This window comes from Nocardioides sp. LHG3406-4 (assembly GCF_049897745.1).
In the GTDB taxonomy this organism is placed as follows: domain Bacteria; phylum Actinomycetota; class Actinomycetes; order Propionibacteriales; family Nocardioidaceae; genus Nocardioides.
Window position 1 is genome coordinate 1 of sequence record NZ_JAFCWV010000008.1, and the last position, 115,343, is coordinate 115,343.

Annotated in this window: 99 protein-coding genes and 1 pseudogene (1 of these 100 running past the window's edge); 73 read left to right on the forward strand and 27 right to left on the reverse strand. The window is 71.1% G+C overall.

The window, feature by feature from the left end:
- The first annotated feature begins 225 nt into the window (after positions 1 to 225).
- From ACP7BP_RS20795 to ACP7BP_RS20820, 6 genes are all read left to right on the forward strand, one after another.
- Positions 226 to 618: a hypothetical protein gene (locus tag ACP7BP_RS20795; RefSeq protein ID WP_426247537.1), complete on the forward strand. Its 393-nt coding sequence runs from the start codon at positions 226 to 228 to the stop codon at positions 616 to 618.
- 34 nt (positions 619 to 652) lie between these two features.
- The gene (locus ACP7BP_RS20800) at positions 653 to 1,459 is read left to right on the forward strand and encodes an isocitrate lyase/PEP mutase family protein (protein WP_426247539.1); all 807 of its coding nucleotides are present in this window, start codon (positions 653 to 655) and stop codon (positions 1,457 to 1,459) included.
- A gap of 170 nt (positions 1,460 to 1,629) precedes the next feature.
- A complete protein-coding gene (locus tag ACP7BP_RS20805; protein ID WP_426247540.1) occupies positions 1,630 to 6,090 on the forward strand; it encodes a lamin tail domain-containing protein in 4,461 nt (1,486 codons plus the stop codon).
- 185 nt (positions 6,091 to 6,275) lie between these two features.
- Positions 6,276 to 7,037: an ABC transporter ATP-binding protein gene (locus tag ACP7BP_RS20810; RefSeq protein ID WP_426247541.1), complete on the forward strand. Its 762-nt coding sequence runs from the start codon at positions 6,276 to 6,278 to the stop codon at positions 7,035 to 7,037.
- Complete coding sequence (locus tag ACP7BP_RS20815) at positions 7,034 to 7,795, forward strand: ABC transporter permease (RefSeq protein WP_426247543.1); 762 nt, start codon at positions 7,034 to 7,036, stop codon at positions 7,793 to 7,795. Before ACP7BP_RS20810 ends, ACP7BP_RS20815 begins: the two co-directional genes overlap by 4 nt.
- Before the next feature lie 27 nt (positions 7,796 to 7,822).
- Positions 7,823 to 8,392: a hypothetical protein gene (locus tag ACP7BP_RS20820; protein ID WP_426247545.1), complete on the forward strand. Its 570-nt coding sequence runs from the start codon at positions 7,823 to 7,825 to the stop codon at positions 8,390 to 8,392.
- Between the two features lie 3 nt (positions 8,393 to 8,395).
- Here the strand turns inward: ACP7BP_RS20820 and ACP7BP_RS20825 are convergent, their stop codons facing one another.
- Positions 8,396 to 11,533, reverse strand: coding sequence for a BTAD domain-containing putative transcriptional regulator (locus ACP7BP_RS20825; RefSeq protein ID WP_426247546.1), 3,138 nt, complete (start codon positions 11,531 to 11,533; stop codon positions 8,396 to 8,398).
- 404 nt (positions 11,534 to 11,937) lie between these two features.
- Between ACP7BP_RS20825 and ACP7BP_RS20830 the strand changes: the two genes are divergently transcribed.
- The 27 genes from ACP7BP_RS20830 (at position 11,938) to ACP7BP_RS20960 (ending at position 39,270) form a co-directional block, all read left to right on the forward strand.
- Complete coding sequence (locus ACP7BP_RS20830) at positions 11,938 to 13,836, forward strand: CocE/NonD family hydrolase (protein WP_426247547.1); 1,899 nt, start codon at positions 11,938 to 11,940, stop codon at positions 13,834 to 13,836.
- An 81-nt stretch (positions 13,837 to 13,917) separates the two neighbouring features.
- On the forward strand, positions 13,918 to 15,471 hold the full coding sequence (locus ACP7BP_RS20835) for an ABC transporter substrate-binding protein (RefSeq protein WP_426247548.1): 1,554 nt from the start codon (positions 13,918 to 13,920) through the stop codon (positions 15,469 to 15,471).
- A gap of 25 nt (positions 15,472 to 15,496) precedes the next feature.
- Positions 15,497 to 16,540: an ABC transporter permease gene (locus ACP7BP_RS20840; RefSeq protein ID WP_426247550.1), complete on the forward strand. Its 1,044-nt coding sequence runs from the start codon at positions 15,497 to 15,499 to the stop codon at positions 16,538 to 16,540.
- Positions 16,533 to 18,236 (forward strand): dipeptide/oligopeptide/nickel ABC transporter permease/ATP-binding protein, encoded by a 1,704-nt coding sequence (locus ACP7BP_RS20845; RefSeq protein WP_426247551.1) that lies wholly within the window; start codon positions 16,533 to 16,535, stop codon positions 18,234 to 18,236. Before ACP7BP_RS20840 ends, ACP7BP_RS20845 begins: the two co-directional genes overlap by 8 nt.
- A complete protein-coding gene (locus ACP7BP_RS20850) occupies positions 18,233 to 19,048 on the forward strand; it encodes an ABC transporter ATP-binding protein (protein WP_426247553.1) in 816 nt (271 codons plus the stop codon). Before ACP7BP_RS20845 ends, ACP7BP_RS20850 begins: the two co-directional genes overlap by 4 nt.
- A gap of 131 nt (positions 19,049 to 19,179) precedes the next feature.
- Positions 19,180 to 20,367, forward strand: coding sequence for an ABC transporter substrate-binding protein (locus ACP7BP_RS20855; protein WP_426247555.1), 1,188 nt, complete (start codon positions 19,180 to 19,182; stop codon positions 20,365 to 20,367).
- Between the two features lie 3 nt (positions 20,368 to 20,370).
- Positions 20,371 to 21,270: an ABC transporter permease gene (locus ACP7BP_RS20860; protein WP_426247557.1), complete on the forward strand. Its 900-nt coding sequence runs from the start codon at positions 20,371 to 20,373 to the stop codon at positions 21,268 to 21,270.
- Positions 21,267 to 22,112, forward strand: coding sequence for an ABC transporter permease (locus ACP7BP_RS20865; RefSeq protein ID WP_426247559.1), 846 nt, complete (start codon positions 21,267 to 21,269; stop codon positions 22,110 to 22,112). The genes ACP7BP_RS20860 and ACP7BP_RS20865 overlap by 4 nt, the downstream gene beginning before the upstream one ends.
- Before the next feature lies 1 nt (position 22,113).
- Entirely contained in the window at positions 22,114 to 23,187 is a 1,074-nt protein-coding gene (locus tag ACP7BP_RS20870) for an ABC transporter ATP-binding protein (RefSeq protein WP_426247560.1), read from the forward strand.
- Positions 23,184 to 24,722, forward strand: coding sequence for an amidase family protein (locus ACP7BP_RS20875; RefSeq protein ID WP_426247561.1), 1,539 nt, complete (start codon positions 23,184 to 23,186; stop codon positions 24,720 to 24,722). The genes ACP7BP_RS20870 and ACP7BP_RS20875 overlap by 4 nt, the downstream gene beginning before the upstream one ends.
- Positions 24,719 to 25,654 (forward strand): amidohydrolase family protein, encoded by a 936-nt coding sequence (locus tag ACP7BP_RS20880; RefSeq protein ID WP_426247562.1) that lies wholly within the window; start codon positions 24,719 to 24,721, stop codon positions 25,652 to 25,654. The genes ACP7BP_RS20875 and ACP7BP_RS20880 overlap by 4 nt, the downstream gene beginning before the upstream one ends.
- A complete protein-coding gene (locus tag ACP7BP_RS20885; protein ID WP_426247563.1) occupies positions 25,651 to 26,826 on the forward strand; it encodes an aminotransferase class I/II-fold pyridoxal phosphate-dependent enzyme in 1,176 nt (391 codons plus the stop codon). Before ACP7BP_RS20880 ends, ACP7BP_RS20885 begins: the two co-directional genes overlap by 4 nt.
- A 48-nt stretch (positions 26,827 to 26,874) precedes the next feature.
- Positions 26,875 to 27,357, forward strand: a complete 483-nt coding sequence (locus ACP7BP_RS20890; protein WP_426247565.1) for a RidA family protein — start codon at positions 26,875 to 26,877, stop codon at positions 27,355 to 27,357.
- A 33-nt stretch (positions 27,358 to 27,390) separates the two neighbouring features.
- Entirely contained in the window at positions 27,391 to 28,344 is a 954-nt protein-coding gene (locus ACP7BP_RS20895; protein ID WP_426247567.1) for an FAD-dependent oxidoreductase, read from the forward strand.
- 91 nt (positions 28,345 to 28,435) lie between these two features.
- Positions 28,436 to 29,335: a DUF6282 family protein gene (locus tag ACP7BP_RS20900; protein WP_426247569.1), complete on the forward strand. Its 900-nt coding sequence runs from the start codon at positions 28,436 to 28,438 to the stop codon at positions 29,333 to 29,335.
- Between the two features lie 6 nt (positions 29,336 to 29,341).
- A complete protein-coding gene (locus ACP7BP_RS20905; protein ID WP_426247571.1) occupies positions 29,342 to 29,740 on the forward strand; it encodes a hypothetical protein in 399 nt (132 codons plus the stop codon).
- 52 nt (positions 29,741 to 29,792) lie between these two features.
- Entirely contained in the window at positions 29,793 to 30,803 is a 1,011-nt protein-coding gene (locus tag ACP7BP_RS20910; protein WP_426247573.1) for a branched-chain amino acid ABC transporter permease, read from the forward strand.
- Between the two features lie 3 nt (positions 30,804 to 30,806).
- A complete protein-coding gene (locus tag ACP7BP_RS20915) occupies positions 30,807 to 31,787 on the forward strand; it encodes a branched-chain amino acid ABC transporter permease (protein ID WP_426247575.1) in 981 nt (326 codons plus the stop codon).
- On the forward strand, positions 31,777 to 32,673 hold the full coding sequence (locus ACP7BP_RS20920) for an ABC transporter ATP-binding protein (protein WP_426247577.1): 897 nt from the start codon (positions 31,777 to 31,779) through the stop codon (positions 32,671 to 32,673). Before ACP7BP_RS20915 ends, ACP7BP_RS20920 begins: the two co-directional genes overlap by 11 nt.
- Entirely contained in the window at positions 32,673 to 33,413 is a 741-nt protein-coding gene (locus ACP7BP_RS20925; protein ID WP_426247579.1) for an ABC transporter ATP-binding protein, read from the forward strand. Before ACP7BP_RS20920 ends, ACP7BP_RS20925 begins: the two co-directional genes overlap by 1 nt.
- A gap of 66 nt (positions 33,414 to 33,479) precedes the next feature.
- On the forward strand, positions 33,480 to 34,706 hold the full coding sequence (locus tag ACP7BP_RS20930; protein WP_426247580.1) for an ABC transporter substrate-binding protein: 1,227 nt from the start codon (positions 33,480 to 33,482) through the stop codon (positions 34,704 to 34,706).
- Positions 34,696 to 36,054 carry a hypothetical protein gene (locus ACP7BP_RS20935; protein WP_426247581.1) on the forward strand — a complete coding sequence of 453 codons (1,359 nt, stop codon included), beginning with the start codon at positions 34,696 to 34,698 and terminating at the stop codon, positions 36,052 to 36,054. Before ACP7BP_RS20930 ends, ACP7BP_RS20935 begins: the two co-directional genes overlap by 11 nt.
- A gap of 72 nt (positions 36,055 to 36,126) precedes the next feature.
- On the forward strand, positions 36,127 to 36,753 hold the full coding sequence (locus ACP7BP_RS20940) for a helix-turn-helix domain-containing protein (RefSeq protein WP_426247583.1): 627 nt from the start codon (positions 36,127 to 36,129) through the stop codon (positions 36,751 to 36,753).
- A gap of 89 nt (positions 36,754 to 36,842) precedes the next feature.
- A complete protein-coding gene (locus ACP7BP_RS20945; protein WP_426247585.1) occupies positions 36,843 to 37,685 on the forward strand; it encodes a putative hydro-lyase in 843 nt (280 codons plus the stop codon).
- A gap of 47 nt (positions 37,686 to 37,732) precedes the next feature.
- Positions 37,733 to 38,143, forward strand: coding sequence for a cupin domain-containing protein (locus ACP7BP_RS20950; RefSeq protein WP_426247586.1), 411 nt, complete (start codon positions 37,733 to 37,735; stop codon positions 38,141 to 38,143).
- A gap of 1 nt (position 38,144) precedes the next feature.
- Positions 38,145 to 38,924 carry an SDR family oxidoreductase gene (locus ACP7BP_RS20955; RefSeq protein WP_426247588.1) on the forward strand — a complete coding sequence of 260 codons (780 nt, stop codon included), beginning with the start codon at positions 38,145 to 38,147 and terminating at the stop codon, positions 38,922 to 38,924.
- Positions 38,917 to 39,270: a nuclear transport factor 2 family protein gene (locus tag ACP7BP_RS20960; protein WP_426247589.1), complete on the forward strand. Its 354-nt coding sequence runs from the start codon at positions 38,917 to 38,919 to the stop codon at positions 39,268 to 39,270. Before ACP7BP_RS20955 ends, ACP7BP_RS20960 begins: the two co-directional genes overlap by 8 nt.
- Before the next feature lie 45 nt (positions 39,271 to 39,315).
- Here the strand turns inward: ACP7BP_RS20960 and ACP7BP_RS20965 are convergent, their stop codons facing one another.
- Positions 39,316 to 40,203: a trypsin-like serine protease gene (locus tag ACP7BP_RS20965; protein WP_426247590.1), complete on the reverse strand. Its 888-nt coding sequence runs from the start codon at positions 40,201 to 40,203 to the stop codon at positions 39,316 to 39,318.
- Positions 40,204 to 40,344: 141 nt separating this feature from the next.
- Between ACP7BP_RS20965 and ACP7BP_RS20970 the strand changes: the two genes are divergently transcribed.
- Both ACP7BP_RS20970 and ACP7BP_RS20975 read left to right on the forward strand, forming a co-directional pair.
- Complete coding sequence (locus tag ACP7BP_RS20970) at positions 40,345 to 40,848, forward strand: nucleoside deaminase (protein WP_426247591.1); 504 nt, start codon at positions 40,345 to 40,347, stop codon at positions 40,846 to 40,848.
- On the forward strand, positions 40,845 to 41,252 hold the full coding sequence (locus ACP7BP_RS20975) for a VOC family protein (protein WP_426247592.1): 408 nt from the start codon (positions 40,845 to 40,847) through the stop codon (positions 41,250 to 41,252). The genes ACP7BP_RS20970 and ACP7BP_RS20975 overlap by 4 nt, the downstream gene beginning before the upstream one ends.
- Positions 41,253 to 41,271: 19 nt before the next feature.
- Here ACP7BP_RS20975 and ACP7BP_RS20980 read toward each other — a convergent pair whose 3' ends face one another.
- Both ACP7BP_RS20980 and ACP7BP_RS20985 read right to left on the reverse strand, forming a co-directional pair.
- Positions 41,272 to 41,853, reverse strand: coding sequence for a dihydrofolate reductase family protein (locus tag ACP7BP_RS20980; RefSeq protein ID WP_426247594.1), 582 nt, complete (start codon positions 41,851 to 41,853; stop codon positions 41,272 to 41,274).
- Positions 41,854 to 41,933: 80 nt separating this feature from the next.
- A complete protein-coding gene (locus ACP7BP_RS20985; RefSeq protein ID WP_426247596.1) occupies positions 41,934 to 42,485 on the reverse strand; it encodes a hypothetical protein in 552 nt (183 codons plus the stop codon).
- Positions 42,486 to 43,101: 616 nt separating this feature from the next.
- Between ACP7BP_RS20985 and ACP7BP_RS20990 the strand changes: the two genes are divergently transcribed.
- The 4 genes from ACP7BP_RS20990 to ACP7BP_RS21005 all read left to right on the forward strand — a co-directional run bounded on the left by ACP7BP_RS20990 (position 43,102) and on the right by ACP7BP_RS21005 (position 54,588).
- Positions 43,102 to 51,345 (forward strand): CshA/CshB family fibrillar adhesin-related protein, encoded by an 8,244-nt coding sequence (locus ACP7BP_RS20990; RefSeq protein WP_426247597.1) that lies wholly within the window; start codon positions 43,102 to 43,104, stop codon positions 51,343 to 51,345.
- A complete protein-coding gene (locus ACP7BP_RS20995; RefSeq protein ID WP_426247599.1) occupies positions 51,342 to 51,848 on the forward strand; it encodes a hypothetical protein in 507 nt (168 codons plus the stop codon). The genes ACP7BP_RS20990 and ACP7BP_RS20995 overlap by 4 nt, the downstream gene beginning before the upstream one ends.
- Before the next feature lie 209 nt (positions 51,849 to 52,057).
- Positions 52,058 to 53,929: an FG-GAP-like repeat-containing protein gene (locus ACP7BP_RS21000; protein WP_426247601.1), complete on the forward strand. Its 1,872-nt coding sequence runs from the start codon at positions 52,058 to 52,060 to the stop codon at positions 53,927 to 53,929.
- 80 nt (positions 53,930 to 54,009) lie between these two features.
- Entirely contained in the window at positions 54,010 to 54,588 is a 579-nt protein-coding gene (locus ACP7BP_RS21005) for a hypothetical protein (RefSeq protein WP_426247603.1), read from the forward strand.
- A 140-nt stretch (positions 54,589 to 54,728) separates the two neighbouring features.
- Here the strand turns inward: ACP7BP_RS21005 and ACP7BP_RS21010 are convergent, their stop codons facing one another.
- Positions 54,729 to 55,898, reverse strand: coding sequence for an RtcB family protein (locus tag ACP7BP_RS21010; protein ID WP_426247605.1), 1,170 nt, complete (start codon positions 55,896 to 55,898; stop codon positions 54,729 to 54,731).
- Between the two features lie 594 nt (positions 55,899 to 56,492).
- On the opposite strand from ACP7BP_RS21010, the gene ACP7BP_RS21015 reads away from it, so the two are divergent.
- The 3 genes from ACP7BP_RS21015 to ACP7BP_RS21025 all read left to right on the forward strand — a co-directional run bounded on the left by ACP7BP_RS21015 (position 56,493) and on the right by ACP7BP_RS21025 (position 58,550).
- Complete coding sequence (locus tag ACP7BP_RS21015; RefSeq protein WP_426247607.1) at positions 56,493 to 56,960, forward strand: hypothetical protein; 468 nt, start codon at positions 56,493 to 56,495, stop codon at positions 56,958 to 56,960.
- 81 nt (positions 56,961 to 57,041) lie between these two features.
- The gene (locus ACP7BP_RS21020) at positions 57,042 to 57,827 is read left to right on the forward strand and encodes an LLM class flavin-dependent oxidoreductase (RefSeq protein ID WP_426247609.1); all 786 of its coding nucleotides are present in this window, start codon (positions 57,042 to 57,044) and stop codon (positions 57,825 to 57,827) included.
- Positions 57,828 to 58,022: 195 nt separating this feature from the next.
- Positions 58,023 to 58,550 carry a hypothetical protein gene (locus ACP7BP_RS21025; RefSeq protein ID WP_426247611.1) on the forward strand — a complete coding sequence of 176 codons (528 nt, stop codon included), beginning with the start codon at positions 58,023 to 58,025 and terminating at the stop codon, positions 58,548 to 58,550.
- A gap of 294 nt (positions 58,551 to 58,844) precedes the next feature.
- On the opposite strand, the gene ACP7BP_RS21030 is transcribed toward ACP7BP_RS21025, so the two are convergent.
- The gene (locus tag ACP7BP_RS21030) at positions 58,845 to 59,588 is read right to left on the reverse strand and encodes a hypothetical protein (protein WP_426247613.1); all 744 of its coding nucleotides are present in this window, start codon (positions 59,586 to 59,588) and stop codon (positions 58,845 to 58,847) included.
- Between the two features lie 11 nt (positions 59,589 to 59,599).
- A complete protein-coding gene (locus ACP7BP_RS21035) occupies positions 59,600 to 60,979 on the reverse strand; it encodes an FAD-dependent oxidoreductase (RefSeq protein ID WP_426247614.1) in 1,380 nt (459 codons plus the stop codon).
- A 73-nt stretch (positions 60,980 to 61,052) separates the two neighbouring features.
- Here ACP7BP_RS21035 and ACP7BP_RS21040 point away from each other — a divergent pair, with 73 nt between their 5' ends.
- From ACP7BP_RS21040 to ACP7BP_RS21060, 5 genes are all read left to right on the forward strand, one after another.
- Complete coding sequence (locus ACP7BP_RS21040; RefSeq protein ID WP_426247615.1) at positions 61,053 to 61,715, forward strand: TetR/AcrR family transcriptional regulator; 663 nt, start codon at positions 61,053 to 61,055, stop codon at positions 61,713 to 61,715.
- Positions 61,716 to 61,990: 275 nt separating this feature from the next.
- Positions 61,991 to 62,452 (forward strand): GNAT family N-acetyltransferase, encoded by a 462-nt coding sequence (locus ACP7BP_RS21045; RefSeq protein WP_426247616.1) that lies wholly within the window; start codon positions 61,991 to 61,993, stop codon positions 62,450 to 62,452.
- 319 nt (positions 62,453 to 62,771) lie between these two features.
- Positions 62,772 to 63,296: a PadR family transcriptional regulator gene (locus ACP7BP_RS21050; RefSeq protein ID WP_426247618.1), complete on the forward strand. Its 525-nt coding sequence runs from the start codon at positions 62,772 to 62,774 to the stop codon at positions 63,294 to 63,296.
- Positions 63,293 to 63,976: an ABC transporter ATP-binding protein gene (locus ACP7BP_RS21055; protein WP_426247620.1), complete on the forward strand. Its 684-nt coding sequence runs from the start codon at positions 63,293 to 63,295 to the stop codon at positions 63,974 to 63,976. Before ACP7BP_RS21050 ends, ACP7BP_RS21055 begins: the two co-directional genes overlap by 4 nt.
- Positions 63,973 to 65,388, forward strand: coding sequence for an FtsX-like permease family protein (locus ACP7BP_RS21060; protein ID WP_426247621.1), 1,416 nt, complete (start codon positions 63,973 to 63,975; stop codon positions 65,386 to 65,388). Before ACP7BP_RS21055 ends, ACP7BP_RS21060 begins: the two co-directional genes overlap by 4 nt.
- 373 nt (positions 65,389 to 65,761) lie before the next feature.
- On the opposite strand, the gene ACP7BP_RS21065 is transcribed toward ACP7BP_RS21060, so the two are convergent.
- The 4 genes and pseudogenes from ACP7BP_RS21065 to ACP7BP_RS21080 form a co-directional block, all read right to left on the reverse strand.
- The gene (locus tag ACP7BP_RS21065; protein WP_426247622.1) at positions 65,762 to 66,022 is read right to left on the reverse strand and encodes a Rid family hydrolase; all 261 of its coding nucleotides are present in this window, start codon (positions 66,020 to 66,022) and stop codon (positions 65,762 to 65,764) included.
- Complete coding sequence (locus ACP7BP_RS21070) at positions 66,012 to 66,164, reverse strand: hypothetical protein (protein ID WP_426247623.1); 153 nt, start codon at positions 66,162 to 66,164, stop codon at positions 66,012 to 66,014. The genes ACP7BP_RS21065 and ACP7BP_RS21070 overlap by 11 nt, the downstream gene beginning before the upstream one ends.
- Positions 66,165 to 66,267: 103 nt before the next feature.
- Positions 66,268 to 66,414: pseudogene (locus ACP7BP_RS21075) on the reverse strand (leucyl/phenylalanyl-tRNA--protein transferase); the annotation flags it as partial.
- 9 nt (positions 66,415 to 66,423) lie between these two features.
- Positions 66,424 to 66,597, reverse strand: coding sequence for a hypothetical protein (locus ACP7BP_RS21080; protein ID WP_426247625.1), 174 nt, complete (start codon positions 66,595 to 66,597; stop codon positions 66,424 to 66,426).
- Between the two features lie 78 nt (positions 66,598 to 66,675).
- On the opposite strand from ACP7BP_RS21080, the gene ACP7BP_RS21085 reads away from it, so the two are divergent.
- Positions 66,676 to 68,031 (forward strand): calcium-binding protein, encoded by a 1,356-nt coding sequence (locus ACP7BP_RS21085; RefSeq protein WP_426247626.1) that lies wholly within the window; start codon positions 66,676 to 66,678, stop codon positions 68,029 to 68,031.
- Between the two features lie 145 nt (positions 68,032 to 68,176).
- On the opposite strand, the gene ACP7BP_RS21090 is transcribed toward ACP7BP_RS21085, so the two are convergent.
- From ACP7BP_RS21090 to ACP7BP_RS21120, 7 genes are all read right to left on the reverse strand, one after another.
- Positions 68,177 to 69,460 (reverse strand): MFS transporter, encoded by a 1,284-nt coding sequence (locus tag ACP7BP_RS21090; protein ID WP_426247627.1) that lies wholly within the window; start codon positions 69,458 to 69,460, stop codon positions 68,177 to 68,179.
- A 16-nt stretch (positions 69,461 to 69,476) separates the two neighbouring features.
- A complete protein-coding gene (locus ACP7BP_RS21095; protein WP_426247628.1) occupies positions 69,477 to 69,872 on the reverse strand; it encodes a ClpX C4-type zinc finger protein in 396 nt (131 codons plus the stop codon).
- Positions 69,873 to 70,825: 953 nt separating this feature from the next.
- The gene (locus ACP7BP_RS21100) at positions 70,826 to 71,314 is read right to left on the reverse strand and encodes a MarR family winged helix-turn-helix transcriptional regulator (protein WP_426247629.1); all 489 of its coding nucleotides are present in this window, start codon (positions 71,312 to 71,314) and stop codon (positions 70,826 to 70,828) included.
- Positions 71,315 to 71,419: 105 nt separating this feature from the next.
- Positions 71,420 to 72,067: an FMN-dependent NADH-azoreductase gene (locus ACP7BP_RS21105; RefSeq protein ID WP_426247631.1), complete on the reverse strand. Its 648-nt coding sequence runs from the start codon at positions 72,065 to 72,067 to the stop codon at positions 71,420 to 71,422.
- Positions 72,068 to 72,192: 125 nt separating this feature from the next.
- On the reverse strand, positions 72,193 to 72,639 hold the full coding sequence (locus tag ACP7BP_RS21110; RefSeq protein WP_426247633.1) for a hypothetical protein: 447 nt from the start codon (positions 72,637 to 72,639) through the stop codon (positions 72,193 to 72,195).
- A 95-nt stretch (positions 72,640 to 72,734) separates the two neighbouring features.
- Positions 72,735 to 73,172 carry a carboxymuconolactone decarboxylase family protein gene (locus ACP7BP_RS21115; protein ID WP_426247634.1) on the reverse strand — a complete coding sequence of 146 codons (438 nt, stop codon included), beginning with the start codon at positions 73,170 to 73,172 and terminating at the stop codon, positions 72,735 to 72,737.
- Positions 73,173 to 73,210: 38 nt separating this feature from the next.
- On the reverse strand, positions 73,211 to 73,849 hold the full coding sequence (locus tag ACP7BP_RS21120) for an HD domain-containing protein (RefSeq protein WP_426247635.1): 639 nt from the start codon (positions 73,847 to 73,849) through the stop codon (positions 73,211 to 73,213).
- Positions 73,850 to 73,956: 107 nt separating this feature from the next.
- On the opposite strand from ACP7BP_RS21120, the gene ACP7BP_RS21125 reads away from it, so the two are divergent.
- Positions 73,957 to 74,940: a GlxA family transcriptional regulator gene (locus ACP7BP_RS21125; protein WP_426247637.1), complete on the forward strand. Its 984-nt coding sequence runs from the start codon at positions 73,957 to 73,959 to the stop codon at positions 74,938 to 74,940.
- A gap of 12 nt (positions 74,941 to 74,952) precedes the next feature.
- On the opposite strand, the gene ACP7BP_RS21130 is transcribed toward ACP7BP_RS21125, so the two are convergent.
- Complete coding sequence (locus tag ACP7BP_RS21130) at positions 74,953 to 76,572, reverse strand: aldehyde dehydrogenase (NADP(+)) (RefSeq protein ID WP_426247639.1); 1,620 nt, start codon at positions 76,570 to 76,572, stop codon at positions 74,953 to 74,955.
- Positions 76,569 to 77,381 (reverse strand): IclR family transcriptional regulator, encoded by an 813-nt coding sequence (locus ACP7BP_RS21135; protein ID WP_426247641.1) that lies wholly within the window; start codon positions 77,379 to 77,381, stop codon positions 76,569 to 76,571. The genes ACP7BP_RS21130 and ACP7BP_RS21135 overlap by 4 nt, the downstream gene beginning before the upstream one ends.
- 211 nt (positions 77,382 to 77,592) lie before the next feature.
- Between ACP7BP_RS21135 and ACP7BP_RS21140 the strand changes: the two genes are divergently transcribed.
- The 6 genes from ACP7BP_RS21140 to ACP7BP_RS21165 all read left to right on the forward strand — a co-directional run bounded on the left by ACP7BP_RS21140 (position 77,593) and on the right by ACP7BP_RS21165 (position 84,551).
- The gene (locus ACP7BP_RS21140) at positions 77,593 to 78,621 is read left to right on the forward strand and encodes a hypothetical protein (RefSeq protein ID WP_426247642.1); all 1,029 of its coding nucleotides are present in this window, start codon (positions 77,593 to 77,595) and stop codon (positions 78,619 to 78,621) included.
- On the forward strand, positions 78,618 to 79,961 hold the full coding sequence (locus ACP7BP_RS21145; RefSeq protein WP_426247644.1) for an MFS transporter: 1,344 nt from the start codon (positions 78,618 to 78,620) through the stop codon (positions 79,959 to 79,961). Before ACP7BP_RS21140 ends, ACP7BP_RS21145 begins: the two co-directional genes overlap by 4 nt.
- Positions 79,962 to 80,040: 79 nt before the next feature.
- Positions 80,041 to 81,753 carry a class I adenylate-forming enzyme family protein gene (locus ACP7BP_RS21150; RefSeq protein WP_426247646.1) on the forward strand — a complete coding sequence of 571 codons (1,713 nt, stop codon included), beginning with the start codon at positions 80,041 to 80,043 and terminating at the stop codon, positions 81,751 to 81,753.
- Positions 81,750 to 82,913: a hypothetical protein gene (locus ACP7BP_RS21155; RefSeq protein WP_426247648.1), complete on the forward strand. Its 1,164-nt coding sequence runs from the start codon at positions 81,750 to 81,752 to the stop codon at positions 82,911 to 82,913. The genes ACP7BP_RS21150 and ACP7BP_RS21155 overlap by 4 nt, the downstream gene beginning before the upstream one ends.
- Positions 82,906 to 83,361: a MaoC family dehydratase gene (locus tag ACP7BP_RS21160; RefSeq protein ID WP_426247650.1), complete on the forward strand. Its 456-nt coding sequence runs from the start codon at positions 82,906 to 82,908 to the stop codon at positions 83,359 to 83,361. Before ACP7BP_RS21155 ends, ACP7BP_RS21160 begins: the two co-directional genes overlap by 8 nt.
- Positions 83,358 to 84,551: a CaiB/BaiF CoA transferase family protein gene (locus tag ACP7BP_RS21165; RefSeq protein ID WP_426247652.1), complete on the forward strand. Its 1,194-nt coding sequence runs from the start codon at positions 83,358 to 83,360 to the stop codon at positions 84,549 to 84,551. The genes ACP7BP_RS21160 and ACP7BP_RS21165 overlap by 4 nt, the downstream gene beginning before the upstream one ends.
- Positions 84,552 to 84,573: 22 nt before the next feature.
- Here ACP7BP_RS21165 and ACP7BP_RS21170 read toward each other — a convergent pair whose 3' ends face one another.
- A complete protein-coding gene (locus ACP7BP_RS21170; protein ID WP_426247654.1) occupies positions 84,574 to 86,058 on the reverse strand; it encodes an SDR family NAD(P)-dependent oxidoreductase in 1,485 nt (494 codons plus the stop codon).
- A 129-nt stretch (positions 86,059 to 86,187) separates the two neighbouring features.
- Here ACP7BP_RS21170 and ACP7BP_RS21175 point away from each other — a divergent pair, with 129 nt between their 5' ends.
- From ACP7BP_RS21175 to mctP, 9 genes are all read left to right on the forward strand, one after another.
- A complete protein-coding gene (locus ACP7BP_RS21175; RefSeq protein ID WP_426247656.1) occupies positions 86,188 to 87,939 on the forward strand; it encodes a DUF429 domain-containing protein in 1,752 nt (583 codons plus the stop codon).
- A gap of 284 nt (positions 87,940 to 88,223) precedes the next feature.
- A complete protein-coding gene (locus tag ACP7BP_RS21180; protein ID WP_426247658.1) occupies positions 88,224 to 89,138 on the forward strand; it encodes an ABC transporter ATP-binding protein in 915 nt (304 codons plus the stop codon).
- The gene (locus ACP7BP_RS21185; RefSeq protein WP_426247660.1) at positions 89,135 to 89,770 is read left to right on the forward strand and encodes an ABC transporter ATP-binding protein; all 636 of its coding nucleotides are present in this window, start codon (positions 89,135 to 89,137) and stop codon (positions 89,768 to 89,770) included. Before ACP7BP_RS21180 ends, ACP7BP_RS21185 begins: the two co-directional genes overlap by 4 nt.
- Entirely contained in the window at positions 89,767 to 92,136 is a 2,370-nt protein-coding gene (locus tag ACP7BP_RS21190) for a hypothetical protein (protein WP_426247662.1), read from the forward strand. Before ACP7BP_RS21185 ends, ACP7BP_RS21190 begins: the two co-directional genes overlap by 4 nt.
- The gene (locus ACP7BP_RS21195; protein ID WP_426247664.1) at positions 92,133 to 95,216 is read left to right on the forward strand and encodes an FtsX-like permease family protein; all 3,084 of its coding nucleotides are present in this window, start codon (positions 92,133 to 92,135) and stop codon (positions 95,214 to 95,216) included. The genes ACP7BP_RS21190 and ACP7BP_RS21195 overlap by 4 nt, the downstream gene beginning before the upstream one ends.
- Before the next feature lie 138 nt (positions 95,217 to 95,354).
- Positions 95,355 to 95,708 carry a YciI family protein gene (locus tag ACP7BP_RS21200; protein ID WP_426247666.1) on the forward strand — a complete coding sequence of 118 codons (354 nt, stop codon included), beginning with the start codon at positions 95,355 to 95,357 and terminating at the stop codon, positions 95,706 to 95,708.
- Positions 95,708 to 96,934 carry an RNA polymerase sigma factor gene (locus ACP7BP_RS21205; protein ID WP_426247668.1) on the forward strand — a complete coding sequence of 409 codons (1,227 nt, stop codon included), beginning with the start codon at positions 95,708 to 95,710 and terminating at the stop codon, positions 96,932 to 96,934. The genes ACP7BP_RS21200 and ACP7BP_RS21205 overlap by 1 nt, the downstream gene beginning before the upstream one ends.
- Before the next feature lie 52 nt (positions 96,935 to 96,986).
- Positions 96,987 to 97,199: a DUF3311 domain-containing protein gene (locus ACP7BP_RS21210; RefSeq protein ID WP_426247670.1), complete on the forward strand. Its 213-nt coding sequence runs from the start codon at positions 96,987 to 96,989 to the stop codon at positions 97,197 to 97,199.
- A complete protein-coding gene (gene mctP / locus ACP7BP_RS21215) occupies positions 97,199 to 98,839 on the forward strand; it encodes a monocarboxylate uptake permease MctP (protein WP_426247672.1) in 1,641 nt (546 codons plus the stop codon). The genes ACP7BP_RS21210 and mctP overlap by 1 nt, the downstream gene beginning before the upstream one ends.
- Before the next feature lie 75 nt (positions 98,840 to 98,914).
- Here the strand turns inward: mctP and ACP7BP_RS21220 are convergent, their stop codons facing one another.
- Complete coding sequence (locus ACP7BP_RS21220) at positions 98,915 to 99,832, reverse strand: GNAT family N-acetyltransferase (RefSeq protein ID WP_426247674.1); 918 nt, start codon at positions 99,830 to 99,832, stop codon at positions 98,915 to 98,917.
- Positions 99,833 to 100,036: 204 nt separating this feature from the next.
- On the opposite strand from ACP7BP_RS21220, the gene ACP7BP_RS21225 reads away from it, so the two are divergent.
- Together ACP7BP_RS21225 and ACP7BP_RS21230 are read left to right on the forward strand one after the other, a co-directional pair.
- Complete coding sequence (locus tag ACP7BP_RS21225) at positions 100,037 to 100,945, forward strand: helix-turn-helix domain-containing protein (RefSeq protein ID WP_426247676.1); 909 nt, start codon at positions 100,037 to 100,039, stop codon at positions 100,943 to 100,945.
- Positions 100,946 to 101,027: 82 nt separating this feature from the next.
- Entirely contained in the window at positions 101,028 to 102,767 is a 1,740-nt protein-coding gene (locus tag ACP7BP_RS21230; protein WP_426247677.1) for a DEAD/DEAH box helicase, read from the forward strand.
- Between the two features lie 123 nt (positions 102,768 to 102,890).
- Here the strand turns inward: ACP7BP_RS21230 and ACP7BP_RS21235 are convergent, their stop codons facing one another.
- The 3 genes from ACP7BP_RS21235 to ACP7BP_RS21245 form a co-directional block, all read right to left on the reverse strand.
- Positions 102,891 to 103,466 (reverse strand): YceI family protein, encoded by a 576-nt coding sequence (locus tag ACP7BP_RS21235; RefSeq protein WP_426247679.1) that lies wholly within the window; start codon positions 103,464 to 103,466, stop codon positions 102,891 to 102,893.
- Between the two features lie 121 nt (positions 103,467 to 103,587).
- Positions 103,588 to 105,231, reverse strand: coding sequence for a glycosyltransferase family 61 protein (locus tag ACP7BP_RS21240; protein ID WP_426247681.1), 1,644 nt, complete (start codon positions 105,229 to 105,231; stop codon positions 103,588 to 103,590).
- Between the two features lie 177 nt (positions 105,232 to 105,408).
- Positions 105,409 to 105,570 (reverse strand): hypothetical protein, encoded by a 162-nt coding sequence (locus ACP7BP_RS21245; protein ID WP_426247682.1) that lies wholly within the window; start codon positions 105,568 to 105,570, stop codon positions 105,409 to 105,411.
- A gap of 249 nt (positions 105,571 to 105,819) precedes the next feature.
- Between ACP7BP_RS21245 and ACP7BP_RS21250 the strand changes: the two genes are divergently transcribed.
- Both ACP7BP_RS21250 and glmS read left to right on the forward strand, forming a co-directional pair.
- The gene (locus ACP7BP_RS21250) at positions 105,820 to 106,095 is read left to right on the forward strand and encodes a hypothetical protein (protein WP_426247683.1); all 276 of its coding nucleotides are present in this window, start codon (positions 105,820 to 105,822) and stop codon (positions 106,093 to 106,095) included.
- 24 nt (positions 106,096 to 106,119) lie between these two features.
- Positions 106,120 to 107,952, forward strand: coding sequence for a glutamine--fructose-6-phosphate transaminase (isomerizing) (gene glmS, locus ACP7BP_RS21255; protein ID WP_426247684.1), 1,833 nt, complete (start codon positions 106,120 to 106,122; stop codon positions 107,950 to 107,952).
- Between the two features lie 9 nt (positions 107,953 to 107,961).
- Here glmS and ACP7BP_RS21260 read toward each other — a convergent pair whose 3' ends face one another.
- Positions 107,962 to 109,239 carry a calcium-binding protein gene (locus ACP7BP_RS21260; protein WP_426247686.1) on the reverse strand — a complete coding sequence of 426 codons (1,278 nt, stop codon included), beginning with the start codon at positions 109,237 to 109,239 and terminating at the stop codon, positions 107,962 to 107,964.
- Between the two features lie 99 nt (positions 109,240 to 109,338).
- On the opposite strand from ACP7BP_RS21260, the gene ACP7BP_RS21265 reads away from it, so the two are divergent.
- Complete coding sequence (locus ACP7BP_RS21265; protein ID WP_426247688.1) at positions 109,339 to 109,668, forward strand: hypothetical protein; 330 nt, start codon at positions 109,339 to 109,341, stop codon at positions 109,666 to 109,668.
- On the opposite strand, the gene ACP7BP_RS21270 is transcribed toward ACP7BP_RS21265, so the two are convergent.
- Positions 109,648 to 110,061, reverse strand: a complete 414-nt coding sequence (locus ACP7BP_RS21270; RefSeq protein ID WP_426247689.1) for a hypothetical protein — start codon at positions 110,059 to 110,061, stop codon at positions 109,648 to 109,650. The two genes, ACP7BP_RS21265 and ACP7BP_RS21270, sit on opposite strands and share 21 nt — an antisense overlap.
- Before the next feature lie 122 nt (positions 110,062 to 110,183).
- On the opposite strand from ACP7BP_RS21270, the gene ACP7BP_RS21275 reads away from it, so the two are divergent.
- From ACP7BP_RS21275 to ACP7BP_RS21290, 4 genes are all read left to right on the forward strand, one after another.
- Positions 110,184 to 112,013: a penicillin-binding transpeptidase domain-containing protein gene (locus tag ACP7BP_RS21275; RefSeq protein WP_426247690.1), complete on the forward strand. Its 1,830-nt coding sequence runs from the start codon at positions 110,184 to 110,186 to the stop codon at positions 112,011 to 112,013.
- Between the two features lie 253 nt (positions 112,014 to 112,266).
- Positions 112,267 to 112,989 carry a nucleotidyltransferase domain-containing protein gene (locus ACP7BP_RS21280; protein WP_426247692.1) on the forward strand — a complete coding sequence of 241 codons (723 nt, stop codon included), beginning with the start codon at positions 112,267 to 112,269 and terminating at the stop codon, positions 112,987 to 112,989.
- Positions 112,990 to 113,145: 156 nt separating this feature from the next.
- Positions 113,146 to 114,585, forward strand: coding sequence for an NAD-dependent succinate-semialdehyde dehydrogenase (locus tag ACP7BP_RS21285; RefSeq protein ID WP_426247694.1), 1,440 nt, complete (start codon positions 113,146 to 113,148; stop codon positions 114,583 to 114,585).
- On the forward strand, positions 114,585 to 115,343 hold the 5' portion of the coding sequence (locus ACP7BP_RS21290) for a DUF2332 domain-containing protein (RefSeq protein WP_426247696.1). 231 nt of this gene lie beyond the right edge of the window; 759 of the gene's 990 nt are visible here — the first part of the coding sequence; the start codon lies at positions 114,585 to 114,587; the stop codon falls past the right edge of the window. Before ACP7BP_RS21285 ends, ACP7BP_RS21290 begins: the two co-directional genes overlap by 1 nt.

A 115,343-nucleotide genomic window follows, 5' to 3' on the forward strand; every position in this document is an offset into this window, starting at 1 on the left:
ACACCACCGCGGACTACTACTCCACCACCGGCCGGTCCCGGCTGGCCATCCTGGTCTGCTCAGGGATCCGCCGCGGACCGGGGAACTGGAGCCACCGCACCATCTGGTACGCCGTACCCACGTCCGTGGCCGACGACCAGTCCTGAACCCCCCATGCACCCACTGGCGACCCAGCTGCCTGTCGGTCCTCCACTGCATCCGAGGCTCGCAGCCCTCCTGCGACGTGTGCAGGCCGCCGAGCAGGCCGCGGTTGGCGAACAGCGACGACCCACCTTCAGACTCACCCGCCAGGTCCTGACCGCCTGCGTCCAGCTCGGCGTCTCGATCACGGCCCTCGCCCACTTCCTGGGCGTCAGCTCGGGCTCGGTGCGTGGCCGCGCCCACGACCCGGAAGGCACCATGCCCGCAGCGCTCGTCGAGGAGCTCACCGGGCTCGCGCCAGCGCAGCTCGACCAGCTGTCTGACGGACAGCTCACCGCTCGCGGCGCCGCCGACCAGGCGGCGGTCTACCCCACGAACGACGTCATCCGCGCCCTGCTGGCCACTCCCCGGCACGAGGTCGAGAAGCCCGAACCGGCCGGATGCGCGGCCTCCCCGAGGTGGCCTGCAGCGGACTAGAGTGCGCACTCTCGGCTCGTTGACGAGGTGCGATATGGACGGACCCGACGATCGGGTGGACGAGTTCCACCGTTTGCACTCCTCGGGATGCTTCGTCATGCCGAACCCCTGGGATGCCGGGAGCGCGCGGGCCCTGGAACAGCTGGGATTCAAGGCGTTGGCCACGACCAGTGCAGGGTTCGCCTGGACCCTCGGTCGCGCGGACGGCCACGTCGCCCGTGATCAGGCGCTCGAGCACCTCCGAGTCATCGCCGCCGCTGTGAGCGTTCCGGTGAACGCGGACTTCGAGGGCGGCTACGCGGTGGACCCCACCGACGTCGCGGCGAACGTGAGGATGGCTGCGGACACAGGGATCGCGGGACTCTCCATCGAGGACTCCTCGGGTGACGAGGCCGCACCACTCTTCGAGCTCGACCTCGCAGTCGAGCGCGTTGCCGCCGCGCGACGAGCGATCGACGAGAGCGGCACCGGGATAGTCCTCACCGGCCGCTCCGAGGGCTTCGTGTGCGGGCGTCCCGACATCGACGAGACGGTTCGGAGGCTTCGCGCCTACGCCGACGCCGGGGCTGACTGCCTCTACGCCCCTCGGATCGACAGGCTCGAGCACGTCACCGCGATCGTGTCCGCGGTGTCCCCGAAGCCGGTGAACCTCCTGATCAATGCTCCCTTCACCACCGTCGCGGAGGCGGCGCAGCTGGGCGTACGCCGGATCAGTGTCGGCGGCACGCTCGCGCGTGCCGCCTGGGCCGGCTTCTTGTTGGCCGCGCGAGACATCGCAGAGGACGGGACCTTCTCGCGGTTCGAGCGGCTGCCCGACGTCGATGGCCTGCTCGGCGACTGAGGAGAACACCGCGGACCTGCGCGGCTCGGTTCGTCGGGGCTGACCCGCCCCGGGAGCCACGCTGTCCCGTCCGTTGTTCACCGCCCCATCCGCCGGCGTTCATCGGCCCTCGCCATCCGTTCATCGCCTGCTGGCACCTTCCGCTCGACCCCACGAGAAGAAGGATCCCGATGCTGCCTCGCTTCATCGGCGGACTCGCGCTGGCCGGCCTCGCCGCGCCGCTGACCGCCCTGCCCGTACACGCCGCCATCCCCGTCGCAGCAGCGGCCGCCCCGTCGAGCAGCGTGGTGATCAACGAGCTGCACACCAACACCCGCACCGGGGCCAACGACAGCTTCGTGGAGCTGCGCAACATCGCGAACGCGCCGGTGGACGTCTCCGGTTGGCTGTTGCAAGGCTGCAACGCGACAGGGAACACGGGAGCCAACCGGGCAGTCCTCCCGGCGGCGACGATCCTCGACCCGGGTGAGCACTTCCTGCTGGCGAACTCGGGCTACGCGCTGGCGACGGTGCCCGACGAGCCGTTCGCCCCCGGCCTCACCCCCGACGGCGGCGTGGTGCTGAAGGACGCGTCCGCTGTCACGGTGGATGCGGTGGGATACGTGTCGCTGGACTGTGTCGAAGGGGCCCCGGCCCCGCGTCCGACCGACGGTGCCCTGTCCGTGTCGCGCGACGCCGCCGGGACCGACACCGACGACAACGCCGCTGACTTCACGGTCGGCACCCCCTCGCCGACGGCGTCGGAGCAGGAGACCGACCCGAGCGACCCGCCCCCGGCTCCGGAGCAGGACCCGGTGCCTGCCCGAGTGCGGGCGGGAGACCGCGCGGTCGAACGGGTCATCGAGGCGGAGTCGCTGCTGCCCGCCGTCGAGACGACGGCACTGCTCGCCTCTCCTGCCAACTGCTGCGGCCTCGTGCGCTACGGCAACCAGGCGCTGACCTTCGGCGGCGGCAGCGACGGAGGGACCGGCGACGTGGGTGACTCGTTCACCCTGGCCTTCGAGGTCCCGCGTGACGGGCGCTACGAGCTCTCGGGTGCCTACATGCTCGAGCCCACCTTTGCCGCCTTCGGGGTTGCTGTGGACGGGGTGCCCCTGGGTGCCGAGGTCGATCTCTACAGCCCGACGGTCAAGATCGATCCCCGCATCGTCCACGGCGCGGTGGACCTCACGGCGGGCCGCCACGAGGTGACCTTCACCATCACCGGGGCCAACCCGGCCTCCTCCCTCAGGCAGGGACACCGCATCAGCGTCGATCTGCTGCGCCTGCGCGAGCTCCCGACGGAGTCCCGGCTGAACTTCACGCCGGAGGACGGCAAGGTCGTGAAGGGGGTCGTCCCGATCTACGGATGGAGCTCCGACGCCGGGGACTCGCTGGACATCGAGCTCGACGGCCAGCCCGTCACGAGCAGGGCGACGTTGGCCGACACGGCGACCCTCGTCTACGAGGCTCGCGGCGTCCAGAGCGTGACCGGTCACTTCGCCAACCATCTCGTGCTCCGCGGTCAGACCGTGCCGATCGGCAGCGACGTCGGGGCTGCCGGCACCGACTTCGAGACCGACTTCGTCGACCTTCCCGCTGACCTGCTGTCGCCGGGGACCAACAGCATCACGATCGCCGCGGGACCGACTGCCGCGGAGGGTGAGCTCGACAAGGACGACTTCACCGTGCGCAACGTGCGGCTCGAGCTCGCAGACGGAACCGTCCTCACTCCTGACCAAGGCAGCGGCTCGTTCGAGATCAGCGACGAGGACGAGGACTCGCGCCCGAGCATGGGCTTCAGCTTCGACGTACCGGCCGAGGCCGGCCGCGTGTCACGCGGGCTCGCGTGGGACACCTCTGCGGTGGCCAACGGTGAGCACTCCGTGACCCTGCAGGCCGACGGCCCCCAGGGACCGGAGAGCCAGACCGCGACGGTGCTGGTCGACAACCTCGCGCCGACCTTCGCCACGACCTCGCCGGCGGAGGCGCAGCAGGTCAAGGGCACGTTCACCATCGACGCCTCGGTCGACGACGGCGTCGGCGGCCGGATCGAGTCGCTCACCGCGACCCTCGACGGCACCGCGATCGACCTGCCGCAGACCCTCCACACGGACGACCTGACCGACGGCACGCACACGGTCGAGTTCACGGCCACCGACGCGGCCGAGAACGTCACCATCGAGAGCGTCACGTTCACGACGGTCGCCCAGACCCCGGAGCCCGCGGAGCTCATCTCGCCGGCTGACGGCGCCACGGGCGTGGAGTCGTCGCCGACGCTGCGGGTCAGCGCCACCGACCCGGCAGGCGACCCCCTGGCCGTCACCTTCCTGGAGGCATCGAGCTCGCAGCCGGAGGTGGGCGCGTCCTTCCAAGGCGCCAGCCCCGCCGAGCTCGACGCACCGGTCGGCCCGGAGGAGACCGGCGTCGACGTGGCCGCGGCCAGCTCCTCCGACGACGTGTACGCCGAGACCGGGCCGAGCGAGGAGTTCCCCTTCCAGCGCTACGACCTGACGTTGTCGCAGCTCGACGCAGACCGGGTGGACGTGACCTGGGAGGGACGCGTGCAACAGGACCGGGAGGTCGTCGTGTCCGTCCTCGACATGTCGACCCAGGAGTGGGTGCCGGTCGCGACCGGACGCGGCCAGGCGGGCCACGACACCACCCTCGTCGCCGACGTCGACCTCGACATGGCGCTCGACGGGGACGTCGTGCACGTCCTGGTGCAGGGTCGCGATCCCTTCGCCGACATCGAGGACGATGCACCGGACGAGAAGTTCGAGGACCCGAAGGACTACGACTTCGCGATCGCCTGGCTCACGGACACGCAGTACCTCAGCGAGGGTGCGGTCGAGGGCAAGCCCGGCTTCGGTGAGGCGTTCACCGGGATCAACCAGTGGATCGCCGACAATGCCGACGAGCGGAAGATCGTCTACGCCGCGCACACGGGCGACCTGATCAACAACTGGGTCGGCGTCAACGAGAAGACGCCCGAGCAGGTTGCGCTCGCCCGGCAGGAGTTCCAGTTCGCCAGTGACGCCATGGACATCCTCGAGGACGCGGGCATCCCGTACGGCGTCACGCCGGGCAACCACGACGGCATGGCCGGGACGAGCAACGACCTCTACAACGAGTACTTCCCGCCCTCTCGCTACGAGGCGGCCTCCCAGACCGCGACCCAGGACTACTACGGCGGATCCTGGAAGCCCGCCGACAACCAGAACCACTTCGACCTCTTCGAAGCCGGCGGCCAGAAGTTCATCGCCGTCTATCTCGGCTTCGTCGCCGGCCAGGAGGAGATCGACTGGGCCGACCAGGTGCTCGAGGAGCACTCCGACCGGAAGGCGATCTTCCTCACCCACGAGTACCTGCAGCCGAGCAAGGACGCCCAGGGGCGGGGTGGGGCACTCTCGGCCGAGACCGAGCGCAGTCAGGGGCAGGAGCTCTTCGACGAGGTCGTGCTGCCCAACGACAACGTCTTCCTGACCCTGTCCGGGCACACCCACGGCGTCGCGCTCAACATCAAGCGAGACGTGGGCGCGCCGGGGCGGACCGTGGTGGAGATGCTGGCGAACTACCAGTTCTACGAGATCGGTGGCCAGCGCCGTACCGGGTACTTCCGGATGCTGCAGTTCGACGTCGACCGGTCCGAGGTCGCGGTCGACACCTACTCGCCGGCACTCCACGACTACAACGCCGACGAGTACGACACGTCGAACAACCGGGCCTACGTGCCGGCCGCCGATGAGTTCCGGGTGCCGGTCGACCTGGCCTCCCGTACGACGTCGGTCAAGACCGACGCGGTGGCCATCGCGGTGCGCACCGACACGGTCATCGGCACCGCCGCCAACGCCGGGGACGGCCTGGCCGAGGTGACGTGGGCAGGCCTGGCGCCGGGCACCAGCCATTCCTGGTACGCGCGCTCCGACGACCAGGCCGGTGGGGTGTCCGAGTCCGCGGTGTTCACGTTCCGGACCAAGTCGGCCGACCCGACGGGTCCCAGTGACCCGGGCTCCAGTGACCCGGGCTCCAGCGATCCGGGCTCCAGCGATCCGGGCACCGGTGACCCGGGGCCCGGTGTCCCGAGCCCCACAGCACCGAGCATCGTCACCCAGCCCGGCAACCGGGCGATCCTCGTCGGCGGGAGCACCACCTTCGTCGCGGAGGCGCACGGCGAGTCGCTGAGCTACCAGTGGCAGCAGCGGCGCAAGGGGGCGGCCGGCTGGAGCAACGTGCCGGGCGCCACCACGAGCCGCCTCACCGTCACACCGCGCTACCGCTCGTGGTCGGGCGCCCGCTTCCGGGTCGTCGTCACCAATCCGGCCGGGTCGGTGACCTCCGAGGAGGCGACCCTGAACGTCCTGAAGGGCCGAGCTCGGGTGCGGCTGCTCATCCCCGACCGGCAGGTGCGGGCAGGGGAGCGGACCCAGACGGTGGTCCGGGTGAAGGCCGCGGGTCTCTCGGTGTACGGCGAGGTCAAGTTCCGGGTCGACGGCCGAGTAGTCGGGCTGGCGAGGCTGCGCAACGGCTACGTCAGGTTCCACCTGCCCCCTCTGTCCCGAGGCGTCCACCGGATCCGGGCGTCGTACCTGGGGAGCGCGAACCTGAGTGCGGCGAGATCCGCGGAGGTCAGGGTCACGATCGGGCGCTGACCCCGGCCCTGAACGACGCGACCGCGCGGCCCCCACCAGGAGGCCGCGCGGTCGTGTCATCGCGGGGTGTCAGATGCGTGTCAGGCGCGTGTCAGCGGCGTGTCAGTCCGGCCGTCGATGGTTGCCGCATGACAAGTGAGACGACAGCAGCATCACGGCTGCAGGACCGAGAGCCTGCGATCCGGGTGCGGAGCATAGAGAAGTCCTACCAGGACCTGCACGTCCTGCGAGGCGTCGACTTGGAGGTGGCGCCAGGCAGCGTCTTCGCCCTCCTCGGCTCGAACGGGGCCGGCAAGACCACGATGGTGAGGATCCTGTCCACGCTGCTGAGGTCGGACGCCGGCACCGCCACCGTCAACGGGTACGACGTCACGGCGGAGCCGCTCCGGGTCCGGGAGTCCATCAGCCTGACCGGCCAGTTCGCAGCGGTCGACGAGATCCTCTCCGGCCGGGAGAACCTGGTGATGGTCGCCAGGCTGAGGCACCTCGACGACCCGGGCCGGGTGGCGGACGAGCTGCTCGCCCGGTTCGACCTCGCCGATGCAGGCTCGCGGAAGGTGGCGACGTACTCGGGAGGCATGCGCCGTCGCCTCGACATTGCCATGAGCCTGATCGGGCAGCCGAAGGTGATCTTCCTCGACGAGCCGACCACGGGGCTCGACCCCGAGGCACGCCTCGACGTCTGGCAGGTCATCCGGGAGCTCGCCACGCAGGGGACCACCGTGCTGCTCACCACGCAGCACCTCGACGAGGCCGAGCAGCTCGCAGACCGGATCGCCGTCCTGCATCGGGGGCGCATCATCGCCAACGGCACCCTCGCCGAGCTGAGGCAGCTCCTCCCGCCCGCAACCGTCGAGTACGTCGAGAAGCAGCCGACCCTGGAGGACGTCTTCCTCGCGCTCGTGGGGAACGGCAGCCACACCGAGTCACGTGAGGACCTTTCATGAGCACACACTTCCTGGGAGACACGGCCGTCCTGCTGGGCCGCTCCATGCGTCACATCTTCCGCAGCGTGGACACGATCATCACGACCGCGATCACCCCGATCGCCATGATGCTGCTGTTCGTCTACGTCCTCGGCGGGGCGATCGAGACAGGCACCGACAACTACGTGAACTACCTGCTGCCGGGGATCATGCTGATCGCGATCGCCTCAGGCATCGCCTACACCGCCGTGCGACTGTTCACCGACATGAAGAGCGGCATCTTCGAGCGGTTCCACTCCATGCCGATCGCGCGATCGTCAGTGCTGTGGGCACACGTCCTGACCTCGCTGGTCGCCAACGCGATCTCGGTGGTCATCATCGTGCTGGTCGGCCTCGTCATGGGGTTTCGCACCTCGGCGGGCCCGCTTGCGTGGATCGCCGTAGCCGGGATCCTGGTGCTGTTCACCCTGGCGCTCACCTGGGTCGCGGTCCTCGCCGGGCTGTCGGCGAAGTCCGTCGACGGTGCCGCTGGGTTCTCCTACCCGCTGATCTTCCTGCCCTTCATCAGCTCGGCCTTCGTCCCGACGGACACCATGCCGGGACCCGTGCGCGCCTTCGCCGAGAACCAGCCGGTCACGTCGATCGTCAACACGATCCAGGACCTCTTCGCCGAGCGGCCGGTCGGCAGCGACATCTGGATCGCCCTCGCCTGGTGCGTCGGCATCCTGGTTCTCGGCTACGTCTTCGCCATGGCTGGCTACCGGCGCAAGATCAGCTGACGCCGGACCGGACGGGAGGAGACGAGGATGCCCACGTTCACCACGCCAGGGCCGGTCGCCGCCGTCGTGCAGGTCGCCGGGGCGCACGTGCGGATCACCGCGAGCGAGCGGCCGGACACCGTCGTCCTGGTCGAGCCCATCAGCGCAACGAACCGGTCGCACGTCAAGGTGGCCGATAGGACCAAGGTCGACTTCGCCGGCGGTCAGCTGTCGGTCAGGACGACCGTGCCCGGCGACAGCCGCGGTTCGGTCGCCATCACGATCGAGCTGCCTGCCGGGTCCGGCCTGGTGGTGTACCTGGCGCACTCGGATGTACACGGTGTCGGCACCCTGGGCGAGTGCGAGCTGCACCTGGCGAAGGGGCGGGTCCGGCTGGATCGCATCGACGCTCTGCAGGCGAACATCGCGGCCGGCGAGGTCTCGGTCGGCCACATCGCCGGGAGCGCGACCATCGTCGGCAGCACTCTCGCCGTGCGGATCGGCGAGGTCCCGGGCGCCGCGGCCCGCGCGGACGCCCCTCATAGGCGGGGGCAGGTGCGCACGGTCCACGCGGGGACGCGGCACGGCGACGTCACCGTTCGACGTGCTGCGAGCTGACCCTCACGACGTCAGCGTGACCTCGGCCAGCTGCGGCCAGCTCGCCTGCGTGCCCTCCTCCGTCAGCTGGGCGAACCGGGCTTCGCCGAGGCGGTCCCGCAGGACCTGCTCGATCCGGGCCACGTCCGGGTGCGAGCGGTCCGGCAGCCCGCGTACGCCGACGCTGGCCGCGAGCAGCCGGGCAGCCTGCTCGTGCTGGTCGAGGCGAACGGCCAGGTCCGCGACCCCGACGAGAACATGGGCGATCACGAAGGGGACCCCCGACTCGGTCGCCGCCTGCCAGGCAGCCACCCGGTGGGTGCGGGACTCCCGGGGATCGTCGGCCAGGTAGCCGAGCAGGTCCTCGATGCCGGCGCGGAAGGTGGCCTGCTGCGCGGCATCGCCCAAGAGTGCCGTCGCACGGGCGAGCTGACGGCGGGCCGCGTCGGGGTCACCGCCCAGGCGAGCGAGTCCTGCCTTGGCGAGCGCCACGTCGACCAGGGCGTACGGCCAGGTGACGCGTTCGGCGCTCCGCTCGGCCTCGGCGATCGCGGCCGCGCTGGCGTGGCGGTCGCCGTTCAGCCAGAACAGCAGGGCCTGCTGGGTCCGCACCTCGATGACGTCCTCGACGGCGTCGAGCTCGGCGAGGACCGCGACCGCCTGCTCGAAGTGCTCACAGGCACTGGCGAACTCACCCCGCCTGGCGAGCTGGCCCGCCAGCTCGGACAGCGCCACCGAGATCCCGAACCGCTCACCGAGGGCCCGGAACTCCGCGAGCGCCAGCTCCAGCTGGGCCTCCGCCTCCCGGCCACCCTGGCCCAGCATGGTGCGCATCTTGCCGACCTGCCACCGGGCCGTCGCGCGGACCCAGGGGTCGGCGCTCCCGAGCAACGACTCGAACGCGGTCACCGCTTCCTCCGGGGCCACCAGCAGGCGTTCCAGCGCCACCACGAATCCCAGCAGCGGGTTGTCGCTCCGGCTTCGCTGGCTGAACCGGTACGCCTTGTGGATCCACTCCGCGCCCAGGTGCTCATCGCCCCGGCCGGACGTCACGTAGAGCACCACCAGCCCGTACGTCACCGCCCTCAGGTCATCGGCCGCCTCGCCCGGCAGGTCGGCTGCCGCCATCAGCAGCTCCAGACCTTCGGTCCGGCGTCCGCCGAGCCACCAGTACCAGCCGGCCGCCGCAGCGAGCCGCATCGCCGCCTGTGCGTCACCGGCTGCGATCGCGCTCCGCATCGCGGCGTTGAGGTTGTCGTGGTCGGCCTCAAGGGTGGCGAGCCACTCCACCTGCTCGGCGCGGCGCAGGTGTGGCTCGGCGGTCTCGGCGAGCTCGGTGAAGCAGGCCAGATGTGCCTGGTGAGCGAGCTGCACCTCCCCCGCGTCGGCGAGCCGGTCAGCGGCGTACTCCTTGATGGTGCCGAGCATCCGGTAGCGCGGGGCGCCGACGCCGCCGGTGAGCACCAGCGACTTCTCGGCCAGCGAGGTGAGCAGGCCCAGCACCTGCTCCTGCTGCACCGCATCACCGGCGCACACCCGCTCGGCCGCCTCCAGGCCGGCCCCGCCCGAGAACACCGAGAGCCTGCGCAGGACCATCCGCTCGGCATCGGTGAGCAGCTCCCAGCTCCAGTCGACCACCGCGCGCAGCGTCTTGTGCCGGGGCAGCGCCGTACGGCTGCCGCTCGTCAGCAGGCGGAACCGGTCGTGGAGCCGGTCGGCGAGCTGGTCGATGGACATCGTGCGCAGGCTCGCCGCGGCCAGCTCGATCGCGAGCGGCATGCCGTCCAGCGCCCGGCAGACGTCCACCATGGTCGACAGCGTCTGCGCGTCGGTCCCGAGGTCCTTGCGCACCGCGCCCGCCCGGTCCCGCAGCAGCTGCACGGCTGGTGCGGACCCGTTCGCGGCAGTGCCGGCGCTCGCCTCAGGCAGGGCCAGCGGCTCGACCAGCCAGAGCGCCTCACCGGTGATGCCGAGCGGCTCCCTGCTCGTGGCCAGGATCCGCAGCCGCCGACACTCTCCGAGCACTCGCTCCGCGAACACCGCCACCGACTCGATCACGTGCTCGCAGTTGTCCAGGATCAGCAGCATCTCGCGCTCGCGGACCGCGGCGACGAGCTCGTCGGCCAGGTCTGCGCTCGGCGTCCCGCCGAGCAGAGCATCCCGCAGCCCCAGCCCCGTGAGCGTCGCCTGCACCACGTCACCGTCGGTGCCGACGGGTGCCAGCTCCACCAGCCAGACCCCGTCCGGCAGGTCACCGAGCAGCAAGCGGGCCGTCTCCGTGGCCAGCCTGGTCTTCCCGGCACCGCCCGGCCCGATCAGGGTGGTCAGCCGATGCTCCCCGACGAGCTCGCGGACGACGGCGACGTCTGCGTCCCTGCCCACGAAGCTGGTCAGCTCGGCGCGCAGGTTGGTCCTCCGGTCCTCCTCCCGCCGCCCCAGCTCGCCTCGCAGCAGCGCGACGTGCAGAGCGGACAGGTCCGGTGAGGGGTCGACGCCCAGCGCCTCGACCAGAGCCTCCCTCGTGCGCTCGAAGACGAGCAGCGCCTCGCTGTCACGACCGGCCGCGGCCAGGGCACGCATCAGCGCGGCGACCAGCCGTTCCCGCAGGGGGTACGCCGCCACCAGGTCCGTGAGCTCGCCGAGCAGCTCCACTCCGTCGCCGAGACCGTCCTCCGCCTCGAACCGATCCTCCAGCGCGGTCAGGCGCAGCCCCTCGAGTCGGGTGGCTGCCGCGTCGAACGCCTCGCTGTCCTGAAGGCCGACGTCCTGCATGGCCGCACCGCGCCACAGGCCGAGGGCCTCTCGCAGCAGGCGGACCCGCCGCTGCCCGTCCTCGGTGCGGGCCTGAGCGAGGAGGCGCTCGAACCGGACGGCGTCGACGTCACCGGCTTCCACCGCCAGCCGGTAGCCGCCCGCCTGGCCCTCGACCAACCCGTCCGGGAGCGCCTTCCGCAGCCGGGAGGCCAAGCGCTGCAAGGCGTTCGCCGCGTCGGAGGGCGGGTGCTCGCCCCAGATCCAGTCGACGAGCGTCGACCTCGGGACCACGCGACCCGGCTCGAGCGCGAGGGCGATCACCAGTGCGCGCAACCGGGCGCCGGGCACGTCAGCCGGGACACCGTCGTCAGTGCGGACCTCGAACGATCCAAGCATCCCGATCTGCACGGGGGTGAGTCTCCCACGGCGGCTCGGCTCCGGCCGCTCGAGCCGACGTGCCGGCGTCGGACTCTCTTTTCACTGTTCCACCGGAAAGAAATGTCTGGTAAGAAAGGCACGTTGTCTATTTAGATAGACATCTGCCTGCGCCGACGACGGGAGTTTCGCCACTCATGGTTAATGCCCGCCAGACCTCGACCTCCGCCCCGGCCATGGCAGGCGTCCATGCCGACGATGCCATGCACGGGCAGCGCGCGGCCACCACATCGGTGCCGTGTCGACCGGGCCGGGTGCGGTGGGCGGCTGGGAACGCGAGCGCGGGCCAGGCAGCGAGCTAGGCCCGGCACCGACCAGCTACGGCAGCTCTGACTTCCGCATCATCCACAGCACCATCCATAGGGGGCCCTGCACCGATGACCGCAGCCGAGTACGGCATCCTCACCGCGTCCGACGTCATGGTGCCCATGCGCGACGGCACCCTTCTCGCCACGGACATCCACCGGCCGGCCCGTGATGGGGCCGCCGTGGCGGGTGCGTTCCCGACCGTCCTGGCGCGCACGTCGTACGACAAGACCAATGCCAGGCTGTGGGTCGACTCGTTCGTCCGCTTCCTGACCCCGCGCGGGTACGCCGTGGTGGTCCAGGACATCCGGGGCCGCTACCGCTCGGAGGGTGACGACTACCGCCACATCTTCAACCCGCTCGAGGGCGAGGACGGCTACGACACCATCGAGTGGGTCGCCGACCAGCCCTGGTGCAACGGGAGGATCGGGATGTTCGGCAGCTCCCACGGCGCGATCGTCCAGCAGACCGCCGCCATCCTGGCTCCCCCACACCTGACGGCGATCTGGCCGGACGTCGGGCCGACCAACCTGTACGCCAGCACCGCCCGGGAGGGCGGGGCCTTCGCGCTCCAGCTCTACGGCGCCATCTCGATGCACGCCTACCAGGACAAGCATGCGAGCCCGACCGCGATGGCCGCCATCGAGCGCGGCCTGCGCACCACGTCTCAGACGATCAGCCAGCTGCCGCTCAAAAAGGGCCAGACGGCGCTCGCGCAGTTCCCGGCCCTGGAGGAGACCTTCTTCGAGGCCTACTGGCGGGGCGCCTACGACGAGTGGTGGGACCGGCCGGCGCTCAACCAGGAGCCGCACTGGGGGAAGCACGCCGACGTCCCCGCCACCTTCAGCGGCGGATGGTGGGACCCCTTCGCCGGGGAGATCGTCCGCTACTTCCAGGCGATGACCGCACAGGGATCACACCTGCAGCGTCTGGTGCTTGGCCCGTGGGGGCACGGCACGATGCGCAACGGCGGCAGCGTGGTAGGCGACGCCGACTTCGGCCCGGAGGCCGCCTGGGGCCGGGAGAGGTATCAGGAGGAGGCGCTGCGGTGGGCCGAGTACACGCTCAACGACGCCGACGACGGCATCTCCACCGAGGCGCCGGTCCAGATCTTCGTGATGGGTGGCGGGGGTGGTCACCGCACTGCCGCCGGCAACCTCTTCCACGGCGGCGCCTGGCGCAGCGAGGAGGCGTGGCCGATCGCCCGCGCCGACCACCAGACGTGGTACCTCCAGCCCGACTCCGGGCTGGGCACCGATCCGGTCGAGGACGACGGAGCGAGCGCCTCGTTCCAGTTCGACCCGGAGCGGCCGGTGCCGAGCGTGGGCGGCAACATCGCCAGCTACTGCGAGCTCATCGACACGGGCATCCCGAGCGGCCAGCTGGAGTACGTGCCCTGGTACACCCGGATGCGCGACATCGTGCCGGCCGGCGGCTTCCACCAGGCAGAGACCCCGGGTCTGCTCGGCGGCCAGCCGCCGTTCGGTCCCTTGGCCGCCCGGCCCGACGTACTCGTCTTCTCGACGGCCCCGCTGACCGATGACGTCGAGGTCACCGGCACCTGCGTGGTCCGGCTCTGGGTCTCCTCCGAGACGCCCGACACCGACATCACCGCCAAGCTCGTCGACGTCTACCCGCCCAGCGAGGACTACCCCGACGGCTACCACCTCGGACTGGTCGACTCGATCCTCCGTCTCCGGTTCCGCAACGGGTGGCGCACCGAGGAGCTGATGACGCCCGGGGAGGTGTACCCGATCGAGATCCCGCTGGCACCGACCAGCAACCTCTTCGCCCGCGGTCACCGGATCCGCCTCGACATCTCGAGCAGCAACTTCCCCCGCTTCGACACCAACCCCAACACCGGCGAACCGCTCGGTCGCCACACGCACACCCGCGTCACCCGCAACACCGTGCACCTGTCCCGGGAACACCCCTCGCAGGTCGTGCTGCCCGTCGTACCTCGCCCGTAAGCCCCGCCGCGGCGTCTGTCGCCCGGATCCGGGACCCACCAGCCACCAGGAGAGCCAATGACACTGACCACGAGGCTTGGCGTGACGTGCATCGTCATCACGTTGGGCGCATCCCTCGCCGCCTGCGGCGGCGGCAGCAGCGACGCCGGCGGTGGAGGCGGCGGGTCGCGCACCGTCAGCGGGGAGTTCGTCTCCGCCCCCACCTCCTTCGACCCGGCGCGGGCCACCGCGCGGGACGACTACGTCGCGAACGCCCTGATGTTCGACACGCTCGTCCACAACGACGAGAACGCCACCTACGTCGGCGGCCTCGCCACCGACTGGGAGGCGAAGTCCGCCTCCGAGTACGTCTTCACGATCCGCGACGACGCCACGTGCGCAGACGGCACGAAGATCACCGCGGGCCTCGTGGCGGACTCGCTGAACTACTTCGCCGACCAGAGCGCCGGCAACCACGTCTCGGCCCCGCTGGTGTTCGGACCGGGCAAGCCGACCATCACCGCCGACGACGACGCCTCCGTGGTCACGATCAAGACCGCCGCGCCGTACGTCAACCTGGTCGCCGGCCTGGCCATCCCGCAGTCCGGCATCGTGTGTCCCGCCGGCCTCGACGACCCGAAGGCACTCGCCCAGGGCACCGCCGAGGGCGCTGCCTCGGGGCCCTACACGCTGGCGGAGTCGAAGGCTGGGGTGAGCTACACCTTCAAGCTTCGCGACGACTACGACGCCTGGCCGGAGTACGCCACTCCTCTGGAGGGCACCCCGCCTCCCGAGATCGTCTTCTCGATGGCCACCGACGACGCCACCTCCTCCAACAAGATGCTCAGTGGGGATCTCGACTTCGCCCTGCTCGGCGGAGAGTCGATCGAGCGCTTCGCCGACAGCTCGGACCAGAACAAGGAGCTCATCACCTTCGCCAACGGCTACGTGATGTTCAACGAGCGGCCCGGGCACTACTTCGCGGACAACCAGCCGGCCCGGCAGGCCGTGGCCCGGGCCATCGACCGGGACGCCTTCAACCAGATCTTCTCCAATGGCGAGGGAGAGCTGTTCAACTCCGTGGTGCCCTCCAGCTACCGGTGCGTCAACACCGACGAGTCGCTCATCGAGCCACTCGATCCCGCCGCGGCCGCATCGGTGCTGGACGGCGCCTCGATCAAGATCATCGCCTCCAATTCCTTCGGTGGTGACGGCAAGGCCGCGGAGTACATCCAGCAGGTGCTCACCGACGCCGGCGCGGACGTCAAGCTCGACACGGTGGACAACGCCACCTGGGCCAGCACGATCAACGACCCCAGTGGCGACTGGGACCTGACCATCCAGGGTGACCTGAACTCGCTGAAGGTCATCAGCGCGTCCCTGGACCGGGTGATGGGTCCTGCGATCGAGGACGGCGGCCGCAACATCCCGGGCAACGACAACGCCGAGGGCGCCGAGGCGCTGAAGAAGGCGCTGTCGACGGTCGACCCCGACGAGCAGTGCGCGGCCTACCAGACCGCGCAGAAGACGATGCTCGAGCGCGACGACGTGGTGCCGATGGCCGGCATCACCTGGCTGCTGATCTCGTCGGGCGACGTCACCCTGCGTGCGCCCAACGACACGATCGACTACACGACGCTCCGCATCTCCGACTGACCCTGCCGACCGGCGAGGAGACCACATGACGGCGACCGACCGGACCGGCCAGCTGCCACAGCGCGTGCCGGACCCAGCTCCGGCTCCGCGGCTGCGGCGCGGCCGGTCCGGTCCGTCGCCGTGGCTCGCCTTCAGCCTGAAGCGGCTGCTCGGACTGCTCGGCACCGTCGTGGTGCTGGTGCTCGTGACGTTCTTCATGGTGCGGCTGATCCCCGGCGACCCGGCCGTCAGCGTCGCGGGCCCGGACGCCTCGCTGCAGCAGATCGAGGACGTCCGAGCCCAGCTGGGGCTGAATGAGGCACTGCCCGCCCAGCTCGGTCACTACGTGGCCGGCCTGGTGCAAGGCGACCTCGGCGACTCCTTCTCCCAGTCGCAGCCGGTGACCGACCTGCTCAGCGCCCGACTGCCCTACACGGTCGGCATCGCCGTCCCCGCGATGGTGCTCGTGCTGCTCGTCGCCGTCCCGCTCGGCATGGCTGTCGGCGTGCTGACGCGAGGTGTTCGCCACCGGTGGCTCGACCGGGTGTTCGGCTTCGGCTCCGGCCTCGTCTCGGCGGTCCCGCAGTACGTCATGGCGACCTTCCTGGTGCTGATCTTCGCGGTCACCCTGGCGGTCCTGCCGCCGGCGTACTCGCGCACCAGCCCGGCGGAGTCGTACGTGCTGCCGATCCTCGCGCTCGCCGTCGGCCCGATCTGCGTCGTCGCCCGCGTCGTACGCCGCGAGACCGGGGTCGTGCTCGAGAACGACTACTTCCGCACCGCTCGTGGGTGGCGGCTCCCGGGGTGGCGGCTCTACGGCCGCTACCTGCTGCCGAGCCTGCTCACCAGCACCCTGACCATGAGCGGTCTCATCCTCACCTCCATGCTCGGCAGCGCGATCGTGGTGGAGACCGTCTTCGGCTGGCCCGGCCTGGGCCTGGGCATCGTGCAGGCGATCCTCACCAAGGACTACCCGGTGATCCAGGGCATCATCCTGGTCCTCGGAATCGTGGCCGCCCTCATCACGCTGCTCGTGGACGTCGTCCTCGGCCTGATCGACCCGCGCACCCTGGGAGGCCGTCATGACTGAGCTCCTCGACGAGGGCCGGCTGCCCGACCCGGTCGAGCGGGCCAGGTCGTTCCGCTGGACGTTCGGCCTGGTCTTCGGGCTCAGCCTCGCGGGCGTGCTCGTGCTGATCGCGATCGTGGCGCCCATGGTGCTCTCGGAACGCGCCAACGGGCTGTCGTCCGACGCGAGCGCCGGCATGTCCGCCGCGCACTGGCTCGGCACCGACGAGTTCGGTCGCGACATGGTGGCCCGGTCGCTGGTGGCCACCCGGCTCACGCTCATCCTCACCGCCGCGGCCACCGCCATCTCCGTGGGCTGCGGGGTGCTGCTCGGTGCGGCGATCTGGGTCGCACCGCGCCGGATCCGCGAGCTCTGCCTGCGGGTGCTGGAGACCGCGATCTGCTTCCCGGGCCTGCTGGTGGCGCTCATCATCACCGCGATCCTGGGCGCCGGTGCCGTCGCCATCGTCATCGGGATCGGCATCGCGGGGATCCCGATCTTCGCCCGGCTGGCCGCGAACTTCGCGTCCAACGTGTCCCGCCGCGACTTCGTGGTGACCGCACGGCTGCTCGGCGTGCCCGCGCGCCGGCTCGTGCTGCGGCACGTCCTGCCCAACATCGCCGAGCCGATCCTGGTGCTCACGGCGTCCGGGTTCAGCGTCGCGCTGATCGAGGTCTCGGGGCTGTCCTTCATCGGCCTCGGCGTGCAGTCGCCCGACTACGACTACGGCAAGCTCCTCGTCGACGCCCTGCCTGCGATCTACACGCGCCCCGAGCAGGTCGTCGGGCCGGCCGTGATGATCGTGCTGACCATCCTCGCCGCGATGCTCATCGGCGACGGGCTCGCCGCGGCAGCCGACCCCCGGGCATCGGCGCAGCGCGCCGAGCGGCCGCGTCGTCAGCCGGCAGCCACCGGCGAGCCCGGGACCGGGTTCGTGGAGGTGGAGGACCTCCGGGTCACGACCGCCGACGGCAGGGAGCTCCTGCACGGCGTCTCCTTCACGATAGCCGAGGGCGAGGTGCTCGGCGTGGTCGGCGAGTCCGGCTCCGGCAAGTCGCTGACAGCGATGTCGCTGGCACGGCTGCTGCCCGACTCGCTGGCCGCGCAGGCACGCCGGCTCCGGGTCGGCGACCTCGACCTGGCTGCGGCGCCCTCGCGCCGGCAGCTGGCCACCACGATCTCGCTGATCTACCAGGACCCCGGCACGACCTTCAACCCCGCGCTGCGGATGGGCAGCCAGCTCACCGAGGTGCTGCGCACCCATCACGGCCTCTCCCGGCGGGAGGCGCGTACGGCGATCCTGCGCGCGTTGGAGGCCGTGCACATGGTCGACCCGGCCCGGCGGCTGCGTCAGCACCCCCACGAGCTGTCCGGTGGGATGCGGCAGCGCGCCATGATCGCCTCCGCCATCGCCGTCTCGCCGCGGCTGCTCATCGCCGACGAGCCGACGACGGCGCTGGACGTCACCGTGCAGGCGGAGATCCTGCGCGAGCTCCGGCGCCTCAACCGCGAGTCGACGATGGCGATGCTCTTCATCTCCCACGACATCAGCGTGGTCGAGATGCTCTGCGACCGGGTGCTGGTGATGAAGGACGGCCACGTGGTGGAGGTGCTGTCCGCGGAGCAGCTGAGGAAGGGCGAGGTGAGCCACCCGTACACGAAGCGCCTCATCGCCGCGACGCCGCGGATCACCGACCAGGTCGGAGGCGGACGATGAGTGCGGTCGCGGCGATTCCGGCGCTCGAGATCGACGACCTCTCCGTCACCTTCGGGCACGGCGCCAAGGCGGTCACCGCCGTACGCCGCGTCTCCATCGACGTGCCCGTCGGCCACACCGTCGGGCTGGTCGGCGAGTCCGGGTCGGGCAAGTCAACGATCGCGAAGGCCGCGGTGGGCATCGTGACCCCGAGCGCCGGGCGGATCCTCCTCGGCGGGGTCGACCTGGGCACCCTGGGCCACGGAGACCAGGCCGTCGCACGCCGTCGGCTGCAGCTGATCCCCCAGGATCCCTACTCGTCGCTGAGTCCTCGGCGCACGATCGGGGAGACGATGGCGGAGGCGCTGGACCCGGTCAGGGCCAGCGTGGGCAGGCATCGCGACCGGATCGTGCACTGGCTGGAGGCCGTCAAGCTGGACGCCGACAGCCTGGTCCGCTACCCGCACGAGTTCTCCGGCGGCCAACGCCAGCGGGTCGCCATCGCGCGCGCCCTGGCCGTCGAGCCACAGGTCGTGATCGCCGACGAGATCACCTCGGCCCTGGACGTCTCGGTCCAGGCCGAGATCCTCGCACTGCTCGTCCAGCTGCGGGAGGAGCTGGACCTGACGATGCTCTTCATCTCCCACAACCTGGCTGTGGTCCGGCAGGTCTGTGACCGCACGGCGGTGCTCTACCGCGGCGACCTGGTCGAGTCGGGGGACACCGTCGCGATGTTCGCCGATCCGCAGCACGACTACACCCGGACGCTGCTGGCCGCCGTACCCGGCTCGGCGCTGATGACCCTCGACCAGCCGAGCTCGCGGGACCGTTGACGACCGGGGAGCATGTCTGGTTCAGTAGGCAGACTGTTCAACAAGATAGACACCGCCCGGGGGTGACCCCCTCCAGCATCGTCCAATCTTCTCGACATCGCCAGAGGCGATCGAGGCGCCGGGAGGCTCGCATGGACTCGAACCACTATCTCAGCCGTCGTCGTCTGCTCCAGGGAACCGCCGCACTCGCGGTCGGCACCGGCGCCGCCTCGCTGCTGGCCGCGTGCGGCGGCGGTGGTGGCGGCGGCTCCAGCTCGAACGCCACCCTCAACCTCGCCGACCTCGGTGTCGGCGACCCGGGGGACTGGTCGAAGTTCGAGAGCGAGTACGACTGGAAGGTCAACCTGGTCGCGATCGGGAACGCGCCCGCCCAGGTCGTGAACGTGCTGCAGTCGGGCGGCACCGGGAAGTACCACGTCATGGACTGCGTGGGCGGGATGCAGAAGCCGCTGGTGCAGAACGACCTCATCCGACCCCTCGACACCGACCGGCTCCCCAACTGGGGCAAGAACGAGTTCATCTCGAGCTACTTCCCCGAGGGCGACGCGGGCTTCGCGTTCATCGGCTACGAGGACAAGTTCTACGGCTACCCGACCGTGCTTCAGGGCGACTCCTTCGCCTACGTGGAGGACGAGACGGGACCGCTCGACAGCTATGGGGCGCTCTTCGACCCCCAGTGGCGGGGGCAGGTCGCGCTCGAGGACAACTTCACCACCGCCGGCCAGAAGGCCGCGCTCTACCTGAAGTCCAGTGGGCAGGCGGAGATCGGCGACCCGGCCAACATGACCACGGACGAGATCACCACGGTGGTCGACTTCCTGGTCGACCTGAAGAAGGCCGGCCAGTTCCGAGCCATCTGGACCAGCTTCGACCAGGCCGTCTCGCTCCTGACGGACAAGGAGGTGAAGGTGATCGACTGCTGGGAGCCGATCGCCATCGCCGCCCAGGCCAAGGGCGTGAAGGCGGTGTACGCCGAGCCCCAGGAGGGCTGGCTGCTGTGGGCCTACGTCGCCTACCTCGTCAACAACCCGGCGAGCAAGGACGCCACCGAGGATGCGGCGTACGAGCTGATGGACTTCATGGGCAGCGGCTGGTACGGCGCGACCATCACCCTGAAGCAGGGCTACCTGACCAACCCCGAGGCCCTGACCTACGCCGAGGCGCACTCCGACGAGTTCACCGCCGACGACGTCGCCAAGATCAAGGACATCAGCGAGCGCGTGAAGAAGAAGTTCGAGCAGGGCGGCACCTGGCAGAACCGCTGGCCCGACAACGTCGAGGCCTACCAGACCGAGTGGGCGCGGTTCACCGCCTCCTGATCCATGGCCACTTCGCGAGCAGTGACGCGCACGGGGGCCCGCGCCGGCAGGGGCATCGGCTACAGCCTGCCCTGGGTCTTCCTGCTCGTCTTCTTCTTCGCCCCACTCGCCCTCACCATCGTGTGGAGCACCTGGAGGTCGAACGGCTTCTGGATCGAGCCGGCGTTCACGACCTCCGCCTACGAGCAGTTCTTCGACGCGGCCCGCATCGCCACCCTGCAGCGCAGCCTGGTGCTCGCGGCCGTGACCACCGTGGTCGGCCTGCTGGTGAGCTACCCGATCGCCTACTACCTGGCCTTCCGGGCACGGGCCGCGGTCACGCAGCTGTTCCTGATGGCGTTCGCGTTCCCGTTCCTGGTCAACTACATCATCCGCGAGGTCTCCTGGGTGCAGATCCTGGGGCGCGACGGCGTCGTGAACCGCCTCCTCATCGACGTGGGTCTGGTCGACACCCCGCTCGACTGGCTGCTGTTCTCCAAGTTCGCCGTCGCGCTCGGTCTCTTCACGGCGTACATGCCCTTCATGGTGTTCCCGATCTGGCTCTCCCTGAGCGGGATCCCGCGCAACCTCATCGAGGCGAGCCACACCCTGGGCGGCTCGCCGCGCCGCACCCTGACCCGGGTGATCCTGCCGCTGTCGATGCCCGGCGTCTTCGCCGCCGTGATCTTCTGCTTCGTGGGCGCCTTCGGGGACAGCGCCGTGCCCGCGATCCTGGGGGGCGGCTCCTTCCACCTCGTCGGGAACACGATCTCCGCGTCACTGAGCTCGCTGAACTACCCCCTCGCCGCGGCCATCTCGAGCGTCGTCGTGCTCGTGATGTCGGTGCTGCTGGTGATCTGGGTGCTGGCCTTCGACGTACGGACCCTGCTGGGCAAGGCCGTGGGCTGGGAGCGGCGCTCATGACCGGTCGCCCGCTCGGGCGCCGCCTGGTCGTGGCGCTCTGCCTGGCCGTCGTGGTGCTCCTCTACGTCCCGCTCGTCCCGCCGTTCCTGAAGTCCATCGAGGTCTCGGACGGCGAGGGGACGTGGCTGCACTACCGCGAGCTCGCGCAGGACCTGGTCATCTCCGACGCGGTGCAGCGCTCGGTCCAGCTGGCCGTCATCGTCGGGGTCGCCACCGCACTGCTCGCACTGGTGGCGGGGCTGGCGATCAGGCGCTCGCGGATCCCGCGGGTCCTCATCGTGGCGCTGTTGATGCCGTTGTTCGTGCCGGCCGTGAGCGCGGGCCTCTCCTCGGCGATGTTCTTCAAGTACGTCGGCCTGGAGCCGTCGCTGCTCTCCATGGTCCTGGTGCAGGTCTGCTACTGCCTGCCGTTCGCCTTCCTGATCGTCATCACGAGCATGTCGACGTTCGAGGAGCGGCTGATCGAGGCGGCGTACATGAGCGGAGCGACGCCCGTGCGGGCGTTCTGGACCGTCGAGCTCCCGATCATCCGCTCCGGCGTCGTCGGGGGCGCGGTGTTCTCGATGGTGCTGTCGCTCAACGAGACCATCAGGACCAGCCTCGTGCAGGGGCCCTTCAACACCATCCAGACCTACATCTGGGCCACCTACCTCGACGTCGGCATCAACCCGAGCCTGTACGCGCTGATGTCGATCATGATCCTGGCCACCGCCGGCATCATCGGGATCTTCCTGGTGGTCGTCTCGCTCAGGAGCCGTCGGGTCGATGTCCCGCCCGACGCGCTCGCCACCCCAGCTGAGCCGGCGCCGGGCATCCCGGTCGGCTCGGGAAGGCCGGCCTGACATGACCGCCTCGCCATCGACCGTCGAGACCGCGGAGACGACGACCGTGCCGGCCGTCGAGCTCGTCGACGTCACCTGCTCCTTCGGCAGCGTCCGGGCCGTCGACCAGGTCAGCCTGACCATCGCCTCGGGCGAGTTCTTCACGCTCCTCGGCCCCAGCGGGTCGGGCAAGACGACCGCCATGCGACTGGTCGCCGGGCTGGCGCGACCCGACGGGGGGACCATCCGGATCGCCGGCGCGGACGTCTCCGGCGTACCCCCGTGGAAGCGCAACGTCGGCATGGTGTTCCAGGACTACGCCCTGTTCCCGCACCTGGACGTGACCGGCAACATCGCCTACGGGATGAAGATGCAGCGCCGCCCCGCGTCCTACATCCGCTCCGAGGTCGAGCGACTGCTCGACGTCGTGAAGCTCCCGGGGTTCGGTCCGCGCAGCGTCACGACGCTCAGTGGCGGCCAGCGCCAGCGCGTGGCCCTGGCCCGCGCCCTCGCCTCCGGCCCGGCCGTGCTGCTGCTCGACGAGCCGCTGGCGGCGCTGGACGAGAAGGTACGCCGCGAGATGCAGCTGGAGCTCCGCCGGATCCAGCAGGAGACCGAGACCACCTTCCTCTACGTCACCCACGACCAGGAGGAGGCGCTCACGATGAGCGACCGGGTGGCCGTCTTCCGGGACGGGGCGTGCGTGCAGTGCGACGTGCCCGCGACGCTCTTCGAGCACCCGCGCACGCGCTTCATCGCGTCGTTCTTCCGCGGGTTCAACGTCCTCCGGCTGCCCCACCGGCTGCTGCCCGAGGGCACGACCGGCCTGCCCGGGGGCGCGGCGACCGACGGGTCGTCGGAGGTGGCGATCCGCGCCGAGCGGGTGGTGCTGGGCGCCTCGTCGTCGGCCGACGCCCTGAGCCTCCCCGGCCAGGTCCGGCAGGTCACCTACCGCGGAGCGGTCACCGACCACATCGTCGTGCTCGACGACGACCAGACCGTCGTCGCCACGGCCGGCCGGGCCGAGGCCGCGCCCGGCGACCGGGTCGACGTGACGCTGCCGGCCGCCGACCTCGTCCACTTGGAGGTGGAGTGAGCGCGTCGACGGTGACCCGCGAGGCGGTCCGTGAGATCGCGGCCGACCTCGGGTGGCAGCTGACCGACGCCGAGGTCGACGTCTACCTCGACCGCCTGGTGACCCAGGTCGAGGGCCTCGGTGAGCTGTTCGCGGTCGACAGCTCCGAGCAGGTCCCTCAGCAGCTGGCGGCCGGCGCCGGGGACCGGGCCTGGTGGGCGCCGACCCCCGAGTCCGACCCGCTCGGCCTCTTCATCCATCGCTGCGAGGTGCGCACCGGAGGGACGGGGCCGCTGAGCGGCCGCACGCTCGCGCTCAAGGACAACATCGCGCTCGCCGGCGTGCCGATGACCCTGGGCTCCCGGGCGCTGGCCGGCCACGTGCCGGAGTACGACGCGACGGTCGCCGCGCGGCTGCTGGCGGCCGGGGCGACCATCGTCGGCAAGACCAACCTCTACGAGTTCTCCCTCGGCGACGTTCCCAGCGGCTACGGACGGACCCTCAACCCCGCCGACCAGACCCGCGAGACCGGTGGCTCGTCGTCCGGCTCCGCGGCTGCGGTCGCCAGCGGCGCGGTCGACGCGGCGCTCGGCGGCGACCAGGGAGGGTCGATCCGCATCCCGGCCGCCTGGTGCGGCGTGGTCGGGCTCAAGCCCAGCTTCGGGCTGGTGCCGCACACCGGCATCGCCGGCGCGGACCCGACCATCGACTTCGTCGGGCCGATGGCCAGGACCGTCGCCGAGGTCGCCACGGTGCTCGACGTCATCGCGGGACGCGACGGCCTCGACGCCCGCCAGCCGGAGGGGATCGACCCGCCCGGGTACGCCGCCGCGGTCGCGGAGCCGCCGACGCGACTGCGGCTCGGCGTACTCGCCGAAGGCCTCCCTGCCACGACCGGGCCCGGCGTATGCTGGGCCGTCGAGGAGACCATTGAGGCGCTCGCTCGCCAGGGCCACGAGGTGCGGCAGGTGTCGGTGCCGCGGCACGCCGACGCCGCCACCGCCTGGCTCGCGATCTGGCTCGCCGGGACCCACCTGATGGCACAGACGGGCTTCGGCGCCGCCTTCCACACCGGCTGGTACGACGCGTCCCTGGTGCAGCAGCTGACCCGACTGCTGCCGCACGCCGCCGAGCTCCCGCTGAACCTCAAGCAGAACGTCGTCGCGGGGGAGTACCTCCGCCGGCGCTACGACGGTGGGCTCTACCCCCGCGCCCAGAATCTCCGCCCCGAGCTCGCCGCCTGCTACGACGAGGCGCTGGCCGGCCTCGACGCCCTGGTGATGCCGACCACCCCCGACGTCGCACCGCGGTTCACCGAGCCGGCCGACGAGGCGGAGGCCGTCGACCTGAAGGTCTTCGGAGGCGGCGGCCTGCGGCTGACCGACATCGTCGCCAACACCGCGGCCTTCGACTTCACCGGTCATCCGGCCGTGACCGTGCCGTGCGGCGACGTCGACGGGCTCCCGGTGGGCTTCCAGGTGGTGGGCCGCCGCCACGACGACCGGACCGTCCTGCGCGTCGCGCGGGCCGTGGAGCTGACGAGGGAGTCGCGATGATCATCGACCTGCACCGGCACCTGTGGTCCGTCGTCGAGCGATATGCGTCCGTGCGTCGCGAGGCCGCCCGCTCGTCGGTGCAGGTGCTCGACGCCGAGACGGCGCAGGAGCTCGGCTCCGAGGGCCTCCCGGACGTCGACTCCCGGGGCGCGACGATCATCGCCGAGATGGACGAGGCCGGCATCGACGTGTCCGTGGTCTTCCTCGGCGACTACGGCCTGCGCCTCGGTGAGTCCGCGCTGAGCGTCGAGGACGAGAACCGCGCGATCGCCGAGCTCGCCCGCAGCCATCCGGGCCGGATCGTGCCCTTCGCGGGCGTCGACCCCCGGCGGCCGCAGGCGCTCGACCTGTTCCGGCGGGGGCTGGACGAGTGGGGCATGCGGGGCCTGAAGCTGCACCCCGGCACCGGCTTCGACCCGGGCGCCGAGGAGTGCCGCCCGTTCTTCGAGCTGGCCGGCAGCCGCGGGGTCCCGGTCGTCGTACACACCGGTCCGATGGCGAGCCCGCTGGTGAGCCACACGGCGCGCCCGGTCAACCTCGACCCGGTCGCCGCCGACTTCCCCGGCACGACGATCGTGATGCAGCACGCCGGCCAGCGCTGCTGGTGGGAGGAGGCCCTCAACATCGCCTTCTGGAAGCCCAACGTCTACCTCGAGCTGTCCATGTGGCAGTGGACCTACCAGTTCGACCGAGCCGGGTTCGTCAAGGCACTGGGCCGGATGAAGCAGGAGATCGGCCTGGACCGCGTGCTGTTCGGCAGCGACTTCCCCGGGCTGGCCGAGACGATGGGGCTCCGAGCCTGGGTGGAGGTCTTCTCCGACCTGCCCGGCCTGGCTGCGGAGCACGGCGTGGAGATCACCACGGCGGAGGCGGACGCGATCCTGGGCGGCAACGCCCAGCGCATCCTCGGCCTGGACGGGGCGCCGCGATGAGCATCGGCGACCTGGTCGCGGCGACGGCCGCTCAGATCGAGGAGGAGGGCGTGGTCCCCGAGCCGGTCGTCGAGTCACCGATGAGCGGTCGGGCGCGCTTCGCCGGCCGCGAGGACCCCCTGGTGGTGCTGTGCAGCAACAACTACCTCGGGCTGGCGAGCGATCCCGACGTCGTGGCCGCGACGGTCGCGGCCGTCCACGAGTACGGCGCCGGCAGCGCGGCGGCCCGCTTCATCGCTGGGACGACCCCTGTGCACCTGGCGCTGGAGGCGGCTTTGGCCGAGCTGGTCGGCACCGCGGCGGCCGTGACGTTCTCCTCGTGCTCGACGGCCAACCATGCAGTGCTCGCCACCCTCGCCGACAAGCAGACCCTGATCTGCTCCGACGAGCTCAACCACGCGAGCATCATCGACGGCGTGCGCCTGGCGCGCGCCGGGGCGAAGCAGGTCTACCCGCACGCCGACCTGGACGCGCTCCGTGAGCTCCTGACCTCCCACCCCCTGCGGGACCAGGCGATCGTCGTCACCGACGGGGTCTTCAGCATGGAGGGCGACCTGGCGCCGCTGCCCGACCTGGTGGACCTGTGCCGGCGCCACGGTGCCTTCCTGGTCGTCGACGACTCGCACGCGACGGGCGTGCTGGGGGAGCACGGGCGGGGCACCACGGAGCAGCTCGGGGTGCTGGGCGAGGTCGACGCCGTCACGGGCACGCTGGGCAAGGCGCTGGGTGGCGCGGCGGGCGGTTTCGTCGCCGGATCCGCAGACCTCGCCCGGGTGCTGCGCCGCCACGCTCGTCCCTACATCTTCTCCAACCCCGTTCCCCCGGGCGTGGCCGCCGGCTCGCTGCGGGCCATCGGGCGGCTCCGCGAGGACCCGTCCCTGCTGGCCCGCCTCCGGACGGTGACCGAGCGACTGCGCGCCGGTCTGTCCGAGCTCGACCTGGAGGTCCTGGCCGGGGAGAGCGCCATCATCCCCTGCATCGTGGGGGAGGAGTCCCGCGCCAGGCATCTCGGCGACGCACTCCTCGACGAGGGCGTCCTGGTCACGCCGTTCGCCTACCCGGTCGTGCCGCGCGGCACGGCTCGGCTCCGGGTGCAGGCCTCGGCCGCCCTGAGCGACGACGACGTCGACCGGGCGCTGACGGCGTTCAGATCGGTGACCCGGCTGTCCTGAAGCCCGCCCACAGAGACCCCACACCACCAACGACAGGAGCGACCCACCGTGTCATCGGAGCCCGACCGCCGTACCCCCGAACAACGACTCGAGGCCATGGGCCTGGTGTTGCCGCAGGTCGCCACCCCGGCGGCCAACTACATCGTCTCGCGCCAGGTGGGGGAGCTCATCTACGTCGCGGGCCAGGTGCCGTTCGTCGACGGCAGGCTGCCCGTGACGGGCAAGCTGGGGGCAGCCGTCGACCTGGAGGAGGGGCAGCGGCAGGCGCGGGTGGCCACCCTGAACGCCCTGGCGGCGGGCGCGCAGGCCGCCGGCTCGCTGGCCCGCCTGGTCGTCGCCCAGCTGATGGTCTTCGTGGCCAGCACGCCCGACTTCGTCGAGCAGCACATCGTGGCGAACGGCGCGAGCGACCTGCTGGCCGACGTCCTGGGGGAGGCCGGCAAGCACCCGCGGACCGCCATCGCCGTTCCCTGTCTCCCGCTGGACGCCCCGGTCGAGGTCCAGGTCACCTTCACCACGGTGTCTGCTTGATGCCGCGGTCGAGCAGCAGGCACCGGAGGCGTCGTGGATGACCGTGTGGTCGTGCTCGGCGGCGGCATCGTCGGGCTCACCGCTGCCTGGCGCCTCGTCGAGTCCGGGTGGTACGTCGAGGTGTGGTCCGACCGTGACTGGGCGGAGACGACCTCGGCCGTCGCCGCAGCGGTCTGGCGCCCCTACCGGGCCGAGCCGGAGGCCGACGTGGTGCGGTGGAGCACGCGCACCTTCCAGGTCTACGAGGAGCTCGCCGAGGTCCGCGACTCAGGCGTGATCATGATGTCGGGGCTCGAGCTGGGGCGCGAGCCGATGGCGGACCCGGCCTGGGCGCAGGCACTCCCCGGCTTCGGCCATGCCGCGGCCGCCGCGCTGCCCGACGGGTACGTCGACGCCCTGGCCTACCGCGTCCCGGTGGTCGCGATGAACCTGCACCTCCCGTGGCTGGTGGCGGAGCTGACGGCTCGCGGGGTGCGGTTCGTCCGCCGCCGTGTGGGGTGGGTCGAGGAGGCCCTGGTGGCGACGCCGCGGGTGGTCAACGCGACGGGCCTGGGTGCGCGCGACCTGGTGCCCGACCTCGAGGTCTATCCCGTGCGCGGGCAGGTGCTGCGGCTGACCAACCCGGGACTCACGGAGTTCCGGCTCGACTACCACCACCCCGCGGGCCTGACCTACGTCGTACCTCGTGGCGCCGACGTCATCATCGGGGGGACCGACCAGGAGGACAGCTGGGACACCGCGGTCGACGAGCCAGAGGCGGCGGCCATCCTCGAGCGGTGCTGCCAGCTGTGTCCCGAGCTGGCCCGGGCCGAGGTCCTGGGCCGCGCGGTGGGGCTGCGTCCCGCCCGCTCCAGCGTCCGGCTCGAGCTGGTGGACGCCCCGGGGGGATGGGTCTGTCACAGCTACGGCCACGGTGGGGCGGGAGTGACGACCGCCTGGGGCTGCGCCGACGACACCGCGGCCCTGATCGGGGAGACCCGCCCCTGAGCGTGGCTTTCGTTGACAACCTCTGCCCACGCACCTAGCGTCTATTACGCCGAACTGAATGTCTGTTTCAGCAGACAGAAGGGAATTGTCAATGACCGGGAGACTGGACCTGGACCTGCTGCGGGGCGCGATCGACATCCACGTCCATCAGGCGCCGTCGCTGTTCCATCGTCACAACTTCGTCGACTGTGTCCGCGACGCCCAGGAGAAGGGGATGCGCGCGGTGGTGCTCAAGAGCCACCACATGATGACGACCGACCGGGCCGCGGACGCCATGCGCCAGGTCGACGGCATCGACGTCTACGGCAGCATCACCCTCAACCTCGTGCACGGCGGCATCAACCCCTTCGCGGTCGACCACGCGCTTCGGATGGGCGCCAAGGTCGTGTGGATGCCGACCATCGACACCGTCCAGCAGCAGAAGCACTTCGGCCAGATCGGTGGCTACGGGTCGCGGCAGTCGGTCGAGCTCCCGGACTTCTACCTGGAGGCCGAGCCCATCACGCTCACGAAGCCCGGGGGCGAGCTGGTCCCCGGCCTCAACCACTGCCTGCAGCTGATCAAGAAGTACGACGCCGTGCTGGCCGTCGGCCATGTCAGCCCCGAGGAGACGCTGGCGCTGGTGAAGGCCGCCTCGGCGGCCGGGATCACCAAGATCGTGGTGGACCACCCCTACCTGCCGTTCACCGAGCTCTCCGACCTGGAGAAGCAGCAGGAGCTGGTCGACCACGGCGCGATCCTCAACTACGCCTTCAGCATGATCACGCCCAAGTGGTTCTCCGTGGCCGTCCCGCAGCTCGTCGAGAACCTCAAGATCATCGGCCCCGAGAACATCGTGCTGTCCTCCGACCTCGGCCAGATCCACAACCCGCTGCCGGCCGAGGGGCTGCGCAGCTACGTGCAGATCCTGCTGGAGGAGGGCGTGACGGGCGACGAGATCGAGCTGATGCTCAGCGCCAAGACGGCCAACCTGCTCTACAGCGAGAGCTAGGCGAAGGTGTCGCCGAGCGAAGGGTCGTCGGGCGGTGTCTCGATCGTCCGGCTCGACGAGGACGTGCCGCAGATCGACGTCGGCCCGGGAGTCGAGGTGCGGCACCTGGTGGGCCAGGAGCTGATGTTCCGGGTGGTGGAGCTCGCGGCGGACGCGTCCCTCCCCATCGACGAGCCGGACCAGGAGCATGCGGTGTTCGTGACCGCCGGCACCGTCCGGATCGCCCAGGGCGAGCGTGACTGGGAGGTCGCCTCGGAGAGCGCGGCCATGCTGCGTGTCGGCCGTGGCTTCAGCCTCGCGGCTGTAGGCGGCGCGGCTCGGTGCCACATCGCGTCGACGCCCCCCAACGTCGCCCTGGTGCGGGACCTCCTGCACCTGGAGCACGCCGACCACGGGTTCGACTGACCGCCGGGAGGCCGCTGTGAGCCAGATGACCTCGAGAACGGAAGGTGGACTCGTGGCCGACCGTGGGACGAGCCCGGCGCCGGGCTCCCGGGCCCGACGGACGAGGCTCGGCGTCGCCGCCGTCATCGTGGTGGCCGCGGTCGCGTGGGTGGTCGGGGCCAACGCGCCGGAGTCGTCCAGCCTAAGCAACCTTCCCCAGGCGCTGGTCGACGGCGTGAAGTACGGGCTGATCATCGCCACCGCCTCGATCGGGCTGTCGCTGGTCTTCGGCACGACCAAGCTCATCAACTTCGCGCACGGCGAGATGATCACCTTCGGCGCCGTCGTCGCGTGGTACGTCCAGGCGCACGGGATCCCGCTCTGGCTGGCCGCGGTGGTGGCCGCGGCCGCGGGCAGCGCCTTCGGCGGGGCTCTCGAGCTCTCGCTGTGGCGCCCGCTGCGCAAGCGGCGGACGGGCCTGTTCCAGCTGCTGATCATCTCCCTGGGCCTGTCCCTGGCCGTCCGGCACATCTACCTGATCGTCATGGGAGGCAGCAGCCGGGCCTACCGCGAGTACCGCATCCAGCAGGAGTGGCACTTCCTGGGTGTCTCGCTCACCCCTCGCGATGTCGGGATCATGGTCGTGGCCGTGCTGCTGCTGGGTGCCACGACGTGGATGCTCCAGCGCACGCCGATCGGCCAGGCGATGCGCGCCGTGGCCGACAACCGCGACCTGGCCGAGGCCTCGGGCATCAGCGTCAAGCGCGTCGTGCTCGTGGTCTGGATGATGGGCGGCGGGCTCGCCGCCGTCAGCGGCGTGCTGCTCGGCCTCAACGGCTCGATCAGCTGGGACATGGGCTTCGGCATCCTGCTGGTCGTCTTCGCCGCCGTCATCCTCGGCGGCCTGGGGAAGGCCAACGGCGCGATGGTCGGCGGTCTCCTGATCGGCGTGGTCAGCCAGGTGAGCACGCTGTACTCACCGCCGGAGCTGCGCACCTTCTGGGCGCTCTTGGTCCTGATGCTGGTGCTCCTCGCCCGACCCGAGGGCATCCTCGGCTCCCGCCACGCGACGCGGATCGGATGACAGATGGACGTACTCATTGACGCGCTCCGCACCGCCGTCGGCCCCCAGGCGGCCATCTACGCCCTGGCCGCCATCGGGCTGAACCTGCACTTCGGCTACACCGGCATGCTGAACTTCGGGCAGGTGGGCTTCATGCTCGTCGGCGCGTACGGCGTGGCCATCGGCGTCGCGACGTGGGGGCTGCCGATGTGGCTCGGTCTCGTGCTCACGGTGGCGGCGGCCGTCGTCTACGCCCTCCTGCTCGGCCTGCCGACCGTGCGGCTCAGAGCCGACTACCTGGCGATCACCACGCTGGCCGCGGGAGAGTCCATGCGGCTGCTCTTCCGGTCACAGGCCACCGAGGACGTGACGGGGGGCGTGTTCGGACTGACCCGGTTCGCCAACGCCTTCTACGACCTCAACCCCATCCCCCGCGGCCGCTACGGCTTCGGCTCGTGGGCCTTCTCCAACCAGACGCTGTGGGTGATGATCGCGGGCTGGGTCCTCGCCATCCTGGCCGCGTGGCTGGTCCACCTGCTGGCCAGGAGCCCATGGGGTCGGATGGCCATGTCGGTGCGCGAGGACGAGCAGGTGGTCCGCAGCGTCGGCAAGAGCATCACCTCGATCAAGCTCCAGAGCCTGGTCCTCGGCGGCGTGATGGGCGCCGGCGCCGGGGCCCTGCTCGCCATCAGCCAGCAGGCCGTGACGCCCGACTCCTTCATCCCGGAGGTCACGTTCTTCGCCTACGCCATCGTCATCCTGGGAGGCATCGGAAGGGCCTGGGGACCGCTGGTCGGCTCGGTGATGTTCTGGTTCGTGCTGTCGGCGTTCGACAGCGGGATCCGGTCCCTGTCCGACTCCGGCCTTCCCGAGAACCTGGTCAGCGCCGACGCCCTGGGCGCCTACCGCTTCGTCCTCGTGGGGCTGGGACTGATGGCACTGATGATCTTCCGTCCCCAGGGCGCCTTCGGGGACAAGAACGAGATGGTGCTCGGTGAGCACTGATCCGAAGGCCGCCCCGATGGCCGCCGAGCAGCCGGGCTCCGCAAAGGCCGTGCCCCTGCTCGTGGCCCACGACATGCAGCGCTGGTTCGGAGGGCTCCGCTCGGTCGCGGTCGACCACCTCGAGGTCGAGTCCGGGCACGTCACCAGCCTGATCGGCCCCAACGGCGCGGGCAAGACCACGCTGTTCAACCTGCTCACCGGCTTCGACCGGCCACAGCAGGGGACCGTCTCCTTCGAGGGCACCGACGTCAGCCGGTGGAGCGCCCACGCCCGGGCCCGGCACGGCATGGTGCGGACGTTCCAGCTGACCCGCTCGATGACCCGGCTGACAGTGCTGGAGAACGTCAAGCTCGCCGCTCAGCACCAGCGCGGCGAACGACTCCACCGGGCGCCGTTCTCCTTCACCTGGCGTCGTCAGGAGAAGGAGAACGAGGAGCGGGCCAGGGAGCTGTTGAGCAGGTTCGGGCTGGCGAAGATGGTCGACGAGTACGCCGGCACGCTCTCCGGTGGCCAGCGACGGCTGCTCGAGCTGTCGCGAGCCCTGATGCTCGAGCCGAGGCTGCTGATGCTCGACGAGCCGATGGGCGGGGTCAACCCGGCGCTGCGCGAGACGATCATGGGCCACCTGCGGGAGCTGGCGGCCGAGGGCGCGACCGTGCTGCTGGTCGAGCACGACATGGACATGGTCATGGGAGTCAGCGACTGGGTCGTGTGCATGGCCCAGGGGCGGGTGATCGCCGAAGGGCGCCCGGAGACCGTCGCCAACGACGACGTGGTGGTCGACGCCTATCTCGGTTCGGGCTACCGAGAACGTACCGAGGGCGCCGAGGGTACAGAGGGCGCCGAAGGTGTCGAGCGCCGGACCGAGGGAGATGAGGGGCCATGATGAGCTCCCGGCAGGACGTGCTGGTCGTGGAGGACCTGGTCGCCGGCTACGTGCCGGGCGTCGACATCCTCCGGGGGTGCTCGCTCTCGGTCTCCGAGGGCGAGCTCGTCGGGATCATCGGCCCGAACGGCGCCGGCAAGTCCACCTTCATCAAGGCGCTGTTCGGCCTGGTGCCGGTGCGCGCGGGGTCGGTCCACCTCGAGGGCGAGGACGTCGCCGGGCTGGAGGCCCACGACCTCGTGTCGCGGGGTGTCGCCTATGTGCCCCAGACGAACAGCGTCTTCCCGAGCCTGACCGTCGAGGAGAACCTCCGGATGGGGCTCTACCAGCAGCGACACCGCTGGACCGAGAGGTTCGACCAGGTGACCACCATGCTGCCCCTGCTCGGCGACCGCCGCCGTACTCGAGCCGGGCTGCTCTCGGGCGGCGAGCGCCAGATGGTGGCGGTCGGGCGGGCGCTGATGACCGAGCCGAGGATCCTGCTCCTCGACGAGCCGTCGGCCGGCCTGTCGCCGATCAACCAGAGCGAGTCCTTCAACCGCACCCTCGAGATCAACGCGCAGGGCGTGACGATCGTGATGGTCGAGCAGAACGCCCAGCGATGCCTGGAGATCGTGCACCGCGCCTACGTGCTCGACCAGGGGCGCAACGCGCACACCGGCACCGGTGCGGAGCTGCTCGGCGACCCGCGGGTCGTGGACCTCTACCTCGGGAGCCTGAGCCGGGCGTCGCGTCGCTGACCTCTTGTGTCTATTAAGGCAGACGCTTAGGCTATTATAATCTCCACTTCGAGAGGACCGATTGCGATGGCTTCCCGCAAGCTCCAGGCACTGTCCGCACTCGCTGCGTGCGCCACCCTGCTCACCGCCTGCTCCCAGAGCGGCGGAAGCTCCGACGCCCTCTCGGTCGGCTACGTCCTGCCCGAGACCGGCGGGATCGCCTTCCTCGGCCCCGGCATGATCGGTGCCGCCAAGGTGGCCACTGCCGACATCAACGACGCCGGCGGGGTCAACGGCGCCGACCTCAAGCTCACCGGAGGTGACGAGGGTGACGGTGACGGGGCGGTCGCGACGCAGACGGTCGACCGGCTGCTCAATACCGACAACGTCTCGGCCGTCATCGGCGCCGCGGCGTCGGGCGTCTCGCTCAAGATCATCGACAAGGTCACCTCCGCGGGCGTGGTGCAGTGCGCGCCGTCGAACACCAGCCCGACCTTCACCGACTACGACGACGGCGACTTCTACTTCCGGGACGCTCCGAGCGACGCCCTGCTCGCGCCGGTGTTCGCCTCGCTCATCGTCAAGGAGGGCGGCAAGCGCGTGGCGGTCGTCGGGCGCGCCGACGACTACGGCCAGAGCCTGACCAAGGCAGCGGCCGAGGAGATCGTGGCGGCGGGCGCCGAGGCGTCCGACCCCATCCTCTACGACCCGACCGCGCAGGACTTCGACGCCGAGGTGCGCGACATCATCGCCTACAAGCCCGATGCGATGGTGCTCATCGCGTTCGACGAGACGGCCGCGATCATGCGGCGGCTCATCGAGGCCGGCTACGGGCCCCAGGACATCAAGATCTACGTCGGCACCGGCTCCAAGCAGGCCGACCTGGCCGAGCAGGTCGAGCCCGGCAACGCCGCCTCCGTCCAGGGGCTCCTGGGCGTCAACCCGGCCGCCACCTCCAACGAGGACTTCCTCGAGAAGCTGCGCGGGGAGGTCAAGGACCTGTCCGCCACGCAGTACACCGGCGAGACCTACGACTGCGTGACCCTGGTCGCCCTGGCGGCCGAGCAGGCCGGGAGCAACGACCCGCAGGACATCGCCGACAACATGCAGTCCGTCTCGGCTGAGGGCACCAAGTGCTCCAGCTTCGCCGAGTGCAAGGACCTGCTCGACGACGACGAGGACATCGACTACGACGGCGTCAGCGGCCCGATCGAGCTCGACGACGCCGGCGACCCCACCAAGGCGACGTACGACGAGTGGGAGTTCCAGGCGGACGGCAGCATCAAGACCCTGACCAGTGTCGATGCCGGCTGAGCCCGATCTTGCCGGGGTAGTGCCGGCGGACCGGCTGGACGTCCTGCGGCAGCGGATCCTCGAGCTCGACGACGAGCGCCTGGACAGCCGGAACAAGGGGCTCGCCCTGGCCGTGGGGGAGTCGTTGCCGGCCTCCGACGTGGGCGGGCGTCGGTGGAACGTCCTCGACGGTGACCTGGACATGCCGGCGCTCGTGCTCAAGGAGCGGGAGCTGGCCGGCAACGTCGAGGTGATGGCGGCGTACTGCCGCGAGCACGGCGTCGACCTGGCCCCGCACGGCAAGACGACCATGGCCCCGCAGCTGTTCCAGCGGCAGCTGGAGGCGGGAGCGTGGGGCATCACGGCGGCCACCGCCTGGCAGGTGCGCATGATGCGGTCCTTCGGGGTGCCGAGGGTCCTGCTGGCCAACGAGCTCGTCGACCCCGGCGCGATCGGCTGGGTGCTCGACGAGATCGACGCCGCTCAGGCCGGCTCGAGGCCGCCCTTCGACTTCCTCTGCTACGTCGACAGCCTCTCGGGCATCGAGATCATCGAGCAGGTGGTCGCGAGCCGTCGGTCCGACACCCGGCTGCCCGTGCTGGTCGAGCTCGGCTACGACGGCGGCCGCACCGGGGCCCGCTCGGTCCCGGACGCACTCGCGCTGGCGGAGCGGGCCGCGAGCTCCTCAGGTGTGCAGCTGCGGGGCGTCAGTGCCTTCGAGGGCCTGATGCCCGCCCCCACGCTGGAGGAGACGCTCGGCCTGGTCCAGCGCTACCTCGACGACGTGCGCGAGCTGGTCGTGGCCGTCGGGGCCGCCGGGTGGTGCGGCGATGACCCCGTCGTCGTCTCCTCGGGCGGGAGCGCCTTCTTCGACCTGGTCACCGACACCCTCGCCCCCCGCTGCTTCGACTTCCCGGTGCACACGGTGCTGCGCAGCGGCTGCTACATCACCCACGACGCGGAGATGTACGAGGACACCTCGCTGCTGGGCGGTCGCCCGGGATCCGGTCACGGCGTCCTGCACCAGGCCCTGGAGCTGTGGGCAACGGTGTGGTCGCGGCCGACCCCGGAGCTGGCCATCGTCGGCTTCGGCAAGCGGGACTGCCCCTACGACTACCGGCTGCCGGTGCCGCTGCGCACCCGACGGCCGGGCGACACGGCGTGGCACGACGTACACGGCGACTTCGAGGTCGTGGACCTCAACGACCAGCACGCCTTCGTGCGCGTCCCGGCGGACTCCACCCTCGCCGTCGGCGACCAGGTGGTCTGTGGGATCAGCCATCCGTGCGGGGCGTTCGACAAGTGGGGCTACATCCCGATCGTCGACGAGGCTTACACCGTTATCAACGGAATCTTCACGTTCTTCTGATCGGTACGGGAGACTGAGCGCGGCTCGTGCAGGCGAGCCGACGGGCAACCAATGACACGTCGGGAGCAGCGGGTGACGGAAGAGAAGCTGGGGTCAGAGCCGTCGACACAGTCGGCCATCGACGCCGTGCTCGCCAGGAACCTCAAGCGAGTGCGCAAGGCACGAGGGATGTCGCTGGCCGCGCTGGCCCGTGACTCGGGCCTGGCGCGGGCGACGCTCTACCAGATGGAGGCCGGGAGCGGGAACCCGACCATCGACACGATCTGGGCGGTGAGCAACACGCTCCAGGTGCCGTTCAGCGAGCTGCTCTCGGAGGACGAGGCGCCCGCCGTGCAGATCATCCGTGCCGAGACCGAGGGCCCGAACGTCGTGGGCGCGACCCTGGTGGGCCGGCTGCTGCGCCGGTTCCGCCTCAGCAACGGCGTCCTCGAGCTGCTCCACCTCCGCATCGAGCCGGGCGGCATCACTGCCGGGCACGCCCATCCGGAGGGAGTCTTCGAGCACGTGCTGGTCATGCAGGGCAAGCTGCGGACCGGCCCCGACGACCAGCAGGCGACGCTGGAGGCCGGTGACTACGCCAGCTTCCGGGCCGACGTACCGCACGGCTACGAGGCGCTCGCCAAGGAGCCGGTGCTCGCCGCGCTGATCATGGAGTACCCGCCGACCATGGACCTGACCCACCTGCCGACCATGCACTGAGGGGCGGCCGGCCAGGGCCTCCGGTCGCCGGCCGGCTGGGTCGCGACTGACCCTTGACTGCCGCGGGACCCCGGCTTAGGTTGTCTATTATGTCGGACAAAGTGGCCACTTCGGCAGACGCCCGGTCCTCCTCGCTGACGCGGGTCGACGCCGCCCGGCTCTCCCCGAGAGATCTGCGCGCAGCGATCGCGACCGAACAATGGACCGACACCACGTTGGGCCTGGGCCTGGGCCACCTCCAGGCCAACCTGGCGGTCGTGCCGCGTGAGGACGCCTACGACTTCCTCCTCTTCTGCCAGCGCAACCCCAAGCCGGTGCCCCTCATCGAGGTCCTCGACGCCGGCTCGCCGCTGGTCCAGCAGCTGGCCCCCGGCGCGGACCTGCGCACCGACCTGCCGCGCTACCGGGTCTTCCGGGATGGCGAGCTGGCCTCCGAGCCGCTCCACCTGCGTGACGACTGGGAGGACGACGCCGTCGCCTTCCTGCTCGGCTGCAGCCTCACGTTCGAGGCGGCGCTGCTCGAGTCGGGCATCCCCCTCCGGCACCTGGAGGCGGACACCCCGGCCCCGGTCTACATCACCTCGCAGCAGTGCCGGCCGGCCGGCAAGTTCTCGGCTCCGATGGTGGTCAGCATGCGACCGATCCCCGCGCCCCTGGTCGCCCGCACGGTCCAGGTGACCTCGCGCTACCCCTGGGGCCACGGCGCACCGGTGCACATCGGTGACCCCGCGGGCCTGGGCATCGACGACCTCGACGCAGTGGACTTCGGCGCCCCGCCGCACATGGAGAAGGGCGACGTACCCGTCTTCTGGGGGTGTGGCATCACGCCGCAGCTGGCCGTCGACGGGGCGCGGTCCCGCTACACCTTCACCCACTACGCGCAGCACATGTTCGTCACCGACCGGTCCTCGGAGGCGGACGCGGTCGCCTGAGGCCGTCGCCCACCGCCCGCGGCGATCCACCCATCCAGGAGCTTGCGATGAGCCAGTCCGACCACTTCTCGACCGAGGCCCAGGGCACGCCGACCGCCCCCGGCCGCTACGCGAAGATCGACGACATCCCGAGTGTCGAGCTCGTCCCCGGTCTGGGGTTCCGGCCCGTGCTCGGCGAGAGCATGCTCGCCAACTTCGTGTCCTTCGCCCCGCACACCGAGGCCCCGGTGCACACCCACGTCGAGGAGCAGATCGTCATCGTCCTCGAGGGTGAGCTGGAGTTCGAGCTCGACGGCGACGTCCGGGTGATGCGTCCAGGCGACGTGGCGGTGATCCCGCCGTGGGTGCCCCACGGGGCCCGGACCCGGGACAGTTCCTGCCTGGAGGTCGACATCTTCTCGCCGCCGCGCGCGAACCTGATCGCCCAGGCCACCGCGTCGGCACAGTCGGGCGACTAAGATGGAGCTCGGCCTCGCCGGCCGCCGCGCGATCGTCACCGGCGGCTCGAAGGGTCTCGGCCTCGCGATCGCGCACGAGCTGGCCAGCGAGGGCGCCGACCTGGCCATCTGCGCCCGCACCCAGGACGAGGTCACCGCCGCTGCGGAGGCCCTGCGCGAGCACGGACACCGCGTCGAGTCGGCCGCGGTCGACGTCACCGACGCTGCGGCCGTGCAGACGTTCATCGACCACGCTGCGACGTCCCTGGGCGGGCTCGACATCCTGGTCAACAACGCCGGGGGAGCCACGCCCGGCACCTTCCAGACCCTGACCGACGACGCCTGGCAGCACGACATCGAGGTCAAGCTCATGGCCCAGGTGCGCTGCTCCCGGGCAGCCCTGCCGCACCTGCAGGCCAGTGATGCGCCCCGGATCATCAACGTGAACGCCGTGTATGCGCGCTCTCCTGAGCCGAGGTTCTTCGCCACCACGGTCAACCGGGCCGCCTGCCTCAATCTCAGCAAGGCGCTGGCCATGGAGCTAGGCCCTCAGGGCATCCTCGTCAACAGCGTGAACATCGGCTTCGTCACCACCCCGCAGTGGGAGAACATCCGTCAGCGCCGCGCCCCCGAGTCGTCGATGGAGGAGTTCAGCGCGACCCTCGCGGCCGACGTCCCGCTGGGGCGCTTCGGCGAGCCCGACGAGGTCGCCGGGCTGGTCGCGTTCCTCGCCAGCAGCCGAGCGTCGTACATCACCGGCGCCAGCATCGACGTCGCCGGAGGGCTCGGCGGGCATGTCTGAGGTCGAGGAGTTCGTCCGTCGCTACTACACGACGGTGGACACCCTCGGCGCGGTCGAGACCGTCGCCCTCTTCACCCCGGACGCCGTCTACCGACGCCCGGGCTACGCGGAGATGAAGGGCCGCGACGCGCTCGCGCACTTCTACGGCGCGGAGCGAGTGATCGCCGGTGGCCAGCACACGGTCGAGTCGATCCTGGCCGACGGCGCCAGCGCCGCGGTGCGCGGGACGTTTCGGGGAGTCCTCCGCGACGGGCAGGACGTCGAGGTGGGCTTCGCCGACTTCATGAGGTTCGAGTACGGCCTGATCGCCGACCGGACGACGTACTTCTACAGCCCCGCGGTCTGACGGTGGCCGGTCGGAGCACAGCGTCTGCGCTCCGACCGGCGGGTGTCAGAGCTGCACGACGTTGATCTCGTTCCACTGCTCCTCGGTGAGGACCGACTGCATCCACTGCTGGACCGCCGCGGTGTCCACCCGGAAGTTGAACTCCGTGCCGCCGCAGACGTTCCGGCTCATGCCGAACGACGTCACGGCGACGATGGTGTCGGTGCCGTAGAGCAGCGTCGGACCACCGGAGTCGCCGAAGCAGGTGCCTCCGCCACCGCGGCCGGGGGCCGACGACAGCTGGACGTTGATGCCGTTGGCGACGCCCCTGGTGCCGATGATCCACGTGTTGGCCATCAGGCGGCTGCGGTAGGACTCGGTGGCTGCCGGGTTGCCGTTGACGTAGGTGACCCCGTAGCCGGAGACCGTCACCCGAGCGCGCGGCCCGGTGCCGTACTCCTCCAGCGTGCCGGGAGCCGCGAGGGACCCGTAGCTGTCCAGCGCCAACGGCGCGTCGAGGATGGCGAGCCCTACGTCGTTGGTCGTGGCCGGGACGGTGATGCCCTGGTAGTCGAAGGCGTAGAACGTGCGGGCCGTGACCCCACCCGTGTAGGGGTAGCCCGAGCTGGCGGGGGTGTCGGTCTCCGGGTCGTAGTCGGCCCCGGCGTCCTGCTCGAAGTAGATGCGGGCGCTGCTGGCCAGCTCGCCGGTCGCGTCGTCGATGGTGACGCAGTGGCCGGCGGTGAGGAACACCGTCGGCGAGATCAGGGAGCCGGTGCAGCGTTGCACGAACTCGCCGTCCTGGTCGTAGAAGACGATGAGGCCGACGTACTCGTGTTCGAAGTCGGGGACGAAGTTGCCGGTGATGGCGCCGGATGGCGTCGCCATCATGCCGATCATCGCGAGGGCCAGCGCGATCGGCGCAGTGACCCAGCGAGCGAGGTTAGGAAGCATGTCGTGCTCCTTCGGGTGGGTGACCAGATCTGCATGTTGCGCCCGCCTGTCTAGGGGGGTCAACAGCCACCGGTACCCCGTTGTGGAGCCTTGTGACCGCAGTGAGCGGACCCTGCCGATCGAGCGTCCTACTATCGGTGGATGGACGAGCCTCCGGCGCTGACCTCCCAGGACCTCACCCACCTACGTCGCTGCCTCGACCTCGCCCGTGAGGCGTTCGCCGACGGCGACGAGCCCTTCGGATCGGTGCTGGTCGACCCGCACGGCGCCGTGCTGCACGAGGACCGCAACCGCACCGCCGGCGGCGACCAGACCCGCCACCCGGAGCTGGAGCTGGCCCGCTGGGCGGCGGCGCGGCTGGCACCGGAGGTGCGGCCGGACTGCACCGTCTACACCTCGGGCGAGCACTGCCCGATGTGCGCGGCCGGCCATGCCTGGGTGGGGCTCGGGCGGATCGTGTACGCCGGCTCGACCGCCCAGCTCACCGAGTGGCGGCACGGCTGGGGCCTGTCGCCCGGACCGGTGGCGCCGCTGCCGATCAACGCGGTGGCGCCCGGCCTGCCCGTCGCGGGACCGGCCCACGAGCTCGCCGAGGAGCTGCAGGAGCTGCACCGGCAGTACGCCGACAGGGCGGCGTCGTCGTGAGCGGGATCCGGCAGCTGCGGCTGGTCGTGCACGCGACCGACTACGAGGAGGCGGTGCACTTCTTCAGGGACGTGCTCGGGGCGCCGGTCGCGGAGGAGTACGCCGGGGACGGCGGCGCGCACGTCACCATCCTCGACGTCGGCCGGGCCACCCTCGAGCTCTCCAACGACGCTCAGGTCGAGCTGATCGACCGGGTCGAGGTCGGACGACGGGTGGCGCCGCACTTGCGGGTCGCGCTGGAGGTCGACGACTGCGAGGCGAGCACCCGCGACGCGGTCGAGGGCGACGCGGAGCTGATCGCGCCGCCCACCCGCACACCCTGGGACTCCCTCAACTCGCGGCTCCAGGCCCCGGCCGGCATCCAGCTGACGCTGTTCCAGGAGCTGGGCCGGCCGCACGGCTAGGTGTCGTCGCTCGCCCGCGTCAGTGGAGCGTCGGCCGGTAGACGAGCTCCTGCGTGTGCCCGTCGAGGGTCCGGCTCTCGATGAGCTCCAGGTCGAAGTCGGCCGCACCCCCGAAGACCGGGCTGTCGCCCGTCTGACCGGAGATGACAGGGAAGATCGTCAGCTGGACCCGGTCGACCAGGCCGGCCGCCATCAGCGACCGGTTCATCGCCAGGCTGCCGTGGGAGCGCAACGGCACGTCGGACTCCTCCTTGAGCCGGGCGACGACGTCGACGGCGTCGCCGCTCACGAGGGTCGCGTCCGGCCAGTCGAGCGGTCCGTCGAGCGTCGTCGACACCACCGTCGTCGGCATGCTCCTCATCCGGTCGTTCACCGGATCGAGCTCCTTCAGCTCCCCGGTGCTCGGGCCGAGCAGCTGCACGAACTCCCGGAACGTGTTGGCTCCGAGAACCATCCGCTGCTCCTCGCCGTACACCGCGAGGCGGCGGTCGAGGAACTCGGGACCCTGCTTGCCCCAGTAGCCACCCCAGTCGGCGCCGGCGACGTACGAGCCGAAGCCGTCGAGGGTGGAGAACACGTCGAAGGTGTAGGTGGCGGTCATGTCGTCTCCTCGCGTGCGGCTACATCGATCCTCCGACGTCACGTGCCTGGGCGCCAGAGCTTCGTACGGCGCGTGACGATTCAGGCCGGCCGCTCGTCGCCGTACCTCCAGGCCATCGACCACACCAGCGCCAACGCGCCGCCGATCGCCAGGGCGATCGCCAGGACAGCCGGGGCCACCAGCCACGTCTCACCCGTTCTGTCGGCTGTGACACCGAGTACCCGAAAGGTCAGGTAGCCGCCGAGTGCCGTGGCCGCGAACTGCTTCTGGCGTCGTTCACCACGGGCACTGGTCTCCCGGCGGTGCAACGGGTCGGTCCCGCGCTTCGCGAAGCCAGCCCCCACGTTGGAACGCGCGGAACGGAAGAGTGCCCGCGCCAGCAAGGAGAGCACGAGAGCGCCGGTCGAGATCGCCGCGCCGACCCACGCGTTGCGAGAGGCGGACAACCCTGCCTCGACGGCTGCGACGGCGACGTTGATGAGGATGAGCCAGTCGAACGCGCGGGACACGAAGGACTCGTGCTCGACCCGGGCCCGGTCGTCGGGTAACGCGTCGTACCGACGCGCCCCGCGCTCTCCGGCGTAGCGGGCGTTGACCGCCACGAGCATCACGGCCACGAGCAGCTGCAGCATGAGACCCCCGATCCCGACCTCGCGTGGTCATGGGTGAACCTAGGCGACCAGTGTCCGGCAACGCGAGAGCCAGCCCCATGAGTCGGCACCGCCCCGGCCACATCGGACCGGGGCGGCGCCGTACTGCTCTCGCCTAGCTCCCAGAGATGATCCCCGGCAGGGCAGCGTCGAACATCTCGACGACGGGCTCAGCCGGGGCTGTCGAACTGGCAGTCGCCCACGCTGTAGAAGCTCAGCAGAGCATCGACGACCGAGGAGTCTGAGGCATCGAGGGCGCCTTTGCCGCAAGGCCCCCCACGGGGGATACGTGGGAAGTGGCGGGGACCGTGCAGAGCGCGACCTGACCGGGCGCCCAGACGCCCACCCCTTGCGGAAGGCCGCCGACCCTTGCGTCGCCGGACATCGGTCCATCGAGGGCTACACCGACCGAGGTGACAGGTGAGCTACCGACGGGACAGCTCCGGGCCGTGCCGCGGCGTACGGCGAGTGAGAACGCTGCTACGCGAGCATGGCCGAATTCCGACACCCGCGCGTCCGCTTATCGGATAGCCTGCCGAGCGGGTGAGGGAAAGGCACGTTTCCGCAGGGCGATCACCGAAGGGGATCTCGGACAATCATGCGCGCGCATCCCGCTGCCCGGCGCTCTCCCTTGGTGCTCCTCGCCGCCGTGAGCCTGCTGCTGGCAGGGCTCGTCGTGACGACCGTCGCCGACCCACCGGACGCGGACGCGCGCGTGGCGACCGGTGGCGCCGGCCGCTTCGTCGGCTCCATCGACTGGTTCGAGTGGGGCACCCCGAACGAGCTCATCCCGAACTCCGGCATCACGAAGACCAACACGGTCAGCCTGGGTGGCCAGACCATGCAGATCACGTGCTCGCTGAGCGGTATCTCCCAGACCGGCGGCACCGGCACGGCCCTCAAGGCCTACCGGCCCGGGTCGTGGCAGGGCGACGCGCTGGACGACATGTACAACATCGGCGGGACCGCCGGAAGCAACCAGTTGGTCTCCGGGCTCGCGAACAACGTGGCCGGCGCGACCGACCGGTTCCACGTCGCGTGCTCCGCGACCATCGGCGGCGCGCCCTTCCCGCTCGCCGGCCTCGTGATGGCCGACGCCGAGCAGTCCGGGCCCGCCGAGTACGTCGCCGCCACGCCGACCCCGGCCACCGCCGCGACCTGGCGCATCATCGACCGCTACCGAACGCCGGGATGCACCGCATCCACCCAGGCCACGCGGACCATCGCCAACCAGCTGAGGCTGACGGGCCCGGTCACACTCTGCGGCACAGGCCCGGCGGTGGTCGGGTTCATGGACGGCGCCACCGCCGCTGACGTCGAGATCCACGGCGGGGGTGCCAGCGCGATCGCTCTGGGCGTGATGGTGTCGGTCGACCACGGCGACGCCCCGGCGAGCTACGGCGATGCCGCGCACGTCGTGCAGTACGACTGGGCCGGCGGCACCGTTCCGGTGGGCACCACGCAGGCCAGCAACACGACGTTCGCGCTCGCGTCACCGGCCCAGCCGCCGACCAGGCTCGGCTCGAGCGTCGACCCCGAGCAGGCTGCGGTCCCTGGCTCCACCGCCCTGGGCGACGACGGCGACGGCACCGGACAGATGGGCCCCGCCGACGACGAGGACGCCGCCATCCCGCCGGCGACCATCGTCGTGAAGCCGGGCGACGTGTACACCCAGTCAGGGATCGCCTGCACCGGTCCCGGAACCGTGGCGGGATGGATCGACTGGAACCACGACGGCGACTTCGCCGACGCCGGCGAACGTTCGAACAACGCCTCCTGCACGGCCGGTTCGGTGAACCTGAGCTGGACCGTCCCGTCGGGCGTCACGCCGGCCGTGGGCGCCAACCGGACCTTCATGCGGTTGCGCATCGCGAGCAACGCCACGCAGATCGCCAATGCGTCTGGCTTCGCGTTCGACGGCGAGGCCGAGGACTACGCAGTCAACGTGACGCTCCCGCCGCGGCTCACGCTCACCAAGCAGGTCGCGTCGAGGATCGACCCGGCCGACCAGTTCACGGTGACCATGGCGGGTCAGGGGCTGCCGCAGGGCGGTGTGTCAGCCTCGACCACCGGCAGCGACAGCGCCGCGGGCACCGGGCAGCAGTTCGTCACGGTGGGCGGCGACTACACGCTCACCGACGCGATGGCGACCGGCAGCCCGAGCCCGCTGAGCGACTACGGCACGACGGTCTCCTGCGTCGACGCCGCCAAGGCGAACATGCCGGTGGCTACCACCGGCAGCGGGCCCGCCTGGACCGTCTCCGGCCTCGCCAACGGCCAGGACGTCCGCTGCACGATCACGAACACCGCACGGCCTCCGGTCCTCGACGTCGCCAAGGTCGCCGTCGGCAGCCCCACCGGCCCGGCTGCCGACGGCTCCTACTCTGCGCGCTACGACGTCACCGTCACGAACTCCGGCCCCACGGCGGGGACGTACGGCGCCCTCACCGACAACCCCTCGTTCGCCACCAACCTCGCTGTCGACGGTGAAAGCTGGACGACCGACGCGCCGGGCGTGCCGCCTGCTTCGATGGCGGGGTCAGGGCCCTTCCGGCTGGCGCCCGCGGGTACCCCGATCGCGCCACGAACCACCCACACCTACCACGTCACCGTGACATTCCACTTCAGCAACACCTCACCGGCGTCCGCATGCAACGGTTCCGTGGAGTCCGGCCTGTTCAACCGGGTCTCCGTGCCGGCCGGCCAGGAGAGCGACTCCAGCAACAACACCTCCTGCCAGCAGCCGCCGTCCCCGCCGGGCCCCCGACTCGCTCTCGACAAGACGGCCGGATCGGTGACGGACCTGGACGGCAACGGCCCCGACGCCGGCGACACCGTCACCTACACCTTCGAGGTCGCCAACCCCGGCGACGTGATGCTCGACCAGGTGACCGTCAGCGACCCGAAGGTCGGCCCCGTGACCTGCCCGGGCGGACCCCTCGCTCCCGGAGCGAGCCGCCTCTGCAGCCCGGTCACCTACGCGCTGACCCAGGGGGACGTCGACGCCGGCTCCGTCGACAACACGGCCACCGCGACCGGCAAGCCGCCGTACCTCCCGAGCGTGTCCAGCACCGACTCGACCTCGACCCCCGTTCCGTCCAACCCGCTCATCACGCTCGACAAGACCCACGGAGCGGTGCGGGACCTGGACGGCAACGGTCCCGACGCCGGAGACACCCTGACCTACTCCTTCGCGGTCACCAACACCGGCAACCGGCAGCTCACCGCGATCGCGGTCTCGGACCCGAAGGTCGGACCGGTCAGCTGTCCGGTCAGCACGTTGGCGCCGGGCGCATCGACCACCTGCACCCAGGCCTACACGCTGACGCAGGCCGACCTCAACGCAGGCGGCGTGCCGAACACCGCCACTGCCACGGGCACCTCTCCCGGCGGGTCGACCGTGCAAGCCACCGACACGGACACGGTCACCCTGTCGGCAGGCCCGAAGGTGAGCATCGACAAGTCCGCGGGAGCACTCGACGACGTGGACGGGAACGGTCCCGACGCCGGTGACACGATCATCTACTCCTTCACCGTCGCCAACATCGGCAATGTGACCCTCGACCCGGTCGCCGTGACGGATCCCAAGGTGGGCGGCCCGGTTGCCTGCGGGAGCGGCCCGCTCGCGCCCGAAGCGGGCCGGAGCTGCTCACAGGTCACCTACACCCTGACCCAGGCCGACGTCGATGCCGGCTCGGTGGACAACACCGCGTCGGTCGCCGGAACCCCGCCGAGCGGTCCACCCGTCACCGCGTCCGACGCCACGTCCACCCCGGTCGCGAGCAATCCCAAGATCGCTCTGACCAAGCATGCCGGCACTCCCGTCGACGTCAACGCCTCCGGCATCACCGACGCCGGCGACACCGTCGCCTACTCCTTCACGGTCACAAACCTCGGCAACCGGGCCCTCGACCCGGTGACCGTGACCGACCCGCTCGTCGGCACGGTCACCTGCCCGTCGGCCCCGTTGGCCCCCGACGCGTCCGTGACCTGCGCGGCCGACGCGCCGTACGCCGTCAAGCCCTCCGATGAGGGCGCCGGCTCGGTCGACAACACCGCGACCGCCTCCGGCACCGCCCCCGACGGCACCGTCGTCACCGCCGTCGACTCCACCTCCACCGCGGTCACCACCCCGCAGCCCCGCCTGACGCTCGACAAGCGGGCCGCGGCTCCTGTCGACGTGAACGGGTCGGGGATCACCGACGCCGGCGACACCATCGCGTTCTCCTTCACCGTGCGCAACGACGGCAACGTGCCTGTCCACGCGGTCGGGATCGACGACCCCACGGTGGGCGCGGCCGCCTGCGCGCCCACGGTGCTGGCTCCCGGTGAGGTGGCCGCCTGCACGGCCCCCGCCTACGTCGTGACCGACGGTGACGAGGCTGCTGGCAGCGTCGACAACCTCGCGACCGCGACCGGGTCGGACCCCGACGGCGACCCCGTCCGCTCCGACCCCGACGCCACGTCCACCCCCGTCACCACACCCGCTCCGTCGATCAGCATCGCCAAGCACGCCGCACCGCCGGTGGACGTCAACGACTCCGGCATCACCGACGCCGGCGACACGGTCGCCTACACCTTCACGGTCCGCAACGAGGGCAACGTCCCGCTCACCGGCGTTGCCGTGGCCGACACCCTCGCGGGCCCGGTCGTGTGCCCCGCCGGGACGCTCGCCCCGAACGAGTCCGTGGAGTGCGTCGCCGCCGCGCCGTACGTCGTCAAGGACGGCGACGAGGTGTCGGGCCGGGTGGACAACTCCGCCACCGCGTCGGGCACGGACCCGGACGGCGACCCGGTCACCTCCGACCCCGACACCACGTCCACACCGGTGACGGCACCGGACCCGAGGCTCACCCTCGACAAGAGGGCCGCCAGGCCCGTCGACGTGAACGGGTCGGGCATCACCGACGCGGGCGACACCATCGGCTACACCTTCACCGTCACGAACGCCGGCAACGTCCCGCTCACCCAGGTCGCCGTCGACGACCCCACGGCCGGCCCGGTCACCTGCAGCCCGACGTCGCTGGCACCGGGGGCGTCGGCGACGTGCTCGGTCGACCAGAGCTACACCGTGACCGGCGCCGACGAGGTCGCCACCGCCGTGGTCAACCGGGCCACCGCGACCGGCACCGATCCGGACGGAGCGGGCGTCGCCTCCAACCAGGACACCACGTCGACACCGGTGACCACGCCCGCTCCGCGACTGAGCATCGACAAGCGCGCCGAGAAGCCGGTCGACGTCAACGACTCGGGGATCACCGATGCAGGCGACACCATCGCCTACGCCTTCGTGGTCAAGAACGAGGGCAACGTCCCGGTCAGCGGCATCGCGGTCGACGACCCCAAGACTGGCACGGTCACGTGCACGCCGACCACACTCTCCCCCGGCGACAGCGCCGCCTGCGCGGCCGACGCGACATACGTCGTGACCGCCCAGGACGAGACCGCCGGCCTCGTCCGCAACACCGCCGTGGCCACGGGCGTCGACCCCGACGGCGGGACGGTCACGTCGGACCCCGACTCGACCAACACACCCGCAGCGATCCCGGCCCCGGTGCTGACGCTCGACAAGCGGGCCGGAGTGCCCGTCGACGTCAACGGCTCCGGCATCACCGACGCCGGAGACACGATCGCCTACACCTTCACGCTCACCAACGACGGCAACGTCCCCGTCTCCGGCATCACGGTGACCGACCCGCTCGCGGGATCCGTCACGTGTGCCCCCGACGAGCTCGCCGTCGGCGACTTCGTCGTGTGCACCGCCGACGCGCCGTACGTCGTGAACGCGGCGGACGAGGCCGCGGGCACCGTGCTCAACGTCGCGACCGCCCACGGCGTCGACCCCGACGGCGGTGCCTTCGACTCCAACGACGACTCGACCAGCACACCGGTCACCACACCGGCACCGAAGCTGACCCTCGACAAGCGTGCCGGCACACCTATCGACGTGAACGACTCGGGGATCACCGACGCGGGGGACACCCTCGCCTACACCTTCACGGTCACCAACGAGGGCAACGTCCCCGTCAGCGACATCGCGATCGTCGACGCCAAGGTCGGCCCGGTCACCTGCACGCCCACAGCCCTGGGCCCCGGTGACTTCGCGACGTGCACGACCGACACGCCCTACGTCGTCACCGAGGGTGACGAGGCCACCGGGAGCGTCGAGAACTCCGCCACCGCCACGGGCACCGACCCCGACGGCGGCGACGTGACATCCGACCCGGACACCACGTCGACGCCGGTCACGACACCGCGGCCCAAGGTCACCCTCGACAAGCGTGCTGCCGACCCCGTGGACGTCAACGGCTCGGGCCTCACCGACGCCGGTGACACCATCGCCTACACGTTCCTGGTCACGAACGACGGGAACGTGCGCGTCTCGACGATCCAGGTGGTCGACCCGACCGCCGGCCCGGTCACGTGCCTGCCCACGACACTCGCCCCGAGCGAGGTCGCGAGCTGCACCGCCGACTCGCCGTACGTCGTGAGCCAGGTCGACGAGTCGGCCGGGTCGGTGGTCAACGTCGCCCACGCCACCGGTCGCGACCCCGACGACGGCGCCGTCCGCTCCAACGACGACACCACCGCGACTCCCACCACCGTTCCCGATCCCAAGCTGACTCTCGACAAGTTCGCCGGCAACCCGGTGGACGTCAACGGCTCCGGGATCACCGACGCGGGCGACACCATCGCGTTCACCTTCACCGTCCGCAACTCGGGCAACGTGCCCGTCAGTGCGCTGACGGTCTCCGACGGACTGGCCGGCGCGGTCACCTGCACTCCGACGGCGCTCCGACCCGCTGAGGTGGCGACCTGCTCCGCGGATGAGGCGTACGTCGTCACCGAGGGTGACGAGACCGCCGGCTCGGTGGTCAACCACGCGACGGCGCTCGCGACCGACCCCGACGGCGACCAGGTCGAGTCGAACGAGGACACCACCTCGACCACGGTCACGATCCCCGACCCGAAGATCACCCTCGAGAAGACCGCCCAGCCCGCCGTCGACATCAACGGCGATCACCTGATCGGCGCCGGCGACACGATCGGCTACCTGTTCACGGTCACCAACACCGGAAACGTCCCCGTCACCGACATCGTCGTCGCGGACCCGACAGCCGGCGCGGTGTCGTGCGCCCCGACAACCCTCGTGCCCGGCGCGGTCGCGGAGTGCGCCACCGACACGCCGTACACCGTGACGCAGGCCGACGCCGACGCCGGCAAGGTCGTCAACCGGGCGGCCAGCACGGGGCTCGACCCGGACGGCGGCCCGGTGGCGTCCAACGAGGACACGGTCACGGTGCCGACGGACCGCAAGGCCTCGCTGCTGCTCGACAAGTCGGCCGCCCCACCGGTCGACGTCGACAACAACGGTGCCGACGTCGGAGACACGATCGCCTACACGTTCACGGTCCGGAACACCGGCACGGTCACCGTCTCCGGCGTCGCCATCGACGACCCCCTCGCCGGTGGAGTGACGTGCGACCCGACCACGCTGGCGCCCGGAGACGTCGCCTCCTGCACCGCCGACGCGCCCTACGAGATCACCCAGCCGCAGGTCGACGCGGGAACCGCCGACAATGCCGCGACCGCCTCGGGCACGGCAGCGGGCGGTGCCGACGTCACCTCGAACCTCGACGCCACGAGCACGCCGATCGACCTCTCACCCTCACTGGTGCTGGTGAAGCGGGCCACGCTGAACGACGGGGACGGGGATGGGCTCGCGGACGTCGGCGAGACCGTCACCTACACCTTCGACCTGCGGAACGCCGGGAACGTCACGATCTCCGACGCTGCCGTGAGCGACCCCATGCTCGCAGGGCTGCGTTGCGAGCAGGTGGTCTTGGCGCCGCACGCGTCCACGGCCTGTCGCGCCGACCCCCACCGCGTCACGCAGTCGGACGTGGACGCCGGCACGATCGTCAACACCGCTGTGGCGCACGGCAACGAGCCGGACGGCGAGCCGGTCGAGTCGCCGCCCTCGCAGGCATCGACCCGATCCGACGGCCGGGCGGGCATCGCCCTCGACAAGCGGGCGGGCGAGCCGTCCGACGCTGACGGCAACGGCGTGGCGAGCACCGGGGACACCATCGACTACACGTTCGTCGTGACCAACACGGGCACGTTGACGCTCCACGGCGTCGGCGTCGCCGACCCGAAGGCAGGTGCGGTGAGCTGTCCGGTGAGCGCGCTGGCTCCGCGGGAGGCGGCGACGTGCACGGCGGCGCCGTACGTCATCACCCAGGCCGACGTCGACGCGGGGAGCGTGCAGAACACCGCCAGGGCGTCGGGCGCGCCGCCGACGGGCGCGGCCACCACGTCCGAGCCCGACAGCACCAGCACCCCGACCGACCCCGCCCGCGCCCTCTTCTTGAAGAAGACGGCGTCGTTGCAGGACCAGGACGGCGATCATCGCGCCGACCCGGGGGAGCAGGTCCGCTACCGCTTCCTGGTGCGCAACACCGGGGCGGTGACCATCACCGACATCTCGGTCCAGGATCCCATGCTTGACGGAGTCTCCTGTCCGACGCAGGTGCTGGCCGGGGGCGACCAGATGGTGTGTCACGCGACGTACGTCGTCACCCGGGCCGACATGGACGCCGACGAGCTGACCAACACCGCGACCGCAACCGGCAGCGGCGTGACGGGCAAGGTCCACTCGCGGGCGTCGACCGCGGTGCTGCCGACCGAGGGCGCGGGTGGCAGTGGCAGGGGGGAGGGCCCTCTGCCCGGCACGGGTGGCCCTGCCGGTTGGCTGTTCCCCGGCGGGCTGGCACTGATCGCAGCTGGTCTGGCCGGCATCCTGGTGGGACGACGCACGCGTGAGAGGGAGCAGGCATGACGCCTCGACGGATCGGCCGCTCGGGCAGCCGGGCGCCGAACATCCGGAAGGTCACCACCGCCGCGACGCTCGCAAGCGTCCTGGCCATCGGCGTCACGGGATGCACGGACGGCGACGACCCTGGTGCCGAGCGTCCGTCGACGACCGGATCCGCATCGGCGAGCGCACCCGTCGACCCGGGCGACATCGCCCCTGCCGATCTCCCGGAGCCACCACGGGTCGACCGGCCGGCCGGGGCGGTCAAGGACGTGACCTTCGGAGCCTGCGACACCACTGCCGGGCGCCAGGACGTGACGGGGCGCGTGCACAACCCCACGGCCAGGGGCGCGGACTACGTCATCACCATCAGCTGGATCACGTCCGCCTCGGACGTGCGCGGTCGCGGCTTCACAGTCGTCCGAGACCTGGCACCCGGTGCCTCCACGGAGTGGAGCATCGACGCGCGGGTAGCCTCGGGAGCCACCGCCTGCACCCACAACGTGCAGCGCGGCCAGGTCAAGTAGTCACGCCACGGCCCGGTCGCGCGAGGCGGCGGCGCGACGGTTGCCAGCACACCCGTGAGCCTCCTCGTCCAGGGCCTCGGCGCCGCCCGGCGGATCGCGCTCAGTTGGGCGATTCGGCCCACTCGACCGGGCCAGCCATGGTTCACTCTGACCGCCGTCGCGCTCTCGTCGTGAGGTGAACTTCACTCGCGCCGAGGAGTCCCATCGCCATGCTCGCCCCCGTGCTCAGCCTCTCCGCATCTCGTCGACGACTGATCGCGGCCACCGCGCTCGCGCTCGCGATCGTCCCGTGTCTCGCCACGGGAGCGCAGGCCGCGGGCGGTGTGTTCACCCCGCCAGACGCCTACGCCACCGGTCCCTCCCCCTACTCCGTGGCCATGGGCGACTTCAACGGCGACTCCCACCCTGACCTCGCCACCGCCAACCTGGGCGCCAACACGGTCTCGGTCCTGCTCGGCCAGCCCGGAGGCGGGTTCGCCCCCCGGACCGACTACCCCGTCGGATCCACTCCGGTGTCGGTGGCGACAGGCGACTTCGATGGCGACTCGTATGCCGACCTCGCCGTCGCCAACCACGACTCCAGCACGGTGTCGGTGCTGCACGGTCAGCCCGCAGGCGGTGGCCTGGGCTCGAGGACCGACTACCCCGCAGGCTCCGGGGCGTACGCCGTTGCCGTGGGCGACTTCGACGGTGACTCCTTCGCCGACCTCGCCGTCGTCGGCTTCTATTCCGCCACGGTCTCGGTGCTCCTCGGCCAGTCCGGCGGTGCCTTCGCGCCCGGGTCCGACTACCCGGTCGGTGCGAACCCGGTGTCGGTGGCGGTGGGCGACATCGATGGCGACTCCGACCTCGACCTCGCCGTCGCCAACCTCAACTCCAACACGGTCTCGGTGCTGCTCGGCCAGTCCGGCGGCGCCTTCGGTCCAATGACGACCTACCCTGCCGGGCCTGCCCCGACAGCGGTGGCGATGGGCGACTTCGACGGTGACCCGTACGCCGACCTCGCGATCGCCAACCGCGATACCGCCACTGTCTCGGTGCGCCTCGGCCAGGCAGGCGGTGCCCTCGGCTCCAGGACTGACTACACCATCGGCTCGGGTGGCTCCTCGGTGGCGGTGGGCGACCTCGACGGGGACGCCGACCCTGATCTCGTCGTCACCCAGCCCAGCGCCCAGGCGGTGTCGGTGCTCCTCGGCCAGGCCGGCGGCGCCTTCGGGTCCAGGACCGGCTATCCCACTGGGTCATATCCGGGCGACGTAGCGGTGGGCGACGTCAACGGCGACTCCCTCCCCGACCTCGCCACGTCCCACCAGGGGTCCGACACAGTCTCGGTCCTGCTGGCCGCCGCGCCCGCGTTCACCGTCGACGCGACCAGCAAGGACTACGGCTCCCTAACGGTCGGCAGCAGCAGCGCGGCCCAGACATTCACTGTCACCAACACCGGCGTCGCGGACCTGACCGTGGCGACCACGGCCCTGGCAGGCACAGATCGCAGCGACTTCACCAAGACGGCCGACTCCTGCACCGGGGCGAGCATGGCTCCCAACGCCACCTGCACTGTCCAGGTTGCCTTCACCCCTCAGTCCACGGGCGCCAAGACCGCGACCCTGCGGTTCTCCCACGACGCGGCCACCAGTCCCGACGACGTCATGCTGAGCGGCACCGCGCTGGCCCCGATCCCTACGCCGACGACGCCCCCGACCCAGACCCCGACCCCGACGCCGCCGGCGCCCACCACGCCCACTCCGACACCGACCCCCACGCCGACGCCCGCTGCCGTGACCTGTCAGGGCCTGACGGTGACCCTGCAGGGCACTTCAGGTGCCGACACGCTCATCGGCACCCCCGGACGCGACGTGATCGCCGGCCTGGACGGCGATGACCACATCCGCGCCCTCGGCGGCAACGACGTCGTCTGCGGCGGCGCGGGTGACGACGTAATCCTCGGCGGCGCCGGCAACGACCGACTCCACGGGGGCCACGGCAACGACCGGCTCCGCGGCAACGCCGGTCACGACCGCTGCCACGGAGGCAGGGGCACCGACCGCGTCCACGGCGAGACGACGACCTCAGGCTCCTGACCGAGCGGGAGAACACCGCCAGCCGAAGCTGAGCCGGTTGGGTGGATGCGTATGTGGCGCCGGTGAGCGACCATGAAGGCATGCCAGTCAGCAGGGAGACGCGTTCGGGCACGGTCCGGCGCGCAGTGGGTGCGGCGCTCGTGGCGTCGCTCTTGATCTGCGTCGCAGCGGGAGCTGCGACCGCGGAGACGGAGAAGATCCGTGATGAGTCCGGACGGGCTCTGCAGCAGCCGCCCAACCAGCTGGTGAGCGGCAAGCTGACCTATACGACGACTCGCACCGTGTGGGTGGCCCGGGTGGAGCGGCTGAGCAAGCAGAGGACGCGCGTCTTCGGAAGCATCTACTACGCGGACAGCAGCTACCTCAAGGTCTCCACGAAGTACCGGCAGGGCGAGCTCGTCGCCACGGGTCACTTCTACGCACCAGACCAGCCCCCGCTCGCTGTGCCGGTCGAGGCGAGGTGGGACCTGAAGCGCGACCGAGTCACGATCACACTCGACAACCTCCTCGCCGACCCCAAGCCGCTCAACCGACGGGCGCGCCTCGATGTCTACACCGTCACGAGAGGGTGGATGCACGGTCCGCACTGCGGCGTGACCGACGCGGGCGACGTCAAGCCGTGCAACGACGACTACATCTCTGCCCGCCTGCGGCGGTAGTCACCGGATCCGGTCGCTACGCGCTCGCAGGCGGCCGAATGACCTCACCGTGCCGGCCTTGCAGTCGCGCAAAAGCCGATGAGTCACTGCAGTTGACTGGGTCGCATCAGGCTCAGCAGCTGGGCCTACATCACGAGTCCTCAGTCGCCCTTGACGTTGATGATCTGGCGCAGCTCATGCTCGACCTTCACCAGGTCGCGAGCGTCCTCCATCACCTGGTCGATGTCCTTGTACGCCGCGGGGATCTCGTCGATGAACGCGTCGGTGTCGCGGTACTCGATGTCGCCCATGGCCGCCTTGAGGTCAGCGGCGGTGAAGGTTCGGCGGGCCGAGGAGCGGGAGTGGACGCGGCCGGCGCCGTGCGGCGCGCTGCACAGTGCCAGGCGGTTGCCCTTGCCGGTGACGACGTAGGAGCGGGTGCCCATCGACCCGGGGATGAGACCCCACTGGCCCTCGCGGGCGGAGATTGCGCCCTTGCGGGATAGCCACACGTTCTTGCCGAAGTGGTTCTCGCGCAGCGTGTAGTTGTGGTGGCAGTTCACCTCCTGCTCGCGGGTGACCGACTGGCCGGTCCACTCCTCGAAGGAGGTGACGACGCGGTCCATCATCTCGGCGCGGTTCTCGTAGGCGAACTGCTGCGCCCACTGGAGCTCGGCGATGTAGCGGTCGAACTCGGTGGTGCCCTCGACGAGGTAGGCCAGGTCGCGATCAGGCAGGGTGATGAAGTGCCGGGCGCAGTAGTCCTGGGCGACCTTGATGTGGTGCTGGGCGATCTTGTTGCCCACACCTCGTGACCCCGAGTGCAGGAAGAGCCAGACGCGGTCCTGCTCGTCGAGGGAGATCTCGATGAAGTGGTTGCCCGACCCGAGCGTGCCGAGCTGGAGAGCCCAGTTGGTGGCGTAGGTTGCCGGGTCGAAGCCCGAGTCGACCGCCAAATCGTTGAGCGAGTCGATCCGCCCTCGCGTGTGGTCTCGGGTGATGGCCTGGTTGTACTTGCCAGCAGAGAGCGGGATCGCGGCCTCGATCGCCTCGCGCAGTGCACGCCGGTCGACGGGCAGCTGGTCGAGGCTGAACTGGGTGCGGACGGCGATCATGCCGCAGCCGATGTCCACGCCGACGGCCGCGGGCATGATGGCGCCGAGCGTCGGGATGACGGATCCGACGGTGGCGCCCTTGCCGAGGTGGGCGTCGGGCATCAGCGCCAGGTGCGGGTGGATGAACGGCATCTGGGATGCCGTCTCGGCCTGCTGGCGGGTGTTGTCCTCGAGGATCGAGGCCCAGTTCATGAATCGCTTGCTGATCTGCTCCATGGGTCCAGACTCCATTGCCGATGAGGGTTTGGTCGCGTGGTTTTCCGAGACCTCGGTCATGTGCGGGCCCTCTTCGATGGGTTGGAACGGGTTCGCAGCCTTTCACTGTTCGTCCTGGGCCTGTGCTTGTGCCGATGGGCCAGTGCCGCGGCTGGCTCCCGACGCACCGGTAGTAGTGGCAGCCTGCGCGGGCGGTTTGTGCGGCTCTCGCCGTCCTTCCCGCCGTGCACGATCGTGCACGCCTACGGTTGCTGCACCGTCAACGCCTGCGTGCAGCCGAGCCGCGACACATCTCCGCGGATCCGAGGGCGGGAGCCGTTCGATCATCGGGAGCGACGTTCAGATCGTTGTCCATCTACCGCCGGGGCGCCGACTACCGCTGGTCCGAGTGGATAGTTCGGTGAGTCGCAGACAGGTCAAGCTCGTCATGGGTCTCGGTGAGAACCCACACGTCCGCCGCATGGGACGCAAGGAGGTCGAGCCTGCGTTGGTTCTTCTCGATCCCCCGCGCGTACTCGAGCAACGAATCCCGCTTGCTCAGTGGAACCCGGATCGCCAGCGTGCTGGGCGGGACTCTTCGCTACCGTCCGGGACATGGCTGACCCCAGGCGGACGATGCAGGTGGTGCAGGTCGATGAGCGCGACAGCAGCTGGGAGGACCCCGCCCCCCGGTTTCGCGTCTACCTGCACGGCAGCGGGGAGACGTCGACACACGGCAGCACTGACACCTACGACATCACGGGTGCCGAGGTGCTGCAGGTGATCGACTGGGCCCAGCGTCAAGCAGGGGACCGCCTGACCTACGCGGTGGCCCTTGTGCGCGACGACGCCGAGCGCGAACGGCACGATCCAGGGTGCGGTCGGGGCCTGGTCTGGCTCGTCGGCGCGGACGGGAACGACACCACGGACGAAGGATCGGCAGAGCGGGAGGTCCAGCAGAGGATGCTCCGTCGCCGCCGCAGCCCGGTAGCTATCCCGCAGATCGATCGCGCCCCGAGGACCTGCCCAACCCGTACGTCGACGGAGTCCGGCAGCGCTAGCAGCACACTGCTCGGCTGCTGACCGTGCGTGCCGAGCGTTGCGGCAGGTCAGAGGCCGCGGCCCCCGACTCGCCCATCCTGGCTGCGTCGGCATGATGGGGTCGTGACCACGCGCCGCGGGCTCTTCGTCGCTCCCTTCGATTCCCTGGCCGACCCGCGGGTGGTCGGCGACTTGGCTGCCACAGCCGAGGCGGCCGGATGGGACGGGTTCTTCGTCTGGGACCACCTGCAGTACGGCGAGCGCGTCAGCGCTATCGCCGACGTGTGGACCTGCTGCGCGGCCGTCGCGATGCGGACCGGGCGCTTGCTGTTCGGGCCGATGGTGACCCCGCTCGCGCGACGTCGACCGCAGGTCCTGGCCCGGCAGTCAGCCAGCCTGGCAACGATGTCGGGTGGCCGGTTCGTGCTCGGCCTGGGGCTGGGCGACGACTGGGTGGGCGAGTTCAGCGCGTTCGGCGACGAGCCGGACCCGAAGGTGCGCGGCCGGATGCTCGACGAAGGGCTCGAGGTCCTCACCGCCCTGCTGGCCGGCGGCCCGGTGAACCACGAGGGCCCTCACTACGTCGCCCGAGCACCCGGCTTCCATCCCGCACCTGCTGTGCCGATCTGGCTGGCTGGTCGGTTCGGCAACCGGGCGCCCGTGCGCCGTGCCGCGAGACACGATGGCTTTTTCGTCATCGGCTTGGACGGGCCAGCCGACCTCGACGCGGTGACTGCGGGTCTCAATGAGCACGACCCGGCGCCGGGTTTCGAGGTGGTGGTCGACCTTCAGCCCGAGCAGGACGCCGGCGAGTGGCTCGACCGCGGCGCCTCGTGGGTGCTGACCCGGATCGGCCCGTTCGACCTCGACCTCGCCGAGGTAAGACGGATCGTCGAGGCCGGCCCCTGAGCCGAGCCGGCCGACCCGCGCCGCCACGTGGCGACATGACTCGCTGACGACAAGCCCCGGGGTGTCGCCCGTCCGGCGAAGAGCAACACCTCGGTCATGTCGGTCATTTCGCGGCTGAGTGGACGGCTCTCCTCGTGTCCGCGACGCTAGGACCAGTGCGAACGGCTCCCATAAGCGAGATGCCAGGATGTGGCCGTGAGCGTCGATGGGGGAGTCGAGCAGCAGGGCGCAGGGCCGCCACTGCCGAGTTCGATCTGGGTGGTTGCCTGGGCTTCGCTGGCAGGCCAGGCGGTGCTGCTGATCAGCCGCGGCGTCCGGGACGACAACGAGGTCTCGCTTGTCGTGTCCGTCGTCCTCGGCGCGCTCCTCATTGGCTACGTCTCCGGCGGCGTCGTGAGGGCCCGCACCGTCCGGCTCGTGCTCGCCTGGGTCGTGCTGGTGCTTGGCTTGATAGCCGAACTCTTAGGCCTGGTCTCGGTCGACGGCGCTGGCCGGGCCGCCCTAGCTGTGCTCTCGCTCACGACCACGGCGGTGGCGCTGGCTGGGTTGGCGAGGTTCCGTCGCACCGACTGGTACGCCTGGCAGCGCACGAAGCCGCCGGTTGACGTCGGCGCCCCGATCGGCCGGCTGGTTGCGATCGGCGTGCTCGTCGGCGTCTTGGGTGGGGTAACCGGAGCGGTCGACGGCGGACTGGACACACCCGTCAACGCCGCCAACCGCTGAGCGACGGCGAAGCCCGCTCGTCTGCAGATGCGGTCGTTTCAGCACGCCGACAAGCGGCGGTGTGACGCAGGTCCGAAACCGGACAAATTCAACGCGTACAACAAGATGAATGGGCGCCCCGGATGCGGATCCGGCTGCGGACGCCTGTGCGCAGGTAGGACTATGCGACCAGGGATCGCCCCGGTCGCCGCAGCGGGATCCGCTTCCGGTGAAGAGCTCGGTGGTCGACGGACCGCGTGGCGATTCCTCGTAGGCCGTTCCGTGGTGTGGAGTCGCCAGGGTCGCTTCCTCTGGTCATCGCGCGCCCGTTGCTGTTGGTGGCCGTCGATTGGAGCGGAGCAGCGCGATGCCCAGGATCAGCGCTCCAGGCACTATCACGAGTGGCGCCACCGGGTCTTCCAATCCAGTGGCGAAGAGGGCTATCAGGCTGAGCGCTCCGAGGAGGATGCTCACGACCGTGGCCACCCGAGCCGACCGGCGGGCGACGTCGGCTCCGCGCACTGCCTCGCTGGCGAACATCAGCGAACTGAGCGCAAGCAGTGACAGGGCGGACACCAGGGGGACCGTCAGCGGGCCGAAGTCCCGCACCAGCGGTGGGAGATTCTCCGGGTTGGCAAACAAGCCCATTCCCAGCGCCACGTAGGTCCACCACACGATCAGGGTGGCTAGTGCCGACCACCACGCAAATTGGGCGAGCCCTCCTGCGGCCCCGGTGCGGACCTTGCTGGCGGCTCGGAGCAGGAATGCCGGGGGTAGCAACAGGAACAGCCCGGTGATGAGTGCGTAGAGCGCGTGGTCATGGGTGATCTGGGCCTGCGTGGAGGTTGCCACCGCGTTGACCGCCACCCCCTCGCGCTCGGCGGCCGCCACCAGGTCCTGCTCGAACCCGGCTCCGAGGGTCACCGCGACGACGACGTACCCCACCAGTGCGAGGGCGGCGCAGCTCAGCGCCCACCCGGCCGTCCGGGCCCACGGCCATGAAGAGGGTTGTGACGTGCGCGTGGGGCGGGCGCGGCGCGCGATGTTCTCTGCAGACATGGCTCCTCCGTTCACCGTGCGCCGAGCTCGGCGGCTTGGCGTGGCGCGGTAGATGTGAGGTCCCGTGCTCGGCGCCCTGAGGCGAGTACGGCGGCGAGGATGACACCCACCAGTTCGTCGCGCGTCGGACCGGGTGCGTACTCAGGTCGCCAGCCGTCCTGGTAGGCGGTCCGCGCCAGGGGCTCGGCCGGTCTCAGCGTCTCGGGAAGCGCGGTCATCGCGAAGTAGCCTCCGGCGTGCTGGCCGATCCGGGGGTCGGCTTCGACCGCGTCGGCGATGAGGTCGGTGGTGAGCGGGATGCTCAGGTCGAGATCCTCGCCCTGCCAGCGCCTGACCATGCCGCCATCGATCGCGATGTGGTCGGCCACCCAGGGCTCGATGGCGTGGTCGCACCAAGTGCCGAACGGTTCGGCCACGGTGACTGGGTCGGCGCCCTCGTCGAGCAGGGCGAGCAGGGCGGTGACCTGCATGCAGGCCATCGCGATCCCGCGACCGCGGGTCGGGGTCGTGGTGGCCACCGAGTCGCCCACGGCGACGAGTCCCGGGGTACCGGCCTGTCGTCGGTAGACGTTGCGCAGCGCCCCGCCGACAAGTACCGCCGAGGTGGGGAGTGCGCGGGCAGGGTGGGTCCACTCGGCGAGCGCCGGGATAGCTCGGCAGGCCGCCTCGAAGGCTTCCTCGAACCGAAGGGCCTTGAGTGCGGCGTCTGCGGTGGGGCGGACGATCACCACCGAGAAGTGGCCTGCCTCGTGCAGGAAGACCAGGCACTGGTAGCCGTCGAAGTCGCCCATGTAGGCGAGCGGGCTCACCATGGGCCCGGGCCTTGCTCCGGGCCTCAGCCGGTACGTGCGGTCGATGTAGGCGAGACCGCAGTCACCCTCGAGCGCCGCCTCGCCGCTCTGCGTGCCGGACCTGCCGAGCCGCCCGGCTCGGCCCGAGGCGTCCACGACGAGGTCGGCCTCGACGAGGGATCCGTCGACCCGCGCGCCGACGACTCGTCCACCGTCGATGGCCAGTCCCTCGACGTGACCCCTGCGCAGGGTGAGGCCGGGCGCTTTCGCCGCTGCGTGTCGAAGTGCTCGTTCGAACGTCGACCGACGCGACAGCATCCCCACCACCTGGCGAGATCCGGCGGAGCTTGGCGCCTCCACGGGCTGGGCGCCCAAGTTCGTCCAGCTGCCGTGAGCCTCCGGCCACTCCGCCTGGAGGGCCATCGGCACCTGGGGGCGGAAGCCGTGTGCGTGCTCGAACTGCATGACTCCTCGACGGTTCCAGGCATCTCCGACCGGTCCGGGGTCCCGGTCCACCGAGACGACGCGCTGACCGCGACGGGCCAGGGCGGCGCCTAGCAGGAGCCCCGTGGGGCCCGAACCTACGATAAGTGTGCGCATGGCCGAAACCTTTCGGTATACTCAGCGCTACTTGATTACACTAAGAGTTATCTGAAAAGAGCGTGGTGTCAAGATGCCAGAGGCACGCCGTCCCTACCGGTCGACGCTGCGGAAGAGCCAGGCGCGGGCGACCCGCCGAGCGGTCGTCGACGCGGCCCGCGACCTGTTCGTCGAGCTCGGGTGGTCAGGAACGACCATCGACGCCGTGGCCGCCCGGGCCGGGGTCAGCCGCAAGACTGTGTTCACCTCCGTCGGCGGCAAGGCGGCACTCCTGAAGCTCGCCCTGGACTGGGCTCTAGTCGGCGACGACGAACCGGTCCCGCTGGAGGAACGCCAGGTCCTGGCCGAGATGGAACAACAGACCGATCCCCGCGCGCTCGTGGCCCGTTGGGCACAATTCGTCGCCGAGCTGGAGGAACGGGCCGCGCCCCTGGCCGCCGTGCTCGTCGTCGCTGCCGACGCCGACCCGGACGCCGCCGGCGTACACGCCGTGTCCGAACGCAACCGGCGCAGGGGAGCCGAGTTCATCGTCAAGCGACTCACGGCCATCGACGGCCTCCGACCGGGAGTGACCGCCGAGCGCGCTGTCGCCGCCGCCCTGGTCCTCATGGACCCCTCGATTCACCGCACCCTGGTCAGCGAGCACGGCTGGACGCGGCGGGAGTACGCCGACTGGATCGAGCGCAACGCCGTGGCCGAGCTGCTCGAGGGAGACAACGCCGATGGCTGCGAATGACACCCGCTGGGCGTAACGCCCAACTCCACCCGTCGATGGGGACCACGGGAGTCGCTGCCCTCGCGGCGAATCAGGACACCGGCAGGCGCATGGTCGCAGGCAACCAGGACGCCTGAACATCTGCTGCGCCGGAAGGGAACCTGGTGCGGCGACCCCGATCGTCGTTGACGACGAGTGCTTGGACTCTGATCGCGATCCCGGAAGCGGATACCCCACTGGCGCTCATCCGACCGATGGGACGTCCCCGGAGCCTGTACCTCCCGTAACCTCGACCCGTGCCCGAACCGACGCTGCAGCTCGTCACCTCTGACAACGTCGAAGCAGCTTGCGCAATACGCCTCCTGCCCCATCAGGATGCACACGTCGAGTCAGTCGCCGAGTCCTTGGCGCTGGCGTACACCCTGCCAACCAAGGCGTGGCCGAGGCTGGTCTACGACAGGTCAGCGCTGGTGGCCTTCGTCATGGCCTTCCACCAGGTCGACTGGCCAGGCGACCCCTCAGGGGTAACCCGAAGCGGACTCTGGCGACTCAACGTCGACGCTCAGCACCAGCATCAGGGATACGGGCGCTTCGCCGTTCTCGCGGTATGTGCTGACCTTCTTGAGCGAGGCGAGCGTACGTGCTTCGTTACTTACGACGCGGGCGAACACGGACCCGAGAACTTCTACCTCAAACTCGGGTTCCGTCCAACCGGCGAGTTCAGCGGCCGCCAAGTCGTTGCCAGTTTGACTCTCTGACTTGGAATCGAGCTCCGTAAGACGATCCGCTTGCGGGACGGAACAGGACCAGAGCATCAAGCGCAGGGCTGGCCGCGCCTGACAGTCATACGCGGCGGTGTGACGCAGGTCCGAAACCGGACAAATTCAACGTGTACAACAAGATGAACGGGCGCCCCGGAAGCGGATCGTCACGCGGAGCGTGAGCACAACGGGATCCCGGCGCGGCGTCTCGAGTCGCCGCAGGCGCCGAGCGCGGCGTCACCGTCGCGCTGTGGACATCACGTCAAGCGCAAAGTGAAGTGCTGGTCGTACTATTCATATTGTGTATAGTCCCGGCATGTCCGTCTCCCACGTGCTGCTTGGGCTCCTGACCGAGGGGGCGGCCCACGGCTACGACTTGAAGCGCGTCCACGACGAGCGCTTCCCCGGAGCCAGGCCGCTCGCCTTCGGCCAGGTCTATGCCGCCCTGGCCAAACTGGAGAAGGACGGGCTGGTGGAGGTCGCCGAGATGCTCCGGGACGGGGGTCCAGAGCGCACGACGTACGCCATCACGCCGCTCGGCCGTGGCGAGCTCGACAGATGGCTCGCCACGGCCGAGCGCGCCGGCCCCTATCCGGCGGACGAGCTGGTCCGCAAGACGGTGACTGCGCTCCGGCTCGGCGCCGACGCCGCCGGGTTCCTGGCGCGTCAGCGCAGCGTGCACCTCGCCGCGATGAAGCAACAGCTCCACCTCCAGGACTCCACCGCCGACGCCGCGGCGAGGATCGTCATCGACCACACGATCTCCCACCTCGACGCCGAGTTGCGGTGGCTGGAGTCAGCCGCCGCTCGCGTCGCCGAAGCCGGAAAGGCGACCACATGACCCACCTGCTGAAGCTGCGCGGAGTCCACAAGTCCTTCGCCCACACCGAAGCACTCCGCGGCGTCTCCCTCGAGGTGCAGCGCGGCGAGGTCGTCGCCGTGACGGGCCCATCGGGGAGCGGTAAGTCCACCCTCCTCCACTGCGCCGCGGGCGTGCTGGTGCCCGAGTCGGGCGCCGTAACGTTCGACGGACAGCGGCTTGACGAGCTCGACGAGGCCGCCCGCACGCGCCTGCGCCGCCGCGAGATCGGACTGGTGCTGCAGTTCGGCCAGCTGGTGCCCGAGCTGACGGCGGTCCAGAACGCCGCCCTGCCGCTGTTGCTGGACGGCACGGACCGGCGTACTGCTCGGACCGCTGCGCTCGGGTGGCTCGAGCGCCTGGGCGTCGCCGAGGTCGCGGACCAGGTGCCGGCGGAGCTGTCGGGGGGACAGGCCCAGCGGGTCGCTGTCGCACGCGCGCTGGTCACCGGCCCGCGGATCGTGTGCGCCGACGAGCCGACCGGTGCCCTCGACACCGTGGCGACCGAGGTGGTCCTCACCCAGCTCCTGGCGGCCGTCCGTGACGCCGGCAGTGCGCTGCTCGTCGTGACGCACGACAATCGGGTCGCGGCGCGGGCCGACCGCGAGGTCGTGCTGCACGACGGTGCGCTTGTCGGCGGACAGTCGGTGGCGCGGTCGTGACCGCGCTGATGCTGGCAGCCAGCTCCTTCCGCTCCGGTGGTCGAGCACGGGCGCTCGCGATCGCCGTCTGCACGGCCGTGACCACCGGGCTTCTCTTGGTCGCGGTATCCGTCGCCCAGTACACCGCGACGGACATGGTCGAGCAGACCATGTCCGGCGGCAGCGTCGTCCAAGTGCACTCCGGCGGCATGGTCGCCAACCTGCTCTGGGACCGGGGGGTGCGGCCCGGCTACTTCTTCGCCATCCTCCTAACCTGCGTGGTGCCGCTGGTGCTCCTCCAGCAGGTCGTTCGCTTGGGCACGGCCGCACGCGAACGACGCCTCGCGGCCCTGAGGCTCGCGGGTGCCACACCCGGGCAGGTGCGGGCGATCGGCGCCTGGGAGGTCGGGATCGCGGCCGCGATCGGCGGCGTGCTCGGCTGGCCGACGTACCTCGCGCTGAGGACGGTGTTCGGTGCGGGTGCCGACCTCTCCTGGGTGGTCGGTCACGAGGTTGCTCGGGAGCTTCGGCTGGTCCCCACCCAGGCTCCTGGCTGGTGGCAGGTCGCTGTCGTCGTCCTGGGAGTCGGCGTGCTCGGCGTGGCCGCCGGGGCGCTCGCTTCGCGCAAGGTCGTGGTGTCGCCGCTAGGTGTCTCGCGCGGGATCGGGCAGGCGCCCCCGCGCGGGTGGCTGCCCGCCGTCCTCCTCACGCTCGGCATCGTGCTGTGCGGCCCGGTCTACGCGCCGTTCTTCGAGGAGTGGTGGGCGCAGCCCGCCGGGCTGGCGGGTCTCGCCCTGCTGGTGCTCGGCCTGCTCGCCGCTCCGCCGTGGGTCGCCTACCGGGCAGGAAGCGCCATCGCCGACCGCACGTCGTCGCCGGCGCTGCTGCTGGCCTCGCGCTGGCTCGTCACGGACGCTCGTGCCGCCGGGCGCGCCGCATCAGTTCTGGGAGTGATCGCCTTGGTCTCGGCCGGCGCCTCCACTCTCCTCTCCGGCCTGGTGCGGGACGCGCGGCGCAACGGCTATGGAGTGGACTCCATCTACTCAGTGCCGATCGCGCTCGTCTTCGCTCTCGTGATGATCGCGCTCGTGGTGGCGACGTTCTCGCTCGTCGTCCACGACGTCGAGACGTTGACCGACAGGCGACGGTCGATGTCGTCCCTCGCTGCCGAAGGTGTGCCTGTACAGGTCCTTGAGCGAGCCGTCCGGTACGAGGTCGCCTTGGCAGCTGTGCCGACATCGGTGCTGACGCTCGTCGGCGTCGGGGCCGTGGGGTCACTGACGCTGGCTCGCGACCCCGTGGCTCTGATGATCAATGCCGCGCTCCTCCTCGCGACGCTCGCCTTGATCTGGCTGTCCCTGGTCGCGTCCACCCGACTGGTACGCCCGTGGCTCAGGTCGGCGACCGACCCGGCCAACCTGCGCACGCCGTGACCCCTGCGCGCTGGCAGGAGAAGGACCAGCAGCCGGCGCGCGCATGCCGGCGCGCGCTGGGACGCCCAGTGCGGCCTCGCGATTCCCGATCAGCGATCGGCATGCGGCTAAAACGACAGAGGCGTGTGCGGGTGTCGCCGTCAGGCGGGCGGTGTTGCGATGACAGCGTCGCTGGAGTCGGTGCGGTCTAGACACTCGATGACCGCGTTAGCGTCCACGCCGTCCAGTCCACCGAGGTTGTCTTTCGCGTAGTGGCCACCTCCGCCGGAAAACTGGTCACCCACTTGCACTGGTTCTGCAGATTCGAAGGTGACGGATTGCGTCTCCGGGTCCCAAGAGGTTCCTGGACTTCAACCGTCCGCACCTGGATCGTCTACGGGACGACCGCGTCGGCCTCGATCTCGATGAGCAGCGCCGCGTCAATCCGGCGGCATGCCACCACCATCGACGTGGCAGGACGGACATCGCCGAACACCTCCCCGTCCGCTCGAGCGACCTCCTCCCAGGGGCTGATGTCGGTCACAGCAATGCGGGTCCGCACGACATGCTCGTGCCCAGCGCCGACCTCTTCCAAAGCGGCCACAATGCGGCGCAGCGCCTTTCGCGCTTGACCGCCGACATCATCACCGCCCACAGCGCCGCCACCGCACGTCGAGCACCCGTCCGTCGGCGTAGTCGTCGCGGAGCAGCTCGAAGAGTGCGAGGAGTGCGACCTTGGACGCGTCGGTCTCGCGGTGGAACAGCGACTCCCCTGCGAACAGGCCGCCGATGCTCACGCCGTACAACCCGCCGGCGGGGCAAGCCCGCCGCGCCAGGCCCGACCGAGTGCGCCCACCCGAGCCAGTGCAGCTTGCCGTACGCCTGGGTGATGGCCGGGATGATCCACCCGTCGGGCCGGTCCCTATGGCCGCACTGCGCCACGACGTCGTGGAAGGCCGAGTCGACGCGGATCTCGAAGTCGCGCGCCGATTTGCGCAGCGAGCGGGAGACGTGCAGCCCCTCGAGCGGCAGCACGCCGCGCTCCACGGGGGAGAATTAGCCGAGCTCGCCGCTGTCGGTGGCGATCGGCATCGGGAAGAGCCCGGCGCTGTAGGCCGCGAGCAGGGTGCCGGCGTCGAGGTCGGCGCCCAGCGCGACGAGGTCGTCCTCCAGGTCCCAGATGGCCGGCGGCGGGAACGCCCAGGGCGTCGGGTCGGGCACGATGGGCACGCCCCGCACGCTAGTCGACAACTTCCTGCGGTCGGGGAGCGTCACACCCGTGAACCCGATCTCGTGGAGGAATGACGTATGCGAACCCTGACCACCCTCGCCGCGGCCGTGGTGCTGCCCCTCGGACTGCTGGCCTCGGTCGGCGCCCCGGCCCAGGCGGTCGGTGAGACCTGTGACGGCCGCGCCGCGACGATCGTGGTCGTCCTGCCGGCGGGGGCACACTTCACCGAGCCGATGGTGGGCACCGCCGGCGACGATGTGATCGTCGGGTCGGAGGGTGATGATGCCATCGACGGGGCCGGCGGCAACGACGTGGTCTGCGGCCTCGCCGGTGCCGACACGCTGGTCGGGGGCGCCGGCGACGACCGGCTCTTCGGCGGCGCGGACGACGAGTACGCGCCGGACGATGGCTACTACGGCGACCTCCTTGTCCCTGGTGCAGGTGACGACCACGTCGACCTCGGGACCGGGGAGGAGCGGATCTGGTTTTGGGAGTCCGACCTCGAGGTGGACCAGGTCTCCTATGCCGACGCACCGACGGGCGTGCGCGTCGACCTGGCTGCAGGCACGGCTGTCGGGCACGGCACCGACACGATCGTCACAGGCGCCACCGGGCGACCGATCGGGGTGATCGGCTCGGCCCACGACGACACGCTGCTGGGCTCGAGCGGCCGCGACGTGATCGACGCCGGCGCCGGCGACGACACGATCATGACCGGGGACGGCGCTGACGTCGTCCGCCCCGACCACCCTGGCCGGACCACCTCCGGCTGGCGCATGGGCGGCGAGGCCCCCGCCCCAGAGCCCCAGCCCGGTGACGACAGGGTGTCGACCGGACCCGGCTCCGACGGCGTGTGGGTGCTGCGCGGCGCCGACGTCGTCCGTGGCGGTGCTGACGTCGACCGGCTGACCTCGGACTCGCCCGAGCCGGGCACCCGTCTGCTCGGCGGCGCGGGCAAGGACCGCCTCGTCGGCTCCGGCGGCTCGACCCTCCTTGGCCAGTCCGGGAACGACGGGCTGGACGGCACCGTGGGTGGGGCGCAGGCCTCGACCTGGGACGGTGGTGGCGGTCGCGACTCGCTGACCGTGACCGTGCCGCGCGGCGAGGACCTCGTCAGGCTGCTCTTCGACGTACCCGCTCGACGCGTCACCGGGGACGGCACCCGCCTGGCCTCGCTCGTCCGGGTCGAGAGGTTCGGCGGCTACGGCCGGATCGGCCTGGCCACCTTCGTCGGCGGTCGCACCGGCGAGCGGTTCGGGTCGAGTGCCCGGCGGGTCCGCGCGATGGGCGGCGGGGGCAGTGACTGGCTCGACGGAACCCGCGGGGCCGGCCTGCTGGACGGCGGCCCCGGACGGGACCGCCTCGACGGCAACTCCGGACGGGATCGGTGCCTGCGCGGCGAGCGGCTGCAGCGGTGCGAGGTCCGACGCTGACCCGGTGCTGGCCGCATCACCGTACGATCGACAATCGACGAGGGGGGATCCGTGGCGACTGCCCACGCCTGCCCGACAATCGGTACGACCGCGCTCTGAGCGCGGCATGGCCGGGAGCATCAGGGCGGTCCACATCGCGTGCCCGCTACGGCGTCGCGGTAGTCGTGTCGCTGGAGTGGGTGCGCAGGCCGCTGCGCGGCCGACTGCTGGCGAGTGCGATCGCGGTGACCCAGGCGCCGAATGCCAGGCTGGTGGTTTCCGGCCCGAACCGGTCGAGCAGCACTCCGGCGGTGGCGGCGCCGAGGGGGAAGCTGCTCCAGGCGATGAGCTTGAACGCGGAGCCGACGCGGCTCTGCAGGTCGTCGGGGGTGATGGACAGCTGGTAGCTCAAGGCGTTGATTCCGAAGATCGCAGCGGTGGCCACAAACACGGCCAGTAGGAACGCGGTCATGAGGATGACGTGGGAGAACAGCCCGATCAGGACCCACAGAGCGGCTTGTGCCCACATGACGCCGATGATGGTTCGGCCGAAGCCGAACCTGGCTTTGAGCCGCGACGCAGCGACGGACCCGGCAACTCCGCCGACGCCGATCCCGGAGAGCACGAGACCGATCACCCATGCGGGTGCGTGTGCTTGCTGGGCGGCGACGATCACGACCAACTGGGCGCCGGCCATGGCGAGCTGGAGACCGGCCGCCGCGGTGGCGATGGTGCGGATGATCGGGTGGGACCACAGCCAGCGCAGCCCTGCTGCGATGTCTGTTCGCAACGTGGTTGTAGCTCGCTCCTGCGATTGCTGAAACTCGAGTCGAACCGCAGACAGGGCGATCGCCGATGCCAGGTATGAGACCGCGTCGGCGAGGAACGGCAGGCCACGGAACAACTGGAAAAGGGTTCCTCCCAGGGGCGGGGCAAGCATGGCGGTCGCGGAGCTGCTTGTTTGGAGCGCTGCCACGGCGCTGGTGATTTGGTCCTTCTCGACGACGTTCGGTACGGCGCCGGCATCTGCGGCGCTGAACAGCACGTAGAGCACACCGCCGACGAAGGCGGTCACGTATACGTGTGCTGGGGTGACGTGCCACAACCACATGGCCAGTGGGATCGACAGCATGTTGATCGCCCGGAAGGCGTCGCAAAGGACCATCACGCGCTTCCGGTTCCAGCGGTCGGCGAGCGCGCCCGCGACGAGACCAAACAAGAGGTACGGGAGCGAGGACACTGCCGAGACCGCACCGGCCTGGACCGGCGACTTGGTCAGTGCCAGCATCAGGAGGGGGTAGGCCAGTGTGGTGATGCCCGTGCCCAGGTCGGACAGTGTCTGCGCCCCCCAGAGGAGTCGGAAGGCACCGTTGCGCCAGATCGAGGTCCGAGGTCGCACCCCGGGGTTGTCGGTGCCGGCGGTCTCGTCAGGTTCGATGGTGTTCGCCACGATCCGCGCCCGTGACTTAGTGAGATCTCGGCTGTTCCGACCGATCGAGACGCTCTTGTAGGTACTCGATGCTCACCCCGGCTGCGGCCGCGATCGCTGTCCAGGCGCTGCCTTGTTTGCGCAGGCGTCTCACGGCGGCGACGATCTGGTCCTCGATGAGGTCCGCACGCCGGACGAGCCCACCGAGGCGCGCCATGGCGACCTCGATCGTGGGGTCGAAGTACGCCGCGCGGCTCTGTGCGGACTCTTCCGGGCCGGACCGGGCGATGAGCTTCGCAGACGACTCGACGCACTCGTCGCAGATGAACACCCCGCCCGGTCCGGCCACGAGTCGTTGGACGGCGGGCTCGGGCTTGGCGCAGAACGAGCACTGCGCGAGTGTCTCGGGGGTCGGGTTGTGAACAGATGACATGCGGTCCTCCAGCTGAGATTGGATTCTCCGCAGAGCCGTCGCGTAGGGCTGGCCGGTCGAGGCCGCCAGAGACCTGGCACGCCGCTTGAGGTGCTTGTTCGTGGTCATGACCGTTCAATACTCCGACCTGCGCCCCAGCGCGCATGCGGAATTAGAAGCGGACATCGACCGAGGACACCTATCCCCTTTGCCCCAGATGTCGGCCTGCTGGGAACACCGACGGGGGGAGGCGCGGAACTCGCCTGGACCTGATCTTGCCCAAACGCTCAGCCATAATCAAGGAAGCCCGCCGTGACCCACCACCAAAGACCTGGTGGAGCGCCCGACACTCGGCATGTGAGGGCGGATCGTCTACGCCCATGGGCGGTGATTCGACCCGCTCCGCATACGACCCGACGGCCACCGGCTTAGTCGGCGCCTGCAGGCGCGACACGTCCCACAAGGCGAACCTCTATCGGCCACGAAATTCCGCGGGGGACGGTTGAAAGGTGCCGCGTCCCGTAACGCCCGCCCGGTGACCCTTCCGGAATCGGGGCCTGATTCGGGTGCGTCTTAGTGGGCGAAGTGGGGCGCCTATCTTCACGATGCGTGTCAAGCCGGGCTGACGTCGCGACGCACCGTGGCCGAACCCCCGTCTCTGCGCGCCTGGCCCGGGGCAGGGGCGATCGACATACGACAGCGATGGGTGCTGTCTCCTCGGCCAGCACGAGCCATTCGGGGTCCTCGGTGCTTGGCCTCAGTCGGTGGCAGAGCATCGCGTGACTATCGGCCGTTCCGAGATGAAACTGCTTTGGGTCGTTCGACAGGGCGGAGGCGGCGTCCGCTGCCGATCGACGCGGCAGCGACCGCTCTCACCCTGACCCTCGTGCCCGCGGTCATCAGCACACCGACCGAGCTGCTCGAACGAGGTCTGCTGTGCTGGCAGCCGCAGCCGCCGAGCGCGCCCCAGCCGGTCAGTCGTCGAGGGCCTGGGCGCAGTCGACCTCGGGTGTGCCGGTGACCGCGAGCCGTAACAGGTCGTGAAGCTCGTCGCGCTGAGAGTCGCTGAGAGCACTGAAGACGTGGTCCTCGACGGCTGCGAGTGCGAACTCGGCGCGAGCTAGCAGGCGGTTGCCTGCGTCTGTCAGTTCCACGATGTGTCGTCGGCGGTCCTCGGTGGAGCGGCGTCGCTCGATGAGGCCGTCGGCCTCGAGGTCATTGAGCAGGCCCACGACGTTGGTGCTGTCGAGGACCAGGGTGTTCGCGAGTGACTGCTGCGTCGACTCGCCCTGCTCGCGCAGGACGGTGAGGGCCAGGAGGTGTCGGGTCCGCAGGCCGAGTGGTGCGAGGACGGCCTCGGACTTGCGCCTGATGTGGCGGGCCAGGTGGTCCAGCAGGGCACCGGACCGGTGGACGGGCTGGTCCAGCACGGGCAGCTCGTCCACGTTGTGTTCCGGCCTCACGCTCTGACGCGACATTTGCGGGTCATCGTACGTGAGCAGGGCGCGTCGGCCGCCGTGCGCAGGTGGGCACGTCGGCCGCCGCTGGCCCCTGCGGTTTGGGAGCCGTCAGGCGCTCACCGCGCTCGGGGCCCACAGCTCGTCGATGGCGGCCTCCGCGTTGCGGAGGCTCTCGTCGGCCTGGGGGATGAGGGGCGCCATGGCGGGGTTGGACTTCGCGAGGGTGAGCTCGGCCGTGATGAACCGCGGCTCGAGTCCGAGCAGGGCGACGCCGTGGGGGAGCCAGGTCTCGGCGTGGTCCCAGCCGGCGCGCGGCGCATCGTCGGCGTACCCGCCACCGCGGGTCGCGATGACCACGAAGTCACGGCCGCTCAGGAGCCCCTCCATCGTCTCGGGGTCGAAGGCGAGGCCCGGCGCGATCAGGTGGTCCACCCAGGCCTTCACGGTGCTCGGAGCCCCGTAGTTGTAGAGCGGGAGCCCCAGCACCACGGTGTCGGCCGCAGCAATCTCGCCGACCAGCCGCTCGGTCAGCGCCCACGATGCCGCCTGCTCGGGCGTGCGCTGATCTGACGGCACCAGCCGCCCCATCCCCCCAGCGGCGTCGAGGTGCGGCACCGGGTCAGCGCCGAGGTCGCGGTAGGTCACCGTCGAATCCGGGTTGGCTGCCTGCCAGGCGGCGACCGCGCGGGCCGTCAGGCGCCGGCTCACCGAGCTGTCGCCCTGGATGCTCGCGTCGATGTGCAGCAGGTTGCTCATGGTTGCTCCTTGATTAGTTAGCGATCTACCAATCATTCGCAACAGGCTAAGTATCTGCGCCATTCCAATCCTCGCGGCGCTGCCGTGTGATCCAGGTCACCCGCGTGCCGAGAGCCGCGACTCGATCAGCTGACGCGCCTGGTGACAAGCGTCTTCTTCACCCTGCTCGAGCGCGCCAGGTAGAGCGTCCCGACCAGCCCCGGCAGCGAGTCGACGACGACGCCGATCTGCGACTTCATCCCGAGCACGTGCCAGGTCACCAGGAAGACGACCGTCAGGATCGCCCAGATGCCGTTGTGGACGATCGCGGACCTCCGCCTGGCGAGGATCAGCCGGATCAGCACCGCGCTGTAGACCGCCAGGACGACATTGGTGGCGACGTAGAAGGCGATGTGGCTCCACGGCTTCGGCTCATCGAGGCCGCCGAGCGACGGGTGCGCGTTGACGATGAGCGCGGCGAGCGTCAGTCCCAGCCCGTGCAGGATCAGGATGGCGTGTACGACGACGTACGCCGCGAGGAGGCCACCGACCCGAGGGGCCGGCGGAGCGTCGGCCTCGGGCAGGCGGAGCATCGGTCCCTCCCTGCCTCGAGTGCGTCAGGCCAGTGACCCTAGCGGGGGAGTCGAGGTCAGGGACGGCTCAGCCGCGCGCACCCGAGGCAGACGACCTACGGTGCGACGGGGTAGTGGCTGGTGATGGCGACCCGGTTCCACGCGCCCATGACGATGGCGAGCCAGCTGACGGCTGAGACCTGCTCGTCGGTGAGCGCGGACTCGTCCTCGGGATGACGCGGCGTGAGGGCGATGTCGTTGACGCGCTCGGCGACGGCGAGTGCTGCGCGCTCCTGGTCGGTGAAGTACTGCGACTCCCACCAGGCGGCGAGGACGGCGACCCGGTCGGGGGTCTCGCCCTTGGCCAGCGCGTCGCGGGTGTGCATGCGCAGGCAGAACGCGCAGCCGTTGAGCTGCGAGACGCGGATCCTGATCAGCTCGGTCAGGCCGGCGCTGAGGCCGGCCTTCTCCATCGCCGTAGCCGCCTCCGCGCTCAGGTCGGTCAGGCGCTGGTAGGCGGCGGCGTGCTGCTTGCCGAGGTTCACGGTGGTCACGTTGTTCTCCTAGTTGTTGTGCGGTGTGTGGTCTGAGGTCACTTCGCCCAGGGCGAGTGCAGGATGCGGTCGACCATGTTGGTACGCCGGAAGTCGGGGACGAAGCGCTCGAGCACGTCGGCGTTCACAGTGCCGTACGTCGTGTCCGGCCGGTCCTTGAGCCCCTCGACGAAGGCCTGGAGGAAGCCGTCCTCGAAGTCCTCGCGTGGCTCGGAGGCGACCACCTCGGCCACCTGGTCGGGGTGCACCTCGTCCAGCCCGATGCCGACGGCGTCGGCGACGACGCCGAGGTTCGTCGCGGCCACCTCGGGGCCCAGCCTCATCGGGATGCCTGGGGTGGTGTGCAGCGCGATCGCCGTCCAGACCACCTGGGCGGCGTCCTCGGGGAAGGCCCGCTCCTGGAGGAACGCGAGCGCGTGGTCGGCTCCGTCGAGCTCGAACCGCTGCTGTGTCTGGCCGTACGGCCTCAGCAGGCCGGCGTCGTGGAAGATCGCGGACAGGTAGAGCAGCTCCGGGTCTGGCTCGAGCCCGCGGCCGCGGGCCAGAATCGAGGAGAAGAAGAACACTCGGCGAGAGTGGTGGAAGATGAGTGGGCTGGTGGTCTCCCGGGCGAGGCGGGTGGCCTCGGCGACCGCCTGGGTGTCCGGGACCTCCACGCCTGCGACGATGTCGGTCATGGGCTCCGAACTTTCTGTCGTTGGTGTGTACGACACCCACGATGCCGTGTACCCGGGGCTCACCGCCCCCTCGGTCCGGCCATGAATCACTCGGATCCGGACACCCGATGACCGCGCGCACCAGCGGGGCGCACCGCGTCGTGATCCTGGTGTACGACGGGGTCAAGCTCCTGGACGTCGCCGGCCCCGCCGAGGTGTTCGCCGAGGCGAACCGGCTGGGGGCCGACTACCGGATCATGCTCGTCTCCCCGACGGGGGAGGACGTCACGTCGACCACCGGCATCACGATGTCGGTGCAGGGCGACGCCGCCTCGGCCGGGGATCCCGACACCTTCCTGGTGTCCGGCGGCGACATCTACCCGCGCGCCGCCGTACCTGCTGACCTGGTGCAGGCAGCACGAGACCTGGCCGAGCACGCCGGTCGGGTCGGGTCCATCTGCACCGGCGCCTTCATCCTGGGCGCGGCCGGCCTCCTGGACGGCAAGCGCGCGACCACGCACTGGAAGGTCGCCCACGAGCTCGCCGCCCGGCACCGCACCACCGCCGTCGAGCCCGACGCGATCCACGTCCGGGACGGCAGGACCTACAGCTCCGCGGGCGTGAGCGCCGGGATCGACCTGGCGCTCGCCCTGGTCGAGGAGGACCACGGGCCCGACCTCACCCGCCAGGTCGCCCGCCTCATGGTGGTCTACATGCAGCGCGCCGGCGGGCAGTCGCAGTTCTCCGCCCCGCTCCAGGGTCAGCCGCCCCGCACGCCGGCGCTGCGCCGGGTCGCCGACCTGGTGACGGCGGAGCCAGCCGGCGACTACTCCGTCGCCGAGCTGGCCAAGCACCTCAACCTGAGCCCACGCCACCTGACGCGGCTCTTCCACGACGAGCTCTCCACCACTCCGGCCAGGTACGTCGAGTCGATCCGGCTCGACCTGGCCAAGGCCGTGCTCGACCAGGGGCACACCGCCACCCGAGCGGCAGCCCTCGCGGGCTTCCCCAGCTACGAGAGCCTGCGCCGGGTCTTCGCCAGGGAGATGTCGATGTCGCCGGCGGCCTACCAGCGCCGCTTCGGTACGACGCACCGCGCCCACCCGGAGTAGCAGCAGTCCCCGTCAGCCGCGGGCCGCCTGGCCGTTGAGCCGTCGAGGCACGCTCCAGGCGTTGGCGACGTCGATGCCCGGCGGCAGGAGGGCGGGCGGGAAACCCTGGTAGGCGACCGGGCGCAGGAACCGCTCGATGGCGCGGGTGCCCACCGAGGTGGTGCGCGCGTCGGAGGTCGCCGGGAAGGGACCGCCGTGGACCATCGCGTCACCGACCTCGACGCCGGTCGGCCAGCCGTTCATGACGATGCGCCCGACCTTGAGCTCGAGCAGCGGCACGAGCTCGCCGGCCAGCTCGAGGTCGGCCTCGTCGGCATGGATGGTGGCGGTCAGCTGGCCCTCCATGGACGCGATGACCGACTGCAGCTGCGCCAGGTCGCGGGCCCGGACCAGGATCGAGGCCGCGCCGAAGACCTCCTCGCGCAGGGTCTCGTCGTCGAGGAACGCCGTGGCGGTGGTCTCCATCAGACGGGCGCAGCCCGGGAACGCCAGCCCGGCATCGGGGGCTCCGGCGGCCACCAGGTTGACCCCGGGACGGCGTACGACGCGCTGCACGCCCTCCTCGAAGGACTGCTGGATCCGCTCGCCGAGCATGGGTGCCGTGGTGGACGCCTGCACCGCTCGCGCGGCCGCTGCGACGAAGTCGTCGGCGCCCTCGCCGTCCAGGACGAACACCAGGCCGGGGCTCGTGCACAGCTGCCCGACTCCCGTGGTGACCGACGCGATGTAGGCGGCGCCCAGCTCCTCGGCCCGGCCGGCCAGCGCCGCGGGGAGCACGAAGACCGGGTTCACGCTGGACATCTCGGCGTAGACAGGGATCGGCTCCGGACGCGCCGCGGCGGCCCGCGCGATGGCGAGCCCGGCGCCGCGCGAGCCGGTGAACCCGACGGCCTTGATGCGGGGGTCGGTGACCAGGGCGGTCCCGACCACGGGTCCGGCGCCGTAGACCATCGAGAAGGTGCCCTCGGGCAGTCCGCACGTGGCGACGGCGTCGCGGATGGCGCGGCCGACCAGCTCCGAGGTGCCGGGGTGCGCCTCGTGCGCCTTGACGACGACCGGTGCGCCGGCCGCCAGCGCCGACGCGGTGTCACCGCCGGCGACCGAGAAGGCCAGCGGGAAGTTGCTGGCGCCGAAGACCGCGACCGGACCGAGCGGGACCTGCCGCTGACGGAGATCGGGGCGGGGCATCGGCGAGCGGTCGGGCAGCGCCTCCTCGACCCGGGCGCCCAGCCACTCGCCCTCGCGGAGCACCTTCGCGAACAGCCGCAGCTGTCCGGTCGTGCGGGCCCGCTCCCCGGTCACCCGGGCGGCGGGGATCCCGGTCTCGGCCTGCACGCGTTCGATGAGCTGGTCGCCGATCGCCTCGATGTTGTCGGCGATGGTCTCGAGGAATCGCGCCCTGGTCTCCGGATCGGTCGCCCGGTAGGCCGCGAAGGCCTTGTCCGCGAGGATCGCGGCGCGCGCGACGTCCTCGGTGCTGCCCATGCCGTACGACGGCTCGAGCGTCTTGCCGGTGCTCGGGTCGACGGCGTGGAGCTCGCCCTCGCGCCCTCGCACGTCGTCGGTGCCGATGAGCTGTGCGCCGGTGAGCTCCACCTGCTGGTGCGTTGCATGGTCGGTCTGTGCGGTCATCGGATCCCTGCCTGGTCGGTGATGTCGGGAGTGTCGGTGGTGTGCAGTTCGGAGGGGGTCCGCAAGGACGACCGGAACCCCATGGTCTCGGAGAGGTTGCGCGCCCCCTCCTTCACGAGCTCGCAGGTCGACGCCTGCACGTCGTCGCTCCAGCGGAGCAGGGGCACGGAGATGCTCATGGCGGCGATCACCGTGCCGGTGTGGTCGTAGACCGGGGCGCCCACGCACGCCACGGACTGGTTGGACTCGCTGATCTCCAGGGCCACGCCGGCGCGTCGTACGCCCTCGATCTCGCGGCGCAGCTGCGAGAACGACGTGATGCTGTTCGGCGTGAGCGCGGGCAGCGAGCCGATACCCTGGTAGAGGCCGTCGAGCTGATCGTCGGTCAGGCCGGCCAAAAGCGCCTTGCCGACGGCCGTGCAGTGGGCCGGGACGCGACGGCCCACCTCGGAGACCATCCGCACGGGGTGCGGACTGTCGACCTTGGCGATGTAGGTGACCTCGCGGCCGTCGATGACCGCGAGGTGGACGGTCTCCTCGCAGCGCGCGCTCACCTCGGCTGCCACGTAGTGGCCTTCGCGGGCCAGGTCGAGGCGCTCGCGGTACATGGACCCGAGCTGGAAGGTGCGGATGCCCAGCCGGTAGCGGCCGTTGCCGTGTGGGGACGGGTTGAGGTAGCCACGCGCCACGAGGGTGCCGAGGAGCTCGTGCACGGTGGTGCGCGGCAGCTCGAGGCGGCGCACGACGTCCATGGCGCTGAGCTCGTTCTCCTCGAGAAAGATCTCGAGGATGTCGAGGGCCCGCGTCACCGCGGGGACTGAGCGACTGACCACAACATTCTCCCGTGTTCGTGATTTCGAACCATGTTCCGCGATTGAGCGGAGCCAGCCAGGGTCTGTGCGGTGACTCGTGGGTGAATTCGGGCTGGACTCTTGACGAAGACCGTACACCGTCTTCATGATGAGTTCGAGATTACGGAACACGTTCGAAATCTCGAACACGAACGGAGAAACCCACACGATGCTCACCCGCTACCTGTCGGCCTTCGGACTGCCCTCGCCGGCACAGCCCCACGTGGCAGCCGCCCCCCAGCGGTTCCCCGACGGCGGTGCGTTCCGCGTCGAGATCCCCTCCGTGGAGGGACCCGAGGCGCTGATGGCGGTGTTCAAGGCCGCCCACGACCTCGACGTGCCCGTGCACCGCGTCAGCCAGGGCAGCGGCGTGATGATGCTCTCCGACACCGAGATCACCGCCATGGTCGACCAGTGCGCCGAGGAGCGGGTCGAGCTGTGCCTGTTCCTCGGGCCGCGCGGCACCTGGGACATCGGCGCAGGGACCCAGTCGCCGTCCGGCGGCGGCGGCATCCGGGCCCGAGGCTCGAGGCAGCTGTGGCACTCCATCGACGACGCCCAGCGGGCGGTCGAGCTCGGGGTGACCTGCCTGCTGGTGGGCGACGAGGGGACTCTGTGGGCCCTCCACCAGCTCCGTGAGGCCGGCCACCTCCCGTCGCACCTGACCCTGAAGGTCTCCGCCCTCGCCGGCCCCTCGAACCCCGCGGCGTTCCGGGTGCTCGAGGGCCTGGGGGCCGACTCGGTGAACATCGTCGGCGACCTCACCATCGAGCAGATGGCGGAGATCCGGGCGGCCGGGACCGCCGCGCTCGACGTGTACGTCGAGAGCCCCGACGACGTCGGCGGCTTCGTGCGACACCACGACGCCCCCGACATCGTGCGTCACGTCGCGCCGGTCTACCTCAAGTTCGGTGTCCGGAACGCGCCGCCCATCTACCCCGCGGGCGAGCACCTCATGCCGCTGGTGCTCGGCCTGGCCCGCGAGCGGGTCCGCCGCGCCCGCCTGTGCCTGGACCTCCTCGAGAGGGAGGGCCTGGCGGAGTCGATGTCGCCGCAGGGCAACACCGCGCTGCCGGCCGTACGGCGGCTCGCGCTGGCCGGCACGACCGACGCCACCCCCGAAGCTCCCGGATCCGACCGGCTCGGCGCCTCGGCCCCGGAAGACACTCCCCCGACCAACACCTTGGAGCGAGCATGACCTCTGCAGCGACCAGTGCACCGGTGACCGACAAGCGCCGGATCAGACGCACCCTGCTGACCGCGACCGTCGGCACCACCATCGAGTGGTACGACTTCTACATCTACGCCACCTGTGCGGCGCTGGTCTTCCCCGACGTGTTCTTCCCCGACTCCAGCGCCCACGTCGGCGTGCTGGCGTCGTTCGGCACGTACGCCGTCGGGTTCGCCGCCCGGCCGCTCGGGGGCGTCGTCTTCGGGCACCTCGGCGACCGGATGGGCCGCAAGGTGGCCCTGATCAGCACGCTGCTGATCATGGGCATCGGGACAGTGGCCATCGGCTTCCTGCCGGGCTACGACCAGATCGGCATCTGGGCGCCCATCCTGCTCGTCGCGCTGCGGATCCTCCAGGGCATCGGCGTCGGCGGCGAGTGGGGCGGTGCCGTGCTGATGGCCATGGAGAACGCTCCGCGCAGCAAGCGCGGCTTCTACGCGAGCTGGCCCGGATTCGGCGTCCCCCTGGCGCTGCTCATCTCGACCGGCGTCATCGACCTCGTCTCGGCGATGGCCGGCGACGCGTTCACCGACTCGGGCTTCGGCGCGGCCTGGCGCATCCCGTTCTGGCTCTCGATCGTCCTGGTGGGCGTCGGCCTCTACATGCGGACCAACGTCGCGGAGTCACCGGCCTTCGAGGCTGCCAAGGCCGCTCGCGGGGTCGCCAAGCGGCCGGTGCTCGACGCGCTGCGCGGCAACTGGCGCGACATCCTGATGGTGATCTTCATCCGCGCCGGCGAGAACGCGCCCTACTACATCTTCGCGTCGTTCGTGCTCGTCTACGGCACCGACCACCTCGGCTTCTCGCGGGGCTTCCTGCTCAACTGCGTGCTGGGCGCCGCGGCGGTCGCGCTGTTCACGGTCCCCTTCTTCGGGTGGCTCTCCGACCGGATCGGCCGGCGCCGCACCTACACCATCGGGACGGTCCTCCAGCTGTGCTTCATCGCGCCGTACTTCCTCCTGCTGGACACCGGCAACCCCACCCTCGTCGCCATCACGGTGGTGCTCTCCCTGGTCCCGTGGACGGTGCAGTACGGCCCCCAGCCGGCGCTCATCGCCGAGGCGTTCCCCACCGGTCTGCGCTACAGCGGCGCCAGCATGGGCTACCAGTTCGCGTCCCCGCTGTGGGGTGGCCTGGCGCCCCTCATCGCGGTGGCGCTGCTCCCCATCAGCCTCTGGTGGATCGTCGCCTACATGATGACCCTCTGCCTGATCACCCTGGTGGCGACCCTGAAGATCAGGGACAACACTGGGGAGACCGATGTCGTCGTGGTGGCGGACGACCTGCAGCGCGAGCTTGTCCGGTAGCAGGCTGCGGCGGCGCCCCTGGAGGCGCCGCCGCGCTCGCCACGCACCACACGAAGCCGCCGTCGTGATGGGAGGAGCTATGGGCGCCACCGCCCGGCCCGCGGCCCTGGCGCGCCGGGACGTCGACGCGTACCGGCCGCCGTGGACCGACTTTGGGGACTTCCTCCAGCAGCGGCAGGACGCCGGCCGTCCCTACCTCGTGACCGTCGACGAGGAGGGACGTCCCGGGAGGCAGTGGACCGTGGCGCAGTGGCAGGACCTGGTGACGCGGGTCGCCGATCGGCTGGTCGCCGAGCACGGACTCGGGCCCGGGGACCACCTCGCCACCCTGGCGGGGAACACCCCCGAGGGGCTCGCGTTCGCGTTCGGTGCCTGGCTGGTCGGCGCCTGCGTGGTGCCCCTGGACCCCACGGAGTCCGACGAGCGGCACGCGCACGCCTTGCGTGAGTGCGGCGCGCGGCTCGTCGGCGTGGACGCCGACCCCATGCTGTCCCGGCGCACCGAGCAGCACCCCGGCGTCGTCGCCGTGCGGATCGCCGATCTCCTGGATGCCCCCCACCAGGAGACGCGCGCACCCGGCGCCGGGGTGTCCCGGCCCGGGACCCTCGACGTCCCGGCGCTGCGGGTGCGCACGAGCGGGACGACCGGCGGCCCGAAGAGCGTGGTGCTCACGATGCGCAGCATCCTGGTCAACTGCGCGGCCATGCAGGAGGCCCTGGGGTGGGGTCCGGACACCCGGGTGCTCACCGTCCTGCCGATCCAGCACGTCAACGGGCTGCTCATCAACAGCTTCATGCCGTGGTACGCCGGCGGCTCGACAGTGCTGTGGGAGCGCTTCCGCAGCCGGCGGTTCTGGTCGGTCGTGGACCAGACCCGTGCCACCACCAGCAGCCTGGTGCCGACGGTGCTGGAGTTCCTGCTCGCCGAGGGCGGCGAGCCGGGGCACCGCCTCGAGGAGGTGGTGTCCGGCAGCGGGCCGCTGCGGCCCGCGACCGCGGAGGCGTTCGAGCAGCGGTTCGCGGTCCCGGTCCGCCAGCTCTACGGCCTCTCCGAGACCACCGCGGTGCTCACCGTGACGCCCCGCGTCGGGCTCGGCGGCCTGCCCGACGAGCTGCGCGCGTCGGTGGGGTCGGAGATCCCGCACGCGTCCGTCGACGTGCACGACCCGGCCGGCGAGCCCTGTCGACCGGGGCGCACCGGCGAGATCGTGGCGCGCGGCGCGATGCTGCTGCAGGAGTACGCCGGCGACCCCGACGCCAATGCGCAGGCCTTCGCCGGCGGCTGGTTCCACACCGGCGACCGCGGTCACTGGGAGCTCGGCCCCGACGGGCGTCGGTGGCTCTTCGTGGACGGCCGGCTGCGCGAGAGCATCCAGCGAGGAGGGCTCACCGTCGTACCCCACGTCATCGACGAGGTCGTGGAGAGCCACCCCCACGTGCAGCACGCCGCGGCCTTCGCCTTCCCGAACCGCTGGTACGGCGAGGAGGTCGCGGTCTTCGTGGTCCCCCGCGGGCACGTCGAGGAGCACGAGATCCTGGCTTGGTGCGAGGCGCGGCTCGACCGCGCGCACTGCCCCAAGGTGGTGGTCTTCGGGACGGAGCTCCCGATGACCCGCACCGGCAAGGTCCGCCGCAGCGAGCTGGCCGCCGACCTCGCCGAGGAGCTCGCGCCCCGCTGGGCCGACTCCTTCCGGACCACCCCGCCCGAAGCCTCCAGACCCCACGAACCCCCCGAAGCATCTGGATCCCCTGCCCACCCGGGCACCGAACCCCGCACGAAGGAGACCGAATGACGTCCCACGATCCCGCCCTCGACGAAGCGCTGGAGCGGGTCGTCGACAGGGTCCGGCGCATTTCCGCCGAGCTCACCGACGACGCGTTCCCGCACTGGGCGGACCCCCAGACCGGCGCCTGGCGGACGACCTACACCGGCGACTGGACCAACGGGGCGTGGCCGGGACTGCTGTGGCTCGCCGCCCGCGCTGCGGACGACCCCGCCCTGGCGCGGGCCGCGTCCGCGTGGAGCGAGCGGCTAACGCCGCGCGCCGAGGCCGACACGGCCTTCAAGGGCTTCACCTTCTACTACGGCGCCTCGCTCGGCGCGCTCATCGCCGACGACGAGGCCGCCGGACGGCTGGGCACCCGCACCGCGGTCCACCTGGCCGGCATGTACGACGAGCGGCTCGGCCTCATCCCGCTCGGGAACGAGGCCCAGGAGCACAGCGACGTCGGGGCCACCGACAGCAGCATCGACTCCCTGCAGGCCACGCCGCTGCTGCTGTGGGCGGCGCGTGCGGACGGCGGGGACCGGCTGCGCGAGGTAGCGCTGGCGCACACCCGTCGGGTGCTGGCCAACCACGTCCGTCCGGACGGCTCCATCGTCCAGTCGTCCTCGCTGGACCCCGAGACCGGCCGCGTCGTACGGACCTTCACCCACAAGGGCTACTCCGACGACAGCACCTGGGCGCGCGCCCAGGCCTGGGGCATCCTCTACACCGCCATGGCGGCCCTGGAGTGCCCGGAGGAGACCGACCTGCTCGACCAGGCCAGACGTGTCTCGGACTGGTGGCTGGCGAACGTGCCGGCCGACGGGGTCTCCTACTGGGACTTCGACGACCCGGCCATCCCCGACACGGCGCGGGACACCGCGGCCACCGGCATCGTCGCCGCGGGGCTCCTCAAGCTCGCGCTCCGCGAGCCGGACGCCGACCGGGCCGAGCGCTACCGCAGCGCAGCGGAGCGCGCCGTCGGGTCGCTGGTCAGCGACCACCTGACCCCGCTGGGATCCGACGAGACCCGGCCGCCAGGCATGCTCGTCCACGGGTGCTTCACCAAGCGTTCCGACGCCCGGCCCCAGGACGCGGTCACCGACGCCGAGCTGATCTTCGGGGACTACTACCTCCTCGAGTGCCTGATGGTGCTCACCGGGCGGGTGGAGGCCGGCGATGTCTGAGCTGCCCCCGCTCGACGTCCGGCTGCCCGCCGACGGCGTCTCCGTGCGCCGGACGGTGACGGAGGCCGACGTGCTCGCCTTCGCCGAGCTCAGCGGCGACCGCAACCGGGTGCACACCGACGCGGCGTACATGGCCGGCACCAGGTTCGGCGGCCGCCTGGTCCACGGCGCGTTCCTCCTCGCCCTGGTCTCCACCGCTTCCACGCGCCTGATCGAGGAGACCGGCGGCTTCGCCGTCGCCTACGGCCACGACCGGGTCCGCTATCTGGCGCCGACCTTCCTGGACGACACGGTCACGGTTCACTACCGCCCGGCCCAGGTCGACGCGGCCAGCGGCAAGGTCACCTCCGAGGTGGAGGTGCACAACCAGCACGGCGACCTGGTGACCGTCGGCACCCACACCGTGTGGTTCCTGCCCGAGAACCCCGACGAGAGGACCTCCCCATGACCCGCTCCCTGCCCCTCGCGGGTGTCCGCATCCTCGACTTCACCCAAGTGCAGTTCGGGCCGATCGCCACGCAGGTGCTCGCCGACTACGGCGCCGACGTGATCAAGGTGGAGCGACCGGGCGTCGGCGACCTCACCCGCTCCACGGACGTCCAGGCCACCTCCATCGACGACAGCGCCTACTTCCTGAGCCTCAACCGCAACAAGCGCTCGCTCACGCTGGACCTGAAGTCCCCCGTGGCGGCCGACGTGCTGCACCGGGCGCTGGAGACCACCGACGTGCTGGTGGAGAACTTCCGCCCGGGCGTCATGGACCGGCTCGGGTTCGGCTACGACGCCCTGGCCGAGCGCTACCCGCGGCTCGTGTACGCCGCCGGCACCGGCTTCGGCCGCACCGGACCGCTCGCGCACAAGGGCGGCCAGGACCTGCTGGCGCAGGCGATGTCGGGGGCGGCGTACCACGCCCGCGGCGACGACGGCCGGCCCCGCCTGTACCCGCTGCCCGTCGCCGACTACGGCGCCGGCATGTCGCTGGTGCAGGGCGTGCTGCTGGCGCTGCTGGAGCGCGAGCGCAGCGGCCGGGGGCAGCGCGTGGACGTGTCGCTGCTCGACACGATCAGCTACATCCAGCTGCAGGAGTACGTCCAGTGGCGGCTGCACCGGTTCGAGGTCAACTGGGAGACCCAGAACCTCGCCGGCGTCTTCGCCACCAGCGACGGGTGGATCGCGGTCGTGGGCATGTTCAAGCCGGACCCGCTGCGGCACATCTGCCAGGGCCTCGGGATCGACGACCTCAGCCAGGACCCGCGGTTCGCCACCTTGGAGCAGCAGCTCGCCCGCAAGGACGAGCTCTGGCCGCTGCTCGAGGTGGGCTTCGCCAAGCTCACCACCGACGAGGCGGTCACCCGGCTCGACGAGCAGGACGTGCTGTGCGCGCCGGTGCTCGACTACGACCAGTTCCCGACCCACCCGCAGGCGGTGCACAACGGGATCTTCCGCGAGGTCGACCACCCCACGCTCGGCCGACTCAGCCTGGTGGAGTCCCCGCTGCGGCTCTCGGAGGCCTCGGCCGACCAGCGCCCCTTCAGCTCTCCGCCGCTGCTGGGGCAGCACACCGACCAGGTCCTGGACGAGCTGGGCTACTCCGCCGAGGAGATCGCGTCGCTGCGCGACCGCAAGGTCGTGTCCTAGGCCCCTGCCCCAGCTCCTGGGCTCACCAGGGGCTGGGGCGGTAGTCCTTCACGAAGCAGCCGTAGAGGTCCTCGCCCTGCTCGCCCAGGACGATCGGGTCGTAGACCCGGGCTGCGCCGTCGACCAGGTCGAGGGGAGCGTGCCAGCCCTCGGCGGCGATCCGCAGCTTCTCCTGGTGGGGTCGCTCGTCGGTGATCCAGCCGGTGTCGACGGCGGTCATCAGGATCCGGTCGGTCTCGAACATCTCCTGCGCCGAGGTGCGGGTCAGCATGTTGAGCGCGGCCTTGGCCATGTTGGTGTGCGGGTGCCCGGCGCCCTTGTAGCGGCGGGAGAACTGCCCCTCCATCGCGGAGACGTTGACGACGTACTTGCGCTCGGCGGCCGCGGCGGCCATCGCTGGGCGCAGGCGGGAGATCAGCAGGAACGGCGCGATCGAGTTGCACAGCTGCACCTCGAGCAGCTCCAGCGGGTCGACCTCGTCGACGGTCTGCGTCCACGAGTTGTTGGTCTGCAGGTCCGGCAGCAGGCCGCCGGCGTCGACGGCCGTGCCGGCCAGGTGCGCGTCGAGCGAGGCGTGGCCGGCCTTGAGCGCGAGCGCGGTCATCGCGGCGGCCGAGTGCGCGGCCCGCGCGTGCTCGAGCGACTCGCCCTCGTGGTGGGCCACCGGCTCCGCCGCCAGGGCGCCCGCGATCGACGCCGGGTGCGCCTCGGAGATCCGGTCGAAGCTCACCATCTCCGGCAGGTCGATCCCCTCGGGCAGCGCGGTGCGCTCCGCGTCGACGAGCGGCGCGTAGGCACCCGGCGTACGACGCACGGTCTGGCAGGCGTTGTTGATCAGGATGTCCAGCGGCCCGGCGCCGGCGACCTCGTCGGCGAGCGAGACGACCTGGGTGGGGTCGCGCAGGTCGATGCCCACGACCTTGAGCCGGTGCAGCCACTCGGTGCTGTCGGGCAGCGATGAGAAGCGGCGTACGGCGTCCTTGGGGAAGCGCGTCGTGATCGTCGTGTGCGCGCCGTCGCGGAGCAGGCGGAGGGCGATGTACATGCCGATCTTTGCGCGGCCACCGGTCAGGAGGGCGCGCCGGCCGGTCAGGTCGGTGCGCTGGTCGCGCTTGGCGTGCGACATGGCGGCGCACTCGGGGCAGAGCCAGTGGTAGAACGCGTCGACGAGGGTGAAGTCGTTCTTGCAGATGTAGCAGCCCCGCGGGTTGATGAGCTCGCCGGCGAACGCGCCGGCGGCGGTGGACAGCAGCGGGATGCCGGCCGTCTCGTCGTCGATGCGGATCGGCGAGCCGGTGGCGGTCAGCGCGGTGACGGCCCGGTCGTGGGCGAGCTCGGCCTCGCGCTTGCGGGTGCGCCGCTCCCTCTTGAGGGCCTTGTACATGTGCGACGCCGCGTGCTTGACGGTGACGATGTCGGGGTGGTCGGAGGGGAGCTCGTGGAGCATCCCCAGCACCCGGACCGTCGTGGAGAGGTCCGCCGGGTCGATGCGGTCGTCATGGATCACCGGCCGATGGTACGGCGGCTGGATCGCTCCCGTGGTTTCGAGGCTCGCTGCGCTCGCACCTCAACCAGCGGGACCTGGCTCGCTGCGCTCGCACCTCAACCAGGGGGACGGGCGTGGGAGGCTGCGCGCATGTACTTCGTCGGACTGGACCTCGCCTGGGGAGAGAAGAAGCCCTCCGGCCTCGCCGTCGTCGACGCGCGCGGGCACCTGGTCCACATCGACCTGGTGCGCACCGACGAGGAGATCGTGGCCGGGCTCGCGTCGTACGCCACGGGCGAGTGCCTGGTCGCGATCGACGCACCGCTGATCGTCGTCAACCCGACCGGGAACCGGCCCGCGGAGGCACAGCTCAACAGCGACTTCGCCCGCTTCGATGCCGGCGCCCACCCGTCCAACACCGGGAAGCCGGAGTTCGCCACGGAGCCGCGCGGGGCGCGGGTCGCCACCCTGCTCGGCCTGGACATCGACCCCGAGTCGCGCTCGACGCGGCGCGCGATCGAGGTCTACCCGCACCCGGCGACGGTCGCGCTCTTCGAGCTCGGCCGCACCCTCAAGTACAAGCAGCGGCCGGGCCGCAGCCTCGCCGACCTGCAGTCGGAGCTGCTCATCCTGATCCGGCTGCTCGAGAGCCTGGCCACGGCCGACCCGCCGCTGCACCTCAGCGACCACGACGGCTGGCGAGCGCTGGTGGCCGCGGCCGGTGAGGCCACCCGCAAGAGCGAGCTGCGGGTCGTCGAGGACCAGATCGACGCCGTGGTCTGCGCCTACGTCGCGGCGTACGCCGTCGCCCACCCCGGACGCACCACCACCTACGGCGACGGGCTGACCGGCTACATCGTCACGCCGTCCCTGCCCGCGGGGCACCGGCCGGCCAAGCGGCCGGTGCGGCTGCCGGCCGCCGACCGGGACCCGGTGACGGCAGCCGTCAGCGCCTACGCGCAGATGCAGCCCGGGCTCCGGGACGCGGCGGTGCAGGCCGTCGAGCTGGTCACGACGGTGCTCGACGAGGCCGGCATCAACTACCTCAGCGTCACCGGCCGGGCCAAGACCGTCGCGTCCTTCGCCGCCAAGGCCAGCCGCACCGTCGACGGCAAGCCGGCCTTCCTCGATCCGCTCTCCGACATCGGTGACCTGGTGGGCGTGCGGGTGATCACCTACGTGCACAGCGACGTGGAGGCGGTCGTCGGCCTGCTCGCCGACGAGGTGAGCGTGCGCGAGGACCGAGACATGGGACTCGAGACCGCCAGCGAGGGTCGCTTCGGCTACGCCAGCCGGCACCTCCAGATCGAGGCCGGCCCCGACCAGCACCCGGCCTACCCGCTGCTGGAGGGCCGAACCGTGCAGGTGCAGATCCGCACCGTGCTCCAGCACGCCTGGGCCGAGTTCGAGCACGACATCCGCTACAAGGGCACCATCCCCGAGGCCGACCGGGCCGACTTCGACCGGCGCTTCACCCTGGCCGCCGGGCTCCTCGAGCTCGCCGACCGGGAGTTCTCCACGATCCGGGACCGCCTGCAGGCCGGGGCGAGCACGGAGTCCGGCGCGGACGACGACGACCCGCGCATCACCGCCCAGGAGCTCGCCGCGTTCCTCGCCGGGCAGTACGCCGACGCCTCCTGGTCGCGCACCGACCACTACGCCTGGATCAGCGGGTTGCTCCTCGAGCTCGGGATCACCTCGCTGGCCGAGCTCGCCGAGGTGGTGCGCCCGGTCGACACGGCCGCCATCGACATCCAGCTCGGCTACCGCCACCGCACGGGCGCCGTACGCCGTCTCGACGACGTCCTGCTCTCGGCGTACGGCGAGTCCTACATCGCCCTGCACGGCAACGCCCACCGGGTTGGCCTGCTCACCGAGCGGCTGGCGCGGATGCGGGGGTAAGGGCCTTGGTGTCATGGCTCTCGCCGGTCGAGGTGCGAGCGCAGCGAGCCTCGAAACCAAGGGGCTCTCCGCCTTGGGCCCCATGCGCCTCGGTTTCGAGGCTCGTCGCTAGCGCTCCTCGCGCCTCAACCAGCGGCGGGGGCTGCGTTCCTCGCACCTCAACCGGCGGCGGGGCGCCGGGTGGCCGCATCCGGGCATGCCACGGTTCGGTAACACCCGGCCGCCGCGGACTGGTGTGAACGGCTGTCGTCGGTAGGTTGTCCGGGTTCGGAAGGGGACACGGGGTGCGAACAGGTCGAAGCGGGTCCGCGGTGCCCGCGCGCGCGGCCGACGGGGACGAGCGGGACCCCCGCGCCCGGGGGATCGGGGTGCGCTGTCAGGGCGTCGTGCACCTCTACCGGACCTTCGAGGGGCACGACGTCGTCGCCCTGCGCGGCGTCGACCTGGCGATAGCGCCGGGGGAGCGGGTGGCGTTCCTCGGCCCGAGCGGGTCAGGGAAGTCGACGCTGCTCCAGCTGCTCGGCGGTATCCAGCGACCCAGCGCCGGGCGGATCTTCCTCGGCGACGAGGAGATCTCCCGGATGGGCGAGCGCTATCTCGCCCGGATCCGGTCGCGCAGCGTCTCGACGATGCTGCAGGGCGCGACCCGCAACCTCCTGCCCTACGCGACCGCCCGGCAGAACATCGGCTTCGCCCGACTCGCGCTCTCGGCGGCCGACCGCCGGGACGCGATGCTCGACAGCGAGCTGCTCGGCCGCGTCGGCCTCGACGACCAGGCCGACCAGACCGTCTCGACGATGTCGGGCGGGCAGCGGCAGCGGCTTGCCCTGGCCTGTGCGGTCTCCACCGGGCCCGAGCTGCTGCTCGCCGACGAGCCCACCAGCCAGCTCAGCCACCAGGACCGCGACCACGTGCTGCACCTGCTGCACTCCGTCGGCGACGACTTCGGCACGACCATCGTGGTGGTGACGCACCAGCCGGAGGTCGCGGCGACGTTCCCGCGCACGGTCACCATGAAGGGCGGTCGGGTCGGGGCCGAGGGCCGCGACGGGTCGGAGTACGTCGTCATCGGCGCCGATGGCGACCTGCACCTGCCCGGGCACCTTTCGGCCGAGTGGCGGCCCGGCACGCTGGTGCGCATCGAGGACGAGGGCACCGGCAAGCTCGTCATCTCGCGCGCCGACGAGGAGACCCAGTGACCGGGCTCGAGGCGACCGGGATCACCTACACCGTGGGCCGGAAGCTGCTCGACGACGTCTCGGTGACGTTCCCGGCCGGCACGCTGGTCGCCCTGTCCGGCCCCTCCGGCTCCGGCAAGACCACCCTGCTCTCCATCGCCGGCGGCCTGCTCGAGCCGACCGCCGGCACCACGTCGTACGACGGCCGCTCGATGTGGCAGGGCACGGGGGACCCGCGCCCGGACGTGGCGTTCGTGCTCCAGGTCTACGGGCTCGTGCCGATCCTGTCGGCGCGCGAGAACGTCTCCATCGCGCTGCGCGCTCGCGGTGTCGACCCGGCCGAGGCCGACGAGCGCGCCGAGGCGGCCCTCGCCCGCTTCCACATCGCCGACCTCGGCGACCGGCAGGTCGAGGAGCTCTCCGGCGGACAGATGCAGCGCGTCGCCTGCGCCCGCGGGTTCGTGCCCGGCGCGGCCGTCCTGCTCGCCGACGAGCCGACCAGCGAGCTCGACGAGGGCAACCGCGGACTGGTCCTGGCCGAGCTGCGCGCCGAGGCGGAGCGCGGCGGCATCGTCGTGGTCGCCACCCACGACCCGGCCGTCGTGGCGTCCTGCGACCTGCACTACTCCCTCGACGAGGGCCGGCTCACGTGACCCGAGTCCTTCGCGGCGCCTGGTCGCGGCGCGGGACGCTCCTGGCGCTGGTCGCGATGACGGTCGTCGTGGTCGGCGGCGCGGTCGCGGTGACCCGCTTCGCCGACGCGGCCGGCCCCTCGCCCTGGCTGGCGCTGCCCCTCTATCTCCTGGGGGCCGTGGCGATCGCCGAGACCGGTCGCGCCCTGGCGTCGCGTCGACGCGAGGAGATCGGCCTGCACCGGCTCCGCGGCGTCCGCGGCCTCCGGCTGGCGGTCGCCCTCCTCGCCGAACCGGGGCTGGCGGTGCTCGCCGGCCTGCTCGGCGGCGTCCTCCTCGGCGCCGCCGCGACCGTCGTCCTCACGGACCGGTGGCTCGACGAGGCGGCGGCACCGCTCGACGCCACGTCGGTCGGGATCGCCGCACTCGTCGCCCTGGGTGGCCTGGCCGCGGCCGGCGCGGGCTTCGCGGGGGGCCTGCGCGAGCCGCTCTTCGCCCAGGTGAGCATCGCCGAGAGGCCGCGACGACCCGGCACCACCGCGACCTTCCTCAGCGTCCTGGTGGTCGTGGGCGCCGTCGTGGCCTGCTACCGCGCCGGGGCGGGCGACGCCCGCGATCCCGACGCCGTGGTGCTCGCCGGACCCGCGCTGGTGGCACTCGCCAGCGGCCTGGTGACCGGCTGGCTCGTGCGCTTCGCCGCGAGTCGTCTCGCCGGACGCACGGCCGGCTCGGGACTCGCCCCCTTCCTCGCCGTACGCCGTCTCGGCCGGTCCGCCGACGGCGCCGCCCCGGTGCGCCTGCTGGTGGCAGCGAGCGTGCTGGCGGCGCTGACCCTCACGGGTGCGCTGGCCGTCGCGAGCTGGGCCGACGACAGTGCCCGGCTGCGGGTGGGCGGCGCGCAGTTCGTGCCGATCGAGGGCAGCGCGCTGGAGGCGCTCTCGACCAGCCGCGCGCTCGACCCGGAGGGCCGGCACCTGATGGCGGTCGCCTCCGTGACCGACTACCTGGACGCGCGCGACCGGCGGACGTTCGTCGACGTGTCCCGCTACGCCGCGGTGGCGGGCGGCTTCCTCGACGGCACTCCTGCCGGCGGGGCGGCGGACCGGGTGGCCGGTCTGGCCACCGGCGAGGAGCCGCAGGTCCTCACCGGGATCGGCCTCGAGGTCGAGGTGAGGAACCTGCACGAGCTCGACCAGCGTCACGGCGTGCGGATCACGATCGACTACCTCGACGACCAGTCCACGACGGCGTCGGCCGAGGCGTCGTTCCGCTTCGCGGCCGGGAGGGACAGCGGCGGGGTCAGGGTGCCGGTGAGCGACTGCGCCCGGTCCTGCGTGCTGCGGAGCATCCGCGCCGAGGCGACGTTTCCGGTTCGCCGCGACACCGTCGGCGACCAGCCGGCGTACACCGCGTGGGAGGCCTTCCCCAGCCCGAGCCTGTCCGTGCTGGTCACCCGCCTGAGGTTCGGGGACGTCGACCTGTTGGACCAGACCTACGTGCCGGGGCCGCGGGTCGATGCGCCGCGATACGACCGGGTCGTGGTCAACCGACCCGACGGCCTGCAGCTCAACGGCCTGCCCGACGGCTCGCCCGAGGTGGTCGTCGCCGCCGGCTCCGGGGCACTGCCCGCGATCGCCACCCGTGGCACCGTCACCGAGGACGCCATCGACACCCCTGGCGGTCGCGACCGCCCCCTCGACCTGCGCGGCAGTGTCGACGCGCTGCCGTTCGTGGCGGCCGGTGGGCTGCTGGCGGACCTGCCCAGCGCGCTGGTCGGCGACGACCCGACCGTGCCCGCCGCCGAGGTCGGGGTCGTGGTCGGCCCGGGGACCCCGGACGAGCTGGTCGCCGCGCTCCTCGACGAGGCCGGCACCGGCGCCCGGACCGTGGGGTCGGCCCGGCAGGCGGCGTACGCCGCCTCGGGGGCGCAGCAGGCCAGCGTCTACGTGCTGATGGCCGGCGCCTGCCTCCTGGTCGCCCTCATCGCGCTCGCCGGCTCCGTCGGCCGGCAACGCGCCGAGCACCGCGCCCAGGTGGCGGCGCTGCGGGTGGTCGGCGTCCCCCTCGGCACGGCCCGGCGCGCAGGGAGGCTCGAGCTGGGCCTGCTGGCCGGGGTGACGGCGGTCGGCGTCCTGACCGGCGGGTGGGTGGCCGTCCGCTTCCTGCTCTCGCACCTGCGACTGGTCGCCGTACCCGCCTTCGACGTTCCCGTCGACACCGGCGTGCAGTGGTGGCTGCTCGTCGCGACGGCGCTGTTCGCCGCGGTCGCCGTGCTCGCGCTCGGCACCCGCGCGCGCGACCTGCCCGATGGGCTCACCCGCCCGGCCACGCTGCGCACCGGCGTCACGGGCACCGGCGTCGCGGGCGCCGGCCTGGTGGACCTATGAGCACCCTCGTCGGCACCGTCCTGCGCGGGATGCGGGCCCGGCTGCTGCTGTCCCTGGGGTCGGTGCTGCTCACCGCGCTGGCCATCGGCTCGGCCGTGCTCGGCCCGATCTTCGCCGAGGCGGTCACCAACTCCTACCTCTCCGCGCGGCTCAACGCGGCCCCGCCGCAGCTCACCGGCCTCTCGTGGTCGCTCGACACGAGCCAGGGAGTGAACGACCCGCCCGAGGACGTGCTGGCGGAGGCCGAGACCACGGCGGCGCGCAACAGCGTCGGCCCGTTCGGCGATCCGGTCGGGGAGCTCGTCAGCCGCCGCTACACCGGCCTCGGCGGCGTGGAGTTCCGTTTCCGGGCGCGCCCCGGCCAGTGCGACCACCTCGTCATCGAGGGCCGCTGCCCCTCGGCTCCCGGCGACGTGCTGGTCCTCGGCAGCGACCTCGAGGAGCTCGGCCTCGAGGTCGGGCAGCAGGTGCCGCTGCCCATCGGCAAGCCTCACCCCGACGCAGTGGATCCGGCGGAGAGCCCGCTGACGTCGATGACCGTGGTGGGCACCTACACCGCACCGGACGAGGAGCAGGTCGACTGGTGGTTCGACGCCACGCAGCTGTCGAGCACCCCGCTGCGCTTCGACGACGTGACCGAGACGGTGATCCCTCCTCGGCCGGCGCCGTTCCTCACTGTGGTCGACACGTTCGACGTCGTCCCCGACGGAGAGTGGGTCGCCCACGTCGACGTGCCGCTCGACGTGCCGCCGGACGCGACGCTGGCCGACGTCAGGCAGGCGAGCGTCAGCGCCGACGACTCCCTGAAGGCCACGCTCGGCGTGGCCGGCGGGTCGATGACCGGCACCAACGACCTCAACGACCTCCCGGCCATCGACCGCGAGGTGCGACTCCAGCAGGCGACCGCGCGATCCTCGATCGGGCCGGCCGTGCTCTCGCTGCTGCTCGTCGCGCTCGCCCTGCTGATGCGGCTGATGATGGCCGCGTGCGAGCTGCGGGTGCCGGAGCTCGCACTGGCCTCCCTGCGCGGGCTGGGAGCGCGCCGCCTCTGGGGTCTCGGCGTCGCCGAGCCGCTGGGGCTGATCGCGGTCTCGGTTCCGGTGGGCGCCACCCTGGGCTACGTCCTGTCGTGGGTGCTGGTGCGGACCTGGCTGGTGCCGGAGCTGCCGGTCCCGCTGCCCTGGGCGAGCGTCGCCGCCGGGGCGGTCGTGGTCCTGGGCGCGGTCGCGGTGAGCGTCCTGGCGGTGCGGCTGGTGCTGAGGGTCTCGCTGGCCTCCCAGCTCACGGGCGTACGCCGCCCCGCGGCCACCGGCCGGGTCGGGCTCATCGTCCAGCTGGTCCTGGTGGCGCTGGCGGGCGCCGTACTCGCGAGCAAGCTGCTGGGCAGCGCCGCACAGGCCGACCCCGACGTCACCGACCTGGTGCTGCCGGTGCTGCTCGCGGTGGTGGCGGGACTCGGCGCGACCCACCTCATCGCGGTGGTGGCGCGGTGGTGGACCCGGCGCCGCGCCGGCAGCCGGTCGCTGAGCGGGTTCGTGGCCTCCCGCGCGATCTCGCGGCGCCAGGAGGGCACCTTGGTGATCCTTCCGCTGACCGCGGCCATCGCCGTCGCGGTCTTCGGCGCCGGCGTCTTCGGCTCCGCGGCGACGTGGCGGGACTCGGTGGCCGCGACCGCCTCGCCCGCAGACAGCGTGTGGTCCTCGCCGCTGCCGGTGCGCGACACGGTCGCGCTGACGCACGAGGTCGACCCCGACGGACGCTGGGCGATGGCCGCGGCCAGTGTCGCCAGCCCCGGCCTGCTCCTCTCCGCCGTCGACGCACCGCGACTGGCCGCGGTCGCGCAGTGGCCCGAGTCGTGGACACCCGGCCTCGACGTCGAGCAGGTGGCTGACCTGATCGGGCCGAAGGGCGACGTGCCCGTCGTCGAGGGCCGCGACGTCTCGCTCACCCTCGACAACCAGCTGGCCACGCCGGTGTGGGTCGAGCTTCGGCTCGGGGAGCGGGCCGGTGTGCCGGAGCGCGCCTACCTCGGTCCGTTCGAGATCGGCACGAGCACCGTCGCCCGCCGGGTGCCGTGCCAGGACGGTTGCCTGCTCGAGGGCCTCACCCTCGGGGGCGGCGCGGCCACCGCACTCGAGATGACCGGGGCGGTGACCCTCAGCGACCTCACCGTCGACGGGGCGGCGGTGCCCGGTGCCTTCGACGGGGCCGGCTGGGTGCCGTCGCCTGCGCTCGCCGACGGTGTCGACGTCGCGCTGCAGACCGGCTCCACCCTGGCCGTGCATCTCGACACCGGTGGGGAGCCCCAGGCGGTCCGGCTGGCCACCGGCGGTCTCGCGCAGGCCAGGCCGGTGCTGCGCGGCGTCGAGGTGGAGGAGTCGGCGGTGCGCGGCTACGCCGGTGTGCCCGGCGGCGTACCGCTCGAGCCGGTCGGGACGGCCGAGAGCACGCCCTTCCTCGGGCCCCGCGGCGTCCTGGTCGACGTCACCCAGCTGACGAGCGACGAGGCGCTCTACGACGACTTCTTCGACGTGCGCGTGCTGGTGCGCGACGGCGCGCCCGCCGAGCTCCGTGACGCGCTCTCCGCGCAGGGGCTCACCGTCGCGTCCACCCTGGACGAGGAGCGACACACCCTCGACCAGGGCGCCTACGCCCTGGCGCTCCGCCTCTACGCCGTCGTCGCGGTGCTGGTGCTCCTGATGGCGCTGGCCGGCCTGGTCGTCTCCACCGCCGTGCAGCTGCCCGCCCGGCGCCGCGACGCCGCCGCGCTCAGGGTGGTCGGCGTGCCGCGCCGGGCGGTGATGTCGGCGGCGGCCCGTGAGCTCGCTGCCGTGCTCGGCGGCGCCGCGGTGGCCGGCATCCTCGCCGGCACGCTCTCGCAGTACGTCGTGCTGCGCACGGTCACCCTGGGCTACGTCGACGAGCTGAGCACGCCGCACCTCATCGCCAGCATCGACCCGCTCCGGCTCGTCGTGCTCACCGCCCTGGCGGCCGTCGTACTCGGCATCGTGGCCTTCGTCAGCGCCGCCTTGACGGTGCGCGGTGCGCGCGGCGCCACACTGCGCGAGTCGTCGCGCTGACCGAGGCGATCGCTCTCCGGCGCTGACGGACGAGCTCGTCGGGGCGATCCTTTGGCAGAGTGTCGTATTCGCCCGGTCCCGTTCGTGGGATGGGTGAAGGGAGGCCAACCGGGCCTCTCCCGCACAAGGAGGAACACCATGTCCCAGTACCTGCTGTCGGTACACGGCTCGGTCGACGACCCCGAGCTCAAGCCGGAGGAGATGCAGAGCGTGTTCGAGGCGGTCGACCGCTTCAACGAGAAGGTCCGGGCCGCGGGGGCGTGGGTCTTCGCCGGTGGACTGCACCCGATCGAGGCCGCCACCACGGTCGACGGCACCGGTGACCAGCCGGTGATGACCGACGGCCCGTTCGCCGAGAGCAAGGAGTTCCTCGGTGGCTTCTGGGTCATCGAGGCCGCCGACCTCGACGCCGCGCTCGACTGGGCGGCGCAGGGCTCCAAGGCCTGCCAGGGCAAGGTCGAGGTCCGGCCCTTCCAGGAGGAGCCGGCCTGATGCGAGCGCCGGGCGACGCGGACACCTCCGAGGAGATCTCCCGGATCTTCCGCGAGGAGTACGCCGTCGTCGTCGCCTCGCTGGCCCGCCGCTTCGGTGACCTCGACATCGCCGAGGAGGCGGCCGGTGAGGCGCTCGTGACGGCGATGGAGCGATGGCCAGGTGACGGGATCCCCCCGAACCCTGGCGGGTGGCTGACCACCACCGGCCACCGCAAGGCCATCGACCGCATCCGCCGTGAGTCCCAGCGCGACGACCGGCATCGGCAGGCAGCCATGACCTACGACGACACCCCACCACCCGACCACGGCGCGGTCGAGGACGACCGGCTCCGGCTGGTCTTCACCTGCTGCCACCCGGCACTGGCTCCGGCCGCCCGGGTGGCCCTCACCCTCCGGCTCATCACCGGCCTGACCGTGCCGGAGATCGCCGCGGCGTTCCTCGTGCCCGAGACGACGATGGCGCAGCGGATCACCCGGGCCAAGGCCAAGATCAAGGCCGCCAAGGTGCCCTACCGGGTGCCGCGGGCCGAGGACCTCCCCGCCCGTACGGCGGGCGTGCTCGCGGTGGTCTACCTCGTCTTCAACGAGGGCTACCTCGCGACCGCGGGCGCGGAGTCGGTGCGCGACGACCTCTGCGAGGAGGCGATCCGGCTGGCCCGCCTGCTGCGGGTGCTGCTGCCCCAGGACCCCGAGGTGGCCGGCCTGCTGGCCCTGATGCTGCTCACCCACGCCCGCCGTCCGGCTCGCGTCAGCGACGGGAGCCTCGTGCCGCTCGACGAGCAGGACCGCACCCTGTGGCGACGCGACCTCATCGAGGAGGGCCACGAGCTGGTCCGCGCGTGCCTCGCCCTCAACCGCCCCGGGCCCTACCAGATCCAGGCGGCCGTCAACGCGGTGCACACCGACGCCGCGACCGTGGCCGACACCGACTGGGGGCAGATCGCCGCGCTTTACGACCAGCTCGCCCGCATCGCCCCCTCGCCGGTGGTCGCCCTCAACCGCGCCGTCGCGGTGGCCGAGCTCGAGGGCCCCGAGGTGGCGCTGGCCCTGGTCGAGCGCCTCGACCTCGTGGCCTACCACGCGTGGCAGGCCACCCGGGCCGACCTGTTGCGTCGGCTGGGCAGGCACGCGGAGGCCCGGGCGGCGTACGACGCGGCGATCGCCCTCATCGACAACGAGGCCCAGCGGACATTCCTCGACCGGCGCCGAGCCGAGCTGATGTGAGCGCGGTCACGGTCGGCTAGGGTACTGCGGTTCCTTTCTCTCGGAGGTGACGATGAACCGCACGTGGGCACTCATCTGCCTGCTGCTGGCGCCGGCAGTGATCCTGCCGCTGCTCGTGGGCATCTACGACAAGACCGATCCGACCCTGCTCGGATTCCCGTTCTACTTCTGGTTCCAGTTCGCGCTGATCCCGATGTCGGCGGTGCTGACCGTGGCGGCCTACTACCTGGCCAAGTCCACCGACCGTGATCGGAAGGTGCGCTGATGGACGGCATCGCGGTCAGCATCTTCGTCTTCTTCTTCCTGCTCGTCACGGTGCTCGGCTTCGCGGCCGCGCGCTGGCGGCGTGCCGAGAAGCTCGACAACCTCGACGAGTGGGGCCTGGGCGGGCGCGGCTTCGGCACGTTCATCGCCTGGTTCCTCATCGGGGGCGACCTCTACACGGCGTACACCTTCATCGCCGTGCCCGCCACGCTGTACGCCGGCAGCGCGGTCGGGTTCTTCGCCGTGCCCTACACGATCGTGGTCTACCCGCTGATCTTCCTGTTCCTGCCCCGGCTGTGGTCGGTCTCGCACCGGCACGGCTACATCACGCCGGCCGACTTCGTGCAGGGCCGCTACGACAGCCGCCCGCTCGCGACCGCCGTGGCGCTCACCGGCATCCTCGCGACGATGCCCTACATCGCCCTGCAGCTGGTCGGCATCGAGGTCGTCCTCCAGGTGATGGGCCTGCAGGCAGGGGAGGACGCCGCCTGGGTCGTCCAGCACCTGCCGCTGTTCGTCGCGTTCGCCGTGCTCGCGGCCTACACCTACTCCAGCGGCCTGCGGGCACCGGCGCTGATCGCGTTCGTCAAGGACATCCTGATCTACGTCGTGATCATCGTCGCGGTGTTCTACCTGCCCTCCCAGCTGGGCGGCTGGGACTCCATCTTCAGCGCCGCCCAGGACAACTTCGACGCCTTCAACGCCGAGAACGCCGACGCCATCGCGGCCGGCGACGTGGCGGGCAAGGCGATGATGCCGCCGGCGGCCGCGCACTGGGCCTATGCGTCCCTGGCCCTCGGCTCGGCGCTGGCGCTGTTCATGTACCCGCACTCGGTCACGGCCGTGCTGTCCACCAAGAACCGCTCGGTCATCCGGCGCAACGCGGCCCTGCTGCCGGCGTACTCCTTCCTGCTGGGGCTGCTCGCCCTCCTCGGCTTCGTCGCCATCGCGGCGGGGGTCAAGGTCGAGAACGCCCAGCAGTCGGTGCCGCAGCTGTTCGAGAACGAGTTCCCGAGCTGGTTCGCCGGGGTCGCGTTCGCGGCGATCGGCATCGGCGCGCTGGTGCCGGCGGCGATCATGTCGATCGCGGCGGCCAACCTGTGGACCCGCAACCTCTACAAGGCCTACATCAACCCCGCCGCGACACCGCAGCAGGAGGCCAAGCAGTCGAAGGTGATGTCGCTCGGCGTGAAGCTCGGCGCGCTGATCTTCGTGCTCGGCCTGCCCAAGCAGTTCGCCATCAACCTGCAGCTGCTCGGCGGGGTGTGGATCCTCCAGACGATGATCGCGATCGTCGCGGGGCTCTACACCCGCTGGTTCCACCGATGGGCGCTGCTCGCCGGGTGGGCGGTCGGCATGGTCTACGGCACCTGGACGGCGTACGGCGTCGAGGTGCCCGGCGACCCCGGCTCGCACTTCGGCGGACCGCTCACGACGATCCCCTTCACCGAGACGAAGGTCTACATCGCCCTGGTCGCCTTCCTGCTGAACCTGCTCGTCGCGATCGTGCTGACGGTCGTGCTGCGGGCGATGGAGGTCGACGAGGGCGTCGACCAGACGCAGGACGACGATTACTCTGCCGACGTCGGCGACGAGGGTGTCGAGTCGGAGCTCTCACCGACCACCCCACCCCACCCCTGATCGCTGGGTAGTCCGGGGCAATCCGGGGCCTTCTGGGCCCATGCAGCCCCATTTTGCACCGGACTACCCGGCGCGTCAGACCTCGATGGCGCGGTTGACCCACACGCCCGTGACCTCCATGCCGACCTTCTCGTAGAGCGACAGGGCGCCGGTCCGGGAGTCGGTGGAGAGGCACGACGCCTGGCAGCCGTGCTCGCGGCCCACGGCGAAGGAGTCCACGAGCAGCACCTGGGCCAGGCCCCGGTGGCGCTGGTCGCGGCGTACGGCGAGCCGGTCGACCCAGGCCTCCTCGCCGGCCTTCACGACGAACGCCGTGCCGACGACCTCACCGCCGGCGTCGGTGACGACGCGGATGTTCCACGGCTCGAAGCCCGGCCGCAGCCACATGCCGGCGGCGCAGTCCTCGAACGACTGGCGCTCACGGTCGGACCACTCGAGGAAGGCGTCCTCGATGACCGTCCACACCGCACGCCGGTCGGCCTCGGTTGCCTGGCGTACGACGTACCCCTCGGGCAGGGCGCGGTCGACGATCGTGCGCTCCCGGGGCAGCTTGAGGATCCAGCTCGTCCACCGCACGTGGTAGCCCAGGGCGGCCAGCAGCCGGTCGCCCGACGACCCCTCGGGCACCGGCATGCCGATCCGGTGACCGCCCCGGGTGCGCACTCTCGTCTGCATCCAGCCGGCGAGGGCGGTGCCGATGCCGCGGCCCTGCACGTCGGGATGCACGGCTGCGTCGCCGCGATCGTGCCCGGAGACCTCGGCGTAGCCGACCAGCCGGTCGCCGTCGAACACCCCGATCGTGGAGGTGGTGACGTCGAAGCTGGGGCGCTGCCAGTCGGCGACGATGTCGGCCTCCTCGATGTCGACGACACCGAGATCGGCGAGCTCGACCGCGGCCATCACCTCGAAGACAGCGGGTGCGTCGCCGGCGACCAGAGGGCGGCTGCTGAGTCCGGCCGGGAGCGCCTCGGGCGGGAGGGAGATAGTGTCCACCGGCCCAGTGTGCGACCGCGGCAGATGGCTGTCGCGCGAGTTTCGCCACCTCATCCGGGCGGGAGGTGGTGCAAGGCGCCGGAATCCCCCCGGTAATCCGGCGCCTCGCCTGGGTTCAGGGTAGGCAAGCCGAAATCACACCCCGTTGGCCTAACCTGTGAAAAGCATGTGAACAGTGCGACGTACACGGAGCCGGGGGGTCCCATGCACGACGACGGTGACGACGCCACCTTCCCGATGCGACTGAGCCACGCCATCGCCGCACGCGGGCTGACGCTGCAGGGCATCTCGGAGAGGCTGGCGACCCGCGGCATCAGGGTCAGCGTCTCGACGCTGAGCTACTGGCGCTCCGGCCTGCGCCGACCGGAGCGGGCCGCCTCCCTGGAAGCGCTCGACGCCCTGGAGGACCTGCTCGGCCTGTCGTCCGGTGACCTGCACAGCCGGCTCGGACCCCCGAACCGGCCCGGCCCACCACGAGCCGGTCTCGGCTACGAGGAGCTGCTGGGCGCCGAGGTGGCCCGCCTGTTCACCGAGCTGGGCTTCGGACCGGAGCCCCGCGCCACCGAGGTGAGCAACCACGTCATCCTCGACCTGCGGCCCGACCTCTCGTTGGAGCAGCTCAGCTGGCGGGGCCTGTGGCGGGCCGACGACGACGGCGTCGACCGGGTGCCGCAGGTCGTCATCGTCGACACCCACGGAGACGACCCCGATCCGGCTGTCTTCACCCCCGTCTTCGGCTGCCGCCTCGGCAGGGTGGCGGCGCAGCCGCACCAGGGGCGGTACGCCGCGGAGCTGATCTTCGACCGGACCCTCGGCCGCGGGGAGACGACCCTCACCGAGTACACCGTCACCGGGCTCCGCGACGTCCGGGACACCAGCTTCGACCTGCATCTGAACCGCCGCATGAACGAGCTCGTCATCTGGGTGCGGGTGGACCCCGCCGCACCGGCGCTGCGCTACGAGACCTACACCTGCGTCGGCGACGAGGAGACGGTGACGCCGTTCGACACGCCGGGCAGCTCCGGCCACCTGGTGCTCCGCGGCTTCGGCCCCGGCTGGTGCGGGATCCGCTGGCGGATCGCCGGCAGCAGAGGCCGCGGAACGGTCCGGTGAGTGCGACGTCGGGTGGCATAGTGAGCGGAGTCGCACGCGGCACGAATCTGCCGCCGAGCCGCCAAAGCACTACCGTTGACGGGTGGACGACGACTTGAGCACCGACCAGCCGACCTTTGCCGACCTCGGGCTGGAGGCCCGGGTGCTCAAGGCAGTGACCGACGTGGGCTACGAGGTGCCCTCGCCGATCCAGGCTGCCACGATCCCGCCACTGCTCGCGGGACGCGACGTGATGGGCCTCGCGCAGACCGGCACGGGCAAGACCGCCGCCTTCGCACTGCCGATCCTGTCCAACCTCGACATCAAGCAGAAGTCGCCGCAGGCGCTGGTGCTCGCCCCCACCCGTGAGCTCGCGCTCCAGGTGTCGGAGGCCTTCGAGAAGTACGCCGCCCGGCTGCCCGGCATCCACGTGCTGCCCGTCTACGGCGGCCAGGGCTACGGCGTGCAGCTGTCCGCCCTGCGTCGCGGCGTACACGTCGTCGTCGGCACGCCCGGGCGCATCATGGACCACCTGGAGAAGCGCACGCTCGACCTGTCGGAGCTGAAGTTCCTGGTGCTCGACGAGGCCGACGAGATGCTCAAGATGGGCTTCGCCGAGGACGTCGAGACGATCCTCTCGGGCACTCCCGACACCAAGCAGGTCGCGCTGTTCTCCGCGACCATGCCGTCCGCGATCCGCCGCATCACGGCCAAGCACCTCAAGGACCCGGTCGAGGTCACCGTCAAGAACAAGACGCAGACGGTCTCGACGATCACCCAGCGCTACCTGATCGTGTCCTACCCCCAGAAGATCGACGCCCTCACGCGCATCCTCGAGATGGAGAACTTCGAGGGCATGATCGTGTTCGTCCGGACCAAGAGCGAGACCGAGGTCGTGGCCGAGAAGCTCCGGGCCCGGGGCTTCTCCGCGCAGGCGATCAACGGCGACGTGGCGCAGGTGCAGCGTGAGCGGACGATCAACCAGCTGCGCACCGGCAAGCTCGACATCCTCGTCGCGACCGACGTCGCTGCCCGCGGTCTCGACGTCGAGCGCATCAGCCACGTGGTGAACTTCGACATCCCGACCGATCCCGGCTCCTACGTGCACCGCATCGGCCGCACCGGCCGGGCCGGCCGCAAGGGCGACTCGATCGCGTTCGTCACCCCGCGCGAGAAGCACCTGCTCCGCGCGATCGAGAAGGCCACCCGCCAGCCGATCACCCAGATGCAGCTGCCGACCGTCGAGGACATCAACGAGTCGCGGCTCAACCGCTTCGACGACGCGATCACCACGATGCGCGCCGACGCCGAGCGCCTCGACTTCTTCCGCGAGGTCGTCGGCCACTACGTGCGTGAGCACGACGTGCCCGAGCTCGACGTGGCCGCCGCCCTGGCCGCCGTGATGTACGCCGACAGCCCGCTGCTGCTCGACGCCCTGCCCGAGCCCGCGCCGCGCACGTTCCAGGGCAACGACCGGGAGCGGCCCGAGCGCAGCGGCAAGCCCCGCGAGAGGGGTGGCCCGCCCGCCCGTGCGCGCCGGGTGGGCAACGACGCGAACCTGGCGACGTACCGGATCTCGGTCGGTCGCCGGCACAAGGTCGAGCCGCGCCAGATCGTGGGCGCGCTGGCCAACGAGGGCGGCCTGGGCCGTGCCGACTTCGGCCGGATCGACATCCGGATGGACCACTCGCTCGTCGACCTCCCCGTCGAGCTGCCCGCCGGCGCCTGGGACCGGCTGCGCGGCACCCGGATCTCCGGCAAGCTCATCGAGCTGTCGAAGGACACCGGTGCACCACCGCGTCGCGACGGTGACGAACGGCCCAAGAAGCCGCGGCACAAGTAGTTCCGAGCACGGCCCCCCGGGCCGGACGCGCAAGAGCCCCGAGACCATCCGTGGTCTCGGGGCTCTGCTTGCCTACTAGCGAGCCTGCCTACTGCGAGGCTGCTGCTGCTGCGTGGTGCTGGCTCAGGCGTTCTTGATCGCGGAGACGTCGAACTCCAGGACGACCTTGTCCGACACCAGGACACCGCCGGTCTCGAGCGCGGCGTTCCAGGTGAGGCCCCAGTCCTTGCGGCTGATCGTGGTGCGGCCCTCGAAGCCGATGCGCAGGTTGCCGAAGGGGTCCTGCGCCGAGCCGGTCTCCTCGAAGGGGATCGTCACGGACTTGGTCTCACCCTTGATGGTGAGGTCGCCGGTGATGTTCCAGTCGCTGCCGTTGCGCTCGACGGAGGTCGAGGTGAAGGTGATCTCCGGAAGGTTCTCGACGTCGAAGAAGTCGCCGGACTTGAGGTGGCCGTCACGGTCGGGGACGCCGGTGTCGATCGAGTCGACCTTGATCGCGACCTGGACGTTCGACGCCGACGGGTTGGCCGCGTCGATGTGTGCGGTGCCGGTGAAGTCCTTGAACTGCCCGCGCACCTTCGTGACCATGGCGTGCCTGGCGGTGAAGCCGAGGCGGCTGTGGGCAGCGTCCAGCGTGTAGTCGCCGGAGATGTTCTCCACGGCGGTGGTGGGGGCGTCGAAATCGGGGGTCTGCGTCACGGTAGGGCTCCTAAGTTGGTTGGGAATTCAACCACTCCAACAACGGGGCGCCGGATTAATTCCCGACGTGCCCACCTGGCGATACGGACCCGGTCGACCCGCGCCCGAGGCCCTCATCGCCTCAGGTCAGTCGCTCGAGCAGCTCACGCAGGGGCCCCTCGTTCGTCGCCAGGTCGAACTCCCAGCCGGACTGGAACGCCTCGTAGTAGCCGACCGGCCGGGCCACATCCGGGGCGCTCCAGAAGTAGTGCACGTCGGCGCCGAGGAGCGCGGCCATCATGTGCTCGTTGCGGGCCTCATAGGCTTCATGGTTCAGCACGACGACATCTTCGAGTCCGCTGGCGTAGAGCATGTTGAACATGCCCGTGCCACCGAACCCCGCGATCACCCGGGCGTTGGAGAAGACGCTCGCCTGTTCGCCAGGACTCAGCCCGCCGGGATGGACGATGCTGAAGCCGAACTCGCGGAACAGCTCCTCGACCGCCCCCACGTTGCGACAGAGCCGATTCCCCTCGTGCCGGGTCACGAAGACGAGGCGGGGGCTCTCCTGTGCGGGCTCCGCCACGCCGAACCCGCTGCGAAGCCGCTGCCACACGTGCCGGGTCTCCGGGTGGGCGTAGAAGGGCGACTTGTTGTGCCACGTGGGCGTCGCGCCGACCAGGACGTCGACGGTCACCGCGCCGTCCACCCAGACCAGGTCGTCCTCGTGGATCCCGTAGGCACGGAGTACGGCGAGGTCGGCCCGCGGCCGGCCGCGGGCGGCGTCTCGATGGTGCGTGCGCATCAACAGACGGAGCCCGGGGTCGACGGCCTTCGCCTCCTCCCACCCCCACAGCTTCGCCAACGCCTCCGTCATCAGGTGGCCGTAGTGCCCCGGGTGCGCGTAGTCGAAGAAGTAGTAGGCGCCCGGCAGGTGCCGAGGGTCGGCACGTGGGCCCCTGATGCGCCCGAAGTGCGACTCCACCAGCTTGATCCTTGGCTGATGGACGCGTTCACCCTGCCACTTGAACGACTCCGGGAGCACCACCGAGTCCGTGGTCACCAGCGCTGCGGATCCGAGAGTCAGTGCTCCTTCGTACCTGCGCAGGGTCAGCTCCGGGTAGTCGATGTCGGCACCGAGGCCCGCCACCGGGGCCGTGCTCGGGTACGACGAGACCTGGTGGTGGGCCGACAGCTGCCCAGCCCCTCGTCTCGCCAGGACCGACAGCCGTGGAGAGCCCGGTCTCGCTCTCAGGACCTGCGCCACCTCGGCGTCACGAAGCAGCACGAAGTGCTGCAGCGACTTCCTCACCGCCAGGCCGTACGCCGTCGGCGTCGGCTGATCGATGCCCAGCCCCAGCTCGCGACGCCACTTCGGCATGTTCGACGCCGTACTGGAGGAGGCGCGTTCGCGGATCCGCTCGAGAAGGGGCAGCAGAGTGTCGCGCACGGCCGGGGTGAGGTGCAGCTGCACCAGGCCGCCCCTGACCACGTGCGGGGAGAGGGCGCCCAGCAGGCGTGCCTGGCGCCGTGCCCTGCCCTTGGTGGCGATCACGAGGTGGTCGACGGGGCCGATCGACCGCAGCTCCAGGTTCAGGGTCTCGAGCTGTGCCGGCTGTCGGACGAACTCCCAGGTGTGCTTGCGCGCGGTCGGGGCGACGCTCTCGGGACCGACCAGGACGACGCGGCCGGCGCGCACGCCCCGCGAGTAGACCGCCGGGTCGACCGACGGGTCCGCCACGACCAGCGCCGTCCCAGGCGTCGGCCGCCGCGCACGCCACGCCATCGATCCCCGTCCCTTCGACGCACGTCACCGCCGACGGTCGTCGTCAGGGGGTGAGTCCAGGGCAACTCTGCCACCGACGCCGGCATCGACACGCCAGGCAGGAGCGAGCGGGCGTGCGCGTGGCCAGGGAGTCCGGTGGTCGCCGCCGGCTCAAGCCGGGCCGGTGTCGTCGACCGGCTAGGCCGCGTGGGGCGTGGGTGCCGGGTGGGGGCGGGCGGACGGCGGGTCACACACCCAGCGGGCCTCCAGTCGCGTGCGGCCGCGCTCGTCGCGCACCTCGCTCCACTGCATGTGCAGGCCGGTCGCCTGGCTCTCACTGGCCTTCTGTGGGTTGCTCATGTGACACCTCCCGTTCACTTCGTGTTCACCAGAGTACGCCGATCCCCACCTGTGCGCCACCTCTACGCTGAAAGATGCGTCTGATTCCCCACCTGACGTCCTGCGACGGCGTCCTGGGTGACCGTCTGTTCCACTTCGGGCCTTAGCGGGGCCGCTCGCAGGGGTGGGCTGAGGTTGTACATCGGGCCGTTCTGCCCGAAATCGGGCAGAAAGTTGCCTTCCGGCACATACCTGGCGCAGGATCTGGTGGTGCCCGGCCCGAATCCCGCTGCTGACCCACTGGTGGTGCACCTGATGGAGACCACGGGGCTGTCGTCCGCCGAGGCCCGGCGGGTGATCGACGACGTGGTGGCCTTCCACCGAGAGTCCACCGACGACTTCGTCCGTCGTCGGCACGCTCGGCTCAAGGCCCACGGGGCCAAGAACTCCGACATCTACGACCAGATCGCCACCGAGCTGGCCCAGCGCGTCGTCGCCGGGCCCGAGCTCACCGCCCGGCAGGTTCGCCGGATCATCTACGGCTGAACGGCCGGACGAACAGGAGACACCATGTGCGGGATCGTCGGCTACATCGGCTCACAGCAGGCTCCGTCGATCCTGCTCGAGGGGCTGGGTCGTCTCGAGCACCGCGGCTACGACTCGGCCGGCCTCGTGGTCCGCACCGACGGACGGGGAACTCGGGCCCTCAGGGTCGCCAAGCGGGCCGGGCGGGTGCGCGACCTCGCCGACGGGCTGCCGAAGAGGTTCACCGGCACCGCGGGCATCGGCCACACCCGCTGGGCCACCCATGGCCCGGCCACCGACGTCAACGCCCACCCGCACACCGATGCCGGGCAGCGGGTCGCCGTCGTGCACAACGGGATCATCGACAACGCCAGCGCGCTGAGGGAGCAGCTCGCGGCCGACGGCGTCGAGCTCGTGTCCGACACCGACACTGAGGTGATCGCGCACCTCGTCGCCCGGTCGCCGGCCGACACCCTCGAGGGCAAGGTGTCCGATGCCCTGTCAGTGATCGACGGCACCTGGGGTCTCGCGGTGCTGCACGCCGACTTCCCCGACCGCATCGTGGTGGCCCGCAACGGCAGCCCGCTGATCGTCGGTGTCGGGGACAAGGAGATGTTCGTCGCCTCCGACCTGGCCGCGCTGGTGCGGCACACCACCACCGTGGCGATGCTGGACGACGGAGAGCTCGCCACCGTCACCTCGGGCGGCTTCACCACCTTCCGTCACGACCTGACGGCCACCGCGAAGGCCGCCACCCGCGTCGACGTGGACCCCGACGCCTACGAGGCGGGCGAGCACGCGTCGTACATGCACAAGGAGATGCTCGAGCAGCCGGCCGCTGCCGAGCGGATGCTGCGCGGCCGGCTCGACGAGCGCTTCGGGGCCACGCACCTGGGCGGCCTCAACATGGAGCCCCGGGAGTTCCGCGCGATCCGGCGGGTGAAGATCCTGGGCTGCGGCTCGGCGTACTACGTCGGCCAGATGGGTGCCGGCCTGATCGAGGACCTGGCCCGCATCCCGGCCGATGCCGAGGCGGCCAGCGAGTTCCGCTACCGCAACCCGATCATCGAGCCGGACACGCTCTACGTCGCGGTCAGCCAGTCCGGCGAGACCATCGACACGCTGCTCGCCGTGCAGGAGATCCGTCGCAAAGGCGGGCGCGTCATCGGCCTGGTCAACGTCGTCGGCAGCGCGGTCGCCCGCGAGTGCGACGGCGGCATCTACCTGCACGCGGGACCCGAGGTCGCGGTGGCGAGCACGAAGGCGCTGACGAACATGTTCCTCGGCTTCGCGCTGCTGGCGATCCAGCTCGGCCGGGTGCGCGACCTCTCCATCGCCGACGGCAGGCGGCTGGTGACGGCGCTGGAGGCCCTGCCCGGCCAGATCGAGCAGGTGCTGGCCAAGGAGGAGGAGTACGCCGCGGTCGCGCGCACGCTGGCCGAGGCGCCGAGCCTGTTCTTCATCGGCCGGGTCCGCGGCTTCCCGGTGGCGCGCGAGGGCGCGCAGAAGTTCAAGGAGATCAGCTACCGCCACGCCGAGGCCTACCAGACCTCCGAGCTCAAGCACGGCCCGCTCGCGCTCATCGACCCCGCACTGCCCACGGTCGCCGTAGTGCCGGCCGACGACCTGACCGAGCGGAACGTGGGCGCTCTGCACGAGATCGCCGCCCGCCGCGGGCCGCTCGTCGTGGTCACCCACGACGGCGTCGACCTGGGTGGCGTGGCCGCCACCCGCATCGACGTACCGCGCAGCGAGCCGGAGCTGGACCCGATCCTGATGACCCTGCCGCTCCAGCTGCTGGCCTACCACGCGGCGCTGCACCTGGGTCACGACATCGACAAGCCGCGCAACCTCGCCAAGTCGGTCACGGTGGAGTGAGCGCGAGCGCTAGCAGGACCTGACCTTCTCCGCCCGCACGCAGCGGTCTCGCCCGGCGCCTCCCCAGACCTCGTCCCGCCCTGAGCCGCCGTCGAGACGGTCGGACCGGTTGCCGCCGTAGAGGAAGTCGTTGCCGCCCAGCCCGAGGATGCGCGCCGTGCCTCCCAAGATGTTGCTGGCATCGAGGTAGTCGGCCCTGCGGGTGCCGCGGATGACCCAGCGGTCCCGGGAGAGCTGTGCCGCGCCGAGCTCCTCGAACCCCGTGACCCGCCCCCCGGCGCTAGCGCCGGGTGCGGCGGCACGGAGCCGGCCACGAGCCAGGTCGACCTCGATACGGGCGCGGCTGACGCTACGACGCCAGCCCTCGCCGCGGTTGGCGGCCAGGATGTCGTGCCCGCGGCCGCCGGCAGCGTGCACCCCGGTCGTGGCGAGCAGCTGGACGCCGATGACGTCCCGGCCCGTCCCTCCGCGCGCGACCACCTCACCGGCGCCGTCACTGGCGACATGGTCGCGGCCGACGCCACCCAGCATGGTGTCGTCGCCGGCGCGGGACTCCAGCTCGTCATCGCCCGTGCCGCCGTCGAGCCGGTCGTCGCCCTCGTCGGCCCGGTCGAGGCCGCCCATGGAGTCGCAGCCCACTCCCAGCGCGTTGTCGCCCCGCAGGACGTCGTCGCCGTCACCGCCGGTGAGCACGTCGTCGCCCGGGCCGCCGCAGAAGTGGTCGTTGCGGGCGGTGCCGGTCATGGTGTCGTCGTAGGCCGTGCCGTGGATCGTCAGCCCGGGCACCAGCACCACGGTGTCGACGCCGTCGGCGATCACCCGCCCCGAGACGAGGTCCACGGTGATGCCGTGACCGAGCGACTCGTAGTCGAGGGTCTCGTCGTCCGCAGCGCCGCGGAACCCGCGCGTGTCGACGCCGAGGTCGACGTAGTCGTCGCCGGGTCCCGGGTCGACCGTGTCAGCGGGACCGGTCCTGGTGCCGCCCGGGTCGGCCCACGCCGCGTTGAAGCCGCCGAAGAGCCGGTCGTCACCAGGACCGCCATAGAGGAAGTCATCCTCCTCGTCGCCACACAGGACGTCGTCCCCGCCGAGCCCGCTGATCGTGTCCGGACCGCCGAGACCGGCGATGACGTCGGGGCCCTCGGTCCCGACCAGCGTGTCGCTCCCGGTCGTGCCGGTGATGGTTGCGGTGCGTCCGTCGCAGCTGACGGCCTCGGCGGCGGAAGCGCTGGCCGGGTGGAGTGTCGCTGCCACCAGGGCGGCAAGCACTGCGAGTCGTGTCTTCATGGTCTACCCCCGAGTCGACGATGGATGGTCACCCTACGACGCCTTCGGGGCGTGCCCGAGCCATCGAGCGGCTGGTTTCTGACCTCTACCATTCGCGACATGGACACTCAGCTCGGACTGCTGCTGATCCTCGGGCCGTTGGCCCTCATCGTGATCTCGGGCGTCGGTTTCCGGTTCCTCGGCCCGGGCCGATCATCACCGGCACCGATCGACGCGGCGGGTCACGAGATCGGCGAGGTGCGGCTCGAGGTGGCTCGGTCCATCGCCGCGGGGATGGTGGCACCCGGTGCCGTCCCCGACGAGGAGACTCTCACCCAGGTCCTGGTCCTCAAGGATCACGGGAGACCGGTGCACGGCGTGAAGCTGCTCCGCGAGCGCACGGGGCTCGGACTCACCGTGGCGAGACGGCTAGTCAGCCGACTCCCGTAGCGGGGCAGGAGCCGACGACCTCAGCTCGTCCTCGACCGCGCGGCGCGCATCGGGCAGTCGCAGCAGCGCCTCGCCGCGCATCAGCAGCACGACCTCGTTCGACTCGTTGAAGACGCCGCGAGCGGCCACCCCGGCGCGCTCCCAGATCAGGACCAGCTCGAGCGTGAGCCGAGCGATCGCTCCGTCGTGGGGGCGGGAGGGGTTCCAGGTCCAGGCGCTCAAGGGCACCGAGCCGAGGTCGGCCAGCGTCTGCGCGAGTCCCTTGGCCTGCGGATAGCTGTCGTCGAGCACCGGCGTGAACACCCGGACGAGCACCTCGGCGGCGAGCTCGACGGGGTCCATCGCCAGCAGGGTGGCGAGCTCCGGCGGTCGCCCGGCGGGGTTCTTCGGCATGCGCGGACGGTAGCTCCGGGCGGTGACCGCTCGGCTCCGGCCGGATGAACCGCAGCAGAACGTGGAGGACCGCCATGTGTCTCGATCCGCGAAGTTTCGGCACCGCTTGATAGACAGACGCCATGCGCATCCGGACCGGCTCGGCGGCCCTCACCCTGCTCCTGCTCTCGGCCTGCCTGTCGGCCTGCGACCTGCCATGGTCCGACGGGCCCGACCCCGAGCCGGTGCTCGAGGGGCTGGCCGGCGCGCTGGAGACAGGGGACGTGCCGACCGAGCTGGCGCCGGTGCTCGAGTCGGTGGCCGACCTGCCGCGCTCGGTCACCGCCGCGGACACCGAGGTGGCCGACGACGTCGCGACGTCGGCGCTGACCTGGCAGTGGGAGGTGGCCGGTGAGCCCTGGGAGTACGACGTCCCGGTCGAGCTGCGACTCGTCGACGACGCCTGGAAGGTCGACTGGACCCCGGCCCTGATCCACCCCGACCTCGCCGACGGGGACACCCTCGACACCACGACGATCAACCCCGCTCGCGGCCCGATCACCGGCGCCGGCGACCTGCCCCTCGTGACCGCGCGCGACGTCGTACGCTTCGGCATCGACCGCACCCAGGTGGACGTCGCGCAGGCGGACGCGTCGGCGCGGGCACTGGCGGCGCTGGTCGAGGTCGACCCCGACCGCTTCGCGACCGCCGTCACCGCGGCTGGGCCCAAGGCGTTCGTCGAGGCCATCGCGCTGCGCACCGAGGACGTCGAACCGGCCGTCGCCCAGGGCATCGAGGCCATTCCCGGCGCGCGCGGCATCCCCGGCACGCAGCAGCTCGGCCCCACCCGCGGGTTCGCCGCGCCGATCCTGGGGACCGTCGGACCGGTGACGGCCGAGATGGTCGAGAAGAGTCCCGAGACCTACGCCGTCGGCGACGTCGCCGGGCTCTCGGGGCTCCAGTCGAGGTACGACGCGCAGCTGCGCGGCACCCCCGGCCTGGTGGTCGACCGGGTCAGCGCCGACGGCGCCGAGGAGGAGCTCTTCCGCGTCGACCAGACCGACGGCCAGCCGCTGGCCACCACCCTCGACGAGCGCCTCCAGATCGCGGCCGAGCGGATCCTCGCCGGTGTCGGCCCGGGCAGTGCGCTGGTGGCGATCCGGCCCTCCGACGGGGCGATCCTCGCCGCGGCCAACGGCCCCGGCACGGAGGGCTACAACCTGGCGACCTTCGGTCAGTTCGCACCCGGGTCGACCTTCAAGATCGTCAGCAGCCTCGCCTTGCTGCGCGCCGGGCTCACCCCTGCCAGCCCGGTGCCGTGCACGTCGTCGGTCGTGGTGGACGGCAAGCGCTTCGAGAACTACGACGACTACCCGATCGGCCGGATCGGCACCATCCCGCTGCGCTCGGCGCTCGCCAACTCCTGCAACACCGCCTTCATCGCCTCGCGCGGCAAGCTCCCGGACAGCGGTCTCGCCGACGCGGCCGCCTCGCTCGGGCTCGGCGTCGACCACGGCCTCGGCTTCCCGGCGTACTTCGGGCAGGTCGAGCCGCCGGCCAGCGAGACGGAGAGGGCGGCCGACATGATCGGGCAGGGCAGCGTGCTGGCCTCACCGATGACGATGGCGGCGGTGATCGCCTCGGTGCAGGCCGGGCACACCGTCGTGCCCCACCTCCTGACCGCGACCGCCGCCGCCGAGCAGACGCCGATCCCCGAGGCCGACGTGCTGCGCGGGATGCTGCGCGGGGTGGTCACCGAGGGCAGCGGCACCTTCCTCGCGGGACTGCCCGGGCCGCCGGTGATCGCGAAGACCGGCACCGCGGAGTTCGACCGCGACGGCAAGCGCATGCTGCACGCCTGGATGGTGGCGGCGCAGGGCGACCTCGCCGTGGCCGCGTTCGTGGACGTGGGGCTGGGCGGACGGCGCACCGCGGGCCCGCTGCTCGAGGCGCTGCTGCGCGCCGGAGGCTGACGGCTTCCGCTCGCTGCCTGGGGCGGTGGGAGTCACCGGATATCCGGTGACTCCTGGGGTTCGTGCCCATCGCACAGGGCACAAACCCCACGACTCGCCCACAAACCTCGACCGAGGGGGTGCACGAGGGTTGATCAGCCGTTCGACCAAGGCACACGTTTGGTCGAACGGTTGATCAACCACGAAGGCTTGGTCTGGTCGCCGCCGCATCCATCTGCTCGTCCTCGGCTGCTCTCGGATCTAGGGTGCGGCCATGAAGGAGCCGCCGGTGGTCGAGGAGCTGGGCCGCCGGTTGCTTGAGCTGGGCTGGGTCACCGAGCTGTGGGTCGGGGGATCGCTGGCGACGGGGGACTACTCGCCGGGGATCAGCGATCTCGACCTGACGGCCCTGGTCGCCGGGCCGGTCGACGCCCGACGCCGTACGGCGCTGGCGGAGCTCCACGGGGACCTGGATGCGGGGATGGGCGCTCAACTGGACCTCGGCTGCGTCTACGTCGACGGGGCGTCCCTGCTCGACCCGGAAGCGAGGCACCCGACCTGGACGCACGGCTCGATGGTCGAGCGCATCTTGTCGGGGGTGGCCAGGGCAGAGCTCGTCCGCCACGGCTACGCCGTCGTCGGGCGGGAGCCCCTCGAGGTGCTGCCCGCGATGACTGACGACGACGTCCGGGCGGCCGCACGCGCCGAGGTCTGCGGCTACTGGGCCTGGGCGGCGCGCCGCCCCCGGATGTGGCTCGACCCCGTCATCGCCGACCTGGGGCTGACGTCCATGGCACGCGGCCGGCACAGCCTGGTCACCGGCGAGCTGCTCACGAAGTCGGCGGCCATCGAGCGTACCGACGCACCGCAGTGGCTGGTCGAGCAGCTCAGGGCGAGGCGGCGCGGCGAGGACGTGTCGTCGCCTCGGCTCCGCACCGCCCTGATCGCGTGGCGCGATGCTCGGCGTACCGTCGTGGGCGCCCGGAAGCGAGCCTGAAGAAGGTGGGCCCCTTGCCGCATGGGGTCGGCAAGGGGCGCCTGGCCCATCCCTTGCGGGGGGCCTAGAGAATGTTCCCACGGCGGGGATGGGCGCGTCACGACCTCCGCCAAATGACAAAGCAAAATCCCGACCGGTCCAGACGAGGTGAGTCACGTGTCCGACTTCAAAGACCTGCTGTTCATCGGTGGCGAGTGGCGGGCGGCCGCTGACGGCACGACCTTCGACGTCCTCGACCCCGCCGACGAGTCGGTCCTGGCGAAGGTCGCGGACGCCGGCGAGGGAGACGCGATCGCCGCCCTCGACGCCGCGGTGACGGCCCAAGCAGGCTGGGCCGCCACGGCCCCGCGCGAGCGGGGAGAGATCCTGCGGGCGGCGTACGAGCTGGTCGTGGATCGCACCGACGACCTCGCCCGGCTGATCAGCCTCGAGATGGGCAAGCCGCTGGCCGAGGCGGCCGGCGAGGTGGCGTACGGCGCGGAGTTCCTGCGCTGGTTCGCCGAGGAGGCGGTCCGCATCCACGGCCGCTGGATGACCGCCCCCGACGGCAGGAGCCGGCTGCTGACCCTGAAGAAGCCGGTCGGACCGTGCCTCTTCGTGACGCCGTGGAACTTCCCCCTCGCGATGGGCACTCGCAAGATCGGCCCGGCGCTCGCCGCCGGCTGCACCATGGTCGTGAAGCCCGCGGAGCAGACGCCGCTGACGATGTTGGAGCTGGCCGGGATCCTCGCCGAGGCGGGCGTGCCGGCCGGGGTGCTGAACGTCGTGACGACCAGTTCCTCCTCTGAGGTCGGCAAAGCCATCATGGGCGACGACCGGCTGCGCAAGGTGAGCTTCACCGGCTCGACAGAGGTGGGCAAGATCCTGGTCAGGCAGTCGGCCGACAACCTCCAGCGCGTCTCGATGGAGCTGGGTGGCAACGCGCCGTTCCTCGTCTTCGAGGACGCCGACCTCGATGCCGCGGTCGACGGCGCGATGATCGCCAAGATGCGCAACATGGGCGAGGCCTGCACGTCGGCGAACCGCTTCCTGGTGCACTCCTCCATCGCCGAGGAGTTCGCGTCACGGCTGGGGGAGCGGATGGCGGCACTGACCGTGGGACGTGGCCAGGACGACGGCGTCGACGTCGGACCGCTGATCGACACCGACGCGGTCGAGTCGGTCGGGCAGCTCGTGACCGACGCCGTCCACGACGGTGCCCGCGTGGTGTGCGGCGGCGAGGCGCCGACCGGCGCGGGCTACTTCTACCCGCCGACGGTGCTGGCCGACGTACCCGCCGGCGCGCAGATCAACACCGTGGAGATCTTCGGGCCGGTCGCCCCCGTGACCAGCTTCGAGACCGAGCAGGACGCGGTCGCGGCGGCCAACGCGACGGAGTACGGCCTGGTCGCCTACGCCTACACGCGCGACCTCGACCGCTCGCTGCGGCTGGCGGAGTTCCTGGACTTCGGCATGGTCGGCATGAACACCGGCCTCGTCTCCAACCCGGCCGCGCCGTTCGGCGGGGTGAAGGCGAGCGGCTTCGGACGCGAAGGCGGCTTCGAGGGCATCGAGGAGTACCTCGAGACCACCTACGTGGCGCTCCCGGCCGGCTGATGGAGCTGCACACCGACGTCGTCGCGCAGTACGCCGACTTCGCGCGGTACGCCGCGGGCGAATCGCCGTGCCTGGAGGAGTGGGCGCTCGGCGTGGTCGCCGACGCCGACGTGCAGGCGTGGATCGCGACGCTGCCGGGCATCAAGCAGCAGCCCAACCTCGTCTTCGCGGCCGGACGCTGGCACGGCGTGCCCGCTCCAGGGCCCTACTCCGGTCTGCGCGCCGCGCTGCTCGCCGACGAGTCCGCCGGAGGCGCGATCCGAGCGACGATCATGGCGCGCGCCACGCAGACCAACGAGGTCGGCCGGCTGGCCACGCTCACCCCGGTCCTCGCGCAGGTGGCGGCCGCCGCGGGCCGCCCGCTGGCGCTGCTCGAGGTCGGCCCGTCGGCGGGGCTGTGCCTCTACCCCGACCGCTGGTCCTACGACTGGTCGCCTCTCGGCGTGCTGTCGGGCCCCGGTCCGCTGCTGACGTGCGAGGCGTCCGGTCCGATGCCGGTGCCGGACGCCCTGCCGGAGGTGGCCTGGCGCGGCGGCATCGACCTGCACCCGCTCTCGGTCACCGACCCCGACCAGATGGCCTGGCTGGCCAACCTGGTCTGGCCGGAGCAGGAGGACAGGCGGGCCAGGCTCCAGCAGGCGATCGCCATCGCCGCCGCCGACCCGCCGTACCTCGTCGCCGGTGACCTGCTCGAGGATCTGCCGGACCTGGTCGACCAGGCGTCGTCGTACGGCGAGGTGGTGGTGTTCCACAGCGCG

Coding starts and splice junctions, on each gene's coding strand:
- ACP7BP_RS20800 (WP_426247539.1), top strand. CDS start 653: ATGGACGGACCCGACGATCGGGTGGACGAGTTCCACCGTTTGCACTCC.
- ACP7BP_RS20805 (WP_426247540.1), top strand. CDS start 1,630: ATGCTGCCTCGCTTCATCGGCGGACTCGCGCTGGCCGGCCTCGCCGCG.
- ACP7BP_RS20815 (WP_426247543.1), top strand. CDS start 7,034: ATGAGCACACACTTCCTGGGAGACACGGCCGTCCTGCTGGGCCGCTCC.
- ACP7BP_RS20820 (WP_426247545.1), top strand. CDS start 7,823: ATGCCCACGTTCACCACGCCAGGGCCGGTCGCCGCCGTCGTGCAGGTC.
- ACP7BP_RS20830 (WP_426247547.1), top strand. CDS start 11,938: ATGACCGCAGCCGAGTACGGCATCCTCACCGCGTCCGACGTCATGGTG.
- ACP7BP_RS20840 (WP_426247550.1), top strand. CDS start 15,497: ATGACGGCGACCGACCGGACCGGCCAGCTGCCACAGCGCGTGCCGGAC.
- ACP7BP_RS20845 (WP_426247551.1), top strand. CDS start 16,533: ATGACTGAGCTCCTCGACGAGGGCCGGCTGCCCGACCCGGTCGAGCGG.
- ACP7BP_RS20850 (WP_426247553.1), top strand. CDS start 18,233: ATGAGTGCGGTCGCGGCGATTCCGGCGCTCGAGATCGACGACCTCTCC.
- ACP7BP_RS20855 (WP_426247555.1), top strand. CDS start 19,180: ATGGACTCGAACCACTATCTCAGCCGTCGTCGTCTGCTCCAGGGAACC.
- ACP7BP_RS20860 (WP_426247557.1), top strand. CDS start 20,371: ATGGCCACTTCGCGAGCAGTGACGCGCACGGGGGCCCGCGCCGGCAGG.
- ACP7BP_RS20865 (WP_426247559.1), top strand. CDS start 21,267: ATGACCGGTCGCCCGCTCGGGCGCCGCCTGGTCGTGGCGCTCTGCCTG.
- ACP7BP_RS20870 (WP_426247560.1), top strand. CDS start 22,114: ATGACCGCCTCGCCATCGACCGTCGAGACCGCGGAGACGACGACCGTG.
- ACP7BP_RS20880 (WP_426247562.1), top strand. CDS start 24,719: ATGATCATCGACCTGCACCGGCACCTGTGGTCCGTCGTCGAGCGATAT.
- ACP7BP_RS20885 (WP_426247563.1), top strand. CDS start 25,651: ATGAGCATCGGCGACCTGGTCGCGGCGACGGCCGCTCAGATCGAGGAG.
- ACP7BP_RS20900 (WP_426247569.1), top strand. CDS start 28,436: ATGACCGGGAGACTGGACCTGGACCTGCTGCGGGGCGCGATCGACATC.
- ACP7BP_RS20915 (WP_426247575.1), top strand. CDS start 30,807: ATGGACGTACTCATTGACGCGCTCCGCACCGCCGTCGGCCCCCAGGCG.
- ACP7BP_RS20925 (WP_426247579.1), top strand. CDS start 32,673: ATGAGCTCCCGGCAGGACGTGCTGGTCGTGGAGGACCTGGTCGCCGGC.
- ACP7BP_RS20930 (WP_426247580.1), top strand. CDS start 33,480: ATGGCTTCCCGCAAGCTCCAGGCACTGTCCGCACTCGCTGCGTGCGCC.
- ACP7BP_RS20935 (WP_426247581.1), top strand. CDS start 34,696: ATGCCGGCTGAGCCCGATCTTGCCGGGGTAGTGCCGGCGGACCGGCTG.
- ACP7BP_RS20945 (WP_426247585.1), top strand. CDS start 36,843: ATGTCGGACAAAGTGGCCACTTCGGCAGACGCCCGGTCCTCCTCGCTG.
- ACP7BP_RS20950 (WP_426247586.1), top strand. CDS start 37,733: ATGAGCCAGTCCGACCACTTCTCGACCGAGGCCCAGGGCACGCCGACC.
- ACP7BP_RS20955 (WP_426247588.1), top strand. CDS start 38,145: ATGGAGCTCGGCCTCGCCGGCCGCCGCGCGATCGTCACCGGCGGCTCG.
- ACP7BP_RS20960 (WP_426247589.1), top strand. CDS start 38,917: ATGTCTGAGGTCGAGGAGTTCGTCCGTCGCTACTACACGACGGTGGAC.
- ACP7BP_RS20965 (WP_426247590.1), bottom strand. CDS start 40,203: ATGCTTCCTAACCTCGCTCGCTGGGTCACTGCGCCGATCGCGCTGGCC.
- ACP7BP_RS20970 (WP_426247591.1), top strand. CDS start 40,345: ATGGACGAGCCTCCGGCGCTGACCTCCCAGGACCTCACCCACCTACGT.
- ACP7BP_RS20980 (WP_426247594.1), bottom strand. CDS start 41,853: ATGACCGCCACCTACACCTTCGACGTGTTCTCCACCCTCGACGGCTTC.
- ACP7BP_RS20985 (WP_426247596.1), bottom strand. CDS start 42,485: ATGCTGCAGCTGCTCGTGGCCGTGATGCTCGTGGCGGTCAACGCCCGC.
- ACP7BP_RS20990 (WP_426247597.1), top strand. CDS start 43,102: ATGCGCGCGCATCCCGCTGCCCGGCGCTCTCCCTTGGTGCTCCTCGCC.
- ACP7BP_RS20995 (WP_426247599.1), top strand. CDS start 51,342: ATGACGCCTCGACGGATCGGCCGCTCGGGCAGCCGGGCGCCGAACATC.
- ACP7BP_RS21000 (WP_426247601.1), top strand. CDS start 52,058: ATGCTCGCCCCCGTGCTCAGCCTCTCCGCATCTCGTCGACGACTGATC.
- ACP7BP_RS21005 (WP_426247603.1), top strand. CDS start 54,010: ATGCCAGTCAGCAGGGAGACGCGTTCGGGCACGGTCCGGCGCGCAGTG.
- ACP7BP_RS21010 (WP_426247605.1), bottom strand. CDS start 55,898: ATGGAGCAGATCAGCAAGCGATTCATGAACTGGGCCTCGATCCTCGAG.
- ACP7BP_RS21015 (WP_426247607.1), top strand. CDS start 56,493: ATGGCTGACCCCAGGCGGACGATGCAGGTGGTGCAGGTCGATGAGCGC.
- ACP7BP_RS21030 (WP_426247613.1), bottom strand. CDS start 59,588: ATGTCTGCAGAGAACATCGCGCGCCGCGCCCGCCCCACGCGCACGTCA.
- ACP7BP_RS21035 (WP_426247614.1), bottom strand. CDS start 60,979: ATGCGCACACTTATCGTAGGTTCGGGCCCCACGGGGCTCCTGCTAGGC.
- ACP7BP_RS21040 (WP_426247615.1), top strand. CDS start 61,053: ATGCCAGAGGCACGCCGTCCCTACCGGTCGACGCTGCGGAAGAGCCAG.
- ACP7BP_RS21050 (WP_426247618.1), top strand. CDS start 62,772: ATGTCCGTCTCCCACGTGCTGCTTGGGCTCCTGACCGAGGGGGCGGCC.
- ACP7BP_RS21055 (WP_426247620.1), top strand. CDS start 63,293: ATGACCCACCTGCTGAAGCTGCGCGGAGTCCACAAGTCCTTCGCCCAC.
- ACP7BP_RS21085 (WP_426247626.1), top strand. CDS start 66,676: ATGCGAACCCTGACCACCCTCGCCGCGGCCGTGGTGCTGCCCCTCGGA.
- ACP7BP_RS21095 (WP_426247628.1), bottom strand. CDS start 69,872: ATGTCATCTGTTCACAACCCGACCCCCGAGACACTCGCGCAGTGCTCG.
- ACP7BP_RS21105 (WP_426247631.1), bottom strand. CDS start 72,067: ATGAGCAACCTGCTGCACATCGACGCGAGCATCCAGGGCGACAGCTCG.
- ACP7BP_RS21110 (WP_426247633.1), bottom strand. CDS start 72,639: ATGCTCCGCCTGCCCGAGGCCGACGCTCCGCCGGCCCCTCGGGTCGGT.
- ACP7BP_RS21120 (WP_426247635.1), bottom strand. CDS start 73,849: ATGACCGACATCGTCGCAGGCGTGGAGGTCCCGGACACCCAGGCGGTC.
- ACP7BP_RS21125 (WP_426247637.1), top strand. CDS start 73,957: ATGACCGCGCGCACCAGCGGGGCGCACCGCGTCGTGATCCTGGTGTAC.
- ACP7BP_RS21130 (WP_426247639.1), bottom strand. CDS start 76,572: ATGACCGCACAGACCGACCATGCAACGCACCAGCAGGTGGAGCTCACC.
- ACP7BP_RS21140 (WP_426247642.1), top strand. CDS start 77,593: ATGCTCACCCGCTACCTGTCGGCCTTCGGACTGCCCTCGCCGGCACAG.
- ACP7BP_RS21145 (WP_426247644.1), top strand. CDS start 78,618: ATGACCTCTGCAGCGACCAGTGCACCGGTGACCGACAAGCGCCGGATC.
- ACP7BP_RS21150 (WP_426247646.1), top strand. CDS start 80,041: ATGGGCGCCACCGCCCGGCCCGCGGCCCTGGCGCGCCGGGACGTCGAC.
- ACP7BP_RS21155 (WP_426247648.1), top strand. CDS start 81,750: ATGACGTCCCACGATCCCGCCCTCGACGAAGCGCTGGAGCGGGTCGTC.
- ACP7BP_RS21160 (WP_426247650.1), top strand. CDS start 82,906: ATGTCTGAGCTGCCCCCGCTCGACGTCCGGCTGCCCGCCGACGGCGTC.
- ACP7BP_RS21165 (WP_426247652.1), top strand. CDS start 83,358: ATGACCCGCTCCCTGCCCCTCGCGGGTGTCCGCATCCTCGACTTCACC.
- ACP7BP_RS21175 (WP_426247656.1), top strand. CDS start 86,188: ATGTACTTCGTCGGACTGGACCTCGCCTGGGGAGAGAAGAAGCCCTCC.
- ACP7BP_RS21195 (WP_426247664.1), top strand. CDS start 92,133: ATGAGCACCCTCGTCGGCACCGTCCTGCGCGGGATGCGGGCCCGGCTG.
- ACP7BP_RS21200 (WP_426247666.1), top strand. CDS start 95,355: ATGTCCCAGTACCTGCTGTCGGTACACGGCTCGGTCGACGACCCCGAG.
- ACP7BP_RS21205 (WP_426247668.1), top strand. CDS start 95,708: ATGCGAGCGCCGGGCGACGCGGACACCTCCGAGGAGATCTCCCGGATC.
- ACP7BP_RS21210 (WP_426247670.1), top strand. CDS start 96,987: ATGAACCGCACGTGGGCACTCATCTGCCTGCTGCTGGCGCCGGCAGTG.
- mctP (WP_426247672.1), top strand. CDS start 97,199: ATGGACGGCATCGCGGTCAGCATCTTCGTCTTCTTCTTCCTGCTCGTC.
- ACP7BP_RS21225 (WP_426247676.1), top strand. CDS start 100,037: ATGCACGACGACGGTGACGACGCCACCTTCCCGATGCGACTGAGCCAC.
- ACP7BP_RS21240 (WP_426247681.1), bottom strand. CDS start 105,231: ATGGCGTGGCGTGCGCGGCGGCCGACGCCTGGGACGGCGCTGGTCGTG.
- ACP7BP_RS21245 (WP_426247682.1), bottom strand. CDS start 105,570: ATGAGCAACCCACAGAAGGCCAGTGAGAGCCAGGCGACCGGCCTGCAC.
- glmS (WP_426247684.1), top strand. CDS start 106,120: ATGTGCGGGATCGTCGGCTACATCGGCTCACAGCAGGCTCCGTCGATC.
- ACP7BP_RS21260 (WP_426247686.1), bottom strand. CDS start 109,239: ATGAAGACACGACTCGCAGTGCTTGCCGCCCTGGTGGCAGCGACACTC.
- ACP7BP_RS21265 (WP_426247688.1), top strand. CDS start 109,339: ATGGACACTCAGCTCGGACTGCTGCTGATCCTCGGGCCGTTGGCCCTC.
- ACP7BP_RS21270 (WP_426247689.1), bottom strand. CDS start 110,061: ATGCCGAAGAACCCCGCCGGGCGACCGCCGGAGCTCGCCACCCTGCTG.
- ACP7BP_RS21275 (WP_426247690.1), top strand. CDS start 110,184: ATGCGCATCCGGACCGGCTCGGCGGCCCTCACCCTGCTCCTGCTCTCG.
- ACP7BP_RS21280 (WP_426247692.1), top strand. CDS start 112,267: ATGAAGGAGCCGCCGGTGGTCGAGGAGCTGGGCCGCCGGTTGCTTGAG.